The following is a 114,260-nucleotide window of genomic DNA, read 5'->3' as shown; positions in this document are numbered from 1 at the left end:
ACGTCGGTCACGGGTCTGGCCGGTCAGCAATGCATAGGCAATCCCGCGTTTTTTCAGTTCGATTTCGATCAGGCTCAGCATCGAAGTGAACTGCGAGAACAGCAGAATCCTGCGGCCTTCGGCAAACAGCTCGTCAAGCATGTCCATCAGGCTGTCGAGCTTGCCCGAGCTGCTGCCACGCGCCGGCAGAGTGGCGTCGTTGACCAGGCGCAGGTCGCAGCACACTTGTCGCAGTTTGAGCAGCGCTTCAAGGATGATGATCTGGCTGCGGGCCACGCCCTTGCGGGTGATTTCGTCGCGGACTTTTTTATCCATGGCCAGACGCATGGTTTCGTACACGTCGCGCTGGGCCTCGTTGAGGTCGACCCAGTGGATGATCTCAGTCTTGGGTGGCAGTTCGGTCGCCACCTGTTCCTTGGTGCGGCGCAGCAGGAACGGTTTGATTCGACCGTTGAGGTGCTGCAAGCGCACTTCACTGGCGCGTTTTTCAATCGGCACGCGGTAATCACGGTTGAAGCTCTTCACGTCGCCCAGCCAACCCGGCAACAGGAAGTGGAACAGCGACCACAGTTCACCCAAGTGGTTTTCCAATGGCGTGCCGCTCAGGCACAGGCGCTGGCGGGCATTCAGCTCGCGTGCGGCCTGGGCGGCCTTGCTGGACGGGTTCTTGATGTACTGCGCTTCATCCAGGATCAATACATGCAAGGGCAGGGCGGCGAGCGTGTCGATGTCCTTGGGCAGCAGGGCATAGGTGGTCAGCAGCAGGTCGTAGTCGTGCAGGTTGGCGAAGTGTTTCTTGCGCCCTGCGCCGTACAGCGCCTGCACCCGCAGTTGCGGGGTGAAGTGCGCTGCTTCGTCGAGCCAGTTCGGAATCAGGCTGGTGGGCATCACGACCATGCAGGGCCGATCAAGGCGCCCGGCGATTTTCTCGGTGAGAATATGCGCCAGGGTTTGCAGGGTTTTGCCCAGGCCCATGTCGTCCGCGAGAATCCCGCCCACTTCCAACTGGCGCAGTGACTGCATCCAGCTCAAGCCTTCCAGTTGATAGGGGCGCAAGGTTGCGTTCAGGCCCTCGGGCGCCACGCAGGTGAAGTCCTTGATGTCCCGCAGGCGTTGGGCGAAGTTGCGGATCTTCTCGCCACCCTCCCATTGCAACGGCAGGTCTTCCAGCGGGTTGAGCCTGATCGCGTCGGCCTTGGCCAGGCGCAACGTCGTGGTGCCGGTTTCCTGCAGGTAGAACTCGCCGAGAGTCGCCAGCACCGGCTTCAAGCGCCCGTAGGGCAACGCCACTTGCAGCGGGCCGTGGCCGTTGGGCAGCCCGGGAATATTCACCAGGATCAGTTCATCATCGCGGCGCCTTGCGAGTTTTTCCGGGTTGAGGATCTCGGTGTGGGAGCGCATCAGGTTCAGCAATATCGGCAGCAGGCTCAACCGTTCGCCATTGACGATGATGCCCAACTCCAGGTCGAACCAGTCACGCTCCGGCGCTTCATCGACGCTGGCGTACCAGTCGTCCACCGGGCTCAGGTCGAAACCGAAGTCTTCATCGATTTGCAGCTCCCAGCCCTCGGCCCGCAGCGTTGGCGATGAGTTGAGCGTGAAGTTCAGCCAGGCGCTGTCATTGACCATCTCGAACAGCTCGCCGGCGCTTTCAGGCAAGGCCTTGCTTTGGCGCGTAGCGATCTTGAAACCGAGCAGACGCAGCTGTTCGCGACAGGCTTGTTCCAGCTCGGGGTGGCGCTTGATTCGCAGGCTCTGGGTGTCCTGGCGCACGATAATATCGGCGTTCTTTTGCCCACTGACGTAATTGCCCAGGTAGTTGAACGACAGTGCCGCACGGTGCTGGATATAGCGCTGCATCTTGCCGTTGCGCGGTTCGAACGCGCTGAACTCGACGCTCGCCAGCCACAGGCGTGGCACGGGCTGCACATCCTCCATGACCACCTGCGGCAGGACCACGCGGTTATCCAGCACGGCCTGGAGTTTTTCCAGCAGTTGCGCATCCTGGGTCGCCGCCGGATAGGCCAGGGTTTCCTGGACCTTGAGCAACACCGCTGCGATGTGTTTGCAGTTGGTGTGCACCGGGCAGGTACAGCGGCTGTCCACCAGGATCAGCAGGCCCTTGGCCGACTCACGCAACGAGATGGTTTGCCGATAGACGTTACCGCCGGAGCCTTCGCAACTGGCGGTAATGGTGCTGTCACCGCACTCGACGATGCGCACGCGGTTTTCCAGTGCGTAACGCCGCCCGCGCTCCAGGCTCTGCTCTTTGAAGCGATTGGCCCACGAAGGGGCCAGGGGTTTGGTCAGAGGCGAAGTGAGGGGCATGGCGCTGGATCAGTCCTGCATGTCGGGCGGCGGTGCGCTGGGCGGCTTGGCGGTCAGCGAGGTGATCTTGATCAGCAACGCCAGGTGGCCGCCGTCCAGGTAATTAAGCTGGTTGTTCTTGGTGCGTACGTCTTTCTGCGCCAGGTGTTCACTGGCGATCACGCTGCCGTTGCCGTCGAACTGGTTGATCCAGAAGTCGGCATCGATGTCGGTGAAACGACCCAGTTGCAGGCTCAGCACGCCTTCGATAGGGAACTGGCCGAATTGCTCCTGGCCGTCGGTGATCGCGATCCTCACCGGCTGCTCGCCCAGGTTCTGTTCCCAGGCCTTGTGCGCGAGCACGGTGTAGTTGGAGTCGGCGCGCAATTTTTCGACGATGTTGCCCAGGCGCGGCGGGCTCAGCCGCTCGCCCAGGCGCTGGGCGCCGCCGTCCCAGTTCTCCGGGGCGGCGCGGCTGTTGATCACCGGCTCGGCATTCTGGCGCACCAGGATCATTTCCACCTGGTACGGGCTGTCGGCAAATGCCGAAGGCGCGAGTACCACCAACAACAGGCTCAGAATGCGGAACAAGCGCATGGCGGCGTCCTTCAAGCGGATTTCGGGATGAGGCGCTCAAACAGCGCCTCCAGGGTATTGAAGCGTTCTTCGGCACGTTCCATCGGCACCATGAACTTGAACAGCGTAGCCCCTTCGAACTTGTAGCGGTTGGGCTGGCCCTGGATCAGCTTGATCAGTACCAACGGGTCGACCGGCGTCTGCGCTTCGAATTCGATACGCCCACCTTGCGGCCCGGCGTCGACCTTCTTGATCCCCAACTGCTCGGCCTGCAACTTGAGCAGGGTCAGGCGCACCAGGTTCTTGGTCGGTTCGGGCAGCAGTCCGAAGCGGTCGATCATCTCTACTTGCAGGTCCTTGAGGCCCTCTTCGTCGGTGGCCGAGGCGATGCGCTTGTAGAGGATCAGTCGCGCATGAACATCCGGCAGGTAGTCTTCAGGAATCAATGCCGGCAAGCGCAGGTTGATCTCCGGGCCGCCGCCCAGAGGTTGATCGAGGTTCGGTTGTTCGCCCTTGCGGATGGCTTTCACTGCGCGTTCGAGCATCTCCATATATAGCGTGAAGCCGACCGCCTGGATCTGCCCGCTCTGGCCGTCCCCCAGCAGTTCGCCGGCGCCACGGATTTCCAGGTCGTTGGTGGCCAGCACAAAGCCGGCGCCGAGGTCCTGGGTGTTGGCGATGGCTTCCAGGCGCTTTTCCGCGTCGCTGGTAATTTGCTGGCGCGGCGGTGTAAGCAGGTAGGCGTAGGCCTGGTGGTGACTGCGCCCGACACGGCCGCGCAGTTGGTGCAGCTGCGCCAGGCCGAACTTGTCGGCGCGCTCGATGATGATGGTGTTGGCGCTGGGCACGTCGATGCCGGTCTCGATGATGGTCGAGGCGATCAGCACGTTGAAGCGCTTGTGGTAGAAGTCGCTCATTACCTGTTCGAGTTCGCGCTCGCGCATCTGCCCGTGGCCGATGGCGATACGGGCTTCCGGCACCAGCTCGGCGAGGTCGGCGGCGCATTTCTCGATGGTCTTCACATCGTTGTGCAGGTAATACACCTGGCCGCCGCGCAGCAGTTCACGCAGCAGTGCTTCCTTGACCGTGCTCTTGTTCTGCTCCATCACGAAGGTGCGCACCGACAGGCGGCGTGCGGGTGGCGTCGCGATGATCGACAGGTCGCGCATACCCGATACGGCCATGTTCAGCGTGCGCGGAATCGGCGTAGCGGTGAGGGTAAGGATGTCAACTTCGCTGCGCAGGGCCTTGAGCTGTTCTTTCTGACGCACACCGAAGCGGTGTTCTTCGTCGATGATCACCAGGCCCAGATTCTTGATCTTCACATCGTCTGACAGCAGTTTGTGGGTGCCGATGACGATATCGATCTTGCCCTCGGCCAGGTCGGCAACGGCGGCATTCACTTCCTTGGCGGACTTGAAGCGGCTCATCACCTCCACGGTCACTGGCCAGTCGGCAAAGCGGTCGCGGAAGCTGTTGTAGTGCTGCTGGGCGAGCAGGGTAGTCGGCACCAGGATCGCCACCTGGCGACCGCCGTGCACTGCAATAAAGGCGGCGCGCATGGCCACTTCGGTTTTGCCGAAGCCCACGTCGCCACACACCAGGCGGTCCATCGGCTTGGGCGCGAGCATGTCGGCGCGCACCGCCTCGATGGTGGTTTGCTGGTCCGGAGTTTCTTCGAAGGCGAAGCCGGCACTGAAGGTGGCGTAGTCGGCTTTCGGGTCAGCGAACGCGTAACCTTCGCGGGCGGCACGGCGGGCATAGATGTCGAGCAATTCTGCGGCCACGTCGCGAACCTGTTCGGCGGCCTTGCGCTTGGCTTTCTGCCAGGTCTCGGAGCCCAGGCGATGCAACGGTGCCAAAGCGTCGTCGCTACCGGTGTAACGGGCGATCAGGTGCAGGCTGGCCACCGGCACGTAGAGCTTGGCGCCCTCGGCGTATTCCATGGTGAGGAATTCGGCGGCCTGGTTGTCGATCTCCAGTGTCTGCAAGCCCAGGTAGCGGCCTACACCATGGTCGATGTGCACCACCGGGGCGCCTTCGCGCAGCTCGGTGAGGTTCTTGATCACTGCATCATTGTTGGCGTCTGCGCGTTTTTCCCGGCGACGGCGTTGCATCACGCGCTGGCCGAAAAGCGGGCTCTCGGCGATCAGGGCGAGGGCCGGGTCGTCCAGCAACAAGCCTTCGTCCAAGGGGGCGATGGTGATCGCCAGGCGCTCTTTGCTATTGACAAAATCCGGCCAGCTGTCGACGGTCTTGGGCCGCAGTTTCAAGCGTTCCAACAGCTCCAGCAGCACTTCGCGGCGCCCGGCGGACTCGGCGGTAAACAGCACGCGGCCAGGGAAGTCACCGAGGAAGTTGGACAGCGCTTCCAACGGTTGCGTGGCTTTGGCCTGGATCGCCAGGTCGGGCAGGGTTCCCGCGGGGAAGCGTTCCCGACCACTGCCGGCGTCTACATCTTGTTGGCTGGCGACCACGCGCGGCCAGTTTTTCAAGCGGGCGAAGCAGTCTTCTACGGGAAGGAACAATTCGGCGGGCGGCAATAAAGGCCGGGACGGATCGACGCGGCGCTCTTCATAGCGGTTGCGCACGTCGTTCCAGAAGTTTTCCGCCGCCTGCTCGATGCCTGGCAGCGAGAACACCTGGGTGTCCTGGGGCAGATAGTCGAAGAGGGTGGAGGTTTCGTCGAAGAACAATGGCAGGTAGTACTCGATACCCGCTGGGGTAATCCCGCTGCTTAAGTCCTGGAAGATTGGGCAGCGACGGAAATCCACGTCAAAGCGTTCGCGAAAGCGTGCCTTGAAGCGCGTGACCGCGTCTTTTTGCAGCGGGAATTCCCGCGCCGGCAGCAGCTTGATCGAGTCGACCTTGTCGATGGAGCGCTGGTTTTCCGGATCAAAGGTGCGCAAGGTCTCGATTTCGTCATCGAACAGGTCGATGCGATACGGCAACTTGCTGCCCATCGGGAACAGGTCGATCAGGGCGCCGCGCACTGCGAACTCACCGTGCTCGTACACCGTGTCGACGCAGCGGTAGCCGCTGGCTTCCAGGCGCGTGCGCATCTGTTCTACGTCGAGCTTCTGGCCGATATCCAGCACCAGGCTGCTGCCGAGCAGGAATTTGGTCGGCGCCAGGCGGTGCAGGGCCGTGGTGATCGGCACCACCAGCACACCGTGGGCCAGTTCCGGCAAGCGGTACAGGCTGGCGATGCGCTGGGAGATGATGTCCTGGTGCGGCGAGAACAGGTCGTAGGGCAGGGTTTCCCAGTCGGGAAAATGCAGCACCGGCAAATCCGGGGCGAAGAAGCTCAGCTCCTGCTCCAACCGTTCGGCACTTTGGCTGTCGGCGGTAAGCAGCAGGGTAAAGCGCTTGGCTGCGCTGGCAGCCTCGGCAATGGCCAGGCTCAGGGCGGCACCGGGCAGGTTGCCCCAGTGCTGTTTACCTGCCGCGGCAGGGAGAAGCGGTAGACGCAGAACGGGCACGGAAGGTTGAGCTCCAAGCGTTGCGACAAAGTCGGTAATTGTAACGGCCCCAGGTGCCGCCTGTCAGTTGCTGACTGTGCCTATTACGGTTTGTAGGAAATGTAGTGGCTAAGACAAACAATGACCGGTTTTGACTCAATATGTAGTGCCAAAATGCGCGAATGTTTAGGAGTGTTACGGACAAGTCGGCGATGGTGCTGGACTAGTGGCCTTCTGGAACCCGCGTATTTACTGGGCTGTAGCGCGGAGGTATTTTTTTGCAAGGGCTTTTTGTTGCCCCTCGCGCATTGCTCAACGGCCAGTCGGGCGACATAATGTAGCCCCTTTTTTCTGCCCCTACATGTGGAAGGTTCCCGTGACTCAGAAGCCCGACCAGTGTCTTGGTGAATGGATCGACCGTGAAGCACTCGCAGAAGCGATGATTCCGCTTATCGGCCAGCTGTACCGCAATAACAATGTGGTGAGCTCGATCTATGGCCGCAGCCTGATCAACCAGTCTGTCATCGCGATTCTCAAAGCTCACCGCTTTGCGCGCCATCGCTCCGCCGACGACAGCGAACTCTCCGTCCACGAAACATTCCCACTGCTTAAAGCCATGAGCGAGCTCAAGCTCGGCGCGGCCTCGGTAGACCTGGGCAAGTTGGCCTACAAATTCCGCAAGGAAGGCGCCGGCCGCAGTGCCGAGCAGTTCGTGCGTGAAGAAATGGCCGATGTGGTTGGCCAGCAAAACGCTGCCGCCCGCAAAGGCACCGACGTGGTGCTGTACGGCTTCGGCCGTATCGGCCGCCTGCTGGCGCGCATCCTGATCGAGAAAACCGGTGGCGGCGACGGCCTGCGCCTGCGTGCCATCGTGGTGCGCAAAGGCGCCGAGAACGACCTGACCAAGCGCGCCAGCCTGCTGCGTCGCGATTCGGTACACGGCTCGTTCAACGGCACCATCACCATTGACGAAGAAAACAACACCATTACCGCCAACGGTAACCTGATCCAGGTGATCTACGCGAAGAACCCGACCGAGGTGGATTACACCCAGTACGGCATCCAGGACGCCCTGCTGGTGGACAACACCGGCGTATGGCGTGATGCCGAGGGCCTGGGCCAGCACCTGGCTTGCCCGGGTATCGACCGTGTCGTGTTGACCGCGCCTGGCAAAGGCAAGCTCAAGAACATCGTGCACGGCATCAACCACGCTGAAATCACCGCTGACGACAAGATCGTGTCCGCCGCTTCCTGCACCACCAACGCCATCGTGCCGGTGCTCAAAGCTGTGAATGACAAGTTCGGTATCGTCAACGGCCACGTTGAAACCGTTCACTCGTACACCAACGACCAGAACCTGATCGACAACTTCCACAAGGGCGATCGCCGTGGTCGTAGCGCCGCGTTGAACATGGTGATCACCGAGACCGGTGCTGCCACCGCCGCCGCCAAGGCCCTGCCTGAGCTGGCCGGCAAGCTGACCGGTAACGCGATCCGTGTACCGACGCCGAACGTGTCGATGGCCATTCTCAACCTCAACCTTGAGAAAGCCGCCACCCGCGAAGAGATGAACGAGTACCTGCGCTACATGGCGCTGCACTCCGATCTGCACAAGCAGATCGACTTCGTCAACTCGCAGGAAGTGGTCTCCACCGACTTCGTTGGCTCGCGCCACGCCGGTGTGGTGGACGCTGAAGCGACCATCACCCAGGACAACCGTGTTGTGCTGTACGTGTGGTACGACAACGAGTTTGGCTACAGCTGCCAGGTGGTTCGCGTGATGGAAGACATGGCTGGGGTCAACCCGCCTGCGTTCCCGCGCTAAGCCTTTGGGCTGAATGAGAAAGCCCCGACTGGTTCGGGGCTTTTTTATGGCTGTGGGTTTTGCGTTGCCTGGAGGGCCTCATCGGGGGCAAGCCCCCTCCCACATTGGGTCGTATTCCTTCAGGGTGGCCTCGGTCAACTGTGGGAGGGGGCTTGCCCCCGATGGCGGTGCTACAGCCGACACATCAATTCAGCAACTTGTCGCGCAACTCATCAGACAGTCCTTTGGGCGCCAGCCAGATGCCCAGGTAGGCCCGCGCCAGTTCCTCATCACGACTGCTGAACACCACCTGCTCATTGATCTCCAGCTTCAACCCACGGCCCGGACGAAAATCCAGGGCATAACGATCACCGCTGCGGACGTTGCGAAAGCTGGCGTGCAACTGATCCAACTGCGGCTTTAATCGAGCATTGGCTTGCTGGCGTTCCAGGGTTACCGTGGCCGCCTTGATTACATCATCGCGGTCAATGTCGCGAAAGTAATACAACGCCAGGCGCACAGCCTTCTGTTGCTCCCAGGCTTGCTTTGCAGCGAGGTCAGCCGGTGCATACAGCGCCGCCGCATACACATCCGCCCAAAGATAGTTGAACACCGCCTGGTTTTTCAGGGCCAGCCCCTCGACCTGTGCGGGGAAGCTTGCCTGCTTGAGCCGCTTCGCATCGTTGGCGTGCGTCGTGAGCGACACTATCAGCATTAAACAAAAAAATAGTTGTCGCATAAGGCTCACCCTCAATTCGGCGCTGATTTGCGTCCTGTAGTATGGCAACACTGGCCTACGACGCGACCAAGGGTTAATGTTCGCGGCGCTCGGCCTTCTATAGACTGTGCCCCGGTTCACACACTTGAGCCAAATTGTCCTTCATGACCGCTGGCCGCGGCATGATTTAGCCCGGCGTCCAACCGTACGCCTGGCCTGTTCTGAGGAGTACGCATGGCTGTCTACAACTACGACGTGGTGGTACTGGGTTCCGGCCCGGCTGGAGAAGGTGCGGCGATGAACGCTGCCAAAGCAGGGCGCAAGGTGGCGATGGTCGATAGCCGTCGTCAGGTCGGCGGTAACTGCACCCACCTGGGTACCATCCCGTCCAAGGCGTTGCGTCACTCCGTGCGCCAGATCATGCAGTTCAACACCAACCCGATGTTCCGGGCCATTGGCGAGCCGCGCTGGTTCTCGTTCCCGGACGTGTTGAAAAGCGCCGAAAAAGTCATCTCCAAGCAAGTCGCTTCGCGTACCGGCTACTACGCCCGTAACCGCGTCGACCTGTTCTTCGGCACCGGCAGCTTCGCCGACGAGCAAACCGTCGAAGTGGTCTGCGCCAATGGCGTGGTCGAGAAGCTGGTGGCCAAGCACATCATCATCGCCACCGGTTCGCGCCCGTATCGCCCGGCGGACATCGATTTCCACCACCCGCGTATCTACGATAGCGACACCATCCTCAGCCTGGGCCACACCCCGCGCAAACTGATCATCTATGGCGCCGGCGTGATCGGCTGCGAATACGCCTCGATCTTCAGCGGCCTGGGGGTACTGGTGGAGCTGGTGGACAACCGTGACCAGTTACTGAGCTTCCTCGACTCGGAAATTTCCCAGGCGTTGAGCTACCACTTCAGCAACAACAACATCACCGTGCGCCACAACGAAGAGTACGAGCGGGTCGAAGGCATGGACAACGGTGTGATCCTGCACCTCAAGTCCGGCAAGAAGATCAAGGCCGACGCCTTGCTGTGGTGCAACGGCCGTACCGGCAACACCGACAAGCTGGGCATGGAAAACATCGGGGTCAAGGTCAACAGCCGTGGCCAGATCGAAGTGGATGAGAACTACCGCACCTGCGTGCCGAACATCTACGGCGCCGGTGACGTGATCGGCTGGCCGAGCCTGGCCAGTGCCGCCCATGACCAGGGCCGCTCGGCCGCCGGCAGCATTGTCGACAATGGCAGCTGGCGCTACGTGAACGACGTACCGACCGGGATCTACACGATTCCCGAGATCAGCTCCATCGGCAAGAACGAGCACGAACTGACCAAGGCCAAGGTGCCTTACGAAGTCGGCAAGGCGTTCTTCAAGAGCATGGCACGTGCGCAGATCGCCGGTGAGCCGCAAGGCATGCTGAAGATCCTGTTCCACCGCGAGACCCTGGAAGTACTCGGCGTGCATTGCTTCGGCTACCAGGCGTCGGAGATCGTGCACATTGGCCAGGCGATCATGAACCAGCCGGGTGAGCAAAATACCCTCAAGTATTTCGTCAACACCACCTTCAACTACCCGACCATGGCCGAAGCCTATCGGGTAGCCGCCTACGACGGCCTCAACCGGCTTTTTTGAGCGGCTCCGGCCGGTGGCCTGAGCCGGCCGGGGAGACCGATTTCAGTAATTCCCGAGAGTGGCAGTGGCCAAACCGGGAAAGTCTGTAATCAGGCTATCTACGCCGAAGTCGGCGAGCCTGCGCATCAGCGCAGGTTCGTTGACCGTCCACACGGATACATGCAAACCCTGGCGCTGGGCTTTCTCCAGGCGCTCAGGGGTGCATAACGTCCAGTTCAATGCCAGGTACTCACAGCCGTAGTTCTGCGCGACTTTCAACGGGTCGAGCCAGGCGTATTCGGCCACCAGGCCGCGTGACAGGTCCGGGGTGAGTTCTACCGCGGCTTTCAACACCTCCCGAGAGCTTGAGGTCACCGTGACCTTGTCCATCAGGCCAAAGCGTACGGCCATCTCACGGATTGCCAGCACGGTGGTTGCAGCGCGAGTGCGTGAAGCGCTTTTGACTTCCAGTTGCCAGTGATCGAAGTCGCACTTTTCGAACAGCTCCTCCAGGCGTGGGATCGGGCACGGGCTGACCCAACCCGGGCCGCCTTTGCGCGCGTCCATCTTCACCAGATCAGCCGCCGAGTACTCGACGACCTTGCCGCGCCGGTCGGCGGTGCGCTTGAGGGTCGGGTCATGGATGACCATCAGCTCGCCGTCCATGGACAGGTGCAGGTCCAGTTCGCAACGACGTACGCCGTGCTTGAGGCATTCCTGAAAACTGGTCAGGGTATTTTCCGGTGCTTCGCCTTTGGCACCGCGATGGCCGTAGATCAGGGTCACAGTTGCTCCTTTGCGCCAGGATCGCTGGCGGAATGAATAGGTATTCAGAGGTCGTCGCTTTGCTCTCGCGCCAGACGGCGTTCCTGCGCCTGCTTTTGCAGGATGTAGCGCGCCAGCAGTTGGCGTTGGGCATCGGTCATGGATTCGAATTCCGTGCCCACATCAAAGCCCTCGCCCTGGGGATCGCAATGGGTTACCCGTGCGCGCAGTAACAGGCCGAGCGCTTGGGGCATCAGCACCAGCTTGACTGCCAGATGGGTATCGGGGGCCAGCGGGGTAGGGTGCCGGAAGTCGATGCCGCCTTCGGAAAGAATCACCGGTTGCGGCGCGCCCACTTCAGCCAGCAGGCCGCGGGCCATGACTTGGCTGAGCAGATCCAGGCGCTTGTTTTGCACTTTGAGGAAGGCCGCCAGGCTGCGATCTTTCTCGCTGATCTGACGCAGCAGGTGCTGGGCTTCGAATTCGCTCAGGTGCAGTTCGCTGAGCAGATTGAACAGCGGCGAATCATCCAGCAACACTTCCTTGCTCGCCGCGTCGGGGCCAGACAATGTGCTGATTTGAAGTGCGATCATGTCGTCGATACGGTAGTATTCGCGGCGCTCTTCTTCATCTAATGTCGACATGGCGAACCCCAGGTAACGGTAATGGTCTGAGTGTAAAGCTGCTTACCAGACCCCGCCACCGGGACGTCTTCTTTTCCTCCGAACAAGCCCCGACATGTTCAGACCTCTCTTCGTTTTTATCGGCACGCGTTATACCCGTGCAAAGCGTCGCAATCATTTTGTGTCGTTCATTTCCTTGACCTCGATGATCGGTCTCGCCCTGGGCGTGGTTGTGATGATCGTGGTGCTGTCGGTGATGAACGGCTTCGATCATGAGATGCATACCCGTGTGCTGGGCATGGTGCCCCACGCGACCATTGAGGGCGATGCGCCCATCAACGACTGGCAAAGCCTGGCCGCCAAGGTCAAGCAGAACCCCAAGGTGGTGGCGGTCGCGCCGTTTACCCAGATGCAGGGGTTGCTGACCAACGACGGCAAGGTGCAGAAAATCCTGCTCAATGCCATCGACCCGGCCCAGGAACGCAACGTCTCGATCATCGACAAGTTCATGCAGCAAGGTAAGCTCGACGACCTGGCCCCTGGCAGTTTCGGCATCGTTATCGGTGACAAGGCCGCGGCCAAGCTCGGTGTGGGCGTTGGCGACAAGCTGACCTTCGTCGCTCCGGAAGTCACCGTGACCCCGGCCGGCATGTTCCCGCGCATGAAGCGCTTTACCGTGGTGGGTACCTTCCACGTCGGCGCCGGCGAGATCGACGGTTACATCGGCCTGACCAACCTTACCGACCTGGCCCGCCTGCATCGCTGGCAGCCGGACCAGGTGCAGGGCCTGCGGCTGAAGTTCAACGACCTGTTCGACGCCCCGCGCGGCGCCTGGGAAATTGCCCAGCACTTGGGTGAATCCGAGTATTACGCCCGCGACTGGACCCGTACCCACGGCAACCTCTACCAGGCCATCCGCATGGAGAAAGCCATGATCGGCCTGCTGTTGCTGCTGATCGTCGCCGTGGCTGCGTTCAACATCATTTCCACGCTGGTGATGGTAGTGAACGACAAGAAGGGCGATATCGCCATCCTGCGTACCCTGGGCGCCACGCCGGGGCAGATCATGGCGATCTTCATGGTGCAGGGCACCGTGATTGGCGTGGTCGGCACCCTGATCGGTACCGCGGTGGGCATTCTGGCCGCGCTGAACGTCAGCGCCGCCATCGCCTTGCTTGAAAAAGTGATCGGCCACAAGTTTCTCAACGCTGACGTCTACTTCATCGACTACTTGCCGTCCCAGGTGCAAACCCAGGACGTGCTGATGGTGGGCGGCGCCGCGTTGGTCCTGAGCTTCCTTGCCACCCTGTATCCAGCCTGGCGCGCGGCACGTACCCAGCCAGCACAGGCATTACGTTATGAGTGAATCGGGCATGAGTGAAAAAGCAATCCTGAGCTGCCGCAACCTGGGCAAATCCTACGAGGAAGGCCCGGAATCGGTGGTCGTGCTGTCGAACCTGCAACTGGAGCTGCATCCGGGCGAACGCGTGGCGATCGTCGGCAGTTCCGGCTCCGGCAAAAGCACCTTGCTGAACCTGTTGGGCGGCCTCGATACGCCGTCCCAGGGCAGCGTATGGCTGGCCGGCGAAGAACTGTCGGCGTTGAATGAAAAGGCCCGTGGCCAACTGCGTAACCGCTCGCTGGGCTTTGTGTACCAGTTTCACCACCTGTTGCCGGAATTCACCGCCCTGGAAAACGTGTGCATGCCGCTGTTGATCGGCAAGACCGCGATCCCGGAGGCGCGCCAACGTGCCACCGCCTTGCTGGAACGCGTCGGCCTCGGCCATCGCCTGGAGCACAAGCCGGCCGAACTCTCCGGCGGTGAGCGCCAGCGTGTGGCGATTGCCCGCGCCCTGGTGAACAACCCTGGCCTGGTGATGCTCGACGAGCCCACCGGCAACCTCGACTCCCACACCGCCCAGGGCATCAAGGACTTGATGCTGGAGCTGAGCACCCAGATGCGCACCGCGTTCCTGGTGGTGACCCATGACATGAGCATGGCCCGGCAGATGGACCGCGTGTTGCACCTGCAGGAAGGTCACCTGGTCGCCATCTGACCTGTTTCAAGCCTGGCGCCTGGCGTCGGGCTTTTTCATTTTTTCAGGCGGTGTACGCGAATGTTCAGACCGTTATCCATTTTCATCGGCACGCGCTATACCCGCGCCAAGCGCCGTAACCGTTTTGTCTCGTTTATCTCGATGACCTCGATGATCGGCCTCGCCCTGGGCGTATTGGCCATGATCGTGGTGCTGTCTGTGATGAACGGCTTCCAGCGCGAAATGAGTTCGCGCATCCTCGGTATGGTGCCCCACGCCACAATTGTTGGCGTAAAGCCGATTGATGACTGGCAACCGGTGGCGGCCGCGGCGATGAAGAATCCCCAAGTCACCGCCGCCGTACCCTTCACGCAGATGGACGGCATGTTCTCCTACAAGGGCGCCATGCAGCCGATCGAGATCAGCGGCGTCGACCCGGCCCAGGAAGGCAAGGTGTCGATCGTGACCCAGCACATCGTGCGCGGCAAACTGGACGACCTCAAACCCGGCGAGTTTGGCGTGGTGGTCGGCGATATCACCGCGCGGCGCTTTCGCCTGAGCGTGGGCGACAAGCTGACCCTGATCGTCCCGGAACTGAGCAGCGCGCCGGGTGGCATCACCCCGCGTATGCAGCGGTTGAACGTGGTGGGTATCTTCAAAGTCGGCGCCGAGCTGGATGGCTCCATGGCCCTGATCCACATGGCCGACGCGGCAGAAATCCAGCATTGGCAGCCCAACCAGGTGCAAAGCGTGCGCCTGGCGGTGAAGGACCTGTACGCAGCGCCCAAAGTCTCGGCGGATATCGCTGCCAGCCTCGGCGCGGCTTACAAGCCGGATGACTGGACCCACACCCAGGGCAGCCTGTTCAGCGCGATGAAGATGGAAAAGACCATGATCGGTCTGTTGTTGCTGATGATCGTCGCAGTCGCTGCGTTCAACATCATCGCCACGTTGATCATGGTGGTGAACGACAAGGGCGCGGACATCGCGATCCTGCGCACCATCGGCGCCACGCCTCGGCAGATCATGGCTATCTTCATGGTGCAGGGCACGGTGATCGGCGTGGTCGGCACCTTGATCGGCGGCGTGCTGGGGGTAATTGCAGCGCTGAACGTCAGTGAACTGGTAGGTTGGCTGGAGCGGGTGAGCGGGCAGCATATCTTTAGTTCGGATGTGTATTTTGTCAGCAACCTGCCTTCGGAGCTGCAAGGTGGGGATGTGTTGCTGATTTGCTCGGCGGGGTTTGTGTTGAGCTTTTTGGCGACGATTTACCCGGCGTATCGGGCGGCGAAGATTGAGCCGGCCCATGCCTTGAGATATTCGTAAGGTCTTAGACCGCTATCGGGGGCAAGCCCCCTCCCACACTGGACCGCGTTTATAAAGGAACAATGAGGTCAAAATGTGGGAGGGGGCTTGCCCCCGATAGGGCCGGCCCAGCTTGCATCAATCTCCCTTGGGCAACTCAATCACAAACCTTGTCCAGCCCGCCTGCGACTCACAATAAATCCTCCCCCCATGCGCCCGCACAATCGACTGGGTAATCGCCAACCCCAGCCCCGCATGTTCACTGCTGCCTGGCCGCCTTGACGGGTCGGCTCGGTAGAACCGGTCAAACAGCCGCGGCAACAGCTGCGCAGGAATACCTTCCCCGGTGTTCTCAACTGTCAGTGTCACGCCACTCTCTATGCGCACCCGCACTTCACCGTCTGGTGGGGTAAACCGTAGCGCGTTATCCAGCAAGTTCGACAGGGCCCGGCGCAACATGCCGCGATCGCCCAGCGTATGGGCGCTGCCTTCGCGTACCAGCGTGACCTGTGCATCCTCTGCCAGCAGGGTAAAAAACTCCAACAGTGCGTCGACCTCATCGCCCAGATTCAGGGCTTCACGGTTGGGCGTCAGCAAGCCGTGGTCGGCTTTGGCCAGGTACAGCATGTCGTTGACCAGTTGCGCCATCCACTGCAACTCTTCGAGGTTGCTGTGCAGCGCCTCGCGGTAATCCTCCAGTGGGCGTGGCTGGGTGAGAATGACCTGGGTCTGGGTCAGCAGGTTGGAGAGCGGCGTGCGCAGCTCGTGGGCGATATCGGCGGAGAACGCCGACAGGCGCTGGAAGGCATCGTCCAGGCGCCCCAGCATGGCGTTGAAGGCTTGGGCCAGTTCCGCCAGTTCCACCGGCATTTGCGCCTGGGGCAGACGTTGCGTCAGGGAGTGGGCGGATACGCTGGCGGCCACCTCGCCCATGCGCCGCAACGGTCGCAACCCGCTGCGCGCCGCCCAGGCGCCGAGCAGGGCGGTCGCCAGCGCCGAGAGGCCGACGGTCAGCCAGATCAAGCGTTGCATATGCTCCAGGAAGTGCTGGTGGTGGGTGATGTCGAGTATCAGGCTCAGCTGTGGCGAACCGGGTTGGCCGGGCGTCAACGGCGCGTTGTACACACGGTAGTCGGTGCCTGCGTTTTGCAGGCTGTGCAGGCCCGGGGCGGCGGGCACATTGAGGTTCGGCGCACCGTCCACCCAGCGCTGGCCGGCCGCCGTGATGCGCATGGTGAAGTCGGGCTGGTGATCCAGCTCGGCGCGCAATTGCGGGCCGCGCAGGGCGAAGGCTTCACGTGAGTCGACACCCTGCAAGGCACTGCGCAGGGCCACCAGCTTGCTGTCGAGCAGTTGCTGGTCCAGCTCGACGAAGTGCGCTTCGCTGGCGCGATTGAACAGTACGCCGGCGATCAACGAGACCACCGCGGTGCAGGCGGCAAACAGCAGCGCCAGGCGGCTGGTCAGGGACAGGCGCTTGATCACGTGAAGCGCTCCTCCAGCACGTAACCCATGCCGCGCACGGTGTGGATCAGTTTGTTGGGGAAGTTATCGTCGACTTTCAGGCGCAGGCGGCGGATCGCCACTTCGATAATGTTGGTGTCGCTGTCGAAATTCATGTCCCACACCTGGGACGCGATCAGCGTCTTGGGCAGCACCTCGCCCTGGCGACGCAGCAGCATTTCCAGCAGGGCAAACTCCTTGGCGGTGAGGTCGATGCGCTGGCCGTCGCGCTCGACGCGGCGACGGATCAGGTCCAGGCGCAGGTCGGCCAGTTGCAGGGTGGTTTCCTGCGGTGTGCTGCTGCCACGGCGTAACAAAGTGCGCACCCGGGCCAGCAGTTCGGAAAAGGCGAAGGGCTTGACCAGATAGTCGTCGGCGCCCAGTTCCAGGCCATGTACGCGGTCTTCCACGGCATCGCGAGCGGTGAGGAACAGCACCGGCATGTCCAGGCCGGCACTGCGCACCGCCTGCAGGATCTGCCAGCCGTCGCGGCCCGGAAGCATCACATCGAGGATCAACAAGTCATAATCCCCGCTCAGCGCCAGGTGCTGGCCGGTCGTGCCGTCGGCCACCAGTTCGGTGGTAAAGCCAGCCTCGGCCAAGCCTTGACGCAGATAGTGGCCGGTTTTGGGTTGGTCTTCGACGATCAGCAGTTTCATGTTGGGCTCTTGGCAAGGGGTAAGCGCGGGCCTTTATACCGTGGGCGCAAGGGTATGGGCGCAAGCTGACAAAGTTGTAATCTAGCAGTCAGCTGGCTGGCAGCGAGGCTATCTTAAAGTGCGGCCCAAGCTGGTCACCTATTTTTGGAGCGTGAGAAATGGCGTTGCGTACATCCCTGTTAATGGCGGGCTGCTTATTGGCGCTTAGCTTCAATGCGCTGGCGGATGCGGCTCATGGTTACGCGTTCGGCCAGCCGGCTCCGGCAGCCAAGGCCACGCGTACCGTGGAAGTCACCCTGCAGGACATTGCCTTCGAGCCCAAGAGCCTGGACGTAAAAGCCGGTGAAACCGTGCGGTTTGTACTGGTCAACAAAGGCCGGTTGCTCCACGAATTCAACCTGGGCGACGCGGCGATGCATGCCGCTCACCAGAAAGAGATGCTGCAGATGCAAGCCAGCGGCATGCTCACCGCCACCGGTATGGGCAAGATGGACTACAGCGCCATGGGCCACGGCGATATGGGCGGCATGAAGCATGACGATCCCAACAGTGTGTTGGTGGAGCCGGGCAAGACGGCCGAACTGACGTGGACCTTCACCAAGGCCACTGGCCTGGAGTTCGCTTGCAACCTTCCCGGCCATTATCAGGCGGGCATGGTCGGCAAACTGACCGTTGAGTGAGGCGTTTGTTAAGGGCGGGGGCAAAGGCTGGTAGACTGGCGCGGTTTATTTAGCCAGGTTTCCGCCATGCATCCCGCAGCCGAACATTCGCCGCTGGGCAAGTCCAGTGAATACATCTCCACTTACACCCCTTCGTTGCTGTTCCCGATTCCGCGCGCCGCCAAATGGGCCGAACTGGGCCTGAGCGCCGACACCCTGCCGTACAAGGGCGTAGATTTCTGGAACTGCTTCGAACTGTCCTGGTTGCTGCCATCGGGCAAGCCGGTGGTGGCCATCGGTGAGTTCAGCATTCCTGCGGACTCGCCGAACATCATTGAATCCAAGTCGTTCAAGCTGTACCTCAACTCGCTGAACCAGACCGCGTTTGCCGATACGCAAAGCCTTGAAGCCACCTTGCGCACCGACCTCAGCGCTGCTGCCGGCAAGCCGGTGACCGTGCGCATCCGCAGCCTGGCCGACATCGAGGCAGAGGGTGTGATGGCGTTGCCGGGTGCGTGCATTGACGGCCTGGATATCAATGTCAGCAGCTACGAGCACCCGCGCCCGGAGCTGCTGCGCTGTGATGACTCGCGTGTTGTTGAGGAGAGTGTGCACAGCCACCTGCTCAAATCCAACTGCCCGGTGACCAGCCAGCCCGATTGGGGCAGTGTGGTGGTGGAGTACCGTGGCGCGGCGCTGGATCACGCCAGCCTGCTGGAATATATCGTCAGCTTTCGCCAGCACTCGGACTTCCATGAGCAGTGCGTGGAACGCATCTTTCTCGACCTGCAGCGCTTGCTCAAGCCGGAGAAGTTGACGGTGTATGCGCGCTATGTGCGTCGAGGAGGGTTGGATATCAACCCGTACCGCAGCACTGAGAACACCCAATTCCTGAACGTGCGCCTGGCGCGCCAGTAAGCCTGCACACAAAACTAAATGTGGGAGGGGGCTTGCTCCCGATAGCGGCGTGTCAGTCACAGCATCTGTGTCTGAACTTCTGCTATCGGGAGCAAGCCCCCTCCCACATTTTGGTTTTTTGCCGGGCCTGTGTTCGGGTTAGATGCCGATATTGCCCAGGGTGATCATGATATTGCGCAATGTCCCGGAAATGACCGGGTGCTCAGCGTCGAACTCTATGGCCGCTTGATTCACATCGTCGGAGATGCTTGGCGTCTGAGTGGCCGGCTCCAATTCAAGTTGCACTTCGAACTTGGCAATCAACTCTTCCAGTGCTTGACGTTTCTCGACAGGCAAATCCGGATGGTTCTCCAGTTGCTCGCGCACAATATCGGCCTGCTGTTGTAACTTCTCGCGATCAGGCATGACGTTCTTTCCTTTTATCGATAGTCACTGGCATAGACCGCGGCGCGCCGGGAAAGGTCTACGGGCTGGCCTGTAGATTAATCCACTGCGGCCAACCGTGCATGATCTTGATCAGGGCTTCTCGCCTTTGAGCCGGCGCAGGCTGATGTCCGCCAGGCAACTGCCCAACTCGCCCAGGTGGTCGATCACCGAGTGCACGCCCAGGCCATAGAGCGCTACCGTCGCCTTGCCGCGCTTGTATTCGCGTTGCTGCGCGGTCAGTGCCTGCCATTGCTCGGGTGACAGGCCGCAGAGCGAGCCACAGGACGCCAGGCCGATAGTCCACAACCCGGCATTCAAGCCCGATTGCAGCAGGCGCGGCTCGCCGCTGACCAGTACGCAGCCTTCCAGGCGTTCGATGTTCAACTCCATCAAGGCTTGCCAGCAGGCGTGGGGCGCGGGCCAGCGGATGGAGGAGGGCGAGGCGGCCTTGATCCAGCCCGGCAGGCTGGCGGACAGGGGCGTGGTCACGCAGGGGGGCAGTTCATCCAGCCAGGCGCAGGGCACGCCTTGTTCCTTCAGGCTGCGCAGGCTTTTCAAGGCGCCGGGTGTAGCCACGCAGCCGGGGCAGGGCGAGTCGGTACGCGCCAGGGAACCGAAATCCACCAGGCAGCCACTCAGGCCAAATAGCACGGCGGTCAACGAGGGGGCTGTGGCGATGGCAATCTCGGCGTGTGGCATCTGAACGTCCCTGAAATAGCAGCAACACTATCGGGGTGGCATGACAAGGCCATGACACTGACAGTGTTTGTAGGAATTTTGTGCATTTTTCGTGAGACAGGACCCTGGTAGCTGCCTAAACACGCACTTCCGTCATATACTGACGGCCTTATTCAGGGCATAGCGCCCATGACAGACCATTCAAGGAGCAAAAGCTATGCGCTGGAGCCACTACTTCGCTCAGCTATCGGTGTGTGCCACCATCCTATTGGCACCGTTCGCCGCTCAAGCCGCGTCGGAAGATGATCCATGGGAAAGCGTCAACCGCCCGATCTTCACCTTTAACGACACCGTTGATACCTACGCCCTCAAGCCGATCGCCCAGGGCTATCAGTTCGTCACCCCGCAGTTTGTGCAGGACGGCGTTCACAACTTCTTCCGTAACATCGGCGATGTCGGCAACCTGGCCAACAACGTGCTGCAACTCAAGCCGCACAATGCAGGCGTCGACACCGCTCGCCTGTTGGTCAACACCACCTTTGGCGTGCTGGGCTTTATCGATGTCGGCACCAAAATGGGGCTGCAGCGCAGCGACGAAGACTTCGGCCAGACCCTCGGCTACTGGGGCGTCGGCAGCGGCCCCTACGTGATGATCCCATTGCTGGGCCCAAGCACCTTGCGTGATGCGCCGTCCAAGTACGTCGACAGCTACACCCAGCCGTACCGCTACATGAACGACATCGGCTGGCGTAACAGCACCTTCGGCCTCAACGTCGTTGACGTGCGCGCCAGCCTGCTCGACAGCGAGAAGCTGATCAGCGGCGACAAGTACACCTTTATCCGTAACGCCTACCTGCAGAACCGTGAGTTCAAGGTCAAGGATGGCAAGGTTGTCGACGACTTTTAAGCCGTGACATCTTGAAATGAAATAAGGCGACCTCTTGATGGTCGCCTTTTTTATGGGTGCCACAACCTTACTTTGTGTTGTGGTCCAAGCGGTTCTTATAACTCCCGGTGATTTGCAGGGTAAAGACGCCCGGCGACCATCGCCATGAGCTTGAAACCCCTCACGGATGGGAGTACCGTCTGCGCCTTAGAAGGGCACCTCTGCTTTACCGTTGTGCATGGGCGAAATCCCAATGCTTTGTAGGACAGAGAGGCTAGAAAGCGAATCCAGTACGTGAGCCCGGCCATTGCCGAGCCGCCTACGCCAACCTAATTCTGGCGCCGTTTGCCCACATGCAAAAAACCAGTGCCACGCTGCTGATAATCGATGACGACGAAGTAGTGCGCGCGAGCCTCGCGGCCTACTTGGAAGACAGTGGCTTCAGCGTCCTGCAGGCCAGTAATGGCCAACAGGGTCTCCAGGTATTCGAGCGCGACAAGCCCGACCTTGTGATCTGCGACCTGCGCATGCCCCAGATGGGCGGCCTGGAGCTGATTCGCCAGGTGACCGAGCTTGCCCCGCAAACGCCGGTGATTGTCGTGTCCGGTGCCGGTGTCATGAACGACGCTGTCGAAGCCCTGCGCCTGGGCGCTGCCGATTACCTGATCAAGCCCCTGGAAGACCTGGCCGTGCTGGAGCACTCGGTGCGCCGCGCCCTGGACCGTGCCCGCCTGCTCCTGGAAAACCAGCGCTACCGCGAAAAGCTCGAGACCGCCAACCGCGAGCTCGAAGCCAGCCTGAATCTGCTCCAGGAAGACCAGAACGCCGGTCGCCAGGTGCAGATGAACATGCTGCCGGTGAGCCCCTGGAGCATCGACGAGTTCAAGTTTGCCCACCAGATCATCCCGTCGTTGTACCTGTCGGGTGATTTTGTCGATTATTTCCGTGTGGACGAGCGACGCGTGGCGTTCTACCTGGCCGACGTTTCCGGCCACGGCGCTTCTTCTGCCTTTGTGACCGTGTTGTTGAAGTTCATGACCACACGGCTGTTGTTCGAGTCCAAGCGCAATGGCACCTTGCCGGAGTTCACCCCCTCCGAGGTGCTGGGCCACATCAACCGGGGCCTGATCAGCTGCAAGCTGGGCAAGCACGTGACGATGGTCGGCGGCGTGATCGACGAAGAAACCGGTCTTTTGACCTACAGCATTGGCGGTCACCTGCCGATGCCTGTTTTGTACACTCCTGACAGTGTGCGCTACCTGGAAGGGCGTGGCCTGCCGGTGGGCTTGTTCAATGAAGCCACCTACGAAGACCACATCCTGGAACTGCCGCCGACCTTCAGCCTGACGCTGATGTCCGATGGCATCCTGGACCTTCTTCCAGAGCCTACACTCAAAGAGAAAGAAGCCGCCTTGCCCCAAAAGGTCAAGTCGGCGGGCGGCAGCCTGGATGGCCTGCGGCAGGTTTTTGGATTGGCCACGCTAGGGGAGATGCCGGATGATATCGCCCTATTGGTGTTGAGCAGGAATCTTTGATGAGTACCGGAAGAATCCAATTCGCCGAGCAAGACGGGACCTTCGTCCTGAAGTTTGTCGGTGAAGTGCGCCTGACCTTGTGTTCGGCCCTGGATGCGACGATTGAGCGGATCTTCACAGCGCTGAACTTCTCGGCGATCGTGATCGACCTGACCGAAACCCGCAGCATCGACAGCACCACCCTGGGGCTGTTGGCCAAGCTGTCGATTCTGTCGCGGCAGAAGGTCGGCCTGTTGCCGACTGTGGTCACCACCCACGAAGACATCACCCGTCTATTGCAGTCGATGGGCTTCGACCAGGTGTTCAACATCGTTGACCGCCCAATTCCCTGCCCGGAATGCCTCACCGACCTGCCGTCGCAAGACCAGTCCGAAGAGATCGTACGGGTCAAGGTGCTGGAAGCGCACAAGATCCTCATGGGCCTCAACGAGTCCAACCGCGAAGCCTTCCACGACCTGGTCAACGCCCTAGAGCGCCACTGACGGCTTCCCTGTCGAAACACATACCCATGTGGGAGGGGGCTTGCTCCCGATAGCGGTGTATCAGTCGGCACATATCCAACTGACAGTCCGCAATCGGGAGCAAGCCCCCTCCCACAGTTGATCTGCGACTGGCTTGAGGCTGGCGCACACAAAAAAGGGCGGCACCCTCACAGGTGCCGCCCTTTTTGCTGCTATCTGCCCTTACAGCTTGGCCGACAACAACGCCTCCAGCTTCTCCTGATCCCGAGCAAACTGGCGAATACCCTCTGCCAGCTTCTCAGTCGCCATCGCATCCTCGTTGGACTCCCAGCGGAACTGCGCTTCAGTCATATGCACCCGCGCCTCACCGGCATGGCCTGGCGCCAACTTGCGCTCCAGCTTGCCCTCATCCGCCGCCAGCTTCTCCAGCAGGTCCGGGCTGATGGTCAGGCGGTCACACCCGGCCAGCTCTTCAATCTGGCTCAGGTTACGGAAGCTCGCACCCATCACCACAGTCTTGTAGCCATTGGCCTTGTAGTAGTTGTAGATGCGCGTCACCGACTGCACGCCCGGGTCATCGGAACCGGTGTAGTCGTTACCGTTGGCTTTCTTGTACCAGTCGTAGATACGGCCCACGAACGGCGAAATCAGGAACACACCTGCTTCAGCACAGGCAACGGCCTGGGCGAAGGAGAACAACAGCGTCAGGTTGGTCTGGATGCCTTCTTTTTCCAGCTTCTCCGCGGCGCGGATGCCTTCCCAGGTGGAAGCGATCTTGATCAGCACGCGATCGCGGCTAACCCCGGCTTTGTCGTACAGATCGATCAGACGGTGCGCACGCTTGAGAATGGCTGCCTCGTCGAACGACAGACGCGCATCCACCTCAGTGGAAATACGGCCCGGCACTACTTTGAGAATTTCTTGACCCACCGCCACCGCAAAGCGGTCACTGGCCAGGCCCACGTCGCCGTTGCAGTCCTGCACACACTCATCCAGCAGCTTGGCATAGCCTGGAATCGATGCAGCCTTGAGCAGCAGGGAAGGGTTGGTGGTAGCGTCTTGCGGCTTGAGCTTGGCGAGGGTGGAAAAATCGCCGGTATCGGCTACGACGGTGGTGAATTGCTTGAGTTGTTCCAGCTTGGAAGTCATGGGCGTGCTCTGTCCTGTGGGTCTGATGACATTACCCGAGCGCTGGCAGGCGCTCAAGGGCGCAAATGCGTTAGGTCGTTTGCGAGGGCAATAACCTGGAAACGGCCGTTTGAATTACCGGCAGTGGTGTTCAATAGGAGGGCAAAATCGCAGGTAGGTTCAACCTGATTCCACACGAGCTGCACCACCGGCTTCTAGCGAGTTGATAGAGGCAATATCAATGTTTTGAAGTTGTGAAAAGTTTATTTTCCATACCTTTGGTTGTTGCTGTTTTTGCTTGTGCTATACCTGACTGGCAAGCGCCAACTTAGGCCGATAAAACCTCTGATGACATAACTGTCCGCGGCGAAGTGCGTGTGCGCCTGTCCATTAAGCACTGTTCGTTTGTTAGTTTAAAAGCAAAGGAGAGATGTAATGAAACGGAATATATCAACGCTATTCGCTGCCGTAGGTTTTATATGTTCAACAACGGTATTTGCCGATGTGACGGTACAGCAGGCACTCAGCGCCGGTTGTTACGATACCCAGGAAATGCGTGGAATCATTGACACCGCCAAGGCAGGTAAACCCATGGGGAGCCGCACCCTGGAAAAGGAAAATGAACTGAACTCATCCTACGGCGGCAAGATCACCGACACCAGAGTCACCGCGCCTGCCACCTGGGTGTACCGCGCGTATGAGAGCGCAGACACCAACAATTGGCACGTCCAGAAGCTCAAGGCCGGAGTGATCTATTCCAAGGCTCAGAACGACCTGGACAAATACCTCAGGGACGGTGGCACACCCGAAAAGTACTGGGCCATCGATGGGCCTGACTTGCACGCGCTGGGTTTTAACGGTGCCACCTACACGACAATGCGACTGCTCGCGTTACAGTCCAGCGACACGCCAAAAAGTCAGTTCGTGAGTTTTGCACTGGACTACGCCACTACTGGAACCTTTGGAGACGCCGTGTATGCACTTCAAGTGAACCCCAACTCCCCCATTCTGGGGTTGGTTAACTGCAAAACGCCAGGCGGTGAAGTTCAGTTTCAAATTCTTGGCGGCACAACATTCAACACGCTTTACCGCAAAATCAGAACCGAAAAAGATTGGAAAAGGTATAACCGAGACACCGACCAATGGGTAGCTGTACCCAAAGGAACAGTGCCGGAAAACTAAGCAACCTGCAGCAAGGGCCGGCAGCAACTGCCGCGCCCTCGCATTCATGCCGGGTATTGGCTGATCACCTGCGCCAACAGCCTCACAGCCACCCCTACCTTGCTGACACCCATAAATCCAAAATGTGGGAGGGGGCTTGCTCCCGATAGCAATGTGTCAGGCAACACTAAACTAACTGACCCCCACAGCTATCCAATCACCGCCCCTCCAACAAAGCCCCCGCCTGATCCAACAACGCCAATGGATCCGCCGCCTTATGAATATCCACCGACAACAACTGCCTGAACTTGCGCGCCCCCGGAAACCCAGTACCCAACCCCAGCACATGCCGAGTAATGTGATGCATCGTCCCACCACTGGCCAAATGCTCAGCAATATAAGGCCGCAACTGCGCCAACGCCTCCGCCCGGCTAATCACCGGCGCCTCACTACCAAACAACCGCTGATCCACCTCCGCCAGCAGATACGGATTGTGGTAAGCCTCCCGCCCCAGCATCACCCCATCAAACGTCTGCAAATGCTCCTGGCACTGCTCCAACGTCTTGATCCCGCCGTTGAGATTAATCTCCAGTTCAGGGAAGTCCCGCTTCAACTGCGCCGCCACGTCATAACGCAACGGCGGAATGTCCCGGTTCTCCTTGGGCGACAACCCCTCCAGAATTGCAATCCGCGCATGCACGGTAAAACTGGTGCAACCGGCTTCCTCCACCGTCCCGACGAAATCACACAGCTCGGCATAACTGTCCCGGCCATTGATGCCGATACGATGCTTCACCGTCACCGGAATCGACACCGCATCGCGCATAGCCTTCACACAGTCCGCCACCAGGGCAGGGTGCGCCATGAGGATCGCGCCGATCATGTTGTTCTGCACCCGGTCGCTGGGGCAGCCAACGTTCAGGTTCACCTCGTCGTAACCGGCGGCCTCGGCCATACGGGCACAGGCGGCCAGATCGGCTGGAACACTGCCGCCCAATTGCAGCGCCAGCGGGTGCTCGGCTTCGTTGTGGCGCAGGAAGCGGTCGTGGTCGCCGTGGAGGATCGCGCCCGTGGTGACCATCTCGGTGTAGAGCAGGGCGTGTTTGGAGAGCAGGCGTAGGAAGAACCGGCAGTGGCGGTCGGTCCAGTCCATCATGGGGGCGACGGAGAAGCGGCGGGAGAGGGCTTGCGGTGGAGCTATGGCTGAAGGCATTGGAGTCTTGGATGGAGAATGCGAAGGGTGGGCAGTTTATCAGGAATGGGTCCGAGGGGGCTGGGTGTTGATTGGGTGGCGCGAGCCCCAAATATTAAATAAATCTGTCCCCTTTTCCCCCCTTTTCCCCGAACGCACGGCCTCTTTTCAGTCCTGGGGGCCTGGTTTCACTACTTGTGAATCGGCCCTACACGAATGTGTAGGGCCGATTCTTTATCGTGCTCTTAGCGGGATAAGTTCATGTGCAGTAACGGAAACGGCCTGCCTTCACCATCCAAAGGAGAGCGGCCTGTTTGAACGAACCCGTAATGGAGATAGAAGCCTACCGCCTGGGGGTTTTGCTCGTTTACGTCAACGCTCATTGTAGAGCGCGAACTGCGGACGTGATCTAGTAGTGCACGGCCCATACCTTGGCCGCGAAGATCAGGATCAATAAAGAGCATTTCTACGTGGCTTTGATTGAGTCCAATAAAGCCAAGCGGGTGGTCTTTGACGTCTACCGCAACCCATACGTCAACAACGGGTAGATAGATGTCGCGGAGCTGCGGAAGCAGCGCTTCTATGTCGGACTCTTGAAGAAAGTGGTGAGTGGCGCGAACGGATCGCAGCCAAATGTCGAGCAGTTGCGGATAGTCGGCAGCACTTGCCTGGCGAATGATCATGAAATCAACCTTATACACTCGATATCGAAATATAGGCTCGCCGGTAAATAGCGGCCGTGTAAGTGTCGGTATCTGTATGACCGCTTCGCGAGTTAACGCCTGGGCGGTGCACGGCAGAGGTAGCCGAAAAGGAGGGGAGCTGAAAAATACTTTGTGTTTTTCGAGGCGTCAAGAAAACGGGCACTTGAGCGACTTCAAAATGTGCGCACTCAATACCGGTACACAGGAGGGGCTTCTACAGGATGAAAGGTGCAACGTATGAAGCGACAGAGTGATCTATGGGGATAGGTCAGGATTTACAGGAAATATCCTACGCTTTTTCGGCTTGCTCATTGGACCATCCATAGCTAATCTCGTCGAGCCGCTGAATACCCAGTGGCCGGAGGTGGAAGTCCGTATTGCTAAGGCGTTTTTAACTCCCGAATATTGGAGCTTCGCCCATGCACCACGACACTCGCAGTCCTTCACTTGATCAAAGTAAATCGTCCATCGAATGTCCAAGCAACAACCTATTCCTCGTAAACCCAACTCTCGACCCCGAAACCCTCCTGGCTAACGCCGCCGAAAACCTCGCAGCCGCCAACGAAATGGCCGCCATTTTGGCGTTCGACCTCGACGATTCCCAGCGCGCCATCGCCCTAGGCATTCAGCAGTTAATCGAGTTGAGCTCGCTGCTGGTTGATCGAGCCCAGGAGCAAGTTGCGCCTGTGACTGCCTCAGTCAAAGCCTGACAACCATCCCTGCCGCCTTACGCAAGGCGGCAACCTGAACTCATGCTGTCCCCCAGCAAAGTTTCATAATTCCCTGCGCCTTTGAGGCCTACGATTGCCTGCAAGAGAGGACCCCAGCGCCTCCAGCCCACAGGGAGTTGAAAAATCATGATCTCGAATCTCGTCAAAGTCGTGATGATCACCGGCACGTTGATGTTGAGTGCTTGTTCATCTTCACCAGCTGTGAATAGTGACCCGTGCTTTTCTGGTGGATGCCAGGCGTTTGGGGACCACAGCCCCGGCAAAGCCGCCAAGATGAATTTTGGCGGCAGTGGGCTGGGGAGTAGTTATGGGGAGTATGGTTCGGGGCTGTTGCATGATGATTGAAGGAGGGGGTCAGTCAGTGGTGTGTTGACTGGCCCATTGCTATCGGGGGCAAGCCCCCTCCCACATTGGATCTATGATCGGCGCAAAACTTGTGGCGTTAGTGGCCGCCTTTCATACGCCGAGCGATCAGGTAGAGGCCCAGGCCGACCAGGGCTGTTGCGGCGCCGATGTAGCCGGTGCTGGTCCAGCCTAGACCGGCAGTAATGGCCATGCCGCCAAACCACGGGCCGAGCGCATTAGCCAGGTTGAACGCGGCATGGTTGGACGCTGCCGCCAGGCTTGGCGCTTCGTGGGCAATGTCCATCAGGCGAATCTGCAACGGCGCCGCCAATGCGACCATGGTGCCCACCAACCCCATGCTCAGCAGCACGCCCCACAGCGACGAGGCGGCTAAGGGGAAGAACAGCAGCACGGCCATCGACCACACCAATATCAAGCCTACGGCTCGAAACTGCATGCGATCAAACAGCTTGCCGCCGGCAATGTTGCCGATGATGCCGCCGACGCCGAACGCGGCAAGGCCAAACGGAATCCACTGCGGCGAGACCTTGGTCACTTCCAGCATGGTCGGCGCCAGGTAGCTGAATACGCAGAACATCCCGGCGAAGCCAATCGCGCCGATGGACAGGGCCATCCAGACCTGGGGTTTGGTGAAGGCGCGCAGTTCTTTGCGCGGGTCGCTGCGTTGTTCGTCGTGGCGGTGGGGCACGAATTGCCACACCAGGGCGATGGTGAGCAGGGCGATCACGCTGACCAGGGCGAACGCCGAGCGCCAGCCCAGGTGTTGGCCGAGGAAGGTGGCGATGGGGTTGCCGAGCAGCATGGCCAGGGTCAGGCCCATCATGACGCGGGCTACGGCGCCGGCGCGTTTGTCGGTGGGCACCATGCTGGAGGCGACCACGGCGGCGATGCCGAAGTAGGCGCCGTGGGGCAGGCCGCTGATAAAGCGGAAGGCCACCAGCGAGCCGAAGGTGGGGGTGAAGGCGGTGGCGAAGTTGCCCAGGGCGTACAGGCCCATCAGCAACAGCAGCATGTGTTTGCGCAGCAGTTTGGCGCCGAGGATGGCCAGCAGTGGGGCGCCGACCATCACGCCCAGGGCGTAGGCGCTGATGGCGTGGCCCACCTGGGGTTCGCTCAGGCCCAGGTTCTGGGCGATGTCGGGCATCAGGCCCATGATGGCGAATTCGCCGGTGCCGATCGCGAAGGCGCCTACGGCCATGGCCGCTTCCATTTTCGCGGCGCTGCGCGCGGGCAGTACGTGCCCGGGTGTTTGCTGGGTAGTCATGGGTAACTCTGTGTGGAAGGTGTGCACGAAGGACAGCTGCCGATGCTACGCAGGCAACGGCGAAGGTGTCTAGAACCGCCATTTGCGTGAGAGTTCCAGGCCTGTGACCGCAGGTCGCGGCTGTCAGGCTTGACACCGGCGCATTAAAAGCCGCGATTTAGGCCTGTCAATTGGCCAAACGGCGCATAAACGCTGTTTAGCGTGATATTCTGCGCCCCGTCTTGGTCTAGTCTTTCCCTGGTGCGTACACCCGTATACGTCCCAGCGGTTGGCTGTCGCCCAAGTAGCTGAAGCCAATAACGATAAGAAGTCAGCGCAGAAGGGACATAACAGTGAGGTCGATCCATCGGCCTTGTGTGCCCACCCTGCAGCCTTCATGTGAATGTGCAGACCCCGCGGTACGTTGCCTGACGTAGCGTGAACGAGGGTTACTCATGATCGGGGGCGGTAGGGCGGATGGCGTTTTATCATAGGTGCTACTGATGTTTAAAAAAGTAAACACTGCCCTGCTGGGGCTGGCTTTGTCGATGGGGATCACGTCCGTTCACGCGGAAGAGGCAAAGAAAGTCGATGTGCTGCTGATCGGCGGCGGCATCATGAGTGCGACCCTGGGTGTCTGGCTCAATGAGCTGGAGCCGGACTGGTCGATGGAGATGGTCGAGCGCCTCGATGGCGTGGCCGAAGAAAGCTCCAACGGCTGGAACAACGCCGGTACCGGTCACTCGGCCCTGGCTGAGCTGAACTACACCCCGGAAGACAAGAACGGCAACGTTGAGATCCCGAAAGCGGTCGAGATCAACGAAGCGTTCCAGATCTCCCGTCAGTTCTGGTCCTGGCAGGTTCAGCAGGGCGTGTTGAAGAACCCGCGTTCGTTCATCAACTCCACACCGCACATGAGCTTCGTGTGGGGCGATGACAACATCAAGTTCCTGAAAAAGCGCTACGAAGCCCTGAAGGCCAGCCCGTTGTTCGCTGGCATGCAGTACTCCGAGGACCCGGCACAGATCGCCAAGTGGGTTCCGCTGATGATGGAAGGGCGTGACCCGAACCAGAAAATCGCGGCCACCTGGAGCCCGATCGGCACCGACGTTAACTTCGGCGAGATCACCCGCCAGTTCGTCGCTCACCTGCAAACCACGCCGAAGTTTGACTTGAAGCTGTCGAGCGAAGTGCAGGACATCACCCGCAACGACGACGGTTCGTGGCGCGTGAGCTATAAAAACCTCAAAGACGGCACCAAAACTGAAACCGACGCCAAGTTCGTGTTCATCGGCGCCGGCGGCGGTGCCTTGCACCTGCTGCAGAAGTCGGGCATTCCGGAAGCCAAGGAATACGCTGGCTTCCCGGTCGGTGGTTCGTTCCTGGTGACCGAGAACCCGACAATCGCCGAGCAGCACCTGGCCAAGGCCTACGGTAAAGCCTCGGTCGGTTCGCCACCGATGTCGGTTCCGCACCTGGATACCCGCGTGCTGGATGGCAAGCGCGTGATCCTGTTTGGCCCATTCGCAACCTTCTCGACCAAGTTCCTGAAAGAAGGCTCGTACCTGGACCTGCTGACCAGCACCACCACCCACAACATCTGGCCCATGACCAAAGTGGGTATTCGTGAATACCCACTGGTCGAGTACCTCGCTGGCCAACTGATGCTGTCCGATGACGACCGCTTCAAGGCGCTGCAAGAGTACTTCCCGAACGCCAAGCAGTCCGACTGGCGCCTGTGGCAAGCCGGTCAGCGTGTGCAGATCATCAAGCGTGACGAAGAGCAAGGTGGCGTGCTGAAGCTGGGTACCGAAGTGGTCAGCTCTGCCGACAACACCATTGCCGGCCTGCTGGGTGCATCGCCAGGCGCGTCCACCGCAGCTCCGATCATGCTGACCGTGCTGAAAAAAGTCTTCAAGGACAAGGTAGCAAGCCCGGCCTGGCAGGAAAAACTGCACCAGATCGTGCCAAGCTACGGCACCAAGCTGAACGACAGCCCTGAAGCTGTTGCCAAGGAATGGGCCTACACCGCCGGTATCCTGCAACTGACCCCGCCACCTGCGATCCCGCAACTGGCTGCTCCACAGGCTACCGAGGCTGCCAAGCCTGCGGCTGAGCCAAGCAAGCCGGCGTCTGACCTGGCGCTGTAAGCGACACCCACGAAAAAGCCCGCTGAACCTGTGACGGTCAGCGGGCTTTTTTGTGCGTGAACGATCAGGCGCGCTGCGGGTGTCGCTCCACCGGGGGCAGCTCAACCGTACGCTCGGCCGCTGCCAGCGCAGCCTTCAAGCCCGCTTGGTTCAGGGGTACGCAATACGCCGGTTTAGCCCGCTCGAATCGCCAGCTTTCATCCAGCCCTCCGGCATCCACGGCATCGAAGCCCAGTTCGTCGAGTAACCTAATCACTTGCGCCTTTGCCGCAGCGTCATCTGCTGCCACTGGCAATGCGCGGCGGTCAGGAGCGCCGCGCGGGCGGGCATCCTGCGTCAGGTCTGGGGCGAAGATCGCATTAAATACTTTTACCACGTGTGATTGCGGCAAATGGTCGGCCAGCAATCGGCTGGTGGTGGTTTCAAACCGGTCCAGTTGCGGGATATGACCATCGCGATCGGGGTAGTAATTGTTGGCGTCCATCACCGTCTTGCCCTCCAGCCATTGGGCAGGGACGCTGCGGTAGTGCTCCAGCGGAATCGCCACGAGTACCACATCGCCAAACCTGGCGGCATCATCCGCGCTGCCCACTTGCACGCCGAGTATGCCGCTCACCACGCTGCTCATGGTGTGTGGGCCGCGGGAATTGCTCAACATCACCTTATGCCCGGCGGCAAGCGCCAGTTGCGCCACGGCACGCCCGATAAAACCTGCTCCAATCACGCCAATCTTCATGTGCTTGCTCCAGTGGAAGTAGGAAGTGGCTATGATGATTGGCAACCATAACGTGATAAATCAGCATTTCGGTGTGGGTGTTGTTACTGGGAGTTGGGAATGATGGACCGCCTATCAAGCATGAACGCCTTCGTGATAGCCGCTGAATTGGGCTCCTATGCGAGGGCCGCCGAACGCTTGGGCATGTCGCCGCAGATGGTGGCCAAGCATGTCACCGCGTTGGAACAACGTTTGGGTGCGCGATTGCTCAACCGCACTACGCGTCGACAAAGCCTGACTGAACTGGGAGGGGAGTATTACGAACGCTGCAAGCATATCCTGACGGAGGCCGAGGCCGCAGACTCCCTGGCACAGGTCATGAACGACACGCCGCGCGGCAAGCTGAAGGTCACCGCCCCGGTGACCTTTGGCTCCTACAGCTTGATGCCGTTGATCACCGGGTTTTTACGTGACAACCCACAGGTAGAAGTCGATTTGCACCTGACGGATCGTTTCGTCGACTTGGTGGAGGAGGGCTACGACGCCGCGTTTCGCATTGGTCCGCTGGGCACGAGCGGCCTGACGGCGAGGCCCCTGGCACCTTATCGGTTGGTGGCCTGCGCTGCACCTGCTTACCTGGTGGCGCGAGGCACGCCGCAGAAGCCGGTAGATCTTGAACATCATGAGTGCCTGGGGTACGCCTTTTCATCGCGTCCGGCGGATCGAGAGTGGGTGTTCTTCCAGGGCACGGTTTCCTACAAGGTACGAGTGGCCAGTCGTTTGCTCATCAATGAAAGCCGGGCCTTGATGTCGGCGGCACTGGATGGTTTTGGCATTGTGCTCGGCCCGCAAGACTTTCTGCGAACGGCGTTGGCGAGTGGCGAGTTGGTGCGGGTGCTACCGGAGTTTGAGGCTCCGAGCCGGTCGATGCATTTGGTCTACACCGCAAACCGCCAGCGCACTGCCAAGTTGCGGTGCTTTGTCGAGGCTGTGCTGGGACGTTTTGGTCCGGTATGAAGGCTCACCGCCGTGGCGGTCGCCGGGAGGCACGTTAAAGGTCTACAGGTTCAGCAATCCGACAGACATCTCCTGTTAAAAATAACCCAGGCCCAAGCAGGGCCCGGCTGCAACAAAGGAAGGATTTCTTTCTGATGCAGGTGTTGGGCGTTCGCGCCCGAGGGTTTTGTATGTTGCTACGTTATGCAGCATTGGCCGCCATGGTGGTCGCCGCTTCCGGGTGTGTGCAAGAGCGTGTTGTGCATGAGCGCAGGCCGGTACAACACGAGTACGTTGATGTGGTGGCGCCGCAACCGCCGCCGGTGCAGGTGATCGAAGTCGAGCCGGCGGTGCGCGAAGGTTATATCTGGTCACGCGGTTACTGGCGTTGGGAAGGCGGGCGTTATGTAGCAGTGCACGGCCATTGGGAACCGGTGCGTCAGGGTTATCGTTACGTACACCCGCACTGGGTGCAGCGCAATGATGGCTACCATTGGCAGATCGGTGGCTGGGTCCGCTGACCCAACGCCATCTCCCATTGTAGGAGCGAGCTCGCTCGCGAAAAAACCACAGGCACCGCGTGCTCCCTGAGTGCTCGCGTAATCGTTGGCGTTTTTCGCGAGCAAGCTCGCTCCTACAAAAAAGCCGGCCTAGCCGATCCGTTTCATCCCCGCTGCCTTGGCCGCATTGAGATCAAACGTGGCGGTGTACTCGCAACCGGCTGCGTGGCCACAGCGTTCGATCAGGCAGTCGGCAAAGTCCGCTTTGCTTGCGGTGAACCTGCGCAGGGCCTGCCAGATGATATCGGCGTGCTCGACGGTCAGTTCCCGTGTGTGCAGCAAGGTTTCCAGCACCGCCACCACGTCGCTTTTGGTCGACTGGTAGCAGGACTGCAACACCCACACCAGCTCCGTAAGCGTCACCAGGCTGACAAAACCGGGTGAGGCGGCGGTGAGCGATTCGATCAGTTGGGATGCTTTAGCTGATTGAACCGGGTCGTCCTGGGTCACATAACGCACCAGCACGTTGGTATCCAGGCCGATCATCCAGCGGTTGCTCCCTGGGCCGCGATGGCTCGGTTCATGTCTTCGATAGACACGGTGTGAGCGGGTTTGCGGATCAACCCCTTGAGGTCCTTGACGGTTTTGCTGGCGGCGATCATGGAAAACTTGCCGTCTTCCAATTCGACGAATTCCACACGGTCGCCTGTTTCCAGGCCCAGGGCTGTCCTGACCTGGACAGGGATGGTGATTTGCCCTTTTGAAGTGAGTGTGGCGGTAGCCATAGTGAAGATCTCCATCGTGATATTCCTTACCTTAGGGTAAGGAATGACAGAGGACAATATCCGTTGGTCCATAGGTCGCTCGCAGGTGTGAGTCAGTCGGTAGTAAAACCCTAGTCCGAATGCTCGATCCTCACACCGTTGGCTACGCCCCAAACAGATACAAACTATGACCTACCGCCGCTACCTCACTGCACCACGCGATAGCACGGCACATACGCCGCGCCGCCCGGCAGTTTCATGCGGTGCTGGGCCACGAACGCCTTCAATAATTCATCCAGCGGTTTCATGATCGCCGGGTCGCCGTGGATCTCATACGGGCCGTTCTCTTCGATCAGGCGGATGCCCTTGTCCTTGACGTTACCCGCCACGATCCCCGAGAACGCCCGGCGCAGGTTGGCTGCCAGTTCATGGGGCGGCAGCGCGTGGCTCAGTTGCAGGCTGGCCATGTTTTCGTGGGTAGGGTCGAACGGGCGCTGGAAGCCTTCATCGATCTTCAGCAGCCAGTTGAAGTGGAACGCGTCGTTACGCTCACGGCGGAACTGCTTCACTGCCTTGAGGCCGGCCGTCATCTGGCGCGCCACTTCGGCGGGGTCGTCGATGATGATCTGGTAATGCTGCTGCGCCGCTTCGCCGAGGGTGGCGCCGACGAACGCGTGCAGCTGTTCCAGGTAAGGCGCGGCGTGTTTGGGCCCGGTCAACACCACCGGGAACGGCACGTCGCGGTTGTCGGGGTGCATCAGGATGCCCAGCAGGTACAAAAACTCTTCTGCCGTGCCGGCGCCGCCGGGGAAGATGATGATGCCGTGGCCGACGCGCACGAAGGCTTCCAGGCGTTTTTCGATGTCCGGCAAAATCACCAGCTCATTGACGATGGGGTTCGGTGCTTCGGCGGCGATGATCCCAGGCTCGGTCAGGCCCAGGTAACGCCCGCCGGTGATGCGTTGCTTGGCGTGGGAAATGGTCGCGCCCTTCATCGGGCCTTTCATCACGCCGGGGCCGCAGCCGGTGCACACATCTAAACTGCGCAGGCCCAGTTCGTGCCCGACTTTCTTGGTGTATTTGTATTCTTCGGTGTTGATCGAATGGCCGCCCCAACACACCACGATCTTGGGCTCCACACCCGGGCGCAGCGTGCGGGCGTTGCGCAGCAGGTGGAACACGTAGTCGGTGATGCCTTGGGAGTTGCTCAGGTCGATGCGCTGGCTGTCCAGCTCGTTCTCGGTGTAGACGATGTCACGCAAGGCGCTGAACAGCATCTCGCGGGTGCTGGCGATCATCTCGCCATCGACAAAGGCATCGGCCGGGGCGTTGAGCAGTTCCAGGCGTACGCCGCGGTCCTGCTGGTGAATACGCACTTCAAAGTCTTTGTAGGCGTCGAGGATGGTCTTGGCGTTGTCGATATGCGCGCCGGTGTTGAGGATGGCCAAGGCGCATTGGCGGAACAGGGTGTAGATGCTGCCGGTGCCGGCTTCACTCAGTTGCTGCACTTCACGTTGGGACAGGGTTTCGAGGCTGCCCTTGGGGCTGACGGAGGCATTGATGACTTGACGTTGGGGCATTCTGATTCCTTGAAAGCACAGCCACCGCGCCCGTTTCGGGGCGATGGCTTGAGAATGGTGAGCGCCAATTAAGGTCGCACGAGACGGTTATTTACCTCAGGCGCGAGGCCCAGCGCAAATACCGTCCAGCACCATCATGCCGCAGAACTTACTGAATCAGCTTCCAGTTTTTGTAGAAAACTCGACGCAGGGTAAAGACCAGCCCGGCAAAGCCTGCGATCACGGCGTTGAGCACTGACGGCAGCAAGGTCGGGCGCACGATGTCGATGAACAGGCAGTAGCGCTTGGCGTCGTTTTTGTTGAAGGACGCATGCATCAGGGTGTCATCGAAGATGAACAGCGGGTCGTCGTGCCAGTAGTGCTTGTGCTTGCCTACCTGGATATACACGCCTTCGTGGTGGGGCGCCGGGGCCATGTTGTAGAGCACGCGGAACATCATGCGCAGGGGGCCGAAGTGAAAGGACGTGGAACGGTTCTCGTTGAATACCGAGACACCGATGGTCTTCACGAATGGCAATTTCTTGCGCAGTTGCGGGATATCCAGCGTGGTCTCGATGGGGCGGCCATACCACTGGAAAAACAACATGCCGCGTTTCTTCTCGGCCATGCGTTCGTCCAGGTAACCGATGATTTCATCCTTGCGGGCCATGGCGTCGTCGATCACCTGTTGCAGGTCTTCGCGCCAGGCCGGTGGCAGGTCTTGCATCGTATAGACATGGCGGTTGCGGCTGCTCAGCAGATCGAGCAGGGTGTTGAACGGTGCCAGCACCCAGGTATTGCGACCGTTGCCGATGAAGTATTTCTTGATGGTGTCGCGGTCGTAGAGGCCGTTACGCAGGAAGTCATAAACGCCGCAGCACACCACCAACAGCAGAAACACCAGGCAACTGCGCGGGAAACAATAGATCAACAGCAGAACGCCGAGTGCCCACGCCAGGGACACCAGCTTTTTGCCGACAGCATTTTTGCTCATGAAACGAGGCTCCAAGGCCGAAACATATTGAAACAATGTCGTCATCATAGGGGGTTCTGGCGCCGGCAGGCGTTTTTAAATAGGGTGAAATTGTGAAGCCGCTGCACAATTTGTAACCGTTGCCGTGCAGGCTTCGACGTTTTGTGGATTGAATTTTGAGAACAGAAGATTTGCGACTATCGTGACGCTTCGGTTTTTTGGACGTCATAGACCGGTACGATTGAAGTTGAATGGCCACCATTGGCCTTCGGCACCTTGGAAGAGGCAGAAATTTTTATGATCATCAAACCGCGGGTTCGTGGCTTTATCTGTGTGACCGCCCACCCTGTTGGCTGTGAAGCGAACGTCAAAGAGCAGATCGACTACGTAACCAAGAATGGCGTCATCGAAGGCGGCCCCAAGAAGGTGCTGGTCCTCGGCGCCTCCACCGGTTACGGCCTGGCCGCGCGCATCAGTGCCGCGTTTGGCTGCGGCGCCGACACCCTGGGCGTGTTTTTTGAGAAAGAAGGCGAAGAAGGCAAGCTGAGCTCCGCCGGCTGGTACAACAGCGCGGCATTCGAGAAGTTTGCCGTGGAAAAAGGCCTGTACGCCAAGAGCATCAACGGCGACGCGTTTTCCGACGAGATCAAGCGCCTGACCATCGACACCATCAAGAAAGACCTGGGCAAGATCGACCTGGTGGTCTACAGCCTGGCCGCGCCACGCCGTACCGACCCGCAAGGCGTGGTGCACAACTCCACCCTCAAGCCAATCGGCAAGGCCGTGACCCTGCGCGGTATCAACACCGACAAGGGCGTAGTGGTAGACACCACTCTTGAGCCTGCAACCCAGGAAGAAATCGACGGCACCGTGAAGGTCATGGGCGGCGAAGACTGGCAGCTGTGGATCGATGCCCTGCGTGACGCCGATGTGTTGGCCGAAGGCGCCAAGACCACCGCCTTCACCTACCTCGGTGAGAAGCTGACCCAGGACATCTACTGGAACGGCTCCATCGGCGAAGCCAAGAAAGACCTGGATAAGAAAGTCCTGACCCTGCGCGAAAACCTCGCCGCGCTCAAGGGCGACGCCCGCGTGTCTGTACTCAAGGCCGTGGTGACCCAGGCCAGCTCGGCGATCCCGATCATGCCGCTGTACCTGTCGTTGCTGTTCAAGGTGATGAAAGAGCAGGGCACCCACGAAGGCTGCATCGAGCAAGTCTACGGCCTGTTCAAGGACAGCCTGTACGGTAAAGAACCTAAGCTCGACGCCGATGGCCGCCTGCGCGCCGACCTGGCTGAGCTGGAACCGAAGGTCCAGGACGCCGTGGCCGCGCTGTGGAACCAGGTCACCGATGACAACGTCAACGAAATCAGCGATTTTGCCGGCTATAAGGCGGAGTTCCTGCGCTTGTTCGGCTTTGAAGTTGAGGGCGTGGATTACGACGCGGACGTGAACCCGACCGTCAAGATCAACGGCCTGATCCAAGCTTAAGGTCTGATCCAGACCAAAATGTGGGAGGGGGCTTGCTCCCGATAGCAGGGTGTCAGCCACTGAAGATAGTGACTGATGCACCGCCATCGGGAGCAAGCCCCCTCCCACATTTGATCCGAGTCTTTTCAGACACTTCTTACGCCCCGACGCGCGCCTCTCTCTTCCAGATCTGCCAGACTCCAGCTGCTATCAAGCCACGCCAACGGAGGATCTGATGACGATTCGTGCAGTAGTTTTTGATTTCGGCGGTGTCCTGTTCGACTGGAGCCCGCAGCACCTGTACCGCAAGCTGATCTCCGATGAGGCAGAGCGGCAGTGGTTCCTCGATAACATCTGCACCCAGGCCTGGAACACCGAGCAAGATGCCGGTCGTACCCTGGCCGAAGCCACCCGCACCCTGATTGACCTGCATCCCGATCACGAACCCTTGATTCAGGCTTACTACGAGCGCTGGCACGAGATGCTGCGCGGTGAGTTAGCCGACGGCGTGGCGATTCTCAAGGCGTTGCACAAGGCCGATATGCCGTTGTTCGGGCTTACTAACTGGTCGGCGGAGACCTTCCCCTACGCCCGGGCCCACTATCCGTTCCTGCAACTCTTTCGAAACATCGTCGTGTCCGGCGAATTGAAATTGATCAAGCCTGACCCGGCGATCTACCACGCCAGCCTTGATCAGGTCCGCGCTCACCTGCCGGACGTAAAACCGAGTGAAGTGGTGTTTATTGACGATGTCGTCGGCAACACCGAGGCTGCTATCGCCTTGGGTTGGCAGGGCATTCATCATGTATCTGCCGAGCGCACCGCCGCGCGTCTGCGGGCGTTGGGCGTGGCCTTTAATGTGCCCACTTTTCCATGACGAAATCGACGAATGCCCGCAGCTTGGGCAGGCGGTAACGGTCATGGCGATACAGCAGATGCATCGGGCGGCTGGGCAATTTATACGTGGTTAACAGGGCCACCAGCTTGCCGCTCTCCAGGTCCGGTTGCACCAAGGCGTCGGCCAGCATCGTGATGCCCATGCCGTTGACGGCCGCCTGGCGCAAGCCTTGCGAGCTGTTGATGGTCAATGACCCCGCCACCGGAACCTCCACCCCGCTGCCATCCTCGCTCATGCGCCACAGTTTGTCGGTGTCACGCCAGTTGTCGTTCGCAGGGTAGGCAAATGCCAGGCAGTCATGTTGTTGCAGGTCCTGCGGGGTCTGCGGCGTGCCGCGTCGCGCCAGGTAGGCAGGCGATGCGCAGAGGGTGAGCGTATAGGGCTGCATAGGCCGGGCGATCAGGCTGGAGGTCCCCAGTTCACCGAGACGGATCGCTACGTCGAAGCCACTGTCGACCAGGTCCATGCGTTCATTGCCCAGCACCACGTACAGGTCGATAAGTGGATAACGCTGGGAAAACTCGCTCAAGGCCGGCACCAGGCGTTCGGTGCCGAACACGGGAGGCGCTGTGATGCGCAGGCTGCCTTTAGGAGCTTCGCTGTGGATCTGCTCGGCCAGCAGTTCGGAGTCCGCCACCAGCCCCAGCACTTCCAGGCAGCGCTGGTAATATTGCCCGCCAAATTCGGTCAGGTTCTGTTTACGCGTGGTGCGTTTGAGCAAGCTCACGCCCAACCGTTGCTCCAGCGCCCGCAGATGGTTGCCCACCATGGTGGTCGACATCCCGCATTCTTGCGCGGCGGCAGTCATGCTGCCGGTTTCAACCACTTTCACGTACACCGACATTGCCTGGAACAGATCCATTATCAAGCCCTGATTTAAAGTCATTGCAGATATTCGCAGTTTATCCAGCGCAGGTGGTTAACGATACTTCCATCACCGCAACGATGCACTGGAGCCGCTACCATGACCGCCGCCTGCCTGATGAGCACCTACCAACCCTTGGCCCTGAGCTTCACCCGTGGCCTGGGCACGCGCCTCTGGGACCAGCAGGGCCGCGAATACCTGGACGCTGTCGCCGGCGTGGCGGTGACCAATATCGGCCATTCCCACCCCAGGCTGGTGGCAGCTATCAGCGAACAAGCCGGTTTGCTGCTGCACACGTCCAACCTCTACAGCATCGACTGGCAACAACGGCTGGCCCGACGCCTGGCGCAGCTGTCCGGGCTCGATCGCGCGTTCTTCAACAACTCCGGCGCTGAGGCCAACGAGACAGCGCTGAAACTGGCGCGCTTGCATGGCTGGAAAAAAGGCATTGAACAACCGTTGGTGGTGGTGATGGAGAACGCCTTTCACGGCCGCACGCTGGGCACCATGGCCGCCAGTGACGGGCCGTCGGTGCGCCTGGGCTTTCAGCGCCTGCCGGGGGATTTCATCAAGGTAGGCTTTGGCGATATGCAGGCTTTGGAGGTGATCACTGCGCAGTTCGGCACGCGCATCGCAGCTGTGCTGCTTGAGCCGATCCAGGGTGAAAGTGGTGTGGTGGTGGCGCCAGTGGGTTATCTCAAAGCCTTGCGCGATCACTGCACGCGCCACGGCTGGCTGATGATGCTCGACGAAATCCAGACCGGCATCGGGCGCACCGGCGCCTGGTTTGCCTTCCAGCACGAAGGCATCGTGCCAGACGTGATGACGCTGGCCAAAGGCCTGGGCAATGGCGTGCCCATCGGCGCCTGCCTGGCCCGCGCCGCCGTCGCCGAGCTGTTCACCCCAGGCAGTCATGGCAGCACCTTTGGTGGCAACCCGCTGGCGTGCCGTGTCGGTTGCACCGTGCTGGATATCATTCATGAGCAAGGCTTGTTGCAAAACGCCGCACACCAGGGCGAACACTTGCTGGCGCGCTTGCGCATGGAGCTGGATGGGCACCCGCACGTCCGGGCAATTCGTGGCAAAGGCTTGATGATCGGGATTGAGCTGGCCAGCCCTTATCGCGACCTGGCCCAACGTGCCGCCCAGGAGCACGGGCTGCTGATCAACGTCACACGGGGCAAGATCATTCGCCTGTTGCCGCCGCTGACGTTGGATGCCAAGGAAGCCGAGATGATCGTACGGACCATCACCCGATTGCTGGATTGAAAACGCAATCAAAGTGTGGGAGGGGGGGCTTACTCCCGATAGCAGTGTGTCAGCCACTGGAGATATTGACTGATACACCGCTATCGGGAGCAAGCCCCCTCCCACAGTGGTTCTGTGTGGGGTTCAGAGGGAGGGGCCATTCAGCCATTCCTGGTTCATGGTTTCGGTATCTCCCAGGTATTCCAGCAACCACGCCATGGCCGGCGAAAGCTTGCTCTGCGCCCACGCCACGCATGATGGGCTGGCTGGAAAGGGCCGGCTCAATTGCAGCGCCACCAACTCGCCGCGCTCGATCCATGGCAATACCTGATGGGCCGGCGCCATCCCTACACACAGCCCATCGCGTAGGCAATCCAGGGCCGAAGCCCAGTTGGGCACCACCAGGCGGCGCTGGTTATCCAGGGTCCAGGTGTCACGCTTGGGCAGATTGCGCGAGGTGTCAGTCATGCACAGTGAGGCGAAAGGGCGCAATTGGTCATCACTGAGCAAGCCTTCCACCGCCGCCAAGGGGTGCCGGGCACTGACCACACACAGCCAGTTCAACAGGCCCATGTCACGGAAGCTGAAGTGACTGGCCACCGGCACTGCGCTGGTGGCGCCGATCACGATGTCGGTGCGCTCATCGGCCAGCGCATCCCATACGCCGTTGTACACCTCGTATTCGAGCAGCAGTTCCACCTCGGGAAACTGCCGATAGAAGTCCAGCACCAGTTGGCGGCAGCGTTGGGGTTTGACGATGGAGTCCACCGCCACCTTCAACTGGCCGCTCCAGCCATTGGCCACCTGCTGGCACAAGCGTCGGGTGCCGAGCATTTTCTTCATCACGCTGCGGGCTTCGTCGATAAACAGGCGGCCTGCGGGGGTCAGTTCCACGTCGCGATGCCGGCGCACAAACAAGGGCACGGCCAGCCATTCTTCAAGTTGGCGTACGGTGTAACTGATGGCCGACGGTACGCGGTGCAGTTCCTGGGCGGCGGCGCTGAAGCTGCCGTGACGGGCGACGGCGTCGACCACATCCAGAGAATATTCCGACCACATGTGGGCTGCCTTCAAAATTATTGATGAGAGTGTCCAATTATTATCGCTTCACACAGATTTTGTCAGCTTCATAATGGGCGCCAGTCAGCAAATAGTTTGATGGCAGTTTTTACAAGGCTTCGATGAAAAATTCTTTTGGTTTTACCTGGTATCTGGCGGGGCTGAGTATGCTCGGCTATCTCGCCATGGACATGTACTTGCCGGCGTTTGGCGCCATGGGCGAGCAGTTGAATATTGGTGCTGGCGCGGTTGGCGCCAGCTTGAGCATTTTTCTCGCCGGCTTTGCGGTGGGGCAGTTGGTGTGGGGGCCGCTCTCGGACCGCCTGGGGCGCAAGCCCATTCTGCTCGCGGGCTTGAGTCTGTTTGTGCTCGGTTGCCTGGGCATGTTCTGGGTCGAGACCACCCCGCAACTGCTGGCGCTGCGCTTTATACAGGCGATTGGTGTGTGTGCCGCGGCCGTGAGCTGGCAGGCATTGGTGATCGATCGCTACCCGGCCGACAAGGCCCATCGCGTCTTCGCCAGCATCATGCCGTTGATGTCGCTGTCGCCGGCCCTTGCACCGTTGTTGGGTGCCATGGTGTTGAATCACTTTGGTTGGCAGGCGATCTTCGGCGTGTTGCTGGTGGTGTCACTATTGCTGCTGTTGCCGACCTTGTTCCTGCGTAGCCTGCCCAAGCGTGTGGAGCACAAGGGCGGACCCACGCGTCTGGGGTATGGACAGTTGCTCACCTCGCGGGTGTTTACCGGCAACGTGATGATTTTCGCCGCCTGTTCGGCCAGCTTCTTCGCATGGCTCACGGCCTCGCCGTTCATCCTCGGCGGCATGGGTTACAGCCCGAATGACATCGGCCTGAGCTACGTACTGCCGACCCTGGCGTTTCTCGTTGGCGGCTACAGTTGCCGCAGCGCCTTGCAGCACCTGGCGGGCAAAACCCTGTTGCCGTGGTTGCTGGGCGCCTATTGCCTGAGTATGGTGGCGTTGTACCTGGTGGCCACCTTGAGCGTGCCGACCCTGACCACCTTGCTGATTCCGTTCTGCCTGATGGCGCTGTGCAACGGCGCCAGCTACCCGATCGTGGTGGCGAATGCGCTGATGCCATTTGCCGAAAACTCCGGCAAGGCCGCGGCCCTGCAAAACACCCTGCAACTGGGCCTGTGCTTCCTGGCCAGCTTGTTGGTGTCGTCGATGATCGAGCAACCGCTGATGATCACGGTGATTGTGATGTTGGCGACGGCGCCGTTGGCGGTGTTGGGGTATTGGCTGGCGCGGCCGAAGCGCAATACTTCCGAACTGGCCAGCGCCTGAGCTGGCAATACGATCAAAATGTGGGAGGGGGCTTGCTCCCGATAGCGGTGTATCAGCCAGCACATTTGCCACTGACATACCTCCATCGGGAGCAAGCCCCCTCCCACATTTTTTTGCGTTTCTTCAGTTAGAACGTGACTTCCATGTTCAGCGTCGGCGTTGAGGTGCGGCTGCCACGGCCACCATCCACGCCGAACTTGTTATGCCAGTACTCATAGCCCACTCCTAAATACAGGTTCGGCTTGACGCTTTTACCCGGCCGTACCGCCACCATCAGCGCCGTGCGCATGAGCGCTTCCGGTGCCGTATCGCGGCCATGATAGTCCTCGCCTTTCTCCCCGACGTAATTGATAAACCCCTGGAATTTCGCCGCGTGGTTGCCGACCTCGAACGGGCGCATCCACGTCAGGTTAAGCATGTAGGTGTCGTCGAAGGTGTGGTTCGACTCTTGCGCGCCGGGAATGCCGGTGTGGTTCTTTTCCTTGTAGTACATCAGGCTCAGGTCCAGCACGCCGACGGTGTTGAACTTCAAGGTCGGGCCGATCACCAGCGCGCGCTTTTTGGCTGAGGCGAAGTTGTTGTTGCGGTTGGCGTCGAAACCCAGGGTCAGGGCGTAATCCTTGATCAACCCGGTGCCCGGCGGCAGATCGAACACGCGCGAGGCATACAGCTGGTGCCGGTACACGGCATACACCTCGCTGCCGCCATGGTCGGTACCCTTGCGTGGGTCACGGCTATCGGACAGAAACACATCGAGGTTGAGGAAGTTGCTGCCATAGCGGTAGCCGCTGGCGTGGGTGAAGCTGTAGATACGCTTGCTGAAATCGTCGGGGTTGTTCGGATTGGTGAAGTGCTGGCCGTAGCGAAATCCTACGCTGTTGTTCATCCATTCCACCGCGACAGCCTCACCACCGCCCAGAAGGGTCAATGCAACGGTTGCGCCCTGTAGTGCCTTTTTCATTATTTTTGTCCTTTGGCGTTCTGGCTCATGACGGCCGGATTATTTTTGTAACGCCGCGGGAGGGTATCTTGTTCGATTGATTGTATACAACTCTATGGACATACAGTCTGAATATTGCATACAGTGAGCGCACAACAAAAACAGAGAACCCCTCACCATGACTATCCCGAAGGCGTCACCGCAGCGGCCCGAAGATGAAAATCTGGGCGTTGCCGCCAACATGGCTTACGGCCTGCAGCATGTACTCACCATGTACGGCGGCATCGTCGCCGTGCCGTTGATTGTCGGCCAGGCCGCCGGGTTGTCGCCGGCGGATATTGGTCTGTTGATTGCCGCGTCGTTATTTGCCGGTGGCTTGGCCACGTTGCTGCAAACCCTTGGCCTGCCGTTCTTCGGCTGTCAGTTGCCACTGGTGCAGGGCGTGTCGTTCGCGGGTGTGGCGACCATGGTGGCGATTGTCGGCAGCGACGGTGCGGGAGGTATTCCGGCAATTCTCGGTGCGGTGATGGCCGCGTCGTTGATCGGCCTGTTGATCACCCCGGTGTTTTCACGCATTACCAAATTTTTTCCGCCACTGGTGACCGGCATCGTGATCACCACTATCGGTCTGACGCTGATGCCAGTGGCTGCGCGCTGGGCCATGGGCGGCAACAGCCGTGTGGCGGATTTCGGCAGCATGTCGAATGTCGGCCTCGCGGCCCTGACTCTGGTGCTGGTGCTGCTATTGAGCAAAATCGGTAGCGCCACGATCTCGCGTTTGTCGATCCTGCTGGCAATGGTGATCGGCACAGTAATCGCCGTACTGCTTGGCATGGCTGACTTCTCCAGCGTCACGCAAGGGCCGATGTTTGGCTTTCCTACACCTTTCCACTTTGGTATGCCGACCTTTCATGTGGCCGCGATCATTTCCATGTGCATCGTGGTGATGGTGACGCTGGTGGAAACTTCGGCGGACATCCTCGCAGTGGGCGAGATCATCGACACCAAGGTTGACTCCAAGCGCCTGGGCAATGGCCTGCGCGCCGACATGCTGTCGAGTATGTTCGCGCCGATCTTTGGTTCGTTCACCCAAAGCGCGTTCGCCCAGAATGTCGGCCTTGTGGCGGTGACCGGGGTGAAGAGCCGTTTTGTGGTGGCCACCGGCGGGGTGTTCCTAGTGGTGCTGGGCCTGTTGCCCTTTATGGGGCGGGTGATCGCGGCGGTGCCCACCTCGGTGCTGGGTGGCGCGGGGATCGTGTTGTTCGGCACGGTCGCGGCCAGTGGCATTCGTACGCTGTCCAAGGTGGATTACCGCAACAACATGAACCTGATCATCGTTGCCACGTCCATCGGCTTTGGCATGATCCCCATCGCCGCGCCGAGCTTTTACGATCAGTTCCCGAGCTGGTTTGCGACCATCTTCCACTCGGGCATCAGTTCGTCGGCAATCATGGCGATCTTGCTGAACCTGGCGTTCAACCACTTCACCGCGGGTAACTCGGACCAGCAGTCAGTGTTTGTGGCGGGGACTGAGCGCAGCCTGTGCTTTCGCGACGTGGCCGCGCTGCGTGATGGGGATTATTACCGGGGCGGGAAGTTGTTTGATGCAGAGGGTAAGGAGATTCCTCTGGTAGCGGATACCTCGAAGAAAGCCGCAAAACCCGAAACCACTGAGGTCTAAAAACGTGGGAGGGGGCTTGCTCCCGATAGCAGTGTGTCAGCCACTGAAGATATTGACTGATACACCGTCATCGGGAGCAAGCCCCCTCCCATATTGGAATCTAGCCAGCCTTGCGGGCTTTGTGCGGCATTGAACACACCTCATCCAAAAACTTCACCACGGTCCCCATGCACGCCTGGCGTTCTTCCACATGGGGCATGTGGCTGGAGTCTTCAAACAGTGCCCAGCGCACGTCTGCTATCTCATCCAGAAACGGCTTGACCACCAGCGGTGTGGCTTCGTCATGCCTACCGGAAATCACCAGGGTCGGCACCTTGATCGCGTCCAGGCGGCCAATCACGTTCCAGTCCTTCAAGCTGCCGATCACGTGGAATTCAGTCGGGCCGCTCATGGCGTGGTACACCGTCGGGTCTGCGTCGACCTGGGCGAAGGTACGCGCCACTTCCTCGGGCCATGGGTTGACCCGGCACACGTGCTGGTCATAGAAAATCCGCGAGGCCGCCAGGTATTCCGGGTCTTGATAAGTGCCGGCCTGTTCATGTTTGAGCAGGGTTTCGTGCACGCCTTCGGGCAGCAGTTTACGCAGGCGATTGGCTTCGCTGACCCAGGTGCGCATACAGGTCGGTGAGTTGGCGGGGATAAACGCGCGCAGGCCCTTGGGCTGCAAGATCGCGTGTTCGCTGCCCAGCATACCGCCCCAGGATTGACCGAGGATCGCGTAGTTCTCGCTGATCTGCAGGTGGTCCAGCAGGTTGTTCAACTCGTCGAGGAACAGGCCGATGGTCCAGAACGAAGGATCTTTGTGGGGCAGGTGCGTGGAGCGACCGTTGCCCAGTTGGTCATAGTGGATCACCGCGTGGCCGCTGGCGGCGACATCCTTGAAGGCATCGACGTAATCGTGGGTGCAGCCCGGGCCGCCATGGATGATCACCAGCGGCGTGCGGCCCGTGCCCAGGTCACCGGTGACGCGATACCAGGTCTGGTAGGCGCCAAAGGGTGCGAAGCCTTCGCGAACTTTTTCGATGAATTCCATTTCGTACCCTCTGAAAAAAATGATCAGGGTTACGATAATCTGAACAAAAAGTTTAGGTAACTAGCAAAACAGCTAGGTTTTTGCGAAAACTCAACCTTCCAGCAAGCGGTAATGGGTGGCCCGCACCACCGCTTGGACGCGGTTCTTAGCCCCCAGTTTGTGCATGGCCGAGGCCAGGTGCAGGGTGACGACTGCCAGGGAGCGGCTCAGTTTGGTGGCGATTTCGGCGGCGGTCAGCCCATCGGCGGCCCATTTCAGGCATTCGCGTTCGCGCTTGGTCAGGTGGATGTGCGGGTAGGCGCGCAGTTCCTTGCTGAACAACGGGTAAGCCGCTTCCTGCAGGGCATGGGTGATCAGGCTGAAGTCGGCCAATGTGTGCTGTGCGTCCTTCAACACCGTGCGCGCCTTGCCGGTGCGCAGGCCGGTCAGCGATGCGAAGCCACCACGGGGCAAGTGAATGGGCACGCTGACGCCGCAGGTCAGCTCACGTTCGTGCAGGTACGAGGAAACGGGGGCGTGGCACGGGTCGATGATTTTTTGCAGGGCAGTCTCGGTTTTCGCTTCATAGGACCAGACAAACGGCGATACCGTGCTCAACGCCAGGTGCTGCACCGGGTCGATCTGGTAAAACCCTTCGCTGCACCATAAGGCGTGCCAGTCGGGCGGTGTGTTGCGCAGTTGCAACACCGAGGGGGTAATCAGCGTGCCATTGAGGTCGATGGGCACCGGCGTGTAGTCGTACACCAGCGCATCGAAGCCCAGTTGTTGGGCAAGAATAAACGTATTGTCCATCTGTTCATCCAGGCTCCTGCCCGGCATGAGGCGATTATTGAAGGCGGTCAGCTTGGCCAGCATCCGTTCTGCTCCCGAATTCATTTGAATCTCGACTTGCTGCAAGTAGAATGCCACGCCCCGGCGAAGGACAGCCAGGCCAAACCTATAGGAAATACTAGGTTATGGACGCACGGTATCCTCGGTAGTGTTGACCTGATAAACGGCCGCTACCCGCCAGGCCGATACAACACAAGGAATGTATGCATGTGGCGTGAAATTGCCCCCGACCAGCAGTACAACGTACAAGTCGACGGCCATAACCTCGTGGTCTACAGCTTTGGCGAAGGCGATGAAGTGCTGCTGTGTCTCAACGGCGGCCCAGGCCTGCCGTGTGACTATCTGCGTGACGCTCATGGCTGGCTCAAAGCGCATAACCTGCGAGTGGTTGCATTCGACCAGCTTGGCACGGGCGCATCAGCCAGACCGACCGATGTTGCGCTGTGGGAAATCCGCCGTTATGTCGAAGAAGTCGAGACCGTGCGCCAAGCCCTGGGCCTGGGCCGCGTGCATTTGCTCGGGCATTCCTGGGGCGGTTGGCTCGGTATCGAATACGCCATCCATTATCCCGATGCGCTGAAAAGCCTGATCCTGGAAAATACCGTCGGCGACATTCCCCATCTGTCCCAGGAACTCGAACGCCTGCGAGGCGCCCTGGGCAGCGAAACCGTGGCCATGATGCAACGCCACGAAGCCATGGGCACCCTCGACCACCCGCAATACCAGGCCGCCATCACCTTGCTCAACTACCGCCATGTGTGCCGCCTCGACGAGTGGCCGGAGCCGCTCAAACGCTCCCTGGGCGACTGGAACATGGGGCCCTACGCAACCATGCAGGGGCCCAACGAGTTCCTCTATATCGGCAACCTCAAGGACTGGAACCGCCTCAAGGAGATGGCTGAATTCAGGATGCCGATCCTGATCACTACCGGCCAGCACGACGAACTGACCCCCGCCTGCGCCATGCGCATGAAGCTGGCCGCCACACACGCCGAACTGCACGTATTCCCCAATAGCAGCCATATGCCGTTTTATGAGGAACCTCAAGCATACTTCCCGGTGCTGCTGGACTTTCTCGCTCGCAACCGAGGCTGACGGATGAACCTGGCGCGTTACCGTTTTGTCCTGTCCCGGCCGTTGCAACTGCTGCCGGTGCTGTTTGGCATCAGCCTGATCACTTTTGTGTTGGTGCGCTCGATCCCCGGCGACCCAGCGCGGGCTTTGCTTGGCTCGCGCAGTACGCCGGATGCGCTGCTGAAAATCCGTGCCCAGTTCGGCCTCGACCAGCCCTTGTGGCTGCAATATTTCTACTTCCTGAAAAACCTGCTCAAGGGCGACCTCGGCCAATCGCTGCTGTACAAGGTCGACGCGCTGAAACTGATCGTTACCCGCATCGAGCCGACGCTGGTGCTGGTGCTGGGCAGCGTGGCCCTGGCGTTGCTGATCGCGGTGCCGCTGGCGACAGTAGCGGCGCGCCACAAAGGCGGTTGGGCGGACAACCTGATCCGCGTTTTCACCACGGTCGGCCTGGGGATGCCGGCATTCTGGCTGGGCTTGATGCTGATCCTGCTGCTGAGCGTGCAATGGGGCCTGTTCCCGGTGTCTGGCTATGGGCGGACCTGGCTGGACAAGGCCCACCATATGGTGTTGCCGTGCCTGACCATCGCCCTGGCGCTGTCGGCGGTGCTGGTGCGCAACCTGCGGGCGAGTATGTTGATGGAGCTGCAGGCCGATCATGTCACCGCCGCCCGGGCCCGAGGCTTGTCCGAGGCTGCGGTGTTTCGTCGGCATGTACTGCCCAACTCGCTGGTGCCGGCCGTCAACCTGCTGGCGGTCAACATCGGCTGGCTGATCAGCGGTACGGTGGTCATCGAAAGCCTGTTTGCGATTCCGGGCATCGGCCAATTGCTGGTGCGCGGTATTTTCACCCGTGACTACATGGTGGTGCAGGGCGTGGCGATGGTGCTGGCCTGCGCCACGGTGGTGGTCAACTTCGTCGCCGACATAGTGACGGTAGCGCTCGACCCACGGGTGAAGATGCAATGAGCAGCCGCCCACTGATTGCACCCTGGCGCTTGCGCCTGCGCTTTGGCTTTCGCAATGGCCGCCTGACCGCCGCCTGGGGCCTGCTGATCCTGTTGACGTGGCTGGCCCTGGCGCTGTTTGCGCCGTGGATCGCACCGTTTGACCCCATCGCGCAAAACACCGACATGAGTTTGCTGGCGCCCAGCCTTGCCCATCCGCTGGGTACCGACAATTACGGCCGGGATGTGTTATCGCGGGTGATCTGGGGCGCGCGCATCGACCTGCAACTGGCGATTGTCGGGGTGATCTTCCCGTTCATCATCGGCACTTTCGTCGGCGCGGTGTCCGGTTATGTGGGTGGGCGTTTCGACAGTTTCTGTATGCGCGTGATCGATGTGGTGCTGGCGTTCCCGTTCCTGGTGCTGATGCTGGCGATCATGGCCATTCTGGGGCCTGGCTTGCAGAGCTTTTATATCGCCATGGCACTGGTGGGCTGGGTGTCGTATGCGCGGTTGATTCGCTCGCAGATCCTGGTGCTCAAGGAAAGCGAGTTTGCCCTGGCCGCCAAGAGCCTGGGGTTTGGCCATGGGCGCATTCTGTTCCTGCATTTGCTGCCCAATGCCCTGTTTGGCTCCATCGTGTTTTCCATGTCCGACGCGGTGCTGGTGCTGCTCAACGGCGCCGCCGTGAGTTACCTGGGCCTGGGCGTGCAACCGCCTACCGCGGAATGGGGGACGATGGTGGCCGAGGGGCAAGCCTTTATCACCACGGCCTGGTGGATCTGCACCTTCCCGGGGTTGGCCATTGTGACCCTGGCCATGGGCTTCAGCCTGTTGGCCGACGGTGTCGCGCAAGTGTTGGGGGACCGCTCGTGAGCCTGCTGCAAGTGCGCGACCTCAGCGTGATCGCCAACAACAGCGGGCGTGATGTCACCTTGGTGGATCGCGTGTCCTTCGACCTGGCCGAAGGTGAGATTCTCGGCCTGGTGGGTGAGAGCGGGTCGGGCAAGACCATGGCCTGCCGCGGCTTGATGCGCCTGCTGCCATCGCCCAGCCTGCGTGTGCAAGGCGGCGCCGTACGCCTGGCCGGCCAGGACCTGCTGCAACTGGATGACGCCGGTATGCGCGCCGTGCGTGGCGGGCAACTGGGCATGATCTTCCAGAACCCCAGCAGCCACCTGGATCCGCTGATGCGCATTGGCGAGCAGATCGCCGAGGGCATCCGCCTGCATCAAGGTGCGTCGAAAAAGGACGCCCGCTTGCAGGCTATCGAGGTGCTGCGCCAGGTCGGGATTCCTGACCCGCAGGCGCGGGTCGACAACTATCCCCATGAGTTTTCCGGCGGTATGCGCCAGCGCGCGATGATCGCTGTGGCCCTGGGCTGCAACCCGAAAGTGCTGATTGCCGACGAGCCGACCACGGCCCTGGATGTGACGGTGCAGGCGCAAATCCTGCGCCTGTTGCTCGACCTGCGCGACCAGCGTGGCCTATCGATCATCATGATCACCCATGACCTGGGCGTGGTCGCGCAAACCTGCGATTCCATCGCGGTGATGTACGCCGGGCGCCTGTGCGAGCACGGCAGCAAATACGAGCTGCTGTCGCGGCCGCAACATCCCTATACCGCTGGGCTGATCGACTGCCAGCCGGCCCACAGCAGCGGTCATGCCTTGTTGCGCACAATCCCTGGCCAGCCGCCGTTGCTCGATGCCTTGCCTGACGGTTGCCGCTTTAATCCGCGTTGCCCGCAGGCCGGGGCCTTATGCACCGAGCTGTTGCCCCAAGGCGCACGCGTGGCCTGTCACTATCCACTGGGAGGTCGCCCATGAGCCTGTTGCAGATCAAGGACCTGGAGGTGCGCTTTGCCGCGTCCGGCAGTGGCCTGCTCGGCCTGAACAAGCAGTGGGTGAGGGCGGTGAACGGGGTGTCGCTGAACCTTGCCGCCGGTGAAACCCTCGGCTTGGTGGGCGAGTCCGGCAGCGGCAAGAGCACCCTGGGCCGGGCGATTTTGCACCTCAACCCGATCAGCGCCGGCCAGGTGCTGTTTGACGGTATCGATATGGCGCACGGCAGCGCCATCGACATCGCCCGCCTGCGCCATGAAACCGCGATGATTTTCCAGGACCCGTACGCCGCGCTGAACCCCCGGCACAGTATTGGCGAAACCCTCGCCGAGGTGTTGCGCGTGCAGCGCAAGGTGGCTGTGGAGCAGATCCCGGCACGCGTCAACGAGCTGCTGGAACTGGTGGGCCTGCGCCCCGAGTTGGCCGGGCGCAAACCGGGCTCCCTCAGCGGCGGCCAATGCCAGCGCGTGGGTATCGCCCGGGCACTGGCGGTGGAGCCGCGCCTGATCATTGCCGATGAATGCGTGGCCGCGCTGGATGTGTCGATCCAGGGCCAGATCATCAACTTGCTGCTGGAACTGCAACAACGCATGAACCTGGCGATCCTGTTTATCGCCCATGACCTGGCCATCGTGCGGCGCCTGTGCGACCGCGTGGCGGTGATGTACCTGGGCAAGATCGTCGAAGAAGGGCCGGTGGAGGCGGTGTTCACCACGCCGCGTCATCCGTACACGGCGGCGTTGATCGAGGCGATTCCCGAGATTGACCCGCATCGGCCATTGCCCGCGCACCCCTTGCCGGGTGAGCCACCAAGCCCACTGAATCTGCCTACAGGCTGTGCGTTTCACCCGCGTTGCCGGTATGCGCGAGCCGTGTGTTCCGCGGTGTTGCCGCCGACCCATTTCCTGCACGAGCATCGGTACAGTTGCGTGCTTGAAGAACCTTTGCCTTGACCTCTGCCATTCATTAACAAGGAGTTGTGATATGCAATCGCGCCACTTGAAGTTGCTCGCCGCCGCTACGCTGACCGCCTGGTCGCTGACCGCAGGACTGGCCCAGGCCGCTGGTGTCCTCACCATCGGCTGCCGTGAAGACAGCACCACCTTTGACCCGATCAAAAGCGCGCAAAACCGCGACACCTGGGTGTTTGCCAACGTCTACGACACCCTGGTGCGCGTGGATAACCTGGGCACCAAGATGGAACCGGGCCTGGCTGAAAGCTGGGACATTTCCAAAGACGGCCTGACGTATACCTTCAAGCTGCGCGAAGCGAAGTTCTCCGACGGATCAAAGATCACCGCCGCCGACGCGGCGTTCAGCCTGCTGCGCATTCGTGACAACAAGGCGTCGTTGTGGAGCGATCCGTTCAGCCTGATCAACACCGCCAAGGCCAGCGATGCGAAGACCCTGGTGGTCACTTTGAAAACCCCGGCGGTGGCCTTCCTCTCGCAACTGGCGTCGCCGACGGTGTCGATCCTGTCGGAAAAAGCCATGATCGAGATGGGTGAAGACGCCTACTCGGAAAACCCGGTGACGTCCGGCGCGTTTACCGTGGAAGAGTGGCGCAAGGGCGACCGGGTGATCCTGAAGAAGAACCCGAATTTCTGGCAGGCCAATAACGTCAGCCTCGACGGCGTGGAGTGGGTGTCGGTGACCGACGACAACACCCGTATGCGCATGGTGCAGAACAACGAACTCGACACGGCGATCTTCGTACCGTTCTCGCGGGTCGAAGAGCTGAAGAAAGACAAGAACGTGGTGATCCACGCCGACCCGTCCACCCGTGAAGATCACTTGTTGATCAACCACGAGCACGGCTTGCTCGCCAAGCCGCAGGTGCGCCAGGCATTGGACATGGCCATCGACAAACAATCGCTGGTGAAAACCGCTACTTACGGTCAAGGCACCGTGGCGTATTCCTACATTCCCAAAGGCTCGCTGTACCACTACGCCAACAACCTGCAACGTCCTTATGACCCGACTGAGGCCAGGAAACTGCTGGAGGAGGCTGGTGCCAAGGACTTGAAGCTCAACTACGTGGTCAACGCCGGCAACGAGGCCGACGAGCAGATTGCGGTGATCATCAAGGACCAGTTGGCCAAGGTCGGCGTGACCGCCAACCTGCAAAAGGTCGACCCGACCCAAAGCTGGCAGATGCTGGTGGACGGTGAGTACGATATTTCGGTGATGTACTGGACCAACGATATCCTCGACCCGGACCAGAAGACCACCTTCGTGCTGGGCCACGACACCAACCAGAACTACATGACCCGCTACAAGAACGACAAGGTCAAGGCGCTGGTAGCTGCGGCGCGAGTCGAGGCAGGCCCGGCCAAGCGTGAGCAGATGTATGTCGAGTTGCAGAAACTGGCGAAACAGGATGTGAACTGGATTGACCTGTACTACAGCCCGTACATCAATATTTCACGCAAGAATGTGAGCAACTTCCTGCAGAACCCGCTGGGCCGTTTCACCCTTGAAGAAGTAGTCAAAAACTAAAGATTGCTGGGAATCAATGTGGGAGGGAGCAAGCCCCCTCCCACATTTTGATCTGGGTTGTGTCAGTTATTATTGCGCGTCAAACGCCTGCCCATTGATGCCCGCACTGTCCGGCCCCATCAGGTACAGGTACACCGGCATGATGTCTTCCGGCGCCGGCCTTTCCATCGGATTCTCACCGGGATACGCCTGGGCCCGCATACTCGTGCGTGTACCGCCCGGGTTGATGCTGTTGGCGCGCACTGCCGCTACATCTTCCAGCTCATCGGCCAGGGTTTGCATCAAGCCTTCGGTGGCAAACTTCGATACACCATAAGCCCCCCAGTACGCCCGCCCCTTGCGCCCGACGCTGCTGGAGGTGAACACCACCGATGCATCCTGGGACAGCTTGAGCAGCGGCAGCAAGGTGCTGGTCAGCATGAACATCGCGTTGACGTTCACATGCATCACGCGCATGAAATTCTCGCCGGACAACTGCTCGATGGGCGTGCGTGGGCCGATGATCGAGGCGTTGTGCAACAGGCCGTCGAGGCGGCCGAATTCTTTTTCGATCATCGCTGCCAGCTCATCGTATTGATGGGGCAGGGCGGTCTCCAGGTTGAACGGGATCACCACCGGTTGCGGCTGGCCGGCGGCTTCGATCTGGTCATACACCTGGGCCAGGTTGGCTTCGGTCTTGCCCAGCAACAGCACGGTCGCGCCATGGGCGGCATAGGTCTTTGCCGCTGCTGCGCCAATCCCGCGGCCGGCGCCGGTGACCAGGATGACCCGGCCTTTGAGCAGTTCTGGAGGGGCAGAATAATCAAACATAAATAGCCTCGACAAAATTCAGTAGGTAATACCAATTTTGAGTGCATTGAAAATCCAATGTGGGAGGGGGCTTGCTCCCGATAGCAGTGTGTCAGTCACTGCATTTACTGACTGACCCACAGCTATCGGGAGCAAGCCCCCTCCCACATTTTTTAATCTTCATGGGTCATTAGAGTGTGGGAGCCATCAGCAACTGCACAGCGCGTTATCCAGCACCTTGCGCAATTCCAGCGGGTGATCCACCACCACATCCGCGCCCCAGTGACGTGGGTTGTCATCCGGGTGGATATAGCCATAGGTGACCGCCGCCGTGCGCGTACCGGCATCGCGGCCGGATTCGATATCACGTAGGTCATCGCCCACGAACAATACGCTCGCCGGGTCGAGGTCGAGCAGCTTGCACGCCAGAATCATCGGCTCCGGGTCCGGCTTGCTGTTTTTCACGTGGTCCGGGCAGATCAGCACGGCCGAGCGCTCGGCCAGGCCCAGTTGCTGCATGATCGGTTCGGCAAAGCGCACGGGCTTGTTGGTGACCACACCCCAGATCAACTTGGCCTTCTCGATGTCTTCCAGCAACTCGGCCATGCCGTCGAACAGTTTGCTGTGCACCGCGCAGCCCTTGAGGTAGCGATCGAGGAATTCCTGGCGCAGCTCTTCAAAGCCTGGCGATTCAGGATCCATCGAAAAGGTCACGGCAACCATCGCCCGCGCACCGCCGGAGATCTCATCGCGGATGTGCTGCGGGTTGATCGGTTCCAGGCCGCGGTCGGCGCGCATGGCCTGGCAGATGGCGATAAAGTCCGGCGCGGTATCCAGCAGGGTACCGTCCATGTCGAAGAGAACCGCTCGCAACTTCACAGGCTTACTCCTCGCGCAGGGTCTGGATCATGTAGTTGACGTCAACATCGCTGGCCAGCTTGTAGTGCTTGGTCAGCGGGTTGTAGGTCAGGCCGATGATGTCCTTGACGGTCAGCCCGGCCTGACGGCTCCACGCACCCAGCTCGGAGGGGCGGATGAATTTCTTGAAGTCATGGGTGCCACGCGGCAGCAGCTTCATGATGTATTCGGCGCCAATGATCGCGAACAGGTAAGCCTTGGGGTTGCGGTTGATGGTGGAGAAGAACACCTGGCCGCCCGGCTTGACCATACGGAAGCACGCACGGATGACCGAGGATGGGTCCGGCACGTGTTCCAGCATCTCAAGGCAGGTCACCACGTCGAACTGCTCGGGCATTTCCTCGGCCAGGGCTTCGGCGGTGATCTGGCGATATTCCACGCTCACGCCGGATTCGAGCTGGTGCAACTGCGCCACGGCCAATGGCGCTTCGCCCATGTCGATGCCCATCACGGTCGCGCCGCGCTGGGCCATGGCTTCGCTGAGGATGCCGCCGCCGCAACCCACATCCAGCACCTTCTTGCCGGCCAGGTTGACGCGCTCGTCAATCCAGTTGACCCGCAACGGGTTGATGTCGTGCAGGGGTTTGAACTCGCTCTCGCGGTCCCACCAGCGGTGGGCGAGGGCTTCGAATTTGGCGATTTCGGCGTGGTCGACGTTGCTCATGATGAATCCTCTAAATCTGAAAAATCGGTGAGTGGGTGCCGAGCGCATGGGCTCAGCACCTTCGTTATTCGCTGTGCCCGCTGATGCGTTGGCCCCAGGCAATGGCCGTGGCGGTCAACTGTTGTTCATCCATGCGGGTCAATTGCCGGTCGTCGAGCAATGGCTTGCCGGCGACCCAAAGGTGTTTCACGCAATCGCGTCCGGTGGCATATATAAGCTGTGAGACCGGATCGTAGATCGGTTGTTGCGCCAGCCCCGACAGATCGAAGGCGACTATATCTGCGGCCTTGCCGACTTCCAGCGAGCCAATCTCGCTTTCCAGGCCCATGGCCCGTGCACCGTTGAGCGTTGCCATGCGCAGGGCACGGTGGGCGTCCAGGGCGGTGGCCGAGCCGGCGACGGCCTTGGCCAGCATCGCGGCGGTACGGGTTTCGCCCAGCAGGTCCAGGTCATTGTTGCTGGCGGCGCCGTCGGTGCCGATGGCCACATTGACCCCAGCCTGCCACAAGCGCTCAACCGGGCAAAAGCCGCTGGCCAGTTTCAGGTTCGATTCCGGGCAATGGATGACGCTGGTGTTGCTTTCTACCAGCAAAGCCAAGTCTTCTTCGCTGATTTGGGTCATGTGAACGGCCTGGAAGCGCGGCCCGAGCAAGCCGAGGCGACCCAGGCGCGCCAATGGCCGCTCTCCGGTCTGCTCCACGGCTTGTTGTACTTCAAAGGCGGTTTCATGCACATGCATATGGATCGCGGCGTCCAGCTCTTCAGCGATCACCCGGATCTTTTCCAGGTTGGCGTCGCACACGGTGTAGGGCGCGTGAGGGCCGAAGGTGATCTTGATGCGCGGGTGGTGCTTGAGGTCGCCGAACAGCTCGATGCCCTGGCGAAGCGCCTCGTCGGCAGTGCTGGCGCCGGGAATCGGGAAGTCGAGGATCGGCATCGCGATCTGCGCGCGCATACCGCTATTGTGCACGCAATCGCTGGCGACCTTGGGGAAGAAGTACATGTCGGAGAAGCAGGTGATGCCGCCCTTGATCTGTTCGGCGATGGCCAGGTTGGTGCCGTCGCGCACAAAGGCTTCATCGACCCATTTGGCTTCGGCCGGCCAGATGTGTTTTTCCAGCCAGGTCATCAACGGCAGGTCATCGGCCAAGCCACGGAACAGGCTCATTGCCGCATGGCCGTGGGCGTTGATCAAGCCGGGGCTGAGCAACATGCCGGGCAGTTCGCGCACCTCATTGGCCGCCAGCTTCAATGCGGCGGCCCGTGGGCCGATAAAGGCAATGCGCCCATCGCGGATGCCCAGACCATGCTCTTTGAGCACCACGCCGGCAGGTTCGACCGGTACCAGCCAGGTCGGCAAGAGCAACACGTCGAGCGGGGCGGCAGTGGAGGTCATCGCAGGCTTCTTCCCAGGCAGCTATAAAAGAAGGGCGAAGTATACCCGAGCGTCCTGGCTGGCGGATCGCTATAATCCGCGGCTTTTGTTCATGAGTGCGGGGTAAGGGATGCGCGACCGACTGTTGGCTGCAGAGAAAGTGAAGGCCATCGATTGGCGTGACGGCGCGCTGTACCTGCTCGATCAGCGCGTGTTGCCGTCCCGGGAGAGCTGGGTGGCCTGCCATACCGTCGCGGCGGTGGCCGAGGCCATTCGTTCGATGGTGGTGCGGGGCTCAGCAGCCATCGGCATCAGTGCCGCCTATGGCCTGGTGCTGGCTGCCCGTGAGCGCATTGCCGAGGGTGGCGACTGGCAGGCAGCGTGGGAAGAAGACTACGCGCTGCTGGCCGATAGCCGCCCGACCGGGTCGAATCTGTTCTGGGCACTCAAGAATATGCGCGACTGCCTGGACCGCCTCAAGCAGCACGCCGACCCGGTTGCCGTGCTGGAAGCCCAGGCCATTGTGATCCATGAAAGCGACCGGGAGGCCAATGTGGTCATGGCCCAGTTGGGTATGGAGCGGATTCGCAAGCACCAGGGCAACGCCCAGGCGATCCTCACCCATGGCAACGCCGGTGCATTGGCCACGGGCGGTGTCGGCACGGCCCACGGCGTGATTCGCGCGGCGTTCCTGGAGGGGCTGGTCGAGCAGGTCTATGTCAACGAAACCCGTCCATGGCTGCAAGGCTCGCGCCTGACGGCGTGGGAGTTGGCGGGCGAGGGCATCCCGGTGACGGTGAATGCCGACTCCGCCGGGGCGCATATCCTCAAGACCAAAGGCGTGACCTGGGTGGTGGTCGGTGCTGACTGTATTGCCGCCAATGGCGACGTGATCAGCAAGATCGGCACTTATCAGCTGGCCGTCTGTGCCATGCACCATGGCGTGCGCTTTATGGTGGTGGCGTCGAGTTCGACGCTCGATTTGATGATGGCTACTGGCGATGATGTTGCACTGGAGGCGCGCGATCCCGCTGAGCTGCTGGACGTCATGGGGCAGCGCCTGGAGGTGGATGCGTTTAATCCGGTATTTGATGTGACCCCGGCCGACCTGATTGATGTGATCGTGACCGAGAAAGGCGTGGTCGAACGGCCGGATACTGCCAAATTGGCCAGGTTGATGTGCCGTAAGCGGCTGCATTGAGGACAGTGGTGTCTGTGAAATAGCAATCGGGGGCAAGCCCCCCTCCCACATTTTGACTGTGTTCACAATTCAAGTGTGGGAGGGGGCTTGCCCCCGATTGGGCCCGAAAGTCAATAAAACCCTCGGATCCATCCTCAAAAAACAGCATCACCCCACCTCTGAGCCCCTCTCGTCCCCTTCAAGCCTGTCATCCGTCAAATTACTAGCCTCCATGCGCATCAGGGGGATAGGTGCGTGGCGGCGATTGTGATAACATCCGGCGGTTTCCAGGGCTGCCCCGAGGGGTTGCTCATAACGCGCAGATCCGTGTCATAACTCGTTGATTTGTCGTAAGTCGTTGTCAGGCACCGTGCCGGCAGCGGCGAGCTTCGTTCGTCCCGAATGGATGTGACGAGGTTTCACCCGAAAAAGGAATCAGGCTTCTCATGGGCGAACTGGCCAAAGAAATCCTCCCGGTCAATATCGAAGACGAGCTGAAACAGTCCTACCTCGACTACGCGATGAGCGTAATTGTCGGTCGGGCACTGCCTGATGCGCGCGATGGCTTGAAGCCCGTGCACCGGCGTGTGCTGTTCGCGATGAGCGAGCTGGGTAACGACTGGAACAAGCCGTACAAGAAATCTGCCCGTGTTGTCGGTGACGTGATCGGTAAGTATCACCCTCACGGCGACACTGCGGTGTACGACACCATCGTTCGGATGGCCCAGCCGTTTTCCCTGCGCTACCTGCTGGTAGACGGCCAGGGCAACTTCGGTTCGGTCGACGGCGACAACGCCGCGGCCATGCGATACACCGAAGTGCGCATGACCAAGCTGGCGCACGAGCTGCTGGCCGACCTGCATAAAGAAACCGTGGACTGGGTGCCGAACTACGACGGCACCGAAATGATCCCGGCCGTCATGCCCACCAAGATCCCCAACCTGCTGGTCAACGGCTCCAGCGGTATCGCCGTGGGCATGGCCACCAACATCCCGCCGCACAACCTCGGTGAAGTCATCGATGGTTGCCTGGCCCTCATCGACAACCCCGAGCTGACTGTCGATGAGCTGATGCAGTACATCCCCGGCCCGGACTTCCCGACCGCCGCGATCATCAACGGTCGCGCCGGCATCATCGAAGCCTACCGCACCGGTCGCGGGCGCATTTACATGCGTGCCCGTTCGATGATCGAAGACATCGACAAGGTCGGTGGCCGCCAGCAGATCGTCATCACCGAACTCCCGTACCAGTTGAACAAGGCGCGTCTGATCGAGAAGATCGCCGAGCTGGTTAAAGAGAAGAAGCTCGAAGGCATTACCGAACTGCGCGACGAGTCCGACAAAGACGGTATGCGCGTGGTGATCGAACTGCGTCGTGGCGAAGTGCCTGAGGTGATCCTCAACAACCTCTACGCTCAGACCCAGCTGCAAAGCGTGTTTGGTATCAACGTGGTTGCACTGATCGACGGCCGCCCACGCATCCTGAACCTCAAGGACCTGCTGGAAGCCTTCGTACGTCACCGTCGCGAAGTGGTCACCCGCCGTACCGTGTTCGAACTGCGCAAGGCTCGCGAGCGCGGCCACATCCTGGAAGGCCAGGCCGTTGCGTTGTCGAACATCGATCCGGTGATCGCCCTGATCAAGGCCTCGCCAACCCCGTCGGAAGCCAAGGAAGCGTTGATCAGCACACCTTGGGAATCCAGTGCCGTGGTGGCCATGGTTGAGCGCGCAGGCGCCGATTCTTGCCGTCCGGAAACCCTGGACCCGCAATACGGCCTGCGCGAAGGCAAGTACTTCCTGTCGCCGGAGCAGGCCCAGGCCATCCTGGAACTGCGCCTGCATCGCCTGACCGGCCTTGAGCACGAGAAGCTGCTGGCCGAGTACCAGGAGATCCTCAACCAGATCGGCGAGTTGATCCGCATCCTCAGCAGTGCTGTGCGCCTGATGGAAGTGATCCGCGAAGAACTGGAAGTGATCCGCGCCGAGTACGGCGACGTGCGCCGCACCGAAATCCTCGATGCGCGCCTGGACCTGACCCTGGGTGACATGATCCCGGAAGAAGAGCGCGTCGTGACCATCTCCCACGGTGGCTATGCCAAGACCCAGCCGTTGGCTGCGTATCAGGCCCAGCGTCGTGGCGGTAAAGGTAAATCGGCTACCGGCGTCAAGGATGAGGACTACATCGCTCACCTGCTGGTCGCCAACAGCCACACCACGCTGCTGCTGTTCTCCAGCAAGGGCAAGGTGTACTGGCTCAAAACCTACGAAATCCCGGAAGCTTCCCGTGCTGCCCGTGGTCGCCCATTGGTCAACCTGCTGCCGCTGGACAGTGATGAATACATCACCACCATGCTGCCGGTCGAGGAATACACCGAAGGTCACTTCATCTTCATGGCTACCGCCAAGGGCACCGTGAAGAAGACCCCGCTGGAATCCTTCAGCCGTCAACGCAGCGTGGGCCTGATCGCCCTGGAGCTGGATGAAGGTGACGTACTGATTTCCGCCGCCATTACCGATGGTGAGCGCGAAGTCATGCTGTTCTCCGATGGCGGCAAGGTTACGCGCTTCAAGGAATCCGACGTGCGCGCGATGGGCCGTACCGCCCGCGGTGTACGTGGTATGCGCCTGCCGGAAGGGCAGAAGCTGATTTCGATGCTGATCCCGGAAGAAGGCAGCCAGATCCTCACCGCTTCCGAGCGTGGCTATGGCAAGCGCACTGCCATCAGCGAGTTCCCGGAGTACAAGCGTGGCGGCCAGGGCGTGATCGCCATGGTCAGCAACGACCGCAACGGCCGCCTGGTTGGCGCGGTACAGGTGCTTGATGGCGAGGAGATCATGCTGATTTCCGACCAGGGGACGCTGGTGCGTACCCGTGTGGCTGAAGTGTCGAGCCTGGGCCGTAATACCCAGGGCGTGACCCTGATCAAGCTGGCCAAGGATGAAAAACTGGTCGGCCTGGAGCGTGTGCAGGAGCCTTCGGAAGTTGAAGGTGAAGAGCTGGAAGGCGAGGAGTTCGACGGCGAGGTGATCGCAGCCGGCGATGACAACGTCGACGAGCCAACCCTCGATGCTGCCGCAGACGAAGAAGAACCGCAGGAATAAGCGGACACACAGGGGGCGGATGAAGATTCGCCCCCTTGTTGTTTGTCCCCTTTGAAAAATACACGTCCTTTGCCTGGACGCGGTCCATGTGGGAGCTGGCTTGCCTGCGATAGCATCACCGCGGTATCACTGGAACTACCGAGGTGCCTGTATCGCAGGCAAGCCAGCTCCCACACGGGTTGGCTTCAAACAAAGGGTGTTGCCGAACATGATTGCAGCCCCACCAGATCAGAGTGAGATTGGATGTGAGCAAGAGAGCCTATAACTTCTGTGCCGGTCCCGCGGCGCTTCCTGAAGCAGTCCTGCAGCGTGCGCAGGGTGAACTCCTCGACTGGCATGGAAAAGGCCTCTCCGTGATGGAAATGAGCCATCGCAGCGATGAGTTCGTGTCCATCGCCACCAAGGCCGAGCAGGACTTGCGCGACTTGCTGGACATCCCCTCCGACTACAAAGTGTTGTTCCTGCAAGGCGGCGCGAGCCAGCAGTTCGCTCAGATCCCACTGAACCTGTTGCCCGAAGAGGGCACTGCCGACTATATCGACACCGGTATCTGGGGTCAGAAAGCCATTGAAGAGGCCTCGCGCTACGGTCACGTCAATGTGGCCGGTACCGCCAAGCCCTACGACTACTTCGCCATTCCAGGTCAGAACGAGTGGAAGCTGACGAAGGACGCGGCGTACGTTCACTACGTCGCAAACGAAACCATCGGTGGCCTGGAATTTGATTGGGTGCCTGAAGTCGGTGACGTTCCGCTGGTGTGCGACATGTCCTCGGACATCCTCTCGCGCCCGATCGACGTGTCCCGGTATGGCATGATCTACGCCGGTGCGCAAAAGAACATCGGCCCGAGCGGCATCCTGGTCAATATCATCCGCGAAGACCTGCTCGGCCGCGCCCGTTCGCTGTGCCCGACCATGCTCAACTACAAGGTCGCGGCCGATAACGGCTCGATGTACAACACCCCGCCGGCGTTTGCCTGGTACCTGTCCGGCCTGGTCTTCGAATGGCTCAAGGAGCAGGGCGGTGTGGCTGCGATGGGCAAGCGCAACGAAGAGAAGAAGCGCACCCTGTACGACTTCATCGATGCCAGCGGCCTGTACAGCAACCCGATCAACCTTACCGACCGCTCGTGGATGAACGTGCCGTTCCGCCTGGCCGATGATCGTCTGGACAAGCCGTTCCTGGCCGGCGCCGACGAGCGTGGCTTGCTGAACCTCAAGGGCCACCGCTCGGTCGGTGGTATGCGCGCCTCCATTTATAACGCTGTCGACATCCACGCCATCAACGCGCTGGTTGCCTACATGGCAGAGTTCGAAAAGGAACACGGCTAATGTCTGAGCAAGAACTCAAAGCCCTGCGCGTACGCATTGACAGCCTGGACGAGAAAGTCCTGGAGCTGATCAGTGAGCGCGCGCGCTGCGCCCAGGAAGTGGCTCGGGTGAAAATGGCGTCCCTGGCGGAAGGCGAAGTGCCGGTGTTCTACCGGCCTGAGCGCGAAGCCCAGGTGCTAAAGCGCGTGATGGAGCGCAACAAGGGGCCGCTGGGCAATGAGGAGATGGCGCGGTTGTTCCGTGAAATCATGTCTTCGTGCCTTGCCCTTGAGCAGCCGCTGAAAGTGGCCTACCTGGGCCCCGAAGGCACTTTCACCCAGGCGGCGGCCATGAAGCACTTCGGCCACGCGGTGATCAGCAAGCCGATGGCGGCCATCGACGAAGTGTTCCGCGAAGTGGCGGCCGGCGCGGTGAATTTTGGCGTGGTGCCGGTGGAAAACTCCACTGAAGGCGCGGTCAACCACACGCTGGACAGCTTCCTCGAGCACGACATGGTGATCTGTGGCGAAGTCGAGTTGCGTATTCACCACCACCTGCTGGTGGGCGAGAACACCAAGACCGACAGCATCAGCCGTATCTACTCTCACGCTCAGTCCCTGGCCCAGTGCCGCAAGTGGCTGGACGCCCATTACCCGAATGTTGAGCGCGTGGCGGTGTCCAGCAACGCCGAAGCGGCCAAGCGGGTCAAGGGTGAGTGGAACTCGGCGGCGATTGCCGGCGATATGGCTGCGGGCCTCTACGGGCTGACACGCTTGGCCGAGAAAATCGAGGACCGCCCGGACAACTCCACGCGTTTCTTGATGATCGGCAGCCAGGAAGTGCCGCCAACCGGCGACGACAAGACTTCGATCATCGTTTCCATGAGCAACAAGCCCGGCGCGTTGCATGAGCTGCTGGTGCCATTCCACGACAACGGGATTGACCTGACGCGCATCGAGACTCGTCCTTCGCGCAGCGGTAAATGGACCTACGTGTTCTTTATCGACTTCATCGGCCACCACCGCGACCCGCTGGTCAAGGGCGTGCTGGAGAAGATCAGTCAGGAAGCCGTGGCACTCAAAGTGCTGGGCTCCTACCCGAAAGCGGTTTTGTGAGGCTTTGACATGAGTGGCAACTTCCTCGCCCTGGCTCAGCCGGGCGTGCAACAACTCTCGCCTTACGTTCCAGGCAAGCCTGTGGACGAACTGGCCCGTGAGTTGAATCTGGACCCGTCCAGGATCGTCAAGCTGGCGAGTAACGAAAACCCGCTGGGTCCGAGCCCCAAAGTATTGGCGGCGATTCGGGAGGAGCTTGCCGAGCTGACCCGTTATCCCGACGGCAATGGCTTTGCCCTCAAGTCCCTGCTGGCAGAAAAATGCCGGGTCGAGCTCAATCAGGTGACCCTGGGCAATGGCTCCAACGACATTCTTGAACTGGTCGGGCGTGCCTACCTGGCGCCCGGTTTGAATGCGGTGTTCAGTGAGCATGCATTCGCGGTCTACCCGATCGTGACCCAGGCCGTAGGGGCTGATGCGCGCGTCATTCCTGCCAAGAACTGGGGCCACGACCTGCCGGCGATGCTGGCAGCGATCGATGCGCAAACCCGCGTGGTGTTTATCGCTAACCCGAACAACCCGACCGGCACCTGGTTCGATGCGCAGGCCCTGAACGAGTTCCTGCAGAACGTGCCGGAGCATGTGCTGGTTGTGCTGGACGAAGCCTACATCGAGTACGCCGAAGGCGGCGACCTGCCCGATGGCCTGGATTTCCTCGCGGCCTACCCGAACCTGCTGGTGTCGCGCACCTTCTCCAAGGCTTATGGCCTGGCGTCGTTGCGGGTTGGCTACGGCCTGTCCACAGCGGTAGTGGCCGATGTGCTGAACCGCGTACGCCAACCGTTCAACGTCAACAGCCTGGCCCTGGCGGCTGCGTGTGCGGCGGTGAAGGATGCCCAATACCTGGAAGAAGGGCGCCGCCTTAACGAAAGCGGCATGTTGCAGTTGCAGGACGGCTTTCGCGAGTTGGGCCTGGGCTGGATTCCGTCCAAGGGCAACTTCATCTGCGTCGACCTCGGCCAAGAGGCTGCACCGGTATTTCAGGGCTTGTTGCGCGAAGGCGTGATCGTGCGTCCGGTGGCCAACTACGGTATGCCGAACCACCTGCGTATCACCATTGGTTTGCCGGCCGAGAACAGCCGCTTCCTGGAGGCGTTGGCCAAGGTTCTGGCCCGTGGTTGATGTCACTGCATTGCAACCTGCTGTGCCTATGATCGGTCGCCTGGTGGTGGTCGGCCTGGGGTTGATCGGTGGTTCGTTCGCCAAGGGCCTGCGGGAAAGCGGGCTGTGTGGCGAAGTAGTCGGCGTGGACCTTGACCCGCAATCGCGCAAGCTGGCGGTGGAGTTGGGTGTCGTGGATCGCTGTGAAGCGGACCTGGCAATCGCTTGCCAGGGCGCGGACGTGATCCAGCTTGCGGTGCCGATCCTGGCCATGGAGAAATTGCTCGCCGTATTGGCTGGCATGGACCTGGGGCAGGCGATCCTCACGGACGTCGGCAGCGCCAAAGGCAATGTGGTGCGCGCGGCACAATTGGCGTTTGGCGCTATGCCGCCGCGCTTTGTGCCGGGCCATCCGATTGCCGGTTCCGAGCAGAGCGGGGTGGAAGCGTCCAATGCGCAGTTGTTCCGTCGGCATAAGGTGATCCTGACGCCGCTGGCGCAGACTGATCCGGCGGCGTTGGCCGTGGTGGATCGGCTCTGGCGCGAGCTGGGCGCGGATGTGGAGCATATGCAGGTCGAGCGCCACGATGAAGTGTTGGCCGCGACCAGCCATCTTCCCCATCTGCTTGCATTCGGCTTGGTGGATTCGTTGGCCAAGCGCAACGAAAACCTCGAGATTTTCCGTTACGCCGCCGGTGGTTTTCGCGATTTCACGCGGATTGCCGGCAGTGACCCGGTGATGTGGCATGACATCTTTCTCGCCAATCGCGAAGCGGTGTTGCGCACCCTGGACACGTTCCGCAGTGACCTCGACGCCTTGCGCGATGCGGTGGATGCGGGTGATGGCCATCAGTTACTGGGTGTGTTCACCCGGGCGCGGATGGCGCGAGAGCATTTCAGCAAGATCCTGGCGCGCCGGGCCTATATGGAAACTGCAGTGAACGCCGATGAGCTGACTTTTATCGCCAATCCGGGTGGCCGCTTGAGCGGATGCATTCGGGTGCCAGGTGACAAGTCGATCTCCCATCGATCGATCATGCTGGGTTCATTGGCTGACGGCGTAACGGAGGTCGACGGTTTCCTTGAAGGCGAAGATGCCCTGGCGACCTTGCAGGCGTTTCGCGACATGGGCGTGGTGATCGAGGGCCCGCACCATGGGCGAGTGACTATTCATGGGGTTGGCCTGCACGGCTTGAAGGCAGCGCCAGGACCGATCTACCTGGGTAACTCCGGTACATCGATGCGCCTGTTGGCGGGTCTGCTTGCGGCGCAAAGCTTCGATAGCGTCCTGACCGGTGATGCATCGCTGTCCAGGCGCCCGATGAGTCGCGTGGCCAAGCCGCTGCGGGAAATGGGCGCGGTGATCGAGACCGGTCCTGAAGGGCGTCCGCCGCTGACCATTCGTGGTGGGCAGACGCTCAAGGGCCTGACTTACGCGTTGCCGATGGCCAGTGCGCAGGTTAAATCCTGCCTGTTGCTGGCGGGCCTGTATGCACAAGGTAAAACCGCAGTCACCGAGCCTGCGCCGACCCGCGATCATACCGAGCGCATGTTGCGTGGCTTTGGTTATCCGGTGGCGGTGGAGGGCGCGACGGCGTCGGTGGAGTCGGTGGAGTCGGGTCATCGGTTGACGGCTGCCCACATTGAAGTGCCTGGGGATATTTCGTCTGCGGCGTTTTTTCTGGTGGCGGCCTCGATTGCCCAGGGTTCGGAGTTGCTGCTTGAGCATGTCGGCGTCAATCCTACCCGCACCGGCGTGATCGATATCCTGCGGCTGATGGGGGCTGATATCAGCCTTGAAAATCCGCGTGAGGTAGGTGGCGAGCCTGTTGCGGACTTGCGTGTCCGGGCAGCTGTCTTGAAGGGTATCGAGATTCCAGTGGCGTTGGTGCCGTTGGCGATCGATGAGTTTCCCGTATTGTTTGTCGCCGCTGCCTGCGCCGAGGGGCGCACCGTATTACGCGGTGCCGAGGAGCTGCGGCTCAAGGAATCGGACCGTATCCAGGTTATGGCCGACGGTCTGCTGGCCCTGGGTGTGAAGTGCCAACCCACGCCTGATGGGATTATCATTGACGGTGGCCCGATAGGCGGTGGCGAAGTGCATGCCCATGGCGATCACCGCATTGCCATGGCGTTCAGCGTGGCCTCCCTGCAGGCAGCGGCGCCGATTCGTATTCGTGACTGCGCCAATGTTGCTACGTCTTTTCCGAACTTTCTTACACTGTGTGCCCACGTCGGCATTCGTGTTGCCCAAGAGGCTCAATTGTGAATATCAAAGCACCGGTGATTACCATCGACGGGCCAAGCGGCTCGGGCAAAGGCACCATCGCCGGCATCCTGGCCAAGCGCCTGGGCTGGTGCCTGCTCGATTCCGGCGCGCTGTACCGCCTGTTGGCATTCGCGGCGCGCAACCATGGTGTCGACCTGACCAACGAAGAGTTACTGACGAAAATTGCCGCCCATCTGGACGTGCAGTTCATCGCGGCGACCGACGGTCAACTGCAGCGCATCATTCTGGAAGGCGACGAAGTCAGTGATGTGATTCGTACCGAGAGCATCGGTGCCGGCGCCTCCCAAGTGGCTGCTTTGCCGGCGGTTCGTGAGGCTTTGCTGCAGCGCCAGCGTGCGTTCCAGGAGCCGCCGGGCCTGGTGGCCGACGGCCGCGACATGGGCACGGTGGTGTTTCCCGAGGCGCCGTTGAAGATATTCCTCACTGCAAGCGCCGAGGAGCGAGCGCGCCGCCGCTACTTGCAGTTGAAGGGCAAAGTCGAAGGTGTTAGTCTGTCGAGTCTGCTAGATGAGATCCGTGCACGCGATGAGCGTGATACCCAGCGTGCGGTAGCCCCGCTCAAGCCGGCGGCTGACGCCATACAGCTGGATTCCACGGAGTTGTCCATCGAGCAGGTGCTGGAACGCATCATGAGTGAAATCGCCATTCGCGATATCGCCGGGTGATCAAGAAGGCCGCAGGGGACCAGTCATAGTCCTGCGGTGGCTTCTTTTAACTGAAACTGACCCACACCGTCTGGGGTGTGGAGATGGGCGTATTCTTCGCCCTTATCAACAGGAATTAAAATGAGCGAAAGCTTTGCGGAACTCTTTGAAGAAAGCCTAAAAACCCTGAACCTTCAGGCAGGCTCCATCATCACCGGTGTTATCGTTGATATCGATTACCAAGCTCGCTGGGTAACCGTTCACGCTGGTCTGAAGTCTGAAGCTCTGATCCCGCTGGAACAGTTCTACAACGATGCTGGTGACCTGACTATCAATGTCGGTGACGAAGTTCACGTTGCTCTGGACTCGGTTGAAGACGGTTTCGGTGAAACCAAGCTGTCCCGTGAAAAAGCCAAGCGCGCTGAATGCTGGATTGTTCTCGAAGCAGCCTTCGCAGCTGAAGAAGTGGTCAAGGGCGTTATCAACGGTAAGGTTAAAGGCGGCTTCACTGTCGACGTTAACGGCATCCGTGCGTTCCTGCCAGGTTCTTTGGTCGACGTTCGTCCTGTGCGCGACACCACGCACCTGGAAGGCAAAGAACTCGAATTCAAAGTCATCAAGCTCGACCAGAAGCGCAACAACGTTGTCGTTTCCCGTCGCAGCGTGCTGGAAGCAGAGAACTCCGCCGAGCGTGAAGCTCTGCTGGAATCCCTGCAGGAAGGCCAACAAGTCAAAGGTATCGTCAAGAACCTCACCGATTACGGCGCATTCGTCGATCTGGGTGGCGTCGATGGCCTGCTGCACATTACCGACATGGCTTGGAAGCGTATCAAGCATCCTTCCGAAATCGTCAACGTTGGCGACGAGATCGATGTCAAGGTTCTGAAATACGATCGTGAGCGTAACCGCGTTTCCCTGGGCTTGAAGCAGCTGGGCGAAGATCCATGGGTTGCTATCAAGGCTCGTTACCCAGAAAGCACTCGCGTAACCGCGCGTGTTACCAACCTGACCGACTACGGCTGCTTCGCAGAGCTGGAAGAAGGCGTGGAAGGCCTGGTACACGTTTCCGAGATGGATTGGACCAACAAGAACATCCACCCTTCGAAAGTCGTACAAGTCGGCGACGAAGTGGAAGTCATGGTTCTGGACATCGACGAAGAGCGTCGTCGTATCTCCCTGGGCATCAAGCAGTGCAAATCTAACCCATGGGAAGATTTCTCTGGCCAGTTCAACAAGGGCGATAAAATCTCCGGCACCATCAAGTCGATCACCGATTTCGGTATCTTCATTGGTCTGGACGGCGGCATCGACGGCCTGGTTCACCTGTCCGACATCTCCTGGAACGAAGTTGGCGAAGAAGCTGTTCGTCGTTTCAAGAAGGGCGACGAGCTGGACACCGTTATCCTGTCGGTTGACCCAGAGCGCGAGCGCATCTCCCTGGGTATCAAACAACTGGAAAGCGATCCGTTCTCCGAGTACGTTCAAGAGAACGACAAAGGCGCCATCGTTAAAGGCACTGTGAAAGAAGTTGACGCTAAAGGCGCCATCATCACTCTGGCCGACGATATCGAAGCGACTCTGAAAGCCTCCGAAATCAGCCGTGACCGCGTTGAAGACGCGCGCAACGTTCTGAAAGAAGGCCAGGAAGTAGAAGCCAAGATCATCAGCGTTGATCGCAAGAGCCGCGTGATACAACTCTCCATCAAGTCGAAAGACGAAGTGGAAGAGAAAGAAGCTATCCAGAGCTTGAAAGAAGCTGCTCCGGAAGCTGCTGCTGACACCACCATGGCGGCACTGCTGCGCCAGGCAATGGCCAAGCAGAACTAAGTTCTGTAAAGCTGTTGAAAAAGGGCGACTTCGGTCGCCCTTTTTTGCGCCTGAAATTTGATGAAGCAACTGCATCGAACGAAGGCGTTCAGCCCAATGTCAGAACTGACTATAGTCTTTGAAACGGCTATTTCGCGTTGCTGACTCAATAAGGGTTTGAATGAACAGGATTATCGTAATACTTGCATTGGCAGTGCTTGCCGGCTGCTCCTCCACCAGCGCCAAGACGCACGCCAAGCGAGGTGTCAGTGGCATCGAGATCGACTGTTCCGGCTTGGGTAATAAATGGGAGAAGTGCGAGAAGCGTGCTGCCCGTGAGTGCAAGATGCAGGGCTACAAAGTCATCACTCGCTCCAGTGATGCAGAGGATGAAGAGGGTGACTACCTGTTCGGCTGGAACCCGGCTGGCGCAGTTACGCGGACGATGTTGGTGATCTGTAAATGAGTAACGGTAGGGTGGCTGAAGGCGTTTATGCGGTCGGCAGATAAGTTTACACATGGGCTGTTCAAATTCATCAAGTCATGCTAAAACCTTCGAAGCGCTTTTCCTAGCTGCTTGAAAAAGAAGGGAAAAATATGACGAAGTCGGAGTTGATCGAACGAATTGTCACCCATCAAGGGCTGCTCTCATCCAAGGATGTGGAGCTGGCTATCAAGACCATGCTTGAGCAAATGTCCCAATGCCTCGCCACCGGAGACCGCATCGAAATCCGTGGCTTCGGCAGTTTCTCACTGCACTACCGCGCACCGCGCGTAGGCCGCAACCCAAAAACCGGCCAATCCGTCAGCCTCGATGGCAAATTCGTACCCCACTTCAAACCGGGCAAAGAATTGCGCGATCGGGTGAACGAAGAAGAGGAAGAAGGCGTCTGAGTGTTTTTGGGGAAGGAGAAGGGTATGCGTGGGGTTAAGCGCGTTGTTGCGGTATTGATTGCAGTGCTTGCGGCGTTGGTGGTCTTGGCATTTGTGCTGGAGAACCAGCAGGGTGTGGCGCTGTCGTTCCTGGGGTGGAGTACTGCGCAGATGCCGGTGGCGGTGTTTGTGGTGGTGGCTTTGATTGTTGGGATGTTGATTGGTCCAGTGTTGGGAGTGTTTCTGCGTAGGCGTCAGAATAAGTCGATTGCTTGATTGTCTTAGGCAGGGATTGGATAAGCGGTGATCGTGACCGCTTGTCAGAATCTCATGCCCTTCAAGGATTATGAATCGCTGCGGGTGCCTATTGGCGCAGCCCGTAGATTGCGATAGTTCCTTGGAAAACTCAGAATCGCCCTACATACATGTCAAGACTTGTAAAATGTCTGAGAGATGGCAAAATGGAATCTGTTCTCGATAACAGGCATTTTGTGCGCTCGAAATTCGGCAGAGACGCAGGGTTTTGACGATAATCCAATTAAAATAAGAAAATACACAATCTGTTTTGCATAACGAGCCCGCAGTTTCTCTTTGAAGGCAGGTTTTTGTTGTGAGTAGTAGTTTCCGCGTCCCGCCGGCACCATCGTCCGGCGAAATTGATCTTGCTCAAATCTTGCGTGCTGCCTGGCTGCATAAGAAATTAATTTTAGCTACGTCCATCGTTTTTGGGTTGCTGGCTGGCTTTTATGCCTATTCAGTGGTTCCGGAGTATGAGGTCAGCAGCGTGCTGCGACCTGCTGCGATCAACGAACTCGACGCGCTGAATCGCTCGGAAATTTATCAACTGCCACCTAGTGCAGCGCTCATCAGGGTGGGGGCTTCTCTGGAATCCTACGACACCAGGTTGGGTTTTTTTCGTTCCAATCCAAAGCTCTTTCAAGCGTTTGAGCGCCCAGGCAGAACGTTGGAGCAAAGTTTCGAAGAATTTAATCGCAATTCCATTCGGCTTATTCTCACTGATCCAAGAAAGATAGATACTCTCAGTCCCTTTATTGGCATTGAGATGACCTACCCGCAGGGGGTTGATGGTGTCGCGATTATCAACGGGTTTGTTGATTACGCCATCGCCACTGAGCGAGACCAAATTGCTGGCGATCTGAATGTAATCGTTAAAAATCGCTTGAGTGAGCTCAAGGGCAAGTTGGAGGCTGCTCGTTCCAGTTATCAAATTGGAAAAGAGGCCAAAATTGCGGCATTGCGAGAGTCTGATAATTTGCGCCGAGCGCAATTGCAGGATGAGCTCAAGGCTTTGCGTGCGCAGCTAAAGGCGTTGCGTGGGGATCGTATCGCGCAGCTTACGGAGGCGATCGGCATCGCCAAGTCACTCGGGATCCGCAAGCCTACTACGCCCTCATCGCTTGGCGACTCGGATCGAGCCAGTTTGACTGGGACCATGCGTACTGAAATCAATAATCAGCAGATTCCTTTGTACTTCATGGGTGTCGAGGCCCTTGAGGCTGAGCGCTCAGCGTTGGCGCAGCGTAGGTCTGATGATTTTACCGACGGGCGAATTGCCCAGATCGCAAAAGAGCTTCAACTGCTGCAGGCTAACCGCGAGGCAGAAGTATTGGGCCGGCGCGATAACGAAGACATCTTTCTGGGTGGTGTGGAATCTCTCAGGGCCGAAGAGGCCCGCCTGTCCGCACTCAGTATCGACATTAGCCGGCTCAAGCTGGTGACGGTGGATAAGCGAGCATTGGAGCCTTTGGCGCCAATTCGGCCTAAAAAGACCCTGATCATTCTTGCGGGCCTGGTCCTTGGCCTCCTGTTAGGATTGGCAGTAGCGTTGGGCAGTTATCTTTTCAAAGCAGCCGGGAGTGACTCGCGGAATCGACTGCGTGCGTCCACCTCACTCGCAGACGCGCAATTGTCGATTGCGGGCCGAGAAAAATAATGCCGTAAGCGCCTGTAGGGTGGAGGGCGGATGATGCCAGGCATTAAAGTCACTGAGCAATTGTGAGGATGAGAACGACTTTTTGGTTTGTTTTCGGAACTCGCTAGTTCGCGTCGTATCCAACCCGACAGGCAGGTCATGGCATTTTGCTCTGTTTCGGGCGCGCTGTACGCTTGCTGGCCTGGCACCGTCTCTTGTGCAGGTTTCGGTCGGCTCCTGTTTAAACTTCCATCAAAGGGCACCCGATCAGTAAATTTGACTGATTTTTTCACCCGCTACACTGAGCGTTGGTTCAAAATTGGATACCGCTTGCTATCACTCTTGGTGGTTAAACATTGAGGGTGGTCAGGGGGATTCTCTAAGCAGTTTTTGAGGGAGCAAGAATGGTGTCGAATTTGGTGCCTTTGAAGTTTATCTGGCTGGCGACGCTTGTGGAGTGGCCGAGCGCCACTGAGCATGGGTCGGGCACTCATAATGTCTGATGTAATTGCGTGTGCTGGGACGTCCGAGGCTGCCCGAGCGCTATTCTGGGAGGTTTTCTTTTTTTCTCGTGGCCGCGGGGTGAGCTTGCAGGTTCATTTTCCCTGGTTAGAAAATGATCAGGAAGTGACTTGCCTTGAAATCAGAGATCCCTCCAATCTTGAGTCTGCCATAGCCGCTCTGATTATCAGGGCAATTGAGCTACCCAATGGCGAGCCGGTAGGGTTGATCGGGTTAGTCTGCGTACATGAAGAGTGGAGGGGAGCAGGCTTGAGTGTTGAACTGATGTCCGCTGCTATGGACCATGCTATGCATAATGGCCTATCCGCGTTGGTGCTCTGGACTCAGAAGCCAGGCATCTACGAGCGGCATGGCTTCCGTTTTGACGAGCAAGAATCAACAGGGTCGATCTATCTCACTAACAAGTGTGCTGTCGACATTGAGTACGTAACGAGCGACTGGCCTGGCTCGGATACACATGATCGAGAACGTGGTCTTCCGCCGTTTGCTTTATATGGGCAACGGATTAAAAGTGAAGGCGCTGAGTTGATTCTTTTAGGCGGGGCAGATCGCGTAACCTTGGCTGAGTGGCAAGGGGAGGACTCGCAGGTGGCGAGTTTGATCCAGGTTGTTATGGCAGAGCCTTGGATCATCAATGTCTGCGCACAAAGTACGTTAATGGCGGAATTGACTAAAAGAGGCTTCAAAGTTGATCTTGTGCCTGGAGCGGTTCGAATGATCAAGTGGTTAACAAACCGTCCCTCGACAGTGCACCCTATTAAACTTATTGATCGGATCTAAATTAATGTCTAGTAGTCTTCCAATGTTACCTATCGTTAAGGTCGCGATGCCTCCTAAAGAGGTACTGATGCCCGCCTTGGAAGCGGTGCTCTATAGCGGAATGATTGGCGAGGGCGAGTTTGTTTATCAATTCGAAGCGGCATTTGCGCAATTGTTTGGTCTCCAGAATGTAGTGGCTACGAGCAGCGGTACTGCAGCCTTGCACTTGGCTATGCTGCTTAGCGGCATCGAGCCTGGAGATGAGGTCATCACCACCTCTATGACAGCTGAGCCGACGAATACGACAATTCTGCAAATGGGTGCCAAGCCAATTTTTGCAGACGTTGACAGCCTGACAGGTAACCTTGATCCCTCGGCAGTGGAAGCCCTGATTACAGAGAGTACAAAAGCTATTTGTGTTGTCCATTACGCCGGATATCCTGCGCGGTTGAATGAGCTGCGATCCATAGCCGATCGTCACGGACTGTCTCTGATCGAAGATTGCGCCCATGCACTGGGAGCGTCTTATGGAAATCAGTCCATTGGGACAATTGGTGATTATTCGATCTTCTCCTTTCAAGCGATCAAGCACATGACCACCGTGGACGGCGGTGCCTTGGTGGTGAAGGATGCTGCAAAAATTCAAGAGGCACGTCGCTTGCGTTGGTTTGGATTGGCCAAGGGCGTGCCTCGCACCGAAGTCGATATCACGCGCGTGGGTTACAAATACAACATGCATAACGTGGCGGCCGTTATCGGGCTCAAGCAACTTGAATATATAACGCCGCTATTGAAGCGGCATCAAGCTAACGGCCAATACCTGGATCAGGCATTACAGGGTATCCCTGGACTCCAGCCAGCTAAGTATGAAGCCAACGCACAGTCTGCCTACTGGCTTTACACGCTGCTAGCGGATGACTCGGATGATGTTGAGCGTATCTTGGCTGAAGAGCGCGTAATGGCGTCGAAGCTGCACCGTCCCAATCACTTTCATTCGGTATTCAAAGAGTTCGTGAGGCCGATGCCACAATTGGATGCTTTTTATAAAAAATTGATTCATGTGCCCTGCGGTTGGTGGGTCTCGGATGAGGATCGTGAGAAAATTGTTACGGCCTTGAAACGCGGCTGATTAGAGATTTGACTATGCCTAACAACGTTCCTCTGTATAACTCAGTCGTGCTCCCTGAAATGGAGCAAGCTGCTGTGGAAGTTTTACGCTCCGGAAGAATCGCGGGCGGAGAGTGGGTGGCAAAGTTTGAGTCCGAGATGGAAAAAATTGCCGGCTTACCCCACGTAGTTTCCACCATTGATATGACGACGGCTTTATACCTCGCCCTGCATTTGGCTGGTGTAAAAGATGGAGACGAGGTACTCACCACGGCGTTTGCGTGTCTCTCCACCAACTCGGCGATTGCACAGAGCAGAGCGGTTCCTGTCTGGGTGGATGTCAGTCCGCGCTCGGTTACCATGGACGTTGCAGACCTCGAGTCGAAGATCACGGCTAAGACTAGAGCGGTTATTTTGTATCATGTTGCTGGCTATCCTGGGCCAGCCCGTAAAATAGCAGAAATATGCAAGAAACATAATATTGTCTTGATAGAAGATTGTGATAACGCTGTGTCAGCGACGCACGCTTCGTTACCGGTTGGCGCTTACGGTGACTTTGCCATTTATTCGTTTTATCCAAACCGACAGATCAATACCACTGAAGGTGGCGCGCTAGCATGCCGAAGTATTGATATGGCGAATAGAGCGCGCAAGTTACGGCGCTTTGGTATCGACTTCAGCACTTTCCGATCAGCTATTGGTGAGATAAATAGCAGCTCGGATGTGCCGGAAATTGGCTGGAGCATGACGCTGAATAATATGTGCGCGGCTTTGGGATATGCTCAGATGGCATCCTTGCAGTCTCGGCAGGCCGCCACACAGGCTAATGCCCAAGCGTTGCTGGGGTTAACCAGAGATATTGACGGTTTGACACCTGTGCCTGTGTTAGAGGGTGACCAATCCGCCTATTGGGTATTGCTGTTTTTTGTTGAAAAAAGAGATGAAGTGATTCGCCGGCTCAAGCAGTCCGGAGTCATGGTTTCAAGTATTCATCAAAGAAACGACACCTACAGCGGGTTTGACGCGGCGCCGCAATATCTGCCGAATACCGATTTTCTTCAGCAGCATATAATAGGTGTGCCGTGTGGTTGGTGGCTCGACGAGGATGACCTACTGACGATCACAGCGTCTTTGAAGGGGGCACTGAGCGGCGCTGTGGATACTATGACCGATTGTACAAAATGATGAATATGTCCGTTATTAGCAGGATGCTGATGCTGTACGCTGGGCGATCATCCAGCCTATTGGTAGCTTTTGTTTTTTTACCTATTTATAGCCGCATGCTCGGTGCGAGCCAATTTGGCAGCATTGCGGTGATTTTGTCCTTTCAAGCACTTTTGGTGATGATGGACTTGGGCATGTCAACGCTGCTGGGGAGGGAGGTTTCTGTATCCGGCCAAGATAAATCCCCCTTAATCAAGTTGCTTAGAAGTGCGGAGCTTAGTCTCGCTGGATTTTATGGGTTTTTGTTTTTTGTCGCGGTAGGCGTCAAGCTGTTTATTGCGGAGCTGGGCATCAGCTGGGGGGCGATCCTTGCGGTAGTCCTGCTGTTTTGGTTCCTGGTGCTGCAAAATCTTTACTATTCGATGCTGATCGCCAACAGGCAATATATATCGGGTAGCGCTTTGCAGGTGATAGGCGTGTCGCTGAGAGCGGCCTTGACTGTCATCGCAATGTACGTGTTTTCAGCGACCCTGGATGTGTTCATATACACCCAACTGGTAACTACGATTATTCATTGGTGGGTGTCTCGAGTGTTCTTGATAAAAGATCTGTCGGGCACAGCACTCGGGGTCCAAAAGACTGATTGGCCATCCTTTTCCGAAGCATTCAATCTCACGAAGGCCGGTGGCGCGCTGGTTATCTTCTCCGCGGCGGGTGCCGCGGTGACGCAGCTCGACAAACCAATCATTTCATTTTTTACTTCAGCTGCCAGTGTCGCGCCCTATTACCTCGCGAGCTTGCTTTGCATGGCCCCGATTTCGATTCTCGCAGGGCCGGTCAGCCAGTATTTTCAACCGATCATGCTGCGCACAGCAGCTAGCGGAGTGAGCAGTGACGCGCGTAAGATAATTATCAGGTTCGGCATCTCGGTCTTCGTAGTGACCGCGCTACCGACCTTTGTGCTCTGGTGGTTCCGTGATCCCCTCATCACGCTGTGGGTGGGGCCAGGAGCCAATAACGAGCTGATTTCAGCCTATCTCGCGATACTTTTACCCGGTGTTGCAATCGGGGCTTTCGGATTTATCCCTTATAGCCTGTTAATCTATGCCAAAGACTTCAGGTTTCAGGCGACCATGTCGGGCTTTTTGACGATCGCCACGCTGGTCATGACGATATTGGCTGCCTCCGCAGGCGACGTAAAAGCGATCTGTTATGTGTACTCGGCCTACCATGCGTCATCGACTATGGTTTCGTGGGTCAGGGCGATGACCCTGCCTGAGGTAAAAGGGTACGCGAGAGTTTCGGCGCTATTGGTTTCTTCAGCAGTGCTGTTGTTTGTAGCGGTGGTAGCGCTGCTGTTTTTCTTCTTGGTTTGATTGGTGAAGGTATGTTTGACAATAAGGTTTTGATGATCACCGGTGGTACAGGCTCATTTGGCAATACTGTCCTGAAGCGTTTTCTCGACACCGCGGTTAAAGAGATCATCGTGTTCAGTCGCGATGAGAAGAAGCAGGAAGACATGCGGATTGCGCTGAACAATCCCAAGGTGAAATTTCACATTGGCGATGTAAGAAATTACGAAAGCATCAGTCGGGCAATGGCCGGGGTCGATTACGTATTTCACGCAGCCGCGCTGAAGCAAGTGCCGTCCTGTGAGTTTTACCCGATGGAAGCTGTATTGACCAATATCATCGGTACAGAGAACGTGCTCAATGCGGCGATCGATAACAAAGTACAGCGCGTTGTTTTGCTGAGTACAGATAAAGCAGTCTACCCGATTAACGCTATGGGTATTTCCAAGGCGATGGGCGAGAAGGTCCTGATCGCAAAGTCTCGAACAGTCCGCGACGGCGGCCCTGTGTTGTGTGCGACCCGTTACGGTAACGTAATGGCATCCCGTGGCTCGGTTATTCCGTTGTTCGTGGATAAAATCAAAGCGGGTGTCCCTCTGACGGTAACTGACCCGAACATGACCCGCTTCCTCATGAGTCTTGAAGACTCCGTGGACTTGGTATTGCATGCGTTCGAACATGGCGAGCAGGGTGATATCTTCGTGCAGAAGGCGCCGGCCAGCACCATCGGTGATCTGACGAACGCGTTGAAGGAGCTTTTTAATAGCCAGGTGCCGGTTAATATTATCGGTACTCGACACGGCGAAAAACTCTATGAGTCTCTGGTGTCTCGAGAAGAGATGGCCAAAGCCAAAGACATGGGGCGTTACTATCGAATTCCAGCGGACAATCGCGACCTGAACTATGATAAATTTATTATCGAAGGTCAGCCCGAGGCAAACGCAATTGACGACTATACGTCGCACAATACAGAGTTGTTGAAGGGCGAAGATATTAAGAAGTTGCTCATGACATTGTCCTATATTCAGCGCAGCCTCGGTCAATAGTATGAGTGTTCTGAGCGTCATTATCCCTACGCATAATCGGGCGCGCTACGCGATTCCGTCAATCCGATCCATATTGGATCTGTCGGAAGAAATTCAAGTAGTGGTTTGCGACTCGAGCCCGGTTGACGAAATATCAGAAGCCTTTAAAGGTTTCTATCCAGAAGCACGCTTGAAGTTGGTCCGTTCAACTGAGGGCATCAGTGTGGTCGATAACTTTAACCTTGGGTTGCAGTCGGCAGATGGTGATTATTTAGTTTTCATCGGCGATGATGATTTTGTCGCGAAGGAAATAATTGATGTTGCCCATTGGGCTAAAAAGCACGATGTTGATGCGCTGAAATTCAACTTCCCTGCGTTGTACTACTGGAATGATTTCAAGCATTCAACCCGTGGCGATTCCTATTTTGGCACGCTGCATCTGAGCCCCTTCACAGGTGATGTGGTTCGACACGATGTCAAAGCATCGGTCAATTACGCTCTGGATAATTTTGGCGGTGGTGTATTTGGAATGCCGCGTGCATATGCCGGTATGATTTCAAACGCATTGGCCAAGAGGATTGAAGGGAAGTATGGCGCGCTGTTTGGCGGTGTCAGTCCTGATATCTACAGTTCATTACTGATCGCCACTGAGTCCACCTCGTGCGTGTTGGTCGATTATCCGGTTATCGTACCAGGCGCCTCGGGTCAAAGCACTTCTGGCAAGAGTGTAACGGGCGGGCACTACGGAGCATTAAGAGATAATGCTCATATTGCGCCGTTCAAAAATTTGGTGTGGGATGCACGAATACCCGAATTTTATTCGGTTCCCACGGTGTGGTCGTATTCTCTGCTTAAGGCTGTCGAGCGAGTTCAGTCCCAGGGCGGTAAAAATCTGAACCCGAATTTTGGCAGGCTGTTATTGAAGTGTTTCGTTTATTTTCCAGGCTCGTATAAGCATACATTGACTTCGCTGAAGGCAGCTTGCGCAGAATTTGGTGTTTTGAAGATTGCAGCACAGTTGGTATCTTCGGTGTGCTCAGAGTTTTTATGGGGTGTGTCCAGGATAATCAACCGGGTTCGTGCGCGATACGTCGAGAAGAATGTCGAGGTTTTTGACCAGCTCAACACCACATTGATCGGCAGCGAAAAACTGCGTGAAGTCTTAGATGCGCGTGGCTCGAAGATCAGGTTTCCTGAGTCGAATTCGTGAACTTCTATTATTTGATAATTGCGAAGGTGTGAGCCATAACATGCTGTTTGAAAAGGGCGCCCGTAGCGCCGCGTCTGCTAACGTAAGCGTTGTGATTCCTTGTTATCGCTGCAAGGCAACGATTCGGCGTGCGCTTGATTCAGTGTTTGCCCAGACGCTGAGACCCGTCGAGGTATTGTTGGTCGATGATGCAAGTCCGGACGGCACTCTAGACTTTCTTCAGTCATTGGTCACGGAGTACCCGGAGAACTGGGTGCGGGTTTGCGCGTTGAAAAAAAACGCAGGACCCGCAGCGGCTCGCAACACGGCATGGGAAATGGCGTCGCAGCCCTATATTGCGTTTCTAGACTCCGATGATAGTTGGCACCCACAAAAAATAGAGCTTCAGTATGGCTGGATGCTGGAAAATCCAGAGGTGACGCTAACCGGACAGATCTGTGAGACGCTGAGTTCGGAGTCGATGCCGCATCATGTTTATAACGCTGCGCAAGCGGGGTTCTATCAGGTCACCTTCGCGGATTTGTTGAAATCCAATAGGTTCTCAACGCCCTCGGTCATGATCAGGAAAGATGTGGCTTATCGTTTTTCCACGGATAAGAGGTTCTGCGAGGACTACCTGCTGTGGTGCGAGTTGCTGGGAAGTGGCGCTCGCGGCTATTCACTTGAGTTGCCCTTGACGTTTTGCCACAAGCCCATTTATGGGCATGCCGGGCTAAGCAGTAATATGTGGGCAATGGAAAAGGGGGAGTTGGATGTCTATGACCATCTTTTTCGTGAGGGTCGAATTGGGCCGGTCCGTCGGCGTCTTCTGAAAGGGTGGTCGTTCGTGCGTTATATGCGCAGAGTGCTTAAGGTTAAGTTGGGAAAAAGCTTGGAATGATATATCTAATTGGCTGGGGAACGTTGTATCTCATGTTTTTCCTGACCGGGTTGGCGAGTAACAGGACGCGCCTCTTTATCGCAATATCTTTGATTGTGTTTATGGTGTTTTCGGTCATGCGCGGTGCCGTAGGTACAGACACGGCGAACTATGAGTTGATCGTTGAAGGCTTTTCGGCGGACTATGTCTGGGGGGGGATGGAGCCGGGTTTCGTATTGTTGGGTAAAGCGTTATTGTATGTTTCAGACTCAGGCGTCGTCGCAGTAAGGGTGCTCAGTTTTCTGATTTTTGTGATGCTGTTTCTGTACTTGGCTCGTGCTGACAAGAACGAACGTTTTTTGCTCATCGCCTATATTTTGCCGACCTTTGTTTATCAGTACAGCATGAACGGGTTGCGCATTGGGCTGGCGGCAATGTTGGTGTTGCTGGCCACGCAGAACGTGCGTCAGTTTAGGTATAAATCTGGAGTGGTGCTGGCGGTATCTGCGCTGTTGTTTCATTACTCGTCACTGGTGTCGTTGCTATTTATCTGGGCGTCGTGGTCTCGGTGGCTGAAGACAAGTAATGTCTTGGTTGTCCCAGTTGTGGTATGTGCGCTGTTGTTTTTGTTGAGTTTGAATGGTGACTACTTTCTCGCCAAATTGCTGTCTTATCAGGATTCAGAGTCCCCCAACCCGCTGTCGGGACTGAGTAAGGTCGCGGTATTGTTGCTGTTTGTGGCAGCGTTGTTCTTTTCAAAACTTCCAAATGCGGAAAAAACCAAACTCATAGTGTTAGGCGCTGGTTTCACCATTTCTTTTTGGTTGGTGTCAGCGGTGTCGTATGCTGGTTTGCGATTTTTGGATTTGATATCCTTCGCCTTTCCCGTTGCGATTCTTTTGACCTATAGCCGTCTCGCTTTGAATTTTGACACAACAATCAAGCTCGCTTTCATTGTGGCGGGCATTTTGAGCGCGGCGAGTGGCTACAGGAATTTCGTAGCCGAGGAGGGGGTTGGGCCCTCTCCGTTCATGCCTTATCATTTTATCGACTTTTCCAATGGAGGCTAGACAGCCTCATTCTGTATCTAGTAAACATCAGTAGAGCGGGTGTCAGGCTCTCAATCATTTTATATTCATGCGGTCGTGAAGGGCTGTTGGAGACGAAGTTGTGAAGATATTAGTAACTGGAGGTGCTGGCTACATCGCCTCCCACACGGTGGTCGAGTTACTGGGCGTCGGTTGGGACGTTGTCGTGCTTGACAACCTGGCTAATAGCTCCGAGGTTTCCTTGGTCCGGATTGCCCAAATAACTGGACGCGAGCCATTATTTGTCCTTGGCGACATTTTGGACGAGGCACTCCTCGCTACTCTTTTTCGCGAGCATAAATTCGACGCAGTAATCCATTTTGCTGGATTGAAAGCCGTAGGGGACAGCGTTAAAGACCCCCTTGCATACTACCAAACTAACGTTACGGGCAGCCTTTCACTATTTTCTGCCATGGCGGCCGCGGGCGTGTTCAGGCTCGTGTTCAGTTCGTCGGCAACAGTGTATGGCGAGCCAGACGTCATGCCTATTTCTGAGGAGTATCCCATTGGTGCGCCCAAAAGCCCCTACGGTCGTTCCAAGCTTATTGTTGAGCAGGTACTTGAGGACCTGGTTCGCGCCGATGATCGATGGGCGATAGCGACACTTCGATACTTCAACCCCGTGGGGGCCCATCCCAGCGGGCTGATTGGGGAAAACCCAAATGGCACGCCTAATAATTTACTGCCGTATATCAGTAAAGTTGTAACCGGTAAGCTGCCCTATTTGTCCATCTACGGTAGTGATTATCCAACATGTGATGGAACGGGCGTACGCGATTACATTCATGTTACTGACTTGGCGAACGGCCACGTCAGCGCAGTGCGGTATATAGCAGATAATACCGGCTTACATGCTTGGAACTTAGGAACTGGCGTGGGCTATTCTGTCCTGCAAGTGATAGCTGCATTTGAAAAAGTTTCAGGGGTGAAAGTCTCCCACAAATTGTGTGAGCGCAGGCCGGGGGATATTGCCGAATGTTGGTCTGACCCCGCGAAGGCGTTTAGAGATCTAGGGTGGCGTGCGGAATTGAATCTTGAGGATATGATGCGGGATACTTGGAGATGGTTACAGAGTAATCCGGACGGATATCAGTCCAAATGAAAATTGCCTTGATAGGAACTACTGCTGCCTGTGTGTTGGGCTTTCGTGCTGATCTAATCCGTGCGATGTCGGAGCAAGGCCACGTTGTTTACGCATTCGCCCTGGACTACGAAAGTGCAAGTCGCGAGGGCGTCAGGGCGTTGGGCGGTATCCCGATGGATTACCACATTAGCCGAGCGGGTTTAAACCCGTTAAATGACCTTGCCTCGACACTGAAATTATCCAGAACTCTTCGCTCCATCGCGCCAGACATGGTTTTTTCATATTTTGCAAAGCCTGTGATATTCGGTACGTTCGCGGCTGTGTTGGCAGGTGTCAAGCGCAGGGTCGGAATGTTGGAAGGCCTCGGCTACGTCTTTACCGAGCTCCCTGAGGGGATGGGGTTTAAACGCAAACTGTTAAAGTGGGTTCAAGTTTCACTTTACCGGATGGCATTTCCGTTTCTTGAGCAACTGATCCTCTTGAACAAAGATGACCAGATTGATTTGGTTGATAAGTATCGGCTGAGGGTCAATAAGGTTTCGGTGCTCGGTGGTATCGGCTTGAAATTGAGTGACTATCCCTATTCCCGGCCTCCTGTGTCTCCCGTGAGCTTCATATTTGTCGGACGACTCTTGGCGGAAAAGGGTGTGCATATATTTATTGAGTCGGCGCGGATTGTGAAAGAACAATTCCCGGAAGCACGATTCGTGATGCTTGGGGGTATTGACGAGTCGAATCCAGGTGGGCTGAAGGCGCATGACTTAGAGCGACTGAAGATGGAAGGCGTGATAGAGCATCCGGGTCACGTATCTGATGTTGTCAGCTGGGTCTCCGACGCCAGTGTCTTTGTTCTCCCATCTTATTACCGTGAAGGCGTCCCCCGGAGCACTCAGGAAGCAATGGCAATTGGCCGTGCGATCCTGACCACGAATGTACCCGGTTGTAAGGACACTGTGGTGGACGGCGTCAATGGGTACTTGGTTGCACCTTGGTCAGCGGAAGAACTCGCTGACAAGATGATCCATCTTATCAAACATCCAGACGATATAGTCCAAATGGGGCTGGCAAGCCATGCGATTGCGCAGGACAAATTTGACGCTGACATTGTTAATCAGCGTTTGATGAGTTATCTCGTTTGAAATTTTTGTATTTATAGGTCTGGTGGATTATGGAAGGCACTAAGAAAGTCGTGCTGCTGACGGGCGTTTCCGGTTTTGTAGGGCGGGCTCTTTTGGACTCTTTAGTTGGTAGCGCAAGCTATCAGATACGCGCCTGCGCTCGCAATATCGGTGTGGCCGAGCACCCTGGTGTCGAGTACATCGCCATGGGCGATCTGGGTGGCGATGCGCGCTGGGAATCTTTCACCCAGGATGTTGATGTGGTTGTTCACGCTGCTGCTCGCGTGCATGTGATGAACGATAACAGCACAGATCCTGTGGCAGAGTTTCGTAAGGTCAACGTGGACGGTACGTTGAACCTGGCGCGCCAGGCTGCGGCTTCCGGGGTACGGCGCTTCGTATTCATCAGTTCAATCAAGGTAAACGGCGAGTTCACCCTTCCCGGCAGGCCTTTCACGGCAGATGATTCTCCTGCCCCGGCAGACCCGTATGGCGTTTCCAAGCTGGAAGCTGAAAATGGTTTATTGGCCCTTTCCAAAAGTACTGGTATGGAGATTGTGATCATCAGACCAGTTCTCGTCTACGGGCCAGGTGTGAAGGCGAATTTCCGAAATATGATGGCGTTCCTGGCGAAGGGAGTATCCATTCCGTTGCCGCTGGGTTCGGTCAACAATAAGCGCAGCCTTGTTGCTTTGGACAATTTGGTCGACTTGATCAAAACCTGTATGGTGCATCCTGCCGCAGCCAACCAGATTTTTTTGGTGAGTGATGGCAACGATGTGTCCACCACAGAGCTTTTACGTAAAGTCGCGCACTCGGTTGGAACTAAGGCTGTGTTGGTCCCGTTTCCAGTAAAATTATTGACGTTTTTGGCCACGCTTGTTGGCAAGAAAGGGGTTGCAACCCGGCTATTCGGTTCACTGCAAGTGGACATTTCGAAAAATCATCAGCTGTTGGGTTGGTTGCCTCCTGTCACTCTCGATGCGTCCCTCAAAAAAACGGCCAACGCTTATCTCGAGAGTAAATTTGAATGACATTATTTTGGTTGTTTCCCGCCATTCTGATTTTGGCGCTGGTGCTCACAGGGGCTCTGCGCCGCTACGCTCTTAACAACAATCTCATTGATCTCCCGAATGGACGTAGCTCCCATGTCGTCCCAACGCCGCGGGGAGGAGGGGTAGCGATCGTCTCGAGCTTTCTCGCGTTCCTTCCCATGCTCTGGATCGGGGGTGTACTTTCTTTTGACGCATTCATGGCGCTATTCGGCGCTGGTCTGATGGTTGCGATCGTCGGTTTCCTCGATGACCATGGGCATATTCCAGCCCGCTGGCGCTTATTGAGTCATTTCACCGCTGCTGTCTGGGTACTGATATGGAGTCACGGCCTGCCCCCTGTCGAGGCTTTTGGCTATGTGGTGGATTTAGGCTGGTTCGCCCACATACTGGCTGCGTTCTACCTGGTGTGGATGCTCAACCTTTACAATTTCATGGATGGAATTAATGGCCTGGCAAGTGTTGAGGCCATCACCACCTGCTTCGGCGCAGCCTTGCTCTACTGGCTCTGCGCAACGCCCGTCATCGCCTGGGTACCGTTGCTTCTTGGTTTTGCGGTGGCTGGCTTTTTGTATTGGAATTTTCCCAAGGCCCGAATTTTCATGGGCGATGCTGGGAGCGGCTTCCTCGGCATATCCTTGGGTGTCCTGGCGATACAGGGCGCGTGGATGTCGTTTGATCTTTTCTGGGGGTGGTTGATTCTTCTGGGCGTGTTTATTGTCGATGCCACTTTCACGCTGTGTCGGCGTATTCTGCGCGGTGACAAACTATATGAGGCGCATCGCAGCCATGCCTATCAATTCGCTTCCCGCGAATTTAAATCGCACATTCCCGTAACTGTAGCTGTTGCCCTCATTAACGTTCTATGGTTGTTGCCTTTAGCTTGCTTGGTCGCGACTAAGCAGCTTGATGGTATCGTCGCGCTGATCATCGCGTACGCGCCATTGATATTGTTAGCCTGGAGGTTCAGAGCAGGTGCGTTGGAAGCCAGCAAATAACATTTGTTGCTCTGTCGATAGGATGGAGCGTATTTGAAATATCGAGCGACTGTTTTTTTGAACAATGCGGTGCTTTAGAGGTAGGTATGGATAGGGTTCGTGCATTTTTAGTTGATCTGCCACGGCGGCAAAAACGGCTTATTCAAGTTTCTGTAGATGTATTACTTGTGTGGGCTGCGCTCTGGCTGTCGTTCATTGTACGATTGGGTGTAGAGGATTTTGTTAACCCCTTGGTTGCCCATACCTGGCTTTTTCTGTGTGCGCCGATTGTGGCTGTACCGCTCTATATACGTTTTGGCATGTACAGAGCGGTTATGCGTTACTTTGGCAATGACGCGCTGATAGCTATCATCAAAGCCGTGAGCCTGTCAGCGCTGATATTGGGTGTCGTTGTGTACTGGTACAGCAACCACCAAAATGTCGTGCCTCGCTCTATTATCTTCAATTACTGGTGGTTGAGCCTGATAATGGTCGGGGGGTTGAGACTCGCCATGCGGCAGTTCTTCTTGGGCGACTGGTTCTCTGCTGCTCAGCATGTGCCATTCACCAGTCGCGACAATGGCCTGCCACGGGTTGCGATTTATGGTGCAGGCGCCGCAGGGAATCAGTTGGTTGCGGCATTACGGATGGGGCGTGTGATGCGGCCTGTCGCCTTTATTGATGACGATGTCAGCATTTCCGATCGTGTTATTTCTGGCTTGCAGGTTTATAAGTCCAAACACATCCAAAGGATGATTGATGCAACGGGCGCCCAGGAAATTCTCTTGGCAATCCCGTCATCCAACAGAGGCCGTCGCCGGGAAATCCTGGGGTTTCTGGAGGGCTTTCCGTTGCATGTTCGTAGTGTTCCGGGATTTATGGATCTCGCCAGCGGACGGGTTAAGGTCGACGATATCCAAGAGGTGGATATTGCCGACTTGCTGGGACGTGACGCGGTTCCGGCCCAAGGGGAATTGCTCGAACATTGTATCAAAGGCCAAGTAGTGCTCGTGACTGGCGCAGGCGGCTCGATAGGGTCTGAGTTGTGCCGGCAGATACTGTCGCTGCGTCCTTCTACACTGCTGTTGTTTGAACACAGCGAGTTCAACTTATACAGTATTCTTTCCGAGTTGGAGCAGCGCGTCTCCCGTGAGTCGCTGTCTGTGTTGTTACTTCCGATTTTAGGGTCTGTGCGCAACGAAGGTCAGCTGTCCAGCCTCATGAAGTCTTGGTGCGTAAATACTGTCTATCACGCTGCGGCCTATAAACATGTGCCGATGGTCGAGCACAATATCGCTGAAGGCATACTTAACAATGTGATGGGTACTTTGAGTGCGGCGCAGGCGGCACTCAAGGCCGAAGTCCAAAATTTCGTACTCATTTCAACGGACAAAGCGGTGCGTCCTACTAATGTGATGGGCAGTACAAAGCGGTTGGCCGAACTGATACTGCAAGCGCTTAGTCGTGAAGAAAATCCGCAATTGCACGGTGATTTAACCGCTGTAGGCACGGCTAACAAAACGCGCTTCACGATGGTACGTTTTGGTAATGTATTGGGTTCCTCAGGCTCAGTCATTCCGCTTTTTCACAAACAGATCAAGTCAGGTGGCCCCCTGACAGTGACGCATCCGAAAATTACCCGATACTTCATGACCATTCCCGAAGCTGCACAACTTGTCATTCAGGCAGGATCGATGGGCTTGGGCGGCGACGTGTTCGTTCTGGATATGGGCGAGCCGGTCAAGATCGTGGAGTTGGCTGAAAAAATGATCAATCTTTCTGGGCTGAGTGTTCGTTCCGAGAAAAACCCGCACGGCGATATTTCTATTGAGTTCAGTGGACTTCGGCCAGGCGAGAAACTCTATGAAGAGTTGTTGATCGGCGATAACGTTGCCCCCACCCAGCATCCAATGATTATGAGTGCTTCTGAAGACTATCTCGAATGGGATGTACTGAAAGGGGTGCTCAGAGATCTGCTGTCCGCGATAGAAGTGCATGACTACCCTAAGGTACGCCAATTGCTACGCGAGACCGTAAGCGGTTATGCGCCGGATGGCGACATCGTCGATTGGGTTCACCAGCAGCGTAGAATGAAGCTCAAGTGAGCTGAGGTGATTGGGTCCAGACCGAAAGTGATGGTCATGGTATGTGGCCATTTCGGACACGTTGGTGGGGGGGGCGATTAGTGGCCCCTTTAGATCTCGGCTTCGGCATTAGTTTTTTGAGAGTTAGGCATGGATTATTTCCCCTGTTTTTTGTCTGTCGTGTTCGTGGCACGAAATCAGTCGGGCAGTGTGGCGAGAATTCTCGCTGATGCAGCGCTTATCATTGCTGATACTGTCGCGGATTATGAATTGATTGTGGTGGATAATGCCTCCGACGATGACAGCGTGTCGGTATTGAAAGGACTCACGGCTGAAAACGGACTCGCAAATCTGCAGGTGTATGCACTTACCAAGGAAGTGGATACGGACACCGCATTTTGGGTTGGCCTGGAAAATGCGCTGGGAGATTTCGTCGTTGTAATTGACCCATTAGCCGATGATGTAGCCTTTATCCCGACTATGCTTGATCAAGCGCTGAGCGGCGCCGATGTTGTATTTGCTAATAACGCCATGAAGCCCGCGCAGGGGCCAATGTACCGAGCGGCTAATTTTGTTTTTCATAGCCTTTACAACCGATTTAACGGCGTGCATCTGGCCAGGGAGGCGCCGCAGTATCGCATTTTGAGCAAGCGAGTAATCAATTTCATTCTTCAGCATCCGCAGCCTGTAATGACCTATAGGCACTTACCTGCAACGGGTGGTTTTGCCAAAGCATATTTGAATTACAGTTCTACCCCGCAAACCTCGCAGCGTAAACGCCTGGGTGAAAGCATTGATCGTGGCATGCGCTTGCTGATCTCGACTACACGCGCTCCAATGCGATTGGTCACGTCTCTCTCGTTGTTTGGGGCCATTGCAAACCTGCTGTACTGCATTTACGTCATTGCCGTAGGCATTTTAAAAAGCGATGTTGCCCCAGGTTGGATCAGTCTCTCGTTGCAACAATCTGGTATGTTCTTTCTCATCTCTCTGGTGTTGTTGGTATTGGGTGAATACATTCTAAACATGGCAAGCCTGTCGAACGAGGGGCCTCTTTATCATGTTGGGCAAGAGTTCACCAGTGCGCGGATGACCCGTTGTGAAAAATTGAATGTTGAGGAGTGGGTGTCAGAGTCGGCGGATAAGGTAATTCCGACCAGTGACCGTGCCTGATGTCGGGGCTAAACCAAGGCGACATATGCCACGATGCGATAGTCATCGGGGGGGGGTTCTACGGCGCCGCTATCGCTATTTATCTGGCCAGGCAACGTGGATTCAAGCGTATTCTATTAATTGAGCGCGAGTCGGCGTTATTGATGCGTGCGTCTTATAACAACCAGGCGCGTGTCCATAACGGCTACCATTACCCGCGCAGTTTCACCACTGCCTATCGCAGTCGAGTAAACCTGCCGAAATTTGTTCGGGACTGGCCGCTCGCCATAAAGCAAGACTTCACCAAGCTCTATGCTATTGCCCGACGCAACTCAAAAGTTACGGCTAAACAGTTTGAGCGATTTTGCCGGGAGATCGGCGCAGGCATCAAGCCGGCTGAGCCTTCTTTACGTGCGTTGTTTGAACCTCGATTAATTGAGCAGGTATATTGGGTCAATGAGTGCGCATTTGACACCTCGCAACTTTCCACGTGGGCTTCGCGGGAACTTAAAGAGTGTGGCGTGCAGGTTCATTATCAAACCCGCGTTGTGGCTATTTCAAAAGGGCGGCTGGCACCGCTGGCGGTGGTAGCTGACCCTGTGCAGGGAGGGCAGCAAGTCATCGCCTGTCGCTATGTATTCAACTGTACGTATAGCGGACTAAACCAATTTGGCGGAGACTTTCCAGGCGTCGGTTTAGGCCTAAAGCAAGAGATTACAGAAATGGCCCTGCTCCAGATGCCGCCTGCACTTGAGAATGTGGGCGTCACAGTGATGGATGGTCCGTTCTTCTCGATGATGCCGTTTCCCGCACGCGGGCTCCATACGTTGTCTCATGTGCGCTATACACCGCACCTTCATTGGAATGATCGGCAAGGGCTCGATCCTTATCAGAAACTTGGCCAATACGATCGTGCCACGCGCGTTGATAAGATGCTCAGGGACGTAGGTCGCTATATTCCTGAGGCGTTAAAGGCCAAACATATTGACTCATTATTTGAGGTTAAAACCGTTTTACTGAAGAATGAAGGCGACGACGGAAGGCCGATTCTATTTGAGAAACACACTGGTTTGCCAGGCGCCTACTCAGTGCTGGGTGGTAAAATCGACAATATTTATGACGTGCTTGAAAAGCTGGATGCTGAGAGTTTTTTCACCGATAGCGATCGAGCCACGTCGATGTCTGGAGGTACGGATGCGTAACGCGCTGATTGGATATTCTGGATATGTAGGGGGCACACTCCTCAAGCAAACTGCCTTCGCGTCGTTGTACCGCTCAACGAATATCGGTGACATCGATCATCAGTCATTTGATAGCGTCGTGTGTGCGGCTGCTCCCGCGCAAAAATGGCTTGCTAACCGGGAGCCTGAAGATGACCTCAAGAAGATTGAGACATTGATTGATCATCTTAAAACCATAGAATGCAAGACCTTTATTTTGATCAGTACGGTAGATGTTTTCAAGCATCCTATAGGGGTCGATGAGGATGCTCCTGTAGACGAATCAGGTTTGCACGCTTACGGTTTGCATCGTCGGATATTGGAAGTGTTTGTTGAGAAACATTTTTCGAGTTGTCTTGTTGTGCGTTTGCCGGGACTCGTGGGCCCGGGGCTACGTAAGAATGTTATTTTTGATTTTTTGAATGACCACAATCTTCACGCAGTGGATAGCCGGGGCGTGTTCCAATTTTACCCCATGGTCAACCTCTGGCATGACATCCAAACAGCGCTTGATGCCAAGCTCAAGTTGATCCACCTGACGGCGGCACCCGTCAGTGTGGAGCAGATTTCGCTGCAAGGTTTTGGTCGGCCTTTTTCCCATACCTTGAGCCACTCGCCTGCGTCGTATGACCTGCGTACCAAATACGCTCACATATTCGATGCTGCTGGTTTCTATCAAAATAGTGTTCGCGAAACTATGCTGGCGGTCAGAGCATACGCGCAGTCTGAGTCCCGCACGATTAAACCTGACATAGGGTCGAAGACATGAGGTTGGCTATATCCAACATTGCATGGGACATTTGCGAGGATGAAGCCGTCGCTGCCTTGCTTCGGCAGTTTGCTGTAGACGCGATAGATATTGCCCCTGGCAAGTATTTTCCTGAACCTACCAAAGCGACAGGTGAGGATATCGCTCAAGTCAAAGCTTGGTGGGCTGAGCGAGGAGTCGAAATCACCGGTATGCAGGCGTTGTTGTTTGGTACGGCGGGACTGAATATCTTTGGTTCCGCGCAAAGTCGGGCTGATCTGCTTACACACTTGGCCGCAATATGTCGGATCGGTGCCGGCTTGGGCGGGACGCGACTAGTTTTTGGCTCACCGAGAAATCGGGATCGCGCTGGACTGGATGATCAAGAGGCGCTGGACATTGCGATTCCCTTTTTTCGCGAGTTGGGCGATCTCGCTCAGGCGTACGGCGTGACGCTCTGTCTGGAGCCCAACCCCGCGTGTTACGGCGCGAATTTTATGACCACGAATGTTGAGACTGCCAGGGTGGTTCGTGCTGTCGCGCATCCTTCTATCCGTATGCAGTTTGACACAGGCGCACTCGCGATTAACCGGGAAGATCCGCTGGAGGTCCTGGGAGATTGTGCTCAATTGATCGGGCATGTGCATGCCAGCGAGCCCAATCTTTTACCTTTGGGCGATGGCCATACTGACCACGTGGCAATGGCCGCCGCGCTGGGGCGCTACCTGCCGGCTCATCTCGTTTCCATAGAAATGGTAGCAACCGGGAACGAGCCACATTTAGCGTCGATTAAACGCGCTATCCAGGTAGCCACTCTTCGTTACCGTGGGGTCAGTGTATGAGTATGAAATGGCTCATTCTCATTCTTGGTATTCTTTGCAATGCGTCCGCAAGCGTGTTGGTGAAGATGTCCATGATTCCACCACGTAAGTTTCCATCCCCCAGCGATCCCATGACCGCGTTGAGTAACTGGCCATTTTGGCTAGGGCTTGGTTTGTATGGTGGGGCGTTTGTTCTTTATGCAGCAGCATTGGCGCGTCTCCCGATGAATGTTGCCCACCCGGTCCTGACGGCTGGAGCGATTGCGACCGTTGCTGTGTTTTCGGTTGTTTTTTTTCGTGAATCCTTCCACTGGACCACAGCGGTCGGGATCGTACTGATAATCGCCGGCGTCGGGCTGATCACAGCTCGCGTGACTTGATGGAAATCCAAATGATCCTTTCGGATATTGCTGTTGTCCGCGCAACATGGCAAGTACCCGCGTATGACACCCCACTCTGGCTTGGGCGCCAACACTCCTCGTGCGTCGTAATCCCTGTCATTAACGAAGGTGAACGAATTAAAAATTTGCTCGCGAGGATGTCCGCACTTCACGTCGAGAATATTGCTGACATCATCATTGTTGATGGCGGCACCACGGATGGTTCGCTGGAGTTGCAGGATTTGGAGCCGCTTGGCGTACGGGGGCTACTGGTCAAGACGGCCGTAGGAAAACTTAGTGCACAGCTTCGTTGCGCTTACTCCTTTGCGCTCGATCAGGGTTATGAGGGCATCGTTACCATCGATGGTAATGATAAAGATGATCCAGAAGCCATTCCGCGCTTTATAGCAGCGCTGGAGCAGGGCGCTGATTTTGTACAAGCTTCGCGATTCGTTGCAGGGGGCGTGGCTGAAAATACCCCCAAATCAAGAGACTTCGCCATTCGCTTTATCCATGCTCCGATGTTGAGCCAGTTCTCCGGGTTCAAGTGGACAGACACGACTCAGGGCTTTCGGGCGTATAGCCGGAAAATGCTACTGGATCCCAAGTTGGCTGTGTTCCGTGATGTCTTTATGACGTATGAATTACTCGCTTACCTGTCATGTCGGGCCCCAAGGTTGGGATATCGTTGTGTTGAACTGCCTACCGTGCGGCGATACCCTAAAGGTGAAGTACCGACAAAAATTAGCAGTGTGAGGGGTAATCTGTCTGTCTTGACGGTGTTGTTTAAGTCATGTTTCGGTAGTTACAATCCTCGTTAACAGGTCGATATGCGATGGCTCTTTCATATGAGCAGTTCGCCTGATGAGGTCGAATCGGGATGTAGCGTTTATGTGGTTGGCTCGATAGCCTGTGTCGACGTGAAACCGGTGCTTATCACCGCATGGTGATAAGCACGCCAGTTTTAGTTAACCCCTTAGAAACCGTGCTTTGTTGCCGGACAGGTAGCGCATTACCCTTTCTTCGGAAAGTGTAAATCCTTTGGTGTAGGTTTTGCTTTCGATGCAGGCTTTGGATTTGATTTCTTGATTGACCGCAGCGCTGTAGCTTTCAGTGTACTTGAACATAATGATTTGGTCGTTCAAGTCGCCGGTTGAGTGAATTGTCAGCTTATCGTTGTCTTCATTTTTGAACGCGAAAGCATGGTTGGATGCATCACAGAAGTCCTTGATCCAACTGCAAAGCATTTCAAACTTCTCATCCAGCGACTTGTGCGCGTAAGCGTTGATACTTTCTTTGACTTTGGCGGGGGCGCCAGCAACCGTAACGTTTTCTGGCACCGACTTGATAATGTTCGAGCCGCTGAGGCACACGGTTCTCTTACCAATCGTGACACCAGAGCCGACAGTGCATGAGCCCACCAACCAGGCATTGTCCTGGATGACTACCGGGTCGGCGGAGTAGAAGAGGCAGCCTTCAATCTGTTCACCTGCGGCTATGTGCGTCCAAATCTGCGAATACATACCAACTCTAACACCATTGCCGATCGTCAGGCCGCCTGTGCCGTCAATCACACAGTTTTGGCCAAACCAGCAGTGTTGTCCTATTGATACGCCCTTCGTACTTAATACAAGGCAGTCCGAGTGCAGGGTGCTCCAATCATCAATTAATACATCGCCGTCTTCAATGATGACTTTTACACCATCTCCCAGGATGACATAGTCACCCAGGGTTAGCGTTCTGTTACTCTTGAAGATGAACTTTACGTTATTGCCAATCGAACAGTTTTTACCAATATTAACAATGCCGATACCGTGAATTTCATAATTTTGCATCAACAACTACCCATTTTGGTTTTTTGGCTCAGGCAGAGTTATCGGCATTCGTCCTGGGAACACGACCGAATGCCGACTGTCGGTCCAAGTAGTGACGTGTAATTAAATCATATGATGATGGTATCTGTCCTACATGCAGGCAATCGGCCTTGATGCGGTTTGAGGTCGAGTCGCTAGCCTGTAGCGACCCTACCGGATCCGCGTTCGTACTGAAACCCTCATGATCGGTACGTAAAGAGAGCTTCAGACTCGGGCGAGCGCTCGTTTACGGAAAAAATGGGGGCGGAGGGGAGGGAGCGCAGCTTTCGACTCAACCGGATGTGGCCGGTTTTTTAAAGTGGATATTTATGAACAGAACGATTGAAAGAGTAGTTATAAAAATCATCCAGTAGGCGTATCGCAGGTCGTTGGCCGGTGTGATGAGTAGATAGCTTGTCGTGTAGGACAGCCCTGACAGGGGTAAAAGCCAAAGTGAATGTGCCCTGCAGTGTCGGCTGAGTTGAAATGCGCCAATCAATAATATGGATATGATAAGCCAGCTATAAGGTTTGAACAGTTCGGGAAGTATTATTATCGAGGTTGTAACGTAATCAGCGATATATTTTTCTACCGGCGAGACCGACCTGATCCCTGCATTGGGCTCATACGGCTGATTCATGACACGGAATTCAGTAGGGTAATATGGAGGGAGGGAGGGCGAGCGTATGAAGTTTAAAAAAGCATTCAACCGGAATGCTCCATACTCCAGAATATTTCGCGGCACATACTGGATCCACGCGTCTTTGAGTTCCTGATAATGAGCTTGGGTTATGGTGGTGAATTTTTCATTGCTCAGACAAAAGGCGGCGCCTACTTCATGAACATTCAGATACTCACACTGTTTGATGGCATTCATGTCGTCCGGGCTCAAAAAGCTTACAGGCACTTCCACACCTCTGACTTTGAGTGCAACGATGTCATCGAACATCACATAACTAACTGAGTTGGCTTTTTTTGCCCCAATCAAAGGGGTGACGCATAAATGCGCCAGGCCGATTATCGCGCTGCTGATGAAGATAAAAAATATTGTGCTCTTGATGGTGTGAACTTTTAAAATAGAGTTGATCAGGAATGGCAGTAAAAAGATCCCGGCGCTTAAAGAGTTGGTTCGCACTAACGCACCGTATATAAATAATGCTGAGACAAGGAGCGCAGCAGTCTTGGGGAATTTTTGGTGGTCTTTATAATATAAGCAGATCGCAGTAGCCAGGCCCCAGGAGTAGGCCATGGCCACATCTTTCCAGAGGGTAAATTCGAAGTTTAAGATCCAGGGAGCAATGGGTATCAGCAAGAAAAGCATGCCATAGGAGTATCCCTCTCTAATACACGTTTTATATAAAATTAGCACGGTTGCCCATAGCAGGCCGCACTGCAATAGGAACATTCCTCCCGGACCATTTGTAAGGGGCAGCAACCAACTCCATACGTAAGCCATTGTGGGCGGTTGCCAATCGCTGTATTCCCCGGCTCTCGCTTGTCTGAGCTGGTCCATGCTGTCCCATGTCATCGCACCTGGATAAAACGAGAAAATCGAGACCATCGACAGGATGAAAAGCGCCAATCCGATCAGGTTCAAATATTGCTTTTTCACCGCGCAGTCCTTGGTTAGAGTCTCATTATCAGGCGCAACTTTATCATTGGGTCATGAGTTAGGCATCATTCATACTCTGTTACTCACCGATTTTTGACACCCTCCAACATTCGCCTAAGTTAGAGAAGCAGCTTCGGAAAAGCTGCTTTACCTCACTCATGTCATGGAGCGTCACCAATGCAAAACCTCTACATCTCGTCCCTCGTCTTCGCCTTCCTCACCTCCCTCTCCGTCGCCACCATCGCTGCGCCTTCCATCAAGCCGGAAGCCCCCGCCCCGATCTCCACCCAAATGACCAAGATCGAGCAATCCACCAAGGTCAACCTCAACGCCGCCGATGCCGAAACCCTGCGCCGCGACCTGTTCGGTATCGGCGCTTCCAAGGCGAAGGCAATCGTTGCGTATCGCGAAAGCAACGGTCCGTTCACGGCGGTGGATGAGCTACTGGAAGTAAAAGGCATCGGTAAAGCACTGCTGGAGAAGAATCGCGACAGATTGGTTATTAATTGAAGATGCGAAGCTAGCCCCAGAAGGCCGGTCATTGACCGGCCTTTCCTTTATCAAAGCTGCGTCTATTTACTCTCAGGCCGCGTTGGCATGAAACGTGATTACATCCAACTCAACGATTGTTCAACAATCTTGAGGTGTACATGACGTCCAGCTTGTCTTTAGCCGACCAAATCGTCCTGGAATTACGCGCCGACATTATCGGCGGGCGGCTGCTGCCGGGTGTGTCGCTCGTCGAGGCCGACTTAGTCAAGGGCTACAACGCCTCGCGCAATACTATCCGTGAGGCGTTGCATCGCTTGGGCCAAGAAGGGCTTACCCGCTATGTCCGCAATAAGGGCGTAATGGTTCGGCGCCTGCAGCGGGCAGAAGTACGTGACCTCTTCGTAGTCCGCCGCACCCTGGAACTGCAGGCCATAGCCCAAAGCGGCCCGCTGACGGACACTCAATCAGGCCGCATGCAAAACGCTATCGACGCCACCACCCTGGCCCGGGAGCGCGAAGATTGGCGAGCGGTGGCTACCCACAGTCTTGTTTTCCACCAACAGATCGTCGCGTTGATGGACAGCCCACTGTTCGACGAGTTTTTTGCCCAGGTGATCGCCCAGCTGCGCCTGGTGTTTTGCGCCGCGCCGGATGAGCAGAGTTTCCAGTTACCCTGGCTGGAGCGCGACCATGAGATATACACGCTGTTAACCCGCAACCAAACCCAGGCCGCCAGCGAGGCGATGAGCCTGTACCTGGATGATTCGGAACATCTTTCCCTGGCCTTGTTTGATCACCCTTGATGGAGGATTGCCCCATGTACAAAGACTATCCGGCCGCGTACCAAGTCAGCAAAGGCTCAGCATTGCAGGTGGATACGGCGTTCTATGAGCGCATTCGTGATCAGAAAACCCAGCGCACGTTGATCGAACAGTTCGAGGTACCTATCCGTACGGGCAGGGCATGGAAAGTGCCGGCCGGGCATGTGTTCCGTGTGACCACGCCGGTGGGCCCGCAGGTGGGGGACTTCAACGTATGGAACGCCAATGACCCGCGCGAGCGTTTGTGGGCTGCGCGCACTCGGCAGCTTCAGGGTGCCCATGTCAGCACCCATGATCGCTTGTGGTCGAACCTGCCTTTTCTACGGCCACTGGTGACCATCACCGACGACAGCCTCGCCAGTTACGGCATCGATGAATACGGCGGACGCTTGCACGATTTGCTCGGTACGCGCTGCGATCCCTATGTGAACCGGATGCTGACTGGGGAGGACTTTCATCACCATTGCCACTCGAACCTGACCCGTGCGGTATTGCCCCATGGGCTGACGGAATTCGACGTGCATGACGTGTTGAATATTTTCCAGTGCACGGGCCTCAATCACGATGACATGTACTTTATGAAAGCCTGTCCGGCGCAGAAGGGTGATTACCTGGAGTTTTTTGCCGAGATTGATTTGCTGTGTGCGTTGTCGACGTGCCCTGGCGGGGATTTATCGCTACCGATGTGGGGGCCGGATGCGCAGGATCCGCTGACGGTGTGTCGTCCGTTGGGGGTGGAGATCTACCGGTTGGAGGATGAGTTGCTCAATGGCTGGAGCCAGCCGGAACGTGCTGCCTACAAGGGGCAGCACGGTTTGCATATCGCCAAGGCGGATTGGGAGTAACTCAAGGTTCAGCGATCCTGCGCATCCTTGGCATCCGCCTGCGCATTGCGCTCGGCCACGCGTTTACGTTGTTCGTCGGTGAGTTCGACTTTGTTGGCGCTGTCGCGCAGCATCATCAGCCCTCCGACGATCGACCCGATTGCGACTACCATAATCAACCACGCATACCACGGCATAAGGCTCTCCTTGAGGCAGATGTCCGTGGGAAAGTTTCCCACGGTAATGACTGCTTTGAGTCACGGGCTTTCTGAGTAGTTCAGTGTAGGCCCGTTCTGCCTCGCGGGCGCTCTATAGTCCCGTCAACATCGCATCTGTCGGGGCGTCGGCGCGGTCTTGCGCGGTCAGTTGGAAATAGATGAAGCCTGCCAGCATAAAGCCCAGGAAGATCAGCCCGATCAGGGCGTTGAACCAGGCCATCGCCACCAGGCACACCACTGCCAGTACCAGTGCAATACCCGGCACGATGGGGTAGCCCGGTGCGCGAAAGGTGCGTTCCAGCAGGGGCTCGGTCTTACGCAGTTTGAACAGGCTGAGCATGCTCATGATGTACATGACGATGGCACCGAACACCGCCATGGTGATCATGGCGGCGGTCAGGGTCATGCCGCCCAGGTTGATCAGGCCGTCGCTGTAGATGGCCGCGATGCCGACCAGGCCGCCGGCAATAATTGCTCGATGGGGTGTCTGAAAACGCGACAGTTTGGCCAGGAAGGGCGGCAGGTAACCGGCGCGGGCCAGGGCGAAGAACTGGCGCGAGTAGCCGAGGATGATGCCGTGGAAGCTCGCCACCAACCCAAACAGGCCAATCCACACCAGCATGTGCAACCAGCCGGAGCTTTCGCCGACTACGGTTTTCATCGCCTGGGGCAGTGGGTCGTTGATGTTCGACAAGGTGCGCCAGTCGCCTACGCCACCGGCGAAGAACATTACGCCCATGGCCAGGAACACCAGGGTGAGGATGCCGCTGATGTAGGCTTTTGGAATCGTGCGTTTGGGGTCCTTGGCTTCTTCGGCGGCCATGGCGGCACCTTCGATGGCGAGGAAGAACCAGATGGCGAAGGGAATAGCGGCAAACATCCCGGCAATCGCCGGCGCGCCGAAGGTGTCGGAACCGGCCCAGCCGTTGAGGGCGAAGTTGCTGAAGCTGAACGCCGGGGCGACCACGCCCATGAACACCAGCAGTTCGGCGACGGCGAGTACGCACACCACCAGCTCAAAGGTCGCGGCAAGTTTGACCCCGAGGATGTTCAGGCCCATGAACACGATATAAGCGCCGACGGCGGCGTGCTTGGGATCAAGTGCCGGGAATTGCACGTTCAGGTAGGCGCCGATGGCCAGGGCAATTGCGGGCGGGGCGAAGACGAATTCGATCAAGGTAGCCAGCCCGGCAATCAAGCCGCCTTTTTCACCAAAGGCGCGACGGCTGTAGGCAAAGGGGCCTCCGGCATGGGGAATGGCGGTAGTCAGCTCGGTAAAACTGAAGATGAAGCAGGTGTACATCGCGGCGACCATCAACGAAGTGACCAGAAAGCCTAAGGTGCCGGCCACGCCCCAGCCGTAGCTCCAGCCAAAGTACTCGCCGGAAATCACCAGCCCCACGGCGATGCCCCAGAGATGCAGGGTTCCCAAGGTGGGTTTGAGTTGTATGTTCATTGTGGGGTACTCCCTGAATCGTTTGGAATGATTCAGGGTGTTGCAGTGGTTATGCCAGGCTACGAAACCCTGTCGCAAAGCAGTGCTGGTGTCGCCTGCGGGACGGTTTGGCGTTTGAATGTGGCTTGGCGCGCACCAGATAAGGGCGGTGGTGTCTGACATGCCGCCATCGCGGGCAAGCCCGGCTCCCACATTTGGAATGCATTCCACTGTGGGAGCCGGGCTTGCCCGCGATGAGGCCCTCCCTGCCACTGCGAATCTCCTGTAAACCCGGCATAAACCCACTCTTTACGCCATCTTTACGCCCCACCCAACACCTCGCTCTCGTTCCTTTACACCACTCCTGCCGACAATTGCCCCACACGCGGCAATCGCCGCAAGACGGGGAAATTTCCATGAGCGTTCTGGACGGAGTGTCACTGCTATTGGCCGTGGCGCTGTTCATTTATCTGCTGGTTGCGCTGTTACGCGCGGATCGGAACTAGGAGCGGGCTATGCACAGTTATGACTATTGGCTGATCATCGCCTTTTTTGCCGTGGTACTGGTGCCGGCACCGTTTTTGGGGCGGTTCTACTACAAGGTGATGGAAGGCCAGCGCACGTGGTTGACGCCGGTGTTGGGGCCTGTCGAAAAGGCCTGTTATCGCCTTTCGGGCGTGGACGCGCAGCAGGAACAGAGCTGGCAGAAATACATGCTGGCCTTGCTCGCGTTCAACCTGGCGGGCTTCTTGTTGTTGTTCTCGATCCTGTTATTCCAGGGCTCCCTCCCACTGAACCCGCAGAAGTTGCCGGGCCAGGAATGGACCCTGGCGTTCAACACCGCCGTCAGTTTCATGACCAATACCAACTGGCAGAACTACAGCGGTGAGGCGTCCCTAAGTTATCTCAGCCAGATGGCCGGCCTCACTGTGCAGAACTTCGTCAGTGCGGCGACCGGTCTCGCCGTCCTGGTTGCCTTGTGCCGTGGGATCGGGCGCAAATCTGCCCAGACCTTGGGCAACTTCTGGGTCGACATGACGCGCGCCACCCTCTACGGCCTGCTGCCGTTGTGCCTGGTGCTCGCACTGTTCCTGGTGTGGCAGGGCGTGCCGCAAACCTTCGCCCACTATGTTGACGCCGTCACGCTGCAGGGCGTGGACCAAGTGATTCCCTTGGGCCCGGCGGCCAGCCAGATTGCGATCAAGCAACTGGGCACCAATGGCGGCGGCTTCTTCGGGGTGAACTCGGCGCATCCGTTCGAAGACCCGACAGCCTGGGCCAACCTGTTCGAAGTGGCCTCGATCATTCTGATCCCGGTGGCGTTGGTATTTACCTTCGGCCACTACGTCAAAGACCTGCGTCAGAGCCGGGCGATCCTCGCGTGTATGCTGGCGCTGTTCCTGATCGGCGGCGCGACGTCGCTGTGGTCCGAATACCAGCCCAATCCGACCTTGAACAACCCGGCCGTGGAGCAAACCGCACCGCTGGAGGGCAAGGAAACACGCTTCGGTACCACCGGCACCGTGCTGTGGTCGGTGACCACTACCGCGGCATCCAACGGCTCGGTCAACGGTATGCAGGACAGCCTCAGCCCGCTGAGTGGGATGGTGGCATTGGTCAACATGATGGTTGGCGAAGTGATCTTTGGCGGCGTCGGTGCTGGCATGTACGGCATGCTGCTTAACGTACTGATCGCGGTGTTCCTCGCCGGCCTGATGATCGGCCGCACGCCGGAATATCTGGGCAAGAAACTCCAGGCCAAGGAAGTGCAATTGCTGGTGGTGACCCTGCTGGTCATGCCGGTCGGCGTGCTGGTGTTGAGTGCCATCGCCGCCAGCCTGCCGGGCCCGGCGGGCGCGATCAGTAACCCTGGCCCCCACGGCTTCAGTCAGTTGCTTTACGCCTACACCTCGGCCAGTGCCAACAACGGTTCGGCGTTTGCCGGCCTCGGTGCCAACACCGCGTTCCATAACCTGATGCTCGGCCTGGGCATGTTGATCGGCCGCTTTGGCTACATCCTCCCGGTGCTGGCTCTGGCCGGCAGCCTGGCGATGAAGAAGGCCGCACCGATTGGCCAGAACAGCTTCCCCACCCATGGCCCGCTGTTCGTGACCTTGTTGACCGTGACCATTTTGCTGGTGGGCGGCCTGACTTTCCTGCCGACGCTGGCGCTTGGGCCTATCGCTGAACATCTGAGCATGGGCTTCTAAAGGGACATGAAAATGAATATGCCTGCAAAAAACGCGGCCCCGGTCAAAACCCAGGAGCCTGCCAAAACCGCCATCTCGGCGCTCTGGCGCCCGGCGCTGGTCCAGGCTTTCGTCAAGCTCGACCCACGCCAACTGCAACGCTCGCCGGTGATGCTGGTGGTCGAACTGACCGCCATCCTCACCACCGTATTGTGCTTTGTGCCCGATACCACCGTGCCCACCTTTGTTGCGGTGCAAATCGCCGTGTGGCTGTGGTTCACCGTGCTGTTCGCCAACTTCGCCGAAGCCCTCGCCGAAGGCCGCGGCAAGGCCCGCGCAGACAGCCTCAAGGCCGGCAGCGAAGGTTTGAGCGCCCGGCGCCAGGAGGCCGATGGCAGCTTCAAGGTGGTGCCGGCCACCAGCCTGCGCAAGGGCGATGTGGTACGTGTTGCCGCGGGGGAAATGATCCCCGGTGACGGCGAGGTCGTCGAAGGTATTGCGGCGGTCAACGAAGCGGCGATCACCGGCGAATCCGCCCCGGTCATCCGCGAGTCCGGCGGTGACCGCTCAGCCGTTACCGGCAACACACGGCTGGTGTCGGACTGGCTGCTGATTCGCATCACCGCCAACCCGGGTGAGTCCACGCTGGATCGCATGATTGCGTTGGTGGAAGGCGCCAAACGCCAGAAAACCCCCAACGAAGTCGCGCTGGATATCCTGCTGATCGGCCTGACCCTGATCTTCCTGCTGGTAGTGGTGACCTTGCAGCCGTTCGCGCATTTTGCCAATGGCAGCCTGCCTCTGGTGTTCCTGGTCGCACTGCTGGTGACGCTGATTCCCACCACCATTGGTGGCTTGCTTTCGGCCATCGGGATTGCCGGCATGGATCGCCTGGTGCGTCTCAATGTGATCGCCAAGTCCGGTCGCGCCGTGGAAGCGGCGGGGGACGTGCATGTGTTGCTGCTGGACAAGACCGGCACCATTACTTTTGGTAACCGTCGTTGCTCGGCCGTGGTCGCGGCGCCTGGCGTCAGTGGTCGGGAATTGGCTGAAGGTGCGCTGCTGGCATCCCTGGCCGATGACACGGCGGAAGGCAAATCCATCGTTGAATACCTGCGTGCCTTGCACCCGCAGGCCGAGCCAACCCTGGATGAATTGACCGCCGTACCCTTCAGCGCCGAGACCCGATTGTCGGGTGTCGACTATCAGGGCCGCGTGTTCCGCAAAGGCGCCGTGGATTCGCTGCTGGCGTTTATCGGCCAGCAACGCAGCGAGCTTTTACCTGCGCTGTCGCGGGAAATCGACAAGATCGCCCAAAGCGGCGGCACCCCATTGCTGGTCTGCGCCGATGGCAAATTGCTCGGTGCGATCCATCTCAAGGACGTGGTCAAGCCCGGCATCCGCGAGCGGTTTGCCGAGTTGCGCAAGTTGGGGATTCGCACCGTGATGGTCACTGGCGACAACCCCCTGACCGCCGCCGCGATTGCCGCTGAAGCCGGGGTGGATGACGTGCTGGCCGAAGCCACGCCAGAGAAGAAACTCGCGCGTATTCGCCATGAACAAAACGATGGTCGCCTTGTTGCCATGTGCGGCGACGGCGCCAACGACGCCCCGGCGCTGGCCCAGGCTGACGTCGGCATGGCCATGAACGACGGCACCCAGGCCGCGCGCGAAGCGGCCAACATGGTCGACCTCGACAGCGACCCGACCAAGCTGCTGGACGTGGTGCAGATCGGCAAGGAATTGCTGGTAACCCGTGGCGCGTTGACGACCTTTTCCATCGCCAACGACGTGGCCAAGTACTTCGCAATCCTGCCGGCGCTGTTCGCCTCGATCTACCCGCAACTGGGCGTGCTCAACATCATGCACTTGCAGAGCCCGCAGAGCGCGATCCTCTCGGCCATTGTGTTTAACGCCTTGATTATCGTGGTGCTGATTCCCCTGGCGCTGCGCGGTGTACGGGTGCAAGCGGCGAGTGCGGCGGCCTTGCTGCGGCGCAACCTGCTGATTTACGGCCTGGGCGGGCTCTTGGTGCCGTTCGTGGGTATCAAAGCCATCGACATGCTGCTGACGGCGCTGCACCTGGTTTGACCTGTCTGATTTATTGAGGATTTGACTATGACAAACATCATCCGCCCCGCCCTGAGTCTGCTGGTACTCATGACCCTGATCACCGGCGTCGCCTACCCGCTGGTGGTCACGGGCGTGGCGCAAGTGGCCTTCCCCGATCAGGCCAATGGCAGCCTGGTGCACGACGCCAGCGGCAAGGTGCGCGGCTCCAGCCTGATCGCCCAGGACTTTACCGGCGACCGCTGGTTTCATCCACGCCCGTCAGCAGGAGCCTTTGCGACGGTGTCCAGCAGTGCCAGTAACCTGGGCCCCAGCAATCCGGCCTTGGCGACCCGCATAGTCGAGGAAGCCGGCAAACAATCAGTGCCTGGCCAGGGCCCGGTGCCACTGGCCTCGCTGACGACCTCCGGCAGCGGCCTTGATCCACACTTGCCACCGCAGGCGATTGCCTATCAACTGGCGCGAGTGGCGGCAGCGCGCAATGTGCCGGTGGCGACCTTGCAGCGGTTGCTGGATGAGCACATCGAAAGCCCGTTGGTAGGGCCGCCGGTGGTGAATGTCCTGGCGTTGAATATGGCTTTGGAAGTGTTGTAAGCAAGGCGATCGCCATCGCGGGCAAGCCCGGCTCCCACATTTGGAATGCATTCCACTGTGAGAGCCGGGCTTGCCCGCGATGGCGGCCTTGAAGACTCTCTATAAATACCTGAAGGAACCCGTATGAGCGACTCCGGCCGCGCCGATGCCCTGTTAGCCGATCTGCCCCGGGCTGGCCGTGGCCGGCTCAAGGTCTTCCTCGGCGCCGCGCCTGGCGTGGGCAAGACCTACGCCATGCTCCAGGCGGCCCACACCCAACTGCGTCAGGGCGTACGGCTGATTGCCGGGGTGGTCGAAACCCACGGCCGCACCGAGACCGAAGCCTTGCTCAGCGGCCTGCCGCAACAACCGCTGTTGCGCAGCGAATACCGCGGCGTGATGCTCGAAGAAATGGACCTCGACGGCCTGCTCGCCGCCAAGCCCAAGCTGGTGCTGGTAGATGAACTGGCCCACAGCAACGCCCCCGGCAGCCGTCATGAAAAGCGCTGGCAAGACATTCAGGAACTGCTCGCCGCCGGCATCAACGTGTTCACTACGGTCAACGTCCAGCACCTGGAAAGCCTCAATGATCAGGTGCGTGGCATCACCGGCGTGCAAGTGCGCGAAACCCTGCCGGACTGGGTGCTGCAAGAGGCCGACGAACTGTTGCTGATCGACCTGCCATCGCGCGAACTGCTCGAACGCCTGCGTGACGGCAAGGTGTATGTGCCCGAACAGGCGCGTGCGGCTATCGATGCGTTTTTCACCCAGACCAACCTAATGGCCCTGCGCGAACTGGCGATGCAAACCGCCGCCGCCCACGTCGACGATGATCTGGCCCAGGGCTATCGCCAACTCGGACAGGCCGCGCCGGCGGTACGTGGGCGTTTGCTGGTGGGCGTGGATGGCGATGCGCAAGCCGAACGCCTGGTGCGTCATGCCAGTCGCGTGGCCCAGCGTCGGCATTTGCCTTGGAGCCTGGTGCACGTCGACAACGGCCGAGCGCGGGATGAGCAATCGCGCCTGCGTCTGCAGAACGCCCAGCAACTGGCGGAGCGGTTGGGCGGCGAAGTGGTGTTACTGCGGGCCGGGGAGGTCGCCAAGACCCTGATCCAGCACGCCGCCGAACGCCGTGCCAGCTTGTTGCTGGTGGGGCAGTCGCGGATGCGCTGGCGCCGGCGCTTGTTCGGTGGTGGCTTGGCGGCGCGGCTGTTGCGCAATGCCCGTGGCCTGGAAATCAATGTCCTCGACAGCGATGACATTCCGGCGGCGCCACGCTTGCCGGATGTGCGCGGGTTAGTGTGGTTCGATTACGCTTTGGCGGTGGTTGCCACGGTGGTTGCTGCGGCCGTGGCTTGGGCCGTGTCCAGTGTGTTGCCGCTGCCGAATATCTCGCTGGTGTTTCTCGCTGCCGTATTGCTGGTGGCGGTGCGCAGCAGCCTGGGGCCGTCGCTGGTGTGCGCGGCGCTGTCGTTCATGACCTACGATTTTCTGTTTATCCCGCCGAACTTTTCTTTCGCCATTCAGCGCGAAGAGGATGTGCTGACCCTGCTGTTCTTCCTGCTGATGGCAGCCCTGACCGGCAACCTCGCCGCGCGCCAGCGCCGCCAGCTGCAGGCGTTGCGCGATACCCAGGAAGAAACCAGCGAGCTGCTCGACCTGTCGCGCAAGCTCACGGCGGCCACCGATCGCCAAGCCGTGATCAGCGCCGCCGCCCACCATCTGCAAGGCTGGCGCGATCTTGACTTGTGTCTGGTCAATCGCGACGGTCAGGGCGGCTGGACGGTCGAGACCGGTGGCCCGCTGACCCTCACCGAAGCCGAACGCGCTGCCGCCGATTGGGCCTGGCAGCATGATCAGCCTGCCGGTATGGGCACCGGCACCTTGCCGTTCGGACGTTGGTGGTGGTGGCCGTTGTCGGGTGAAGAGGGGCCGCTGGGCTTGCTCGGTGTCAGCGCCAAACCGGGCCTGGAGTTGAGCGGGCAACGCCGACGTTTGCTCACTGCCTTGAGCCAGCCACTGGCCCAGGCGCTGGCGCGGGCGCAGTTGGGGCAAGAGTTGGAGTCGGCGCGTCTGCACGGTGAAACCGAACAACTGCGCAGCGCCTTGCTGGCGTCGGTGTCCCACGATTTGCGCACGCCGTTGACCTCCATGCGCGGCAGTATCGATAGCCTGCTGGCCCTCGGCGAAGCCATTCCCATGGAGGATCGTCGCGAATTGCTTGAAGGCACCCGTGATGAGGCCGAGCGCCTGGACCGCTATATCCAGAACCTGCTGGACATGACGCGGCTGGGCCACGGCGCGCTGAAACTGGCGCGCGATTGGGTGTCGCCCGGTGATATCGTCGGCAGTGCCCTCGGGCGTTTGCGCGCGGTGCTGGCGCCATTGCAAGTGAGCACCGAGGTGCCGTCGGAACTGCCCTTGTTGTATGTGCATGCGGCGTTGATCGAACAGGCGTTGGTCAATGTGCTGGAAAACGCCGCCCGATTTTCGCCGCCCCAGGGTCGCTTGCAGTTGCGCGCTGGCGTGCAGGATGAGCAGTTGTTTTTTGCCGTGGCGGATGAAGGGCCGGGGATTCCCGAGGAGGAGCGTGCGAAGATTTTCGACATGTTCTATACCGCTGCCCGCGGTGATCGGGGCGGGCAGGGCACCGGCCTTGGCCTGGCGATCTGCCAGGGCATGGTCGGTGCGCATGGTGGGCATATCAGCGTGGCCGATGGCATTGATGGGCGGGGTACCTGCATCACGTTGTTTCTGCCGCTACAATCTCAACCTGGCTTGGACACTGACCTTTGAATGGCTCCTGAATGGGGTGATTCTTTAACGAATTTTGACGGACACCATGAGCCAGACCGCGACGATTCTCGTCATAGATGACGAACCGCAGATCCGCAAATTCCTGCGCATCAGCCTGGCCTCCCAGGGCTATAAGGTGATCGAGGCCGGCACCGGCAACGAAGGCCTGGCGCAAGCGGCCCTGAACAAACCGGACCTGCTGGTGCTCGACCTGGGGCTGCCCGACATGGACGGCCAGCAGGTGCTGCGCGAGTTTCGCGAGTGGTCGACGGTACCGGTGCTGGTGCTGTCGGTGCGGGCCAGTGAAGGCCAGAAAGTCGAGGCTCTTGACGGTGGCGCCAATGACTACGTGACTAAGCCCTTCGGCATCCAGGAATTCCTCGCTCGGGTGCGTGCGTTGTTGCGTCAGGCACCGGCGGGAGAGGCCCAGGAAGCCGCCTTGAATTTCGGCCCGCTGACGGTGGACCTGGCTTATCGCCGCGTGCTGCTGGACGGTGCCGAAGTGGCGTTGACCCGCAAGGAGTATGCAGTGCTGGCGCAACTGGCCCGGCATCCGGGGCGGGTGATTACCCAGCAGCAATTGCTCAAGGACATCTGGGGCCCGACTCACACCGAAGACAGCCATTACCTGCGTATCGTGGTGGGGCACCTGCGCCAGAAACTCGCGGATGACCCGACGCAGCCACGGTTTATCGTGACCGAGGCGGGGGTGGGGTATCGGCTGCTGAATGCTTGAGTTTTTGTGGGAGGGAGCAAGCCCCCTCCCACATTTTGAGTGTATTCACAGATTAAAATGTGGGGCTTGCCCGCGATGAGGCCATCAGCAACACCCACGCGCTCAACTCTGCTCACTCTCATACCGATCCAACGTATCACTGGCGATCTCCCGCCCCAAGGCGATCAGCTCCGGCGCCTTGTAGAACTCGAAGAACCGGCACACTCGCTTCGGCACGTTGATCAGCACATCTGGCGGGTAGCCTGCGATCTTGTACTGCGCCAATGAGGTTTGCATCACCTCGAAACTCTGGTTGATCAGGTCCAGCAGCGACGCAGGCCCGACGTTATCGATGATGAACGAGCCGGTCGCCGACTTCGGTGCGCCGGCTTTTTCCGGCGCGGCAGCGGGTTGCTGGGATTCGGGTTCAGCCGACTCCAGCCACGGGTTGATCTCTGCTGCCTGGGCCTGCAAGGCTTCCTGTTCGAGCTTCATCAACTGCTCGGCCTGTTTGCGGCGAAATGGCAGGTGCGATCCGAGTGACTTGGCCAGGCTGTTGAAGCGGCTTTTGAACGCCGGCGGGCGCTGGATCACCGGCAACTGATAGTGCTTCTGGTTGGTGGCGTTGAGGTTGACCGCGATGATCAAGTCACAGTGGCTCGACACCACCGGCACAATGGGTAGCGGGTTGAGCAGCCCGCCGTCCACCAGCATCCGGTTGCCTTGCATCACCGGGGTGAACAGGCTTGGGATCGCCGCCGATGCGCGCATGGCCTGGTGCAGGCAGCCTTCCTGAAACCAGATTTCCTGTTGGTTGGTAAGGTCGGTGGCCACAGCGGTGTAGGGGATGCGCAGCTCTTCGATATTGATCTCGCCGACGATTTTGCGAATCTGCCCGAAAACTTTTTCGCCACGAATCGCACCCAGGCGAAAGCTCACATCTACCAGGCGCAATACGTCGAGGTAGTCCAGGCTTTCGATCCAGTTTCGATATTCGTCCAGCTTGCCTGCGGCATAGATACCGCCGACCACCGCGCCCATCGAACAGCCGGCGATACAGGCGATGTCATAGCCGCGTCGTTCGATTTCTTCGATCACCCCGATATGGGCGTAGCCCCTGGCTCCCCCGGAGCCCAGCACTAAGGCAACACGTTTTTTCATGTCCCAGTCCTTCGCAAAACAGGTGCCCACAATGCACCCATCCGGGGGGCGGCTTCAATCTTCGGTTATTTTTAGAGGATAACCTTTGCGCTCGGGTATGCTCTGGCAATAGGTACGACCGATTTCAGGCTAGGGACAAGGCACTTTTCCCTGTGGGCAACGTCTACAGGCTACGAATGATTTTGCTTATTTTGAGGTGTCATCAATGAAAGCCTGGATGTGTGTGCCTGTGATCGTGCTGGCCTTGGCCGGCTGTGCCGGCAAGACGGCCTACCGCGACAGCTGCGGTTCCCAATTGGATGCCGCCTGGAAAGAACTCGATCTGGCCAAGGCTGAAGGTTTTGCTGGCACCGTGAGCTACTCCAAGGCTCTGTCGCTATTGACTGGCGCCAAGACCCAGCAGCAGTTTGAAGCGTTTGAAGGGTGCTCCAACAAAGCCCAGAAGGCGCGGTTCTATATTCGTGAGTCTCGCGCCGGGCGTTGACCTGTAGCGGCGAGTAGGATTATTCATTGGAAAGTGAGGGCAGGATGTCAGCGTTGGTCAATCAGTTAGTCGCCCAGGTCATAGGCCTGGAAGTAGGGTTACTGAGCTGCCAGGCTCGCCTCGCCGCCGTCACTGACGATGAAGCCCTGCATGATTTGCGCACCACCGTGCGGCGCTTGCGCAGCTTGTTGCGGCCTTTGCGCGGGCTGCCCGGTGTGGAACAGCTTGAATTGGCCGCCAGTACGGTTGGCCAATTGACGACGCCGCTGCGTGACCGCGAGGTCCTGGCGGCGTATCTGCATCAGCACGGTTATCACGAGGCGGCTGATCGGCGCCTGCGCCTGCAACCCGAGGCCTATCGTCATGTGGCGCAAAGCCCGGAACTGGCGCACCTGTTACTGATTCTGGATGCATTCCCACGCTTTATTCGCGCCTCCCAGCACCAGAAACTGCTCAAAGGCCTGCGCCCGCGCATCGAGAAACGCCTGGCCAAGCAATGGCAGAAACTCGATGAAGCCCTGAAGGATCCCGAGCATGATCGCCACCGCCTGCGGTTGCTGATCAAGCGCGTGCGTTACGCCGCCGAGGCTTACCCCGAACTGGACAAGCTATCCCCCAACGCCATGTCGCGATTGAAGAAAGCCCAAAGCGCCCTGGGCGACTGGCATGACTGCTGGCAGTGGCTGGCCCAGGCCGGGCAGCAGGCGGATCTGCAACCCTGCGTTGCCATCTGGCAGCGCACCATGCTCAAGGCTCAAGGGCAGGCTGACCGTGTGCTGGACAAACTCAGCGCCGATTGTTTTTAACGCGGTCCGGCTTTTGGCCGGAATGGGCGGTGTGCCGGTCCGTCTCGATGGTTAAGATTCCCCATCGATTTTCTTGATGTGAGGTCGCCATGCGCTTTAGTGATTTGCTCGACGCTGCCCGAAGCAACCCGTTGGACGTCACCATTCCTGCCGAATGGGCTCAGGGCCGAGCCACCTTTGGCGGCCTGGTCGCCGCCCTGCAATATGAGGCCCTGCGCGCGCAGGTGCCGGCGGATCGCCCCTTGCGCTCCCTGGCCATCACCTTTGTCGGCCCGGTCGCGCCGGATGTGCCCGCCAGTTATCAAGTCGAAGTGTTGCGCGAAGGCAAGGCCGTCAGCCAGTTGCTCGGCCGCGTGTTGCAGAACGGCGAAGTGGCGACCCTGGTCCAGGCCAGCTTTGGCGCGTCTCGAGCATCGGAAATTGACGTGGCGAGCGAAGCTCCGCCGGTATTCAAACATTGGGATGAATGTCAGGAGTTGCCCTACATCAAGGGCGTCACCCCTGAATTCATGCGCCATCTGGCGATGCGCTGGAGTGTCGGCGGCCTGCCGTTCACCGGTAACAAATCCCGCGACATGGGCGGTTGGGTACGGTTGCGCGGGGATGTGAAAGAAGAGCCACTGACCGAGGCGCATATCCTCGCCCTGGTCGACGCCTGGCCGCCGGCCCTGCTGCCACACCTGAAAAAGCCTGCGCCAGGCAGCACCCTGACCTGGACCATCGAGTTCATCCAGCCGCTGCAAGACCTGACCACCCTCGATTGGTGCCAATACCACGTCAACATCGAACATGCCCGCGACGGCTACGGCCATGCGGCCGCTGCGCTGTGGAGCCCGACCGGCGAGTTGATCGCCCTCAGCCGCCAGACCGTGGTGGTGTTCGCCTAAGCCCCTTCAGTGGTGGTGACGTTGCCGCCAGGCACGCCACCAGCCACCGCTCAACACAAAGCGCGGGAAGGTCACGAACTGCTCGACAACAAGGCGTTGCACCGCATCTTTACGGTCGCTGAACGGCTCACTGGCCTGGGCTTCCAGGCTGTGGCCGTGACGCTGCAACGCCAGGCCCGCCACGATGCCGACCACACCGATAGCCAAGCTGGCCAGGCTCAGGCTGAACACCCCTGAAACGATCAGCAGGAAACCGACGATAAACAGCGGCACGGCAATCAGGTGCAACGCCAGGTTGGTCGGGTGCTGATGGTTTTGTGGGTAATGACGCCATTGCCAGGCGGGGAGATTGGGGTGACGTTTGCCCATGGTGGTGAGTCCTCTGTCCGTTGGAACAACTTGGACAGAGTTTAGGTGCGCACGGGCGGGGTAGCGAATCAAGGCTGGCTATTAGGGTTATAGAGAACAGTTTGGCGGAGTGATCCTCATGCCCAAATGACGCAGTTATGATCATCCATATGCACCAAAAACGTTATTTCGCTATCGGTTATCCAAAATGGATAGCCGGTGGTTTCGCCTAAAACAGATGCTAGAACTCGAGAGTTATCAATTTTCCAGGCGGTATATGCTGAGTCAAATACCACCAGAATTAGATCCCTCTCGCTGATGCGATACGGTATTTCCTTCCAAAAGTCAGGGTTGTGCTCCGTGCTTTTTTCGTTCAGCTCGATGGGATCAAGCACATTGCTTTGCGATTTGAAGAATTTTCTCGTCAGGGCGTTTATCAATAAGTTGAGTTCGCTTGAGTCAAGCTTTCCAGCGCCGATGTTCAAGGTATTAAAGGCTGCGTCTATTTCGTCTTCCAAATAGCTCATCAGGGGACACCTATTCTTGACCGGCTGACGGGAACGAGTTGAAGCAGGATATGGCCTCTTTTTGCTCCTCCCTCACCTCTCTTTCCAGGCGTTTGATAGCCAATATGAGGGGATTTCGGGCCTTCCTTACTTGGCACGAGTACTGGATCGTCAATATTCACTTCAGCTCCCCTATTGGGACCCGTTTGTACCCGCCATTCCGTTGGAAATGATTTTCCATATTGGTCTTTGCTCCATTTCGATACGCTGTACTCGGTCTTGGGTATACCCGTTCTGCGAAAAGCCTCATCCAAACCATTATGCATTTGTTGGTAGCTGTCGCCGGCTTGTTTTCTCCAGTCCAGATCGACATCTGGGTTAAGTTTCCAGCTGTTTCCCGTGCTTGGATTAGGACAGTCTGAAGGCGCACAAGCTAAACCTAATGGATCAATCCACCCAGTAGGATTGGGCACATACTGGTAACCATTGATCCCACCCGCCAACTTCACCGGATCCGGCGTCAGGTAACGACCAACATCCGGATTGTAGTAGCGATGGCGGTTGTAGTGCAGGCCGCTTTCCGGATCGAAATACTGACCTTGGAAGCGCAGCGGGTTGTCGATTTTGCCTACGTCGAGCCGGGCGATCTGGCCGTAGGCGCGGTAGTGGGCGGACCAGACGATTTCGCCTTCGGTGTCGGTCAGTTCTTGCGGTGTGCCAAGGTGGTCGAGTTGGTAGTGGTAGGGCGTGGTGCCCTTTGGGCCATAGCCTTCCAGCAGTGCCAACGGGCAGAAGCTGTCCGGCTCGTAGATGTAGCTGCGATGACAGTTTGCATGGTGT

106 protein-coding genes (1 of these 106 cut by a window edge) are annotated in these 114,260 nt (G+C 58.1%); 70 read left to right on the top strand and 36 right to left on the bottom strand.

From position 1 onward, the window contains the following. The 3 genes in view from E4P01_RS15780 to mfd are tightly spaced (at most 11 nt apart) and all read right to left on the bottom strand, a layout consistent with a single transcriptional unit that may run on beyond the window. Positions 1-2,328, bottom strand: the 5' portion of a protein-coding gene (locus tag E4P01_RS15780; RefSeq protein ID WP_248130095.1) for a DEAD/DEAH box helicase. 363 nt of this gene lie to the left of the window's left edge; 2,328 of the gene's 2,691 nt are visible here — the first part of the coding sequence; its start codon is at positions 2,326-2,328; its stop codon lies beyond the left edge, outside the window. Positions 2,329-2,337: 9 nt separating this feature from the next. Further along, positions 2,338-2,904: a CsiV family protein gene (locus tag E4P01_RS15775; protein WP_032877214.1), complete on the bottom strand. Its 567-nt coding sequence runs from the start codon at positions 2,902-2,904 to the stop codon at positions 2,338-2,340. An 11-nt stretch (positions 2,905-2,915) separates the two neighbouring features. After that, positions 2,916-6,365: a transcription-repair coupling factor gene (gene mfd, locus E4P01_RS15770; RefSeq protein ID WP_148852349.1), complete on the bottom strand. Its 3,450-nt coding sequence runs from the start codon at positions 6,363-6,365 to the stop codon at positions 2,916-2,918. Between the two features lie 340 nt (positions 6,366-6,705). Between mfd and E4P01_RS15765 the strand changes: the two genes are divergently transcribed. After that, positions 6,706-8,169 (top strand): glyceraldehyde-3-phosphate dehydrogenase, encoded by a 1,464-nt coding sequence (locus E4P01_RS15765; protein ID WP_032803369.1) that lies wholly within the window; start codon positions 6,706-6,708, stop codon positions 8,167-8,169. Between the two features lie 184 nt (positions 8,170-8,353). Here the strand turns inward: E4P01_RS15765 and E4P01_RS15760 are convergent, their stop codons facing one another. Next, a complete protein-coding gene (locus tag E4P01_RS15760) occupies positions 8,354-8,887 on the bottom strand; it encodes a chalcone isomerase family protein (RefSeq protein ID WP_078820627.1) in 534 nt (177 codons plus the stop codon). Positions 8,888-9,100: 213 nt separating this feature from the next. On the opposite strand from E4P01_RS15760, the gene sthA reads away from it, so the two are divergent. Further along, positions 9,101-10,495, top strand: coding sequence for a Si-specific NAD(P)(+) transhydrogenase (gene sthA / locus E4P01_RS15755; protein WP_216090910.1), 1,395 nt, complete (start codon positions 9,101-9,103; stop codon positions 10,493-10,495). A 42-nt stretch (positions 10,496-10,537) separates the two neighbouring features. Here the strand turns inward: sthA and E4P01_RS15750 are convergent, their stop codons facing one another. Beyond that, on the bottom strand, positions 10,538-11,260 hold the full coding sequence (locus E4P01_RS15750) for a glycerophosphodiester phosphodiesterase family protein (protein WP_003172585.1): 723 nt from the start codon (positions 11,258-11,260) through the stop codon (positions 10,538-10,540). A gap of 44 nt (positions 11,261-11,304) precedes the next feature. Further along, a complete protein-coding gene (locus E4P01_RS15745; protein WP_078820629.1) occupies positions 11,305-11,883 on the bottom strand; it encodes a PilZ domain-containing protein in 579 nt (192 codons plus the stop codon). A gap of 94 nt (positions 11,884-11,977) precedes the next feature. Between E4P01_RS15745 and E4P01_RS15740 the strand changes: the two genes are divergently transcribed. Genes E4P01_RS15740 through E4P01_RS15730 form a run of 3 tightly spaced genes read left to right on the top strand, consistent with a single transcriptional unit; the run spans position 11,978 to position 15,224 of the window. Beyond that, positions 11,978-13,228, top strand: a complete 1,251-nt coding sequence (locus E4P01_RS15740; protein WP_248130094.1) for a lipoprotein-releasing ABC transporter permease subunit — start codon at positions 11,978-11,980, stop codon at positions 13,226-13,228. Between the two features lie 7 nt (positions 13,229-13,235). Then, positions 13,236-13,919 carry a lipoprotein-releasing ABC transporter ATP-binding protein LolD gene (gene lolD / locus E4P01_RS15735; protein ID WP_019818240.1) on the top strand — a complete coding sequence of 228 codons (684 nt, stop codon included), beginning with the start codon at positions 13,236-13,238 and terminating at the stop codon, positions 13,917-13,919. 60 nt (positions 13,920-13,979) lie between these two features. Beyond that, complete coding sequence (locus tag E4P01_RS15730; protein WP_216090911.1) at positions 13,980-15,224, top strand: lipoprotein-releasing ABC transporter permease subunit; 1,245 nt, start codon at positions 13,980-13,982, stop codon at positions 15,222-15,224. A gap of 117 nt (positions 15,225-15,341) precedes the next feature. Here the strand turns inward: E4P01_RS15730 and E4P01_RS15725 are convergent, their stop codons facing one another. Together E4P01_RS15725 and E4P01_RS15720 are read right to left on the bottom strand one after the other, a co-directional pair. After that, complete coding sequence (locus tag E4P01_RS15725) at positions 15,342-16,688, bottom strand: heavy metal sensor histidine kinase (RefSeq protein WP_216090912.1); 1,347 nt, start codon at positions 16,686-16,688, stop codon at positions 15,342-15,344. Then, the gene (locus tag E4P01_RS15720; RefSeq protein WP_005786195.1) at positions 16,685-17,365 is read right to left on the bottom strand and encodes a heavy metal response regulator transcription factor; all 681 of its coding nucleotides are present in this window, start codon (positions 17,363-17,365) and stop codon (positions 16,685-16,687) included. Before E4P01_RS15720 ends, E4P01_RS15725 begins: the two co-directional genes overlap by 4 nt. 158 nt (positions 17,366-17,523) lie before the next feature. Here E4P01_RS15720 and E4P01_RS15715 point away from each other — a divergent pair, with 158 nt between their 5' ends. Next, positions 17,524-18,045, top strand: a complete 522-nt coding sequence (locus E4P01_RS15715; RefSeq protein WP_216090913.1) for a cupredoxin family protein — start codon at positions 17,524-17,526, stop codon at positions 18,043-18,045. Between the two features lie 66 nt (positions 18,046-18,111). Then, complete coding sequence (gene queF, locus E4P01_RS15710) at positions 18,112-18,942, top strand: NADPH-dependent 7-cyano-7-deazaguanine reductase QueF (RefSeq protein ID WP_032877206.1); 831 nt, start codon at positions 18,112-18,114, stop codon at positions 18,940-18,942. A 138-nt stretch (positions 18,943-19,080) separates the two neighbouring features. On the opposite strand, the gene E4P01_RS15705 is transcribed toward queF, so the two are convergent. Beyond that, entirely contained in the window at positions 19,081-19,347 is a 267-nt protein-coding gene (locus E4P01_RS15705) for a DUF4404 family protein (RefSeq protein WP_078820636.1), read from the bottom strand. A 111-nt stretch (positions 19,348-19,458) separates the two neighbouring features. Beyond that, positions 19,459-20,067, bottom strand: coding sequence for a phosphatase (locus tag E4P01_RS15700; RefSeq protein WP_078820637.1), 609 nt, complete (start codon positions 20,065-20,067; stop codon positions 19,459-19,461). A gap of 196 nt (positions 20,068-20,263) precedes the next feature. Here E4P01_RS15700 and E4P01_RS15695 point away from each other — a divergent pair, with 196 nt between their 5' ends. The 3 genes from E4P01_RS15695 (at position 20,264) to rssC (ending at position 22,949) form a co-directional block, all read left to right on the top strand. Continuing rightward, positions 20,264-20,953, top strand: coding sequence for a VacJ family lipoprotein (locus E4P01_RS15695; protein WP_005786208.1), 690 nt, complete (start codon positions 20,264-20,266; stop codon positions 20,951-20,953). A 332-nt stretch (positions 20,954-21,285) separates the two neighbouring features. Beyond that, entirely contained in the window at positions 21,286-22,467 is a 1,182-nt protein-coding gene (rssB, locus tag E4P01_RS15690) for a two-component system response regulator RssB (protein ID WP_005786210.1), read from the top strand. Further along, positions 22,467-22,949: an anti-sigma factor antagonist RssC gene (gene rssC / locus E4P01_RS15685; protein WP_010212025.1), complete on the top strand. Its 483-nt coding sequence runs from the start codon at positions 22,467-22,469 to the stop codon at positions 22,947-22,949. The genes rssB and rssC overlap by 1 nt, the downstream gene beginning before the upstream one ends. 201 nt (positions 22,950-23,150) lie before the next feature. Here the strand turns inward: rssC and tal are convergent, their stop codons facing one another. Then, positions 23,151-24,077 carry a transaldolase gene (gene tal / locus E4P01_RS15680; protein WP_003189693.1) on the bottom strand — a complete coding sequence of 309 codons (927 nt, stop codon included), beginning with the start codon at positions 24,075-24,077 and terminating at the stop codon, positions 23,151-23,153. A gap of 414 nt (positions 24,078-24,491) precedes the next feature. Here tal and E4P01_RS15675 point away from each other — a divergent pair, with 414 nt between their 5' ends. Further along, complete coding sequence (locus tag E4P01_RS15675) at positions 24,492-25,238, top strand: hypothetical protein (RefSeq protein ID WP_216090914.1); 747 nt, start codon at positions 24,492-24,494, stop codon at positions 25,236-25,238. A gap of 196 nt (positions 25,239-25,434) precedes the next feature. Here the strand turns inward: E4P01_RS15675 and dusA are convergent, their stop codons facing one another. Both dusA and E4P01_RS15665 read right to left on the bottom strand, forming a co-directional pair. After that, positions 25,435-26,430: a tRNA dihydrouridine(20/20a) synthase DusA gene (gene dusA / locus E4P01_RS15670; protein ID WP_216090915.1), complete on the bottom strand. Its 996-nt coding sequence runs from the start codon at positions 26,428-26,430 to the stop codon at positions 25,435-25,437. 224 nt (positions 26,431-26,654) lie between these two features. Next, complete coding sequence (locus E4P01_RS15665) at positions 26,655-27,092, bottom strand: acetyltransferase (RefSeq protein ID WP_216090916.1); 438 nt, start codon at positions 27,090-27,092, stop codon at positions 26,655-26,657. A gap of 440 nt (positions 27,093-27,532) precedes the next feature. On the opposite strand from E4P01_RS15665, the gene E4P01_RS15660 reads away from it, so the two are divergent. Both E4P01_RS15660 and E4P01_RS15655 read left to right on the top strand, forming a co-directional pair. Next, positions 27,533-27,823, top strand: a complete 291-nt coding sequence (locus E4P01_RS15660) for a DUF6124 family protein (protein WP_216090917.1) — start codon at positions 27,533-27,535, stop codon at positions 27,821-27,823. 147 nt (positions 27,824-27,970) lie between these two features. Next, positions 27,971-28,189: a hypothetical protein gene (locus tag E4P01_RS15655; protein WP_080889019.1), complete on the top strand. Its 219-nt coding sequence runs from the start codon at positions 27,971-27,973 to the stop codon at positions 28,187-28,189. Between the two features lie 97 nt (positions 28,190-28,286). On the opposite strand, the gene E4P01_RS15650 is transcribed toward E4P01_RS15655, so the two are convergent. Beyond that, positions 28,287-29,474 carry an MFS transporter gene (locus tag E4P01_RS15650; protein WP_103733551.1) on the bottom strand — a complete coding sequence of 396 codons (1,188 nt, stop codon included), beginning with the start codon at positions 29,472-29,474 and terminating at the stop codon, positions 28,287-28,289. 482 nt (positions 29,475-29,956) lie between these two features. Between E4P01_RS15650 and mqo the strand changes: the two genes are divergently transcribed. Beyond that, complete coding sequence (gene mqo, locus E4P01_RS15645; RefSeq protein WP_216090918.1) at positions 29,957-31,603, top strand: malate dehydrogenase (quinone); 1,647 nt, start codon at positions 29,957-29,959, stop codon at positions 31,601-31,603. Positions 31,604-31,667: 64 nt separating this feature from the next. Here the strand turns inward: mqo and E4P01_RS15640 are convergent, their stop codons facing one another. After that, complete coding sequence (locus tag E4P01_RS15640; protein WP_216090919.1) at positions 31,668-32,339, bottom strand: NAD(P)-binding domain-containing protein; 672 nt, start codon at positions 32,337-32,339, stop codon at positions 31,668-31,670. A 99-nt stretch (positions 32,340-32,438) separates the two neighbouring features. On the opposite strand from E4P01_RS15640, the gene E4P01_RS15635 reads away from it, so the two are divergent. Together E4P01_RS15635 and E4P01_RS15630 are read left to right on the top strand one after the other, a co-directional pair. Then, positions 32,439-33,335, top strand: a complete 897-nt coding sequence (locus tag E4P01_RS15635) for a LysR family transcriptional regulator (protein ID WP_078820645.1) — start codon at positions 32,439-32,441, stop codon at positions 33,333-33,335. Between the two features lie 170 nt (positions 33,336-33,505). Then, positions 33,506-33,835 (top strand): YXWGXW repeat-containing protein, encoded by a 330-nt coding sequence (locus E4P01_RS15630; RefSeq protein ID WP_005786252.1) that lies wholly within the window; start codon positions 33,506-33,508, stop codon positions 33,833-33,835. A gap of 129 nt (positions 33,836-33,964) precedes the next feature. Here the strand turns inward: E4P01_RS15630 and E4P01_RS15625 are convergent, their stop codons facing one another. From E4P01_RS15625 to E4P01_RS15610, 4 genes are all read right to left on the bottom strand, one after another. Next, complete coding sequence (locus E4P01_RS15625) at positions 33,965-34,360, bottom strand: type II toxin-antitoxin system VapC family toxin (protein ID WP_216090920.1); 396 nt, start codon at positions 34,358-34,360, stop codon at positions 33,965-33,967. Then, positions 34,357-34,614, bottom strand: coding sequence for an AbrB/MazE/SpoVT family DNA-binding domain-containing protein (locus E4P01_RS15620; protein WP_078820648.1), 258 nt, complete (start codon positions 34,612-34,614; stop codon positions 34,357-34,359). Before E4P01_RS15620 ends, E4P01_RS15625 begins: the two co-directional genes overlap by 4 nt. Positions 34,615-34,784: 170 nt before the next feature. After that, a complete protein-coding gene (gene ppnN, locus E4P01_RS15615; protein WP_005786258.1) occupies positions 34,785-36,158 on the bottom strand; it encodes a nucleotide 5'-monophosphate nucleosidase PpnN in 1,374 nt (457 codons plus the stop codon). Between the two features lie 148 nt (positions 36,159-36,306). Continuing rightward, on the bottom strand, positions 36,307-37,131 hold the full coding sequence (locus E4P01_RS15610) for an aspartyl/asparaginyl beta-hydroxylase domain-containing protein (RefSeq protein ID WP_078820650.1): 825 nt from the start codon (positions 37,129-37,131) through the stop codon (positions 36,307-36,309). Positions 37,132-37,407: 276 nt separating this feature from the next. Here E4P01_RS15610 and fabV point away from each other — a divergent pair, with 276 nt between their 5' ends. Together fabV and E4P01_RS15600 are read left to right on the top strand one after the other, a co-directional pair. Continuing rightward, positions 37,408-38,601 carry an enoyl-ACP reductase FabV gene (fabV, locus tag E4P01_RS15605; protein ID WP_216090921.1) on the top strand — a complete coding sequence of 398 codons (1,194 nt, stop codon included), beginning with the start codon at positions 37,408-37,410 and terminating at the stop codon, positions 38,599-38,601. Between the two features lie 214 nt (positions 38,602-38,815). Beyond that, positions 38,816-39,457 (top strand): HAD family phosphatase, encoded by a 642-nt coding sequence (locus E4P01_RS15600; protein ID WP_216090922.1) that lies wholly within the window; start codon positions 38,816-38,818, stop codon positions 39,455-39,457. On the opposite strand, the gene E4P01_RS15595 is transcribed toward E4P01_RS15600, so the two are convergent. Further along, on the bottom strand, positions 39,435-40,340 hold the full coding sequence (locus E4P01_RS15595) for a LysR family transcriptional regulator (protein WP_078820652.1): 906 nt from the start codon (positions 40,338-40,340) through the stop codon (positions 39,435-39,437). The genes E4P01_RS15600 and E4P01_RS15595 overlap by 23 nt on opposite strands. Before the next feature lie 102 nt (positions 40,341-40,442). On the opposite strand from E4P01_RS15595, the gene E4P01_RS15590 reads away from it, so the two are divergent. Further along, positions 40,443-41,612 (top strand): aspartate aminotransferase family protein, encoded by a 1,170-nt coding sequence (locus E4P01_RS15590; protein ID WP_078820653.1) that lies wholly within the window; start codon positions 40,443-40,445, stop codon positions 41,610-41,612. A gap of 123 nt (positions 41,613-41,735) precedes the next feature. Here the strand turns inward: E4P01_RS15590 and punR are convergent, their stop codons facing one another. Then, positions 41,736-42,650 carry a DNA-binding transcriptional activator PunR gene (gene punR, locus E4P01_RS15585; RefSeq protein ID WP_032877190.1) on the bottom strand — a complete coding sequence of 305 codons (915 nt, stop codon included), beginning with the start codon at positions 42,648-42,650 and terminating at the stop codon, positions 41,736-41,738. Positions 42,651-42,772: 122 nt separating this feature from the next. Here punR and punC point away from each other — a divergent pair, with 122 nt between their 5' ends. Next, entirely contained in the window at positions 42,773-43,957 is a 1,185-nt protein-coding gene (gene punC, locus E4P01_RS15580) for a purine nucleoside transporter PunC (RefSeq protein WP_005786270.1), read from the top strand. Between the two features lie 127 nt (positions 43,958-44,084). Here punC and E4P01_RS15575 read toward each other — a convergent pair whose 3' ends face one another. Further along, on the bottom strand, positions 44,085-44,918 hold the full coding sequence (locus tag E4P01_RS15575; RefSeq protein ID WP_078820654.1) for a nucleoside-binding protein: 834 nt from the start codon (positions 44,916-44,918) through the stop codon (positions 44,085-44,087). 157 nt (positions 44,919-45,075) lie between these two features. Here E4P01_RS15575 and E4P01_RS15570 point away from each other — a divergent pair, with 157 nt between their 5' ends. Further along, the gene (locus tag E4P01_RS15570; protein ID WP_248130093.1) at positions 45,076-46,578 is read left to right on the top strand and encodes a nucleobase:cation symporter-2 family protein; all 1,503 of its coding nucleotides are present in this window, start codon (positions 45,076-45,078) and stop codon (positions 46,576-46,578) included. A 100-nt stretch (positions 46,579-46,678) separates the two neighbouring features. Here the strand turns inward: E4P01_RS15570 and E4P01_RS15565 are convergent, their stop codons facing one another. Then, on the bottom strand, positions 46,679-47,611 hold the full coding sequence (locus tag E4P01_RS15565; protein WP_103733561.1) for a proline iminopeptidase-family hydrolase: 933 nt from the start codon (positions 47,609-47,611) through the stop codon (positions 46,679-46,681). Positions 47,612-47,701: 90 nt separating this feature from the next. Continuing rightward, entirely contained in the window at positions 47,702-48,466 is a 765-nt protein-coding gene (locus tag E4P01_RS15560) for a LuxR family transcriptional regulator (protein ID WP_005786276.1), read from the bottom strand. Between the two features lie 183 nt (positions 48,467-48,649). On the opposite strand from E4P01_RS15560, the gene E4P01_RS15555 reads away from it, so the two are divergent. The 6 genes from E4P01_RS15555 to E4P01_RS15530 are packed head-to-tail and all read left to right on the top strand — an operon-like array spanning position 48,650 to position 54,809. After that, the gene (locus E4P01_RS15555) at positions 48,650-49,537 is read left to right on the top strand and encodes a proline iminopeptidase-family hydrolase (protein WP_032877186.1); all 888 of its coding nucleotides are present in this window, start codon (positions 48,650-48,652) and stop codon (positions 49,535-49,537) included. A 3-nt stretch (positions 49,538-49,540) separates the two neighbouring features. Continuing rightward, positions 49,541-50,488 carry an ABC transporter permease gene (locus tag E4P01_RS15550; protein ID WP_032877185.1) on the top strand — a complete coding sequence of 316 codons (948 nt, stop codon included), beginning with the start codon at positions 49,541-49,543 and terminating at the stop codon, positions 50,486-50,488. Continuing rightward, positions 50,485-51,342 carry an ABC transporter permease gene (locus tag E4P01_RS15545; protein ID WP_078820656.1) on the top strand — a complete coding sequence of 286 codons (858 nt, stop codon included), beginning with the start codon at positions 50,485-50,487 and terminating at the stop codon, positions 51,340-51,342. Before E4P01_RS15550 ends, E4P01_RS15545 begins: the two co-directional genes overlap by 4 nt. Then, complete coding sequence (locus E4P01_RS15540) at positions 51,339-52,295, top strand: ABC transporter ATP-binding protein (RefSeq protein WP_216090923.1); 957 nt, start codon at positions 51,339-51,341, stop codon at positions 52,293-52,295. Before E4P01_RS15545 ends, E4P01_RS15540 begins: the two co-directional genes overlap by 4 nt. Next, on the top strand, positions 52,292-53,263 hold the full coding sequence (locus E4P01_RS15535) for an ABC transporter ATP-binding protein (RefSeq protein ID WP_032877183.1): 972 nt from the start codon (positions 52,292-52,294) through the stop codon (positions 53,261-53,263). The genes E4P01_RS15540 and E4P01_RS15535 overlap by 4 nt, the downstream gene beginning before the upstream one ends. 31 nt (positions 53,264-53,294) lie before the next feature. Beyond that, complete coding sequence (locus E4P01_RS15530) at positions 53,295-54,809, top strand: ABC transporter substrate-binding protein (RefSeq protein ID WP_216090924.1); 1,515 nt, start codon at positions 53,295-53,297, stop codon at positions 54,807-54,809. Between the two features lie 69 nt (positions 54,810-54,878). Here E4P01_RS15530 and E4P01_RS15525 read toward each other — a convergent pair whose 3' ends face one another. The 4 genes from E4P01_RS15525 to E4P01_RS15510 form a co-directional block, all read right to left on the bottom strand. Then, positions 54,879-55,619 carry a YciK family oxidoreductase gene (locus E4P01_RS15525; protein ID WP_032877181.1) on the bottom strand — a complete coding sequence of 247 codons (741 nt, stop codon included), beginning with the start codon at positions 55,617-55,619 and terminating at the stop codon, positions 54,879-54,881. 186 nt (positions 55,620-55,805) lie between these two features. Beyond that, positions 55,806-56,477: an N-acetylmuramic acid 6-phosphate phosphatase MupP gene (gene mupP / locus E4P01_RS15520; protein ID WP_032877180.1), complete on the bottom strand. Its 672-nt coding sequence runs from the start codon at positions 56,475-56,477 to the stop codon at positions 55,806-55,808. Between the two features lie 4 nt (positions 56,478-56,481). Beyond that, positions 56,482-57,180, bottom strand: coding sequence for a bifunctional 2-polyprenyl-6-hydroxyphenol methylase/3-demethylubiquinol 3-O-methyltransferase UbiG (gene ubiG, locus E4P01_RS15515; protein ID WP_003172645.1), 699 nt, complete (start codon positions 57,178-57,180; stop codon positions 56,482-56,484). Between the two features lie 64 nt (positions 57,181-57,244). Further along, a complete protein-coding gene (locus tag E4P01_RS15510; RefSeq protein WP_078820660.1) occupies positions 57,245-58,576 on the bottom strand; it encodes a TRZ/ATZ family hydrolase in 1,332 nt (443 codons plus the stop codon). 109 nt (positions 58,577-58,685) lie between these two features. Here E4P01_RS15510 and mtnA point away from each other — a divergent pair, with 109 nt between their 5' ends. The 31 genes from mtnA to E4P01_RS15355 all read left to right on the top strand — a co-directional run bounded on the left by mtnA (position 58,686) and on the right by E4P01_RS15355 (position 94,451). Then, a complete protein-coding gene (gene mtnA / locus E4P01_RS15505) occupies positions 58,686-59,756 on the top strand; it encodes an S-methyl-5-thioribose-1-phosphate isomerase (protein ID WP_078820661.1) in 1,071 nt (356 codons plus the stop codon). 425 nt (positions 59,757-60,181) lie between these two features. Next, on the top strand, positions 60,182-62,836 hold the full coding sequence (gene gyrA / locus E4P01_RS15500) for a DNA gyrase subunit A (RefSeq protein ID WP_005786294.1): 2,655 nt from the start codon (positions 60,182-60,184) through the stop codon (positions 62,834-62,836). A gap of 245 nt (positions 62,837-63,081) precedes the next feature. Further along, on the top strand, positions 63,082-64,167 hold the full coding sequence (serC, locus tag E4P01_RS15495) for a 3-phosphoserine/phosphohydroxythreonine transaminase (RefSeq protein WP_032877177.1): 1,086 nt from the start codon (positions 63,082-63,084) through the stop codon (positions 64,165-64,167). Further along, positions 64,167-65,261 (top strand): prephenate dehydratase, encoded by a 1,095-nt coding sequence (pheA, locus tag E4P01_RS15490; RefSeq protein ID WP_003172650.1) that lies wholly within the window; start codon positions 64,167-64,169, stop codon positions 65,259-65,261. The genes serC and pheA overlap by 1 nt, the downstream gene beginning before the upstream one ends. 9 nt (positions 65,262-65,270) lie before the next feature. Further along, on the top strand, positions 65,271-66,383 hold the full coding sequence (gene hisC, locus E4P01_RS15485; protein ID WP_032877176.1) for a histidinol-phosphate transaminase: 1,113 nt from the start codon (positions 65,271-65,273) through the stop codon (positions 66,381-66,383). 28 nt (positions 66,384-66,411) lie between these two features. Continuing rightward, on the top strand, positions 66,412-68,631 hold the full coding sequence (locus E4P01_RS15480) for a bifunctional prephenate dehydrogenase/3-phosphoshikimate 1-carboxyvinyltransferase (RefSeq protein WP_248130108.1): 2,220 nt from the start codon (positions 66,412-66,414) through the stop codon (positions 68,629-68,631). Beyond that, positions 68,628-69,317, top strand: a complete 690-nt coding sequence (gene cmk / locus E4P01_RS15475; RefSeq protein WP_103733571.1) for a (d)CMP kinase — start codon at positions 68,628-68,630, stop codon at positions 69,315-69,317. Before E4P01_RS15480 ends, cmk begins: the two co-directional genes overlap by 4 nt. Before the next feature lie 120 nt (positions 69,318-69,437). Next, a complete protein-coding gene (rpsA, locus tag E4P01_RS15470) occupies positions 69,438-71,123 on the top strand; it encodes a 30S ribosomal protein S1 (RefSeq protein ID WP_005786304.1) in 1,686 nt (561 codons plus the stop codon). Positions 71,124-71,283: 160 nt separating this feature from the next. Next, positions 71,284-71,568 (top strand): lipoprotein, encoded by a 285-nt coding sequence (locus E4P01_RS15465; protein WP_032877175.1) that lies wholly within the window; start codon positions 71,284-71,286, stop codon positions 71,566-71,568. Between the two features lie 131 nt (positions 71,569-71,699). After that, positions 71,700-71,996: an integration host factor subunit beta gene (ihfB, locus tag E4P01_RS15460; protein ID WP_003189779.1), complete on the top strand. Its 297-nt coding sequence runs from the start codon at positions 71,700-71,702 to the stop codon at positions 71,994-71,996. A 24-nt stretch (positions 71,997-72,020) separates the two neighbouring features. After that, positions 72,021-72,251 (top strand): LapA family protein, encoded by a 231-nt coding sequence (locus tag E4P01_RS15455; protein ID WP_078820664.1) that lies wholly within the window; start codon positions 72,021-72,023, stop codon positions 72,249-72,251. Between the two features lie 334 nt (positions 72,252-72,585). Further along, positions 72,586-73,929, top strand: a complete 1,344-nt coding sequence (locus E4P01_RS15450; RefSeq protein ID WP_148852327.1) for a Wzz/FepE/Etk N-terminal domain-containing protein — start codon at positions 72,586-72,588, stop codon at positions 73,927-73,929. A 474-nt stretch (positions 73,930-74,403) separates the two neighbouring features. After that, entirely contained in the window at positions 74,404-75,210 is an 807-nt protein-coding gene (locus E4P01_RS15445) for a GNAT family N-acetyltransferase (RefSeq protein ID WP_187432753.1), read from the top strand. Between the two features lie 67 nt (positions 75,211-75,277). Then, positions 75,278-76,318 (top strand): DegT/DnrJ/EryC1/StrS family aminotransferase, encoded by a 1,041-nt coding sequence (locus E4P01_RS15440; protein ID WP_206362127.1) that lies wholly within the window; start codon positions 75,278-75,280, stop codon positions 76,316-76,318. A 14-nt stretch (positions 76,319-76,332) separates the two neighbouring features. Next, the gene (locus tag E4P01_RS15435) at positions 76,333-77,481 is read left to right on the top strand and encodes a DegT/DnrJ/EryC1/StrS family aminotransferase (protein ID WP_148852325.1); all 1,149 of its coding nucleotides are present in this window, start codon (positions 76,333-76,335) and stop codon (positions 77,479-77,481) included. A gap of 5 nt (positions 77,482-77,486) precedes the next feature. Further along, positions 77,487-78,836, top strand: a complete 1,350-nt coding sequence (locus tag E4P01_RS15430) for an oligosaccharide flippase family protein (RefSeq protein ID WP_248130092.1) — start codon at positions 77,487-77,489, stop codon at positions 78,834-78,836. Positions 78,837-78,847: 11 nt separating this feature from the next. Continuing rightward, entirely contained in the window at positions 78,848-79,858 is a 1,011-nt protein-coding gene (locus E4P01_RS15425) for a polysaccharide biosynthesis protein (RefSeq protein WP_122733244.1), read from the top strand. Position 79,859: 1 nt separating this feature from the next. Beyond that, positions 79,860-81,047 carry a glycosyltransferase family A protein gene (locus tag E4P01_RS15420; RefSeq protein WP_248130091.1) on the top strand — a complete coding sequence of 396 codons (1,188 nt, stop codon included), beginning with the start codon at positions 79,860-79,862 and terminating at the stop codon, positions 81,045-81,047. 40 nt (positions 81,048-81,087) lie between these two features. After that, positions 81,088-81,927 (top strand): glycosyltransferase family 2 protein, encoded by an 840-nt coding sequence (locus tag E4P01_RS15415; protein ID WP_216090927.1) that lies wholly within the window; start codon positions 81,088-81,090, stop codon positions 81,925-81,927. A gap of 32 nt (positions 81,928-81,959) precedes the next feature. Next, positions 81,960-82,976, top strand: coding sequence for an EpsG family protein (locus tag E4P01_RS15410; protein WP_248130090.1), 1,017 nt, complete (start codon positions 81,960-81,962; stop codon positions 82,974-82,976). A 100-nt stretch (positions 82,977-83,076) separates the two neighbouring features. After that, a complete protein-coding gene (galE, locus tag E4P01_RS15405) occupies positions 83,077-84,096 on the top strand; it encodes a UDP-glucose 4-epimerase GalE (protein WP_216090928.1) in 1,020 nt (339 codons plus the stop codon). After that, positions 84,093-85,217, top strand: a complete 1,125-nt coding sequence (locus tag E4P01_RS15400) for a glycosyltransferase family 4 protein (protein ID WP_148852319.1) — start codon at positions 84,093-84,095, stop codon at positions 85,215-85,217. Before galE ends, E4P01_RS15400 begins: the two co-directional genes overlap by 4 nt. Positions 85,218-85,246: 29 nt before the next feature. Then, entirely contained in the window at positions 85,247-86,230 is a 984-nt protein-coding gene (locus E4P01_RS15395; protein WP_148852318.1) for an SDR family oxidoreductase, read from the top strand. Further along, positions 86,227-87,246, top strand: coding sequence for a glycosyltransferase family 4 protein (locus tag E4P01_RS15390; RefSeq protein ID WP_216090929.1), 1,020 nt, complete (start codon positions 86,227-86,229; stop codon positions 87,244-87,246). The genes E4P01_RS15395 and E4P01_RS15390 overlap by 4 nt, the downstream gene beginning before the upstream one ends. A gap of 86 nt (positions 87,247-87,332) precedes the next feature. Further along, complete coding sequence (locus E4P01_RS15385) at positions 87,333-89,330, top strand: nucleoside-diphosphate sugar epimerase/dehydratase (RefSeq protein WP_122733236.1); 1,998 nt, start codon at positions 87,333-87,335, stop codon at positions 89,328-89,330. 129 nt (positions 89,331-89,459) lie between these two features. Next, entirely contained in the window at positions 89,460-90,482 is a 1,023-nt protein-coding gene (locus E4P01_RS15380; protein WP_148852316.1) for a glycosyltransferase, read from the top strand. Next, positions 90,482-91,663, top strand: a complete 1,182-nt coding sequence (locus E4P01_RS15375; protein WP_148852315.1) for an FAD-dependent oxidoreductase — start codon at positions 90,482-90,484, stop codon at positions 91,661-91,663. Before E4P01_RS15380 ends, E4P01_RS15375 begins: the two co-directional genes overlap by 1 nt. Continuing rightward, positions 91,656-92,450 carry an NAD(P)-dependent oxidoreductase gene (locus E4P01_RS15370; protein WP_148852314.1) on the top strand — a complete coding sequence of 265 codons (795 nt, stop codon included), beginning with the start codon at positions 91,656-91,658 and terminating at the stop codon, positions 92,448-92,450. Before E4P01_RS15375 ends, E4P01_RS15370 begins: the two co-directional genes overlap by 8 nt. Beyond that, entirely contained in the window at positions 92,447-93,271 is an 825-nt protein-coding gene (locus tag E4P01_RS15365) for a sugar phosphate isomerase/epimerase family protein (RefSeq protein WP_148852313.1), read from the top strand. The genes E4P01_RS15370 and E4P01_RS15365 overlap by 4 nt, the downstream gene beginning before the upstream one ends. Continuing rightward, positions 93,268-93,630, top strand: coding sequence for an SMR family transporter (locus E4P01_RS15360; protein WP_241092111.1), 363 nt, complete (start codon positions 93,268-93,270; stop codon positions 93,628-93,630). Before E4P01_RS15365 ends, E4P01_RS15360 begins: the two co-directional genes overlap by 4 nt. A gap of 11 nt (positions 93,631-93,641) precedes the next feature. Next, positions 93,642-94,451 carry a glycosyltransferase family 2 protein gene (locus E4P01_RS15355; RefSeq protein ID WP_148852312.1) on the top strand — a complete coding sequence of 270 codons (810 nt, stop codon included), beginning with the start codon at positions 93,642-93,644 and terminating at the stop codon, positions 94,449-94,451. 147 nt (positions 94,452-94,598) lie between these two features. On the opposite strand, the gene E4P01_RS15350 is transcribed toward E4P01_RS15355, so the two are convergent. Then, positions 94,599-95,465 (bottom strand): acyltransferase, encoded by an 867-nt coding sequence (locus E4P01_RS15350; RefSeq protein WP_216090930.1) that lies wholly within the window; start codon positions 95,463-95,465, stop codon positions 94,599-94,601. Between the two features lie 310 nt (positions 95,466-95,775). Then, a complete protein-coding gene (locus E4P01_RS15345; RefSeq protein ID WP_216090931.1) occupies positions 95,776-97,095 on the bottom strand; it encodes a hypothetical protein in 1,320 nt (439 codons plus the stop codon). Between the two features lie 177 nt (positions 97,096-97,272). Between E4P01_RS15345 and E4P01_RS15340 the strand changes: the two genes are divergently transcribed. From E4P01_RS15340 to E4P01_RS15330, 3 genes are all read left to right on the top strand, one after another. Continuing rightward, positions 97,273-97,605 carry a ComEA family DNA-binding protein gene (locus tag E4P01_RS15340; protein ID WP_148852309.1) on the top strand — a complete coding sequence of 111 codons (333 nt, stop codon included), beginning with the start codon at positions 97,273-97,275 and terminating at the stop codon, positions 97,603-97,605. 140 nt (positions 97,606-97,745) lie between these two features. Beyond that, positions 97,746-98,390, top strand: coding sequence for a GntR family transcriptional regulator (locus tag E4P01_RS15335; RefSeq protein ID WP_216090932.1), 645 nt, complete (start codon positions 97,746-97,748; stop codon positions 98,388-98,390). 14 nt (positions 98,391-98,404) lie between these two features. Then, the gene (locus E4P01_RS15330) at positions 98,405-99,253 is read left to right on the top strand and encodes a DUF1989 domain-containing protein (RefSeq protein WP_032877162.1); all 849 of its coding nucleotides are present in this window, start codon (positions 98,405-98,407) and stop codon (positions 99,251-99,253) included. An 8-nt stretch (positions 99,254-99,261) separates the two neighbouring features. Here E4P01_RS15330 and E4P01_RS15325 read toward each other — a convergent pair whose 3' ends face one another. Both E4P01_RS15325 and eat read right to left on the bottom strand, forming a co-directional pair. Then, entirely contained in the window at positions 99,262-99,429 is a 168-nt protein-coding gene (locus tag E4P01_RS15325) for a DUF2897 family protein (RefSeq protein WP_003172675.1), read from the bottom strand. A gap of 112 nt (positions 99,430-99,541) precedes the next feature. Next, positions 99,542-100,906 carry an ethanolamine permease gene (gene eat / locus E4P01_RS15320; RefSeq protein ID WP_216090933.1) on the bottom strand — a complete coding sequence of 455 codons (1,365 nt, stop codon included), beginning with the start codon at positions 100,904-100,906 and terminating at the stop codon, positions 99,542-99,544. Positions 100,907-101,301: 395 nt separating this feature from the next. On the opposite strand from eat, the gene kdpF reads away from it, so the two are divergent. The 6 genes from kdpF to E4P01_RS15290 all read left to right on the top strand — a co-directional run bounded on the left by kdpF (position 101,302) and on the right by E4P01_RS15290 (position 109,249). Beyond that, the gene (gene kdpF / locus E4P01_RS15315; protein WP_003218754.1) at positions 101,302-101,391 is read left to right on the top strand and encodes a K(+)-transporting ATPase subunit F; all 90 of its coding nucleotides are present in this window, start codon (positions 101,302-101,304) and stop codon (positions 101,389-101,391) included. 9 nt (positions 101,392-101,400) lie between these two features. After that, positions 101,401-103,095 carry a potassium-transporting ATPase subunit KdpA gene (gene kdpA / locus E4P01_RS15310; RefSeq protein WP_216090934.1) on the top strand — a complete coding sequence of 565 codons (1,695 nt, stop codon included), beginning with the start codon at positions 101,401-101,403 and terminating at the stop codon, positions 103,093-103,095. Between the two features lie 12 nt (positions 103,096-103,107). Continuing rightward, complete coding sequence (kdpB, locus tag E4P01_RS15305) at positions 103,108-105,165, top strand: potassium-transporting ATPase subunit KdpB (protein ID WP_216090935.1); 2,058 nt, start codon at positions 103,108-103,110, stop codon at positions 105,163-105,165. A gap of 27 nt (positions 105,166-105,192) precedes the next feature. Further along, on the top strand, positions 105,193-105,738 hold the full coding sequence (gene kdpC, locus E4P01_RS15300; protein WP_216090936.1) for a potassium-transporting ATPase subunit KdpC: 546 nt from the start codon (positions 105,193-105,195) through the stop codon (positions 105,736-105,738). A gap of 123 nt (positions 105,739-105,861) precedes the next feature. Beyond that, positions 105,862-108,513 (top strand): sensor histidine kinase KdpD, encoded by a 2,652-nt coding sequence (locus E4P01_RS15295; RefSeq protein WP_216090937.1) that lies wholly within the window; start codon positions 105,862-105,864, stop codon positions 108,511-108,513. A gap of 46 nt (positions 108,514-108,559) precedes the next feature. Continuing rightward, the gene (locus E4P01_RS15290) at positions 108,560-109,249 is read left to right on the top strand and encodes a response regulator (protein WP_078820683.1); all 690 of its coding nucleotides are present in this window, start codon (positions 108,560-108,562) and stop codon (positions 109,247-109,249) included. A gap of 102 nt (positions 109,250-109,351) precedes the next feature. Here the strand turns inward: E4P01_RS15290 and E4P01_RS15285 are convergent, their stop codons facing one another. Further along, positions 109,352-110,389 (bottom strand): patatin-like phospholipase family protein, encoded by a 1,038-nt coding sequence (locus E4P01_RS15285; RefSeq protein ID WP_216090938.1) that lies wholly within the window; start codon positions 110,387-110,389, stop codon positions 109,352-109,354. 205 nt (positions 110,390-110,594) lie between these two features. On the opposite strand from E4P01_RS15285, the gene E4P01_RS15280 reads away from it, so the two are divergent. The 3 genes from E4P01_RS15280 to E4P01_RS15270 all read left to right on the top strand — a co-directional run bounded on the left by E4P01_RS15280 (position 110,595) and on the right by E4P01_RS15270 (position 112,566). Beyond that, positions 110,595-110,873, top strand: a complete 279-nt coding sequence (locus E4P01_RS15280; protein WP_005786355.1) for a hypothetical protein — start codon at positions 110,595-110,597, stop codon at positions 110,871-110,873. Between the two features lie 44 nt (positions 110,874-110,917). Further along, positions 110,918-111,679, top strand: a complete 762-nt coding sequence (locus E4P01_RS15275) for a CHAD domain-containing protein (protein WP_005786356.1) — start codon at positions 110,918-110,920, stop codon at positions 111,677-111,679. 89 nt (positions 111,680-111,768) lie between these two features. Next, positions 111,769-112,566, top strand: a complete 798-nt coding sequence (locus tag E4P01_RS15270) for a thioesterase family protein (protein ID WP_032877154.1) — start codon at positions 111,769-111,771, stop codon at positions 112,564-112,566. A gap of 6 nt (positions 112,567-112,572) precedes the next feature. On the opposite strand, the gene E4P01_RS15265 is transcribed toward E4P01_RS15270, so the two are convergent. From E4P01_RS15265 to E4P01_RS15255, 3 genes are all read right to left on the bottom strand, one after another. Next, complete coding sequence (locus E4P01_RS15265) at positions 112,573-112,935, bottom strand: Mpo1-like protein (protein ID WP_005786360.1); 363 nt, start codon at positions 112,933-112,935, stop codon at positions 112,573-112,575. 116 nt (positions 112,936-113,051) lie between these two features. Then, positions 113,052-113,441, bottom strand: a complete 390-nt coding sequence (locus tag E4P01_RS15260) for a hypothetical protein (RefSeq protein WP_032877153.1) — start codon at positions 113,439-113,441, stop codon at positions 113,052-113,054. After that, positions 113,441-114,260: polymorphic toxin type 47 domain-containing protein (locus E4P01_RS15255; RefSeq protein WP_248130089.1), on the bottom strand; the 820-nt coding region annotated here is incomplete at its 5' end. The genes E4P01_RS15260 and E4P01_RS15255, both read right to left, overlap by 1 nt.

The sequence above is a fragment of the Pseudomonas sp. NCIMB 10586 genome (genome assembly GCF_023127895.1).
Classification (GTDB): Bacteria; Pseudomonadota; Gammaproteobacteria; order Pseudomonadales; family Pseudomonadaceae; genus Aquipseudomonas; species Aquipseudomonas synxantha_A.
This window is presented reverse-complemented; position numbering and strand designations above follow the sequence as displayed.

What these genes read in the sequence shown, in the direction of transcription:
- E4P01_RS15480 (WP_248130108.1), top strand. Translation starts at nt 66,412, where the DNA reads ATGATCGGTCGCCTGGTGGTGGTCGGCCTGGGGTTGATCGGTGGTTCG.
- E4P01_RS15290 (WP_078820683.1), top strand. Translation starts at nt 108,560, where the DNA reads ATGAGCCAGACCGCGACGATTCTCGTCATAGATGACGAACCGCAGATC.
- kdpF (WP_003218754.1), top strand. Translation starts at nt 101,302, where the DNA reads ATGAGCGTTCTGGACGGAGTGTCACTGCTATTGGCCGTGGCGCTGTTC.
- E4P01_RS15375 (WP_148852315.1), top strand. Translation starts at nt 90,482, where the DNA reads ATGTCGGGGCTAAACCAAGGCGACATATGCCACGATGCGATAGTCATC.
- queF (WP_032877206.1), top strand. Translation starts at nt 18,112, where the DNA reads ATGCATCCCGCAGCCGAACATTCGCCGCTGGGCAAGTCCAGTGAATAC.
- E4P01_RS15555 (WP_032877186.1), top strand. Translation starts at nt 48,650, where the DNA reads ATGTGGCGTGAAATTGCCCCCGACCAGCAGTACAACGTACAAGTCGAC.
- E4P01_RS15525 (WP_032877181.1), bottom strand. Translation starts at nt 55,619, where the DNA reads ATGTTTGATTATTCTGCCCCTCCAGAACTGCTCAAAGGCCGGGTCATC.
- E4P01_RS15385 (WP_122733236.1), top strand. Translation starts at nt 87,333, where the DNA reads ATGGATAGGGTTCGTGCATTTTTAGTTGATCTGCCACGGCGGCAAAAA.
- E4P01_RS15425 (WP_122733244.1), top strand. Translation starts at nt 78,848, where the DNA reads ATGTTTGACAATAAGGTTTTGATGATCACCGGTGGTACAGGCTCATTT.
- E4P01_RS15370 (WP_148852314.1), top strand. Translation starts at nt 91,656, where the DNA reads ATGCGTAACGCGCTGATTGGATATTCTGGATATGTAGGGGGCACACTC.
- E4P01_RS15630 (WP_005786252.1), top strand. Translation starts at nt 33,506, where the DNA reads ATGTTGCTACGTTATGCAGCATTGGCCGCCATGGTGGTCGCCGCTTCC.
- E4P01_RS15340 (WP_148852309.1), top strand. Translation starts at nt 97,273, where the DNA reads ATGCAAAACCTCTACATCTCGTCCCTCGTCTTCGCCTTCCTCACCTCC.
- E4P01_RS15530 (WP_216090924.1), top strand. Translation starts at nt 53,295, where the DNA reads ATGCAATCGCGCCACTTGAAGTTGCTCGCCGCCGCTACGCTGACCGCC.
- E4P01_RS15350 (WP_216090930.1), bottom strand. Translation starts at nt 95,465, where the DNA reads ATGCAAAATTATGAAATTCACGGTATCGGCATTGTTAATATTGGTAAA.
- E4P01_RS15295 (WP_216090937.1), top strand. Translation starts at nt 105,862, where the DNA reads ATGAGCGACTCCGGCCGCGCCGATGCCCTGTTAGCCGATCTGCCCCGG.
- E4P01_RS15270 (WP_032877154.1), top strand. Translation starts at nt 111,769, where the DNA reads ATGCGCTTTAGTGATTTGCTCGACGCTGCCCGAAGCAACCCGTTGGAC.
- E4P01_RS15595 (WP_078820652.1), bottom strand. Translation starts at nt 40,340, where the DNA reads ATGGATCTGTTCCAGGCAATGTCGGTGTACGTGAAAGTGGTTGAAACC.
- ubiG (WP_003172645.1), bottom strand. Translation starts at nt 57,180, where the DNA reads ATGAGCAACGTCGACCACGCCGAAATCGCCAAATTCGAAGCCCTCGCC.
- gyrA (WP_005786294.1), top strand. Translation starts at nt 60,182, where the DNA reads ATGGGCGAACTGGCCAAAGAAATCCTCCCGGTCAATATCGAAGACGAG.
- pheA (WP_003172650.1), top strand. Translation starts at nt 64,167, where the DNA reads ATGTCTGAGCAAGAACTCAAAGCCCTGCGCGTACGCATTGACAGCCTG.
- E4P01_RS15565 (WP_103733561.1), bottom strand. Translation starts at nt 47,611, where the DNA reads ATGGAATTCATCGAAAAAGTTCGCGAAGGCTTCGCACCCTTTGGCGCC.
- E4P01_RS15285 (WP_216090938.1), bottom strand. Translation starts at nt 110,389, where the DNA reads ATGAAAAAACGTGTTGCCTTAGTGCTGGGCTCCGGGGGAGCCAGGGGC.
- dusA (WP_216090915.1), bottom strand. Translation starts at nt 26,430, where the DNA reads ATGCCTTCAGCCATAGCTCCACCGCAAGCCCTCTCCCGCCGCTTCTCC.
- E4P01_RS15575 (WP_078820654.1), bottom strand. Translation starts at nt 44,918, where the DNA reads ATGAAAAAGGCACTACAGGGCGCAACCGTTGCATTGACCCTTCTGGGC.
- E4P01_RS15610 (WP_078820650.1), bottom strand. Translation starts at nt 37,131, where the DNA reads ATGAGCAAAAATGCTGTCGGCAAAAAGCTGGTGTCCCTGGCGTGGGCA.
- E4P01_RS15545 (WP_078820656.1), top strand. Translation starts at nt 50,485, where the DNA reads ATGAGCAGCCGCCCACTGATTGCACCCTGGCGCTTGCGCCTGCGCTTT.
- E4P01_RS15355 (WP_148852312.1), top strand. Translation starts at nt 93,642, where the DNA reads ATGATCCTTTCGGATATTGCTGTTGTCCGCGCAACATGGCAAGTACCC.
- punR (WP_032877190.1), bottom strand. Translation starts at nt 42,650, where the DNA reads ATGTGGTCGGAATATTCTCTGGATGTGGTCGACGCCGTCGCCCGTCAC.
- lolD (WP_019818240.1), top strand. Translation starts at nt 13,236, where the DNA reads ATGAGTGAAAAAGCAATCCTGAGCTGCCGCAACCTGGGCAAATCCTAC.
- E4P01_RS15730 (WP_216090911.1), top strand. Translation starts at nt 13,980, where the DNA reads ATGTTCAGACCGTTATCCATTTTCATCGGCACGCGCTATACCCGCGCC.
- E4P01_RS15430 (WP_248130092.1), top strand. Translation starts at nt 77,487, where the DNA reads ATGTCCGTTATTAGCAGGATGCTGATGCTGTACGCTGGGCGATCATCC.
- E4P01_RS15625 (WP_216090920.1), bottom strand. Translation starts at nt 34,360, where the DNA reads ATGATCGGCCTGGATACCAACGTGCTGGTGCGTTATGTGACCCAGGAC.
- ppnN (WP_005786258.1), bottom strand. Translation starts at nt 36,158, where the DNA reads ATGCCCCAACGTCAAGTCATCAATGCCTCCGTCAGCCCCAAGGGCAGC.
- fabV (WP_216090921.1), top strand. Translation starts at nt 37,408, where the DNA reads ATGATCATCAAACCGCGGGTTCGTGGCTTTATCTGTGTGACCGCCCAC.
- E4P01_RS15675 (WP_216090914.1), top strand. Translation starts at nt 24,492, where the DNA reads ATGAAACGGAATATATCAACGCTATTCGCTGCCGTAGGTTTTATATGT.
- mtnA (WP_078820661.1), top strand. Translation starts at nt 58,686, where the DNA reads ATGCGCGACCGACTGTTGGCTGCAGAGAAAGTGAAGGCCATCGATTGG.
- E4P01_RS15740 (WP_248130094.1), top strand. Translation starts at nt 11,978, where the DNA reads ATGTTCAGACCTCTCTTCGTTTTTATCGGCACGCGTTATACCCGTGCA.
- E4P01_RS15415 (WP_216090927.1), top strand. Translation starts at nt 81,088, where the DNA reads ATGCTGTTTGAAAAGGGCGCCCGTAGCGCCGCGTCTGCTAACGTAAGC.
- E4P01_RS15365 (WP_148852313.1), top strand. Translation starts at nt 92,447, where the DNA reads ATGAGGTTGGCTATATCCAACATTGCATGGGACATTTGCGAGGATGAA.
- E4P01_RS15720 (WP_005786195.1), bottom strand. Translation starts at nt 17,365, where the DNA reads ATGAAACTGCTGATCGTCGAAGACCAACCCAAAACCGGCCACTATCTG.
- E4P01_RS15265 (WP_005786360.1), bottom strand. Translation starts at nt 112,935, where the DNA reads ATGGGCAAACGTCACCCCAATCTCCCCGCCTGGCAATGGCGTCATTAC.
- E4P01_RS15510 (WP_078820660.1), bottom strand. Translation starts at nt 58,576, where the DNA reads ATGACCTCCACTGCCGCCCCGCTCGACGTGTTGCTCTTGCCGACCTGG.
- E4P01_RS15760 (WP_078820627.1), bottom strand. Translation starts at nt 8,887, where the DNA reads ATGCGACAACTATTTTTTTGTTTAATGCTGATAGTGTCGCTCACGACG.
- E4P01_RS15640 (WP_216090919.1), bottom strand. Translation starts at nt 32,339, where the DNA reads ATGAAGATTGGCGTGATTGGAGCAGGTTTTATCGGGCGTGCCGTGGCG.
- E4P01_RS15465 (WP_032877175.1), top strand. Translation starts at nt 71,284, where the DNA reads ATGAACAGGATTATCGTAATACTTGCATTGGCAGTGCTTGCCGGCTGC.
- rssB (WP_005786210.1), top strand. Translation starts at nt 21,286, where the DNA reads ATGCAAAAAACCAGTGCCACGCTGCTGATAATCGATGACGACGAAGTA.
- E4P01_RS15660 (WP_216090917.1), top strand. Translation starts at nt 27,533, where the DNA reads ATGCACCACGACACTCGCAGTCCTTCACTTGATCAAAGTAAATCGTCC.
- E4P01_RS15335 (WP_216090932.1), top strand. Translation starts at nt 97,746, where the DNA reads ATGACGTCCAGCTTGTCTTTAGCCGACCAAATCGTCCTGGAATTACGC.
- E4P01_RS15620 (WP_078820648.1), bottom strand. Translation starts at nt 34,614, where the DNA reads ATGGAGATCTTCACTATGGCTACCGCCACACTCACTTCAAAAGGGCAA.
- mqo (WP_216090918.1), top strand. Translation starts at nt 29,957, where the DNA reads ATGTTTAAAAAAGTAAACACTGCCCTGCTGGGGCTGGCTTTGTCGATG.
- E4P01_RS15600 (WP_216090922.1), top strand. Translation starts at nt 38,816, where the DNA reads ATGACGATTCGTGCAGTAGTTTTTGATTTCGGCGGTGTCCTGTTCGAC.
- E4P01_RS15440 (WP_206362127.1), top strand. Translation starts at nt 75,278, where the DNA reads ATGCCCGCCTTGGAAGCGGTGCTCTATAGCGGAATGATTGGCGAGGGC.
- E4P01_RS15705 (WP_078820636.1), bottom strand. Translation starts at nt 19,347, where the DNA reads ATGCCTGATCGCGAGAAGTTACAACAGCAGGCCGATATTGTGCGCGAG.
- E4P01_RS15410 (WP_248130090.1), top strand. Translation starts at nt 81,960, where the DNA reads ATGTTTTTCCTGACCGGGTTGGCGAGTAACAGGACGCGCCTCTTTATC.
- E4P01_RS15570 (WP_248130093.1), top strand. Translation starts at nt 45,076, where the DNA reads ATGACTATCCCGAAGGCGTCACCGCAGCGGCCCGAAGATGAAAATCTG.
- E4P01_RS15275 (WP_005786356.1), top strand. Translation starts at nt 110,918, where the DNA reads ATGTCAGCGTTGGTCAATCAGTTAGTCGCCCAGGTCATAGGCCTGGAA.
- kdpB (WP_216090935.1), top strand. Translation starts at nt 103,108, where the DNA reads ATGAATATGCCTGCAAAAAACGCGGCCCCGGTCAAAACCCAGGAGCCT.
- E4P01_RS15650 (WP_103733551.1), bottom strand. Translation starts at nt 29,474, where the DNA reads ATGACTACCCAGCAAACACCCGGGCACGTACTGCCCGCGCGCAGCGCC.
- punC (WP_005786270.1), top strand. Translation starts at nt 42,773, where the DNA reads ATGAAAAATTCTTTTGGTTTTACCTGGTATCTGGCGGGGCTGAGTATG.
- E4P01_RS15765 (WP_032803369.1), top strand. Translation starts at nt 6,706, where the DNA reads ATGTGGAAGGTTCCCGTGACTCAGAAGCCCGACCAGTGTCTTGGTGAA.
- E4P01_RS15330 (WP_032877162.1), top strand. Translation starts at nt 98,405, where the DNA reads ATGTACAAAGACTATCCGGCCGCGTACCAAGTCAGCAAAGGCTCAGCA.
- E4P01_RS15775 (WP_032877214.1), bottom strand. Translation starts at nt 2,904, where the DNA reads ATGCGCTTGTTCCGCATTCTGAGCCTGTTGTTGGTGGTACTCGCGCCT.
- E4P01_RS15445 (WP_187432753.1), top strand. Translation starts at nt 74,404, where the DNA reads ATGTCTGATGTAATTGCGTGTGCTGGGACGTCCGAGGCTGCCCGAGCG.
- rssC (WP_010212025.1), top strand. Translation starts at nt 22,467, where the DNA reads ATGAGTACCGGAAGAATCCAATTCGCCGAGCAAGACGGGACCTTCGTC.
- E4P01_RS15260 (WP_032877153.1), bottom strand. Translation starts at nt 113,441, where the DNA reads ATGAGCTATTTGGAAGACGAAATAGACGCAGCCTTTAATACCTTGAAC.
- E4P01_RS15400 (WP_148852319.1), top strand. Translation starts at nt 84,093, where the DNA reads ATGAAAATTGCCTTGATAGGAACTACTGCTGCCTGTGTGTTGGGCTTT.
- E4P01_RS15380 (WP_148852316.1), top strand. Translation starts at nt 89,460, where the DNA reads ATGGATTATTTCCCCTGTTTTTTGTCTGTCGTGTTCGTGGCACGAAAT.
- hisC (WP_032877176.1), top strand. Translation starts at nt 65,271, where the DNA reads ATGAGTGGCAACTTCCTCGCCCTGGCTCAGCCGGGCGTGCAACAACTC.
- E4P01_RS15420 (WP_248130091.1), top strand. Translation starts at nt 79,860, where the DNA reads ATGAGTGTTCTGAGCGTCATTATCCCTACGCATAATCGGGCGCGCTAC.
- E4P01_RS15635 (WP_078820645.1), top strand. Translation starts at nt 32,439, where the DNA reads ATGATGGACCGCCTATCAAGCATGAACGCCTTCGTGATAGCCGCTGAA.
- E4P01_RS15435 (WP_148852325.1), top strand. Translation starts at nt 76,333, where the DNA reads ATGCCTAACAACGTTCCTCTGTATAACTCAGTCGTGCTCCCTGAAATG.
- E4P01_RS15280 (WP_005786355.1), top strand. Translation starts at nt 110,595, where the DNA reads ATGAAAGCCTGGATGTGTGTGCCTGTGATCGTGCTGGCCTTGGCCGGC.
- E4P01_RS15560 (WP_005786276.1), bottom strand. Translation starts at nt 48,466, where the DNA reads ATGCTGGCCAAGCTGACCGCCTTCAATAATCGCCTCATGCCGGGCAGG.
- E4P01_RS15715 (WP_216090913.1), top strand. Translation starts at nt 17,524, where the DNA reads ATGGCGTTGCGTACATCCCTGTTAATGGCGGGCTGCTTATTGGCGCTT.
- rpsA (WP_005786304.1), top strand. Translation starts at nt 69,438, where the DNA reads ATGAGCGAAAGCTTTGCGGAACTCTTTGAAGAAAGCCTAAAAACCCTG.
- E4P01_RS15395 (WP_148852318.1), top strand. Translation starts at nt 85,247, where the DNA reads ATGGAAGGCACTAAGAAAGTCGTGCTGCTGACGGGCGTTTCCGGTTTT.
- E4P01_RS15745 (WP_078820629.1), bottom strand. Translation starts at nt 11,883, where the DNA reads ATGTCGACATTAGATGAAGAAGAGCGCCGCGAATACTACCGTATCGAC.
- E4P01_RS15665 (WP_216090916.1), bottom strand. Translation starts at nt 27,092, where the DNA reads ATGATCATTCGCCAGGCAAGTGCTGCCGACTATCCGCAACTGCTCGAC.
- E4P01_RS15535 (WP_032877183.1), top strand. Translation starts at nt 52,292, where the DNA reads ATGAGCCTGTTGCAGATCAAGGACCTGGAGGTGCGCTTTGCCGCGTCC.
- E4P01_RS15390 (WP_216090929.1), top strand. Translation starts at nt 86,227, where the DNA reads ATGACATTATTTTGGTTGTTTCCCGCCATTCTGATTTTGGCGCTGGTG.
- sthA (WP_216090910.1), top strand. Translation starts at nt 9,101, where the DNA reads ATGGCTGTCTACAACTACGACGTGGTGGTACTGGGTTCCGGCCCGGCT.
- E4P01_RS15455 (WP_078820664.1), top strand. Translation starts at nt 72,021, where the DNA reads ATGCGTGGGGTTAAGCGCGTTGTTGCGGTATTGATTGCAGTGCTTGCG.
- kdpA (WP_216090934.1), top strand. Translation starts at nt 101,401, where the DNA reads ATGCACAGTTATGACTATTGGCTGATCATCGCCTTTTTTGCCGTGGTA.
- E4P01_RS15590 (WP_078820653.1), top strand. Translation starts at nt 40,443, where the DNA reads ATGACCGCCGCCTGCCTGATGAGCACCTACCAACCCTTGGCCCTGAGC.
- ihfB (WP_003189779.1), top strand. Translation starts at nt 71,700, where the DNA reads ATGACGAAGTCGGAGTTGATCGAACGAATTGTCACCCATCAAGGGCTG.
- eat (WP_216090933.1), bottom strand. Translation starts at nt 100,906, where the DNA reads ATGAACATACAACTCAAACCCACCTTGGGAACCCTGCATCTCTGGGGC.
- E4P01_RS15695 (WP_005786208.1), top strand. Translation starts at nt 20,264, where the DNA reads ATGCGCTGGAGCCACTACTTCGCTCAGCTATCGGTGTGTGCCACCATC.
- E4P01_RS15550 (WP_032877185.1), top strand. Translation starts at nt 49,541, where the DNA reads ATGAACCTGGCGCGTTACCGTTTTGTCCTGTCCCGGCCGTTGCAACTG.
- tal (WP_003189693.1), bottom strand. Translation starts at nt 24,077, where the DNA reads ATGACTTCCAAGCTGGAACAACTCAAGCAATTCACCACCGTCGTAGCC.
- E4P01_RS15360 (WP_241092111.1), top strand. Translation starts at nt 93,268, where the DNA reads ATGAGTATGAAATGGCTCATTCTCATTCTTGGTATTCTTTGCAATGCG.
- kdpC (WP_216090936.1), top strand. Translation starts at nt 105,193, where the DNA reads ATGACAAACATCATCCGCCCCGCCCTGAGTCTGCTGGTACTCATGACC.
- E4P01_RS15655 (WP_080889019.1), top strand. Translation starts at nt 27,971, where the DNA reads ATGATCTCGAATCTCGTCAAAGTCGTGATGATCACCGGCACGTTGATG.
- E4P01_RS15700 (WP_078820637.1), bottom strand. Translation starts at nt 20,067, where the DNA reads ATGCCACACGCCGAGATTGCCATCGCCACAGCCCCCTCGTTGACCGCC.
- E4P01_RS15325 (WP_003172675.1), bottom strand. Translation starts at nt 99,429, where the DNA reads ATGCCGTGGTATGCGTGGTTGATTATGGTAGTCGCAATCGGGTCGATC.